The following is a 115,343-nucleotide window of genomic DNA, read 5'->3' on the forward strand; positions in this document are numbered from 1 at the left end:
GACGTGCGGTCCGACAGGTTCTTCACGTCGGAGATGCCGCTGATCTTGCCGTCCCGGATGAGGTCCTGGGTGCGGGTCAGCACCCGTTCGGGTCCCACCTGGTAGGGCAGCTCGGTGACCACGATGCCTTGGCGGTTCTTGGTCACCTTGGTGATCTCGGCGGTGGCCCGGATGCGGAACGTACCTCGCCCGGTGGCATAGGCCTCGGCCAAACCGTCGTCGACGACGATGCCCCCCGAGGGGAAGTCGGGCCCTGGGAGCACCGCCATGATCTCCTCGATCGTCGGCTGGGGTCGGCGCTTGGTCATCACCAGCTCGACCAGATCGGCAACCTCGCGCAGGTTGTGGCTGGCCATATTGGTCGCCATGCCGACCGCAATCCCGCTGGTGCCGTTGACCAACAGGTTGGGTAGGCGGCCGGGGAGCACCACCGGCTCGTCGCGCTGACCGTCAAAGGTGGGCCGAAACTCGACGGTGTCCTCGTCGAGCTCGGCCAGCATCTCCTGCGCAGCTGGCGTCAGCCGACACTCGGTGTAGCGGTAGGCGGCCGGCGGGTCGTCGAGGCTGCCGAAGTTGCCGTGCGGGTCGATCAGGGTGACGACCCGGGAGAAGTCTTGTCCCATGCGGGTGAGAGCGTCGTAGATCGCTCCGTCGCCGTGGGGGTGGTACTTGCCCATCGTTTCGCCGACCACGCCGGCGCACTTGCGGTGCGGCCGGTCGGGGCGCAGCCCCATGTCCTCCATCGCGTAGAGGATGCGGCGCTGAACCGGCTTGAGGCCGTCCCGCACGTCGGGGATGGCCCGAGAGGTGATCACCGACAGTGAGTAGGCCAGGAACGACTCCGACATCTCCTCGGCGACGGGTACGTCGAGAACGCGCGCTGCGAACGTCGGGGGCTCGGTGAACAGTTCGCCCTGATCGGACACGGGTGACCTCCGGGGGTGGTGGCAGGCAGAACGGGTGTTCGTCAGCTTAGGGGCCGTCTGGTTGGGCCACCGTGAGGCCGCTACCCCCCAGGGGGGGGGGGGCCCCCGGGGGGGGTGGGGGGGGGGGGGGGGGACCCCCGGGGCTCACCCTCCAGCGTGGCGATTATCCGATGGCGTCGGGCTAGCCGCCCAGCACCAACTCGGCGGCGGTGCGGAGCCCGTCGACGTCGGACGCGTGGATCATCAGCGTGGTCACCGGCGAATCCCGCCAGACCGTCAGCCGCTCCCGGATGCGCTCCGGCGGACCGACCAAGGCGATCTCGTCGGCGAACGAGGCGGGAACAGTGTCGATCGCTCCGGCCTGATCGCCGGCGAGAAACAACCGCTGGATCTCCAGGGCGGCATCGCCCAGGCCCATTCGGGCCGCCAGTTTGGTGTGGTAGTTCTGCCCCTCTGCACCCATGCCACCGATGTAGAAGGCGAGCATCATTTGGATGCCGGCCAGGCCATCGGCGATCTCGGCCTCGCTCGGCCCGGTGACGACGAACGGGCAGATCACCGATACCTGGAAGTCGACGGCGGCCCCGGCCAACTGATCGGCGTACACGTCCTGGCGCCACGGCGAGTAGTACAGCGGAAACCAACCGTCGGCGATCTCTGCGGTTTGTGTGACGTTCTTCGGACCCTCGGCGCCGATGAAGATCGGGATCCGTCGGCGCAGCGGGTGGGTGATCGGCTTGAGGGCCTTGCCCAACCCGACCGAGCCGGGTCCGGTGTAGGGATGCTGATAGTGCTCCCCCTGAAAGTCGACCTTCTCCTCCCGGGCGATCACGCGCCGGATGATCTCGACGTACTCCCTGGTGCGGGCGAGCGGCTTGTTCGACGGCTGGCCGTACCAGCCCTCGACGACCTGGGGGCCCGAGACGCCGAGGCCGAGGTTGAAACGACCGTTGGACAGGTGGTCGATCGTCAACGCGTGCATGGCGGTGGCGGTAGGGGTGCGGGCGGCCAGCTGGGCGACGGCGGTACCCAGCTGGATCTTCTCGGTGACCGCTGCCAGATAGGCGAGGGGGCTGAAGGCATCTGAGCCCCACGATTCGGAGGTCCACACGGACGCGAAGCCGAGTCGCTCCGCCTCCTGGGTCAGCTCCACCAGATTGGGTGGCGGCAGCTGGCCCCAGTAGCCCCACATCAATCCCAGGTCCAGGTCGCCCACGTCTCGTCCCCCTCATCGGCCCCTCCGCGTGAGGGGTGCAGAGTCACAGTCTCTCACTCACGTCGAGCGTCAAACACGACGGTGGGGGAGCGGGTGGTTGTGCCCGCCGGGGCCGCTCGGGTCTTCCAGCCTGGCTACCGCCCGTGGAACCTGGGGGTTCGCTTCTCCTTGAAGGCACGAGGGCCCTCCTTGGCGTCCTCGGACGCGAAGACATCCCAGCCGTAGGTGAACTCGTGATCGAGGGCATCGGACTCGACCATGCCGTTGGTCTCTCGCAAGGTCCGCAGGATGGCCTTGACGGCGAGGGGGCCGTTGGCGGCGATGCGCTCGGCGATCTCCAGCGCCTTGGCGAGTGCCTGGCCATCGGGGACGACGTGTCCGACCAGGCCCAACTGCAGCGCCCTTTGTGCATCGATGTGATCGCCGGTCAACAGCAGTTCGGCTGCGACCGTATAGGGGATCTGGCGGGGGATCCGAACGACCGACCCGCCCATCGCATAAAGGGACCAGCGCACTTCGGAGATGCCGAACCGGGCTGATTCGCCGGCTACGCGAATCTCTGTGGCGCCGGTCAACTCGGTCCCGCCGGCGATCGCCTGACCCTCGGCGGCGGTGATCAGGGGCACGTTTGGACGCCAGGTGCGCAGCAATGCCTTCCACGGCAGATCCGGGTCGGCGGCCAAGCGACCCTGAACGTCGACGCCGCTGAGATCCTCGCCCTGGTGACCTCCGGCCATCTCTTTCAGGTCGGCGCCCGCACAGAAGTTGTCGCCGGCCCCGGTGATGATCGCCACCCGGATGTCGTCGTCGGTGTCCGCCTCCACCATGGCGTCGTAGAACCGCACCAGCACCTCGCCGTTGATGGCGTTCATCCGGTCGGGACGGTTGAGCGTCACGACCAAAACATGGCCGATCCGTTCGGTTAAGACTGCAGGCATCGATCTCCCCCGGGGTACGAATCCGCCCGTGAGACTAGTCGGGGCAAGACTGGTCGCTATGAGCCATCACCGTCGCTGTCGACGCGACTCCGTCGAGACCTCACGGCCGCGCTGGGACGCTGCATGACCCCTCGGATCGACGAGTCGACGAGTGGTGCCAACGAGCCACGGTTGCAACCGGGTCCGCCCGTGCTCGATGACGAGGGGGAGGGACGCCTGCTCGAGGTGCTCAACGACGCTCAGCGGCTCGGGTTTCTGGGGCGGGGGCCGGTGGAGCGCCACGTCTCCCATGGTCTGGGGTTCGCCGCAGCCTGGGCTGAGGTCGACCCGACGATGGCAATGGGAGCCGACCGCAGCCCGAGGCGGATCGCCGATGTGGGCTCTGGCGGGGGAGTGCCGGGCCTGGTGCTGGCGATGGCGAGCGAGGCCCACCTGGTGCTGGTGGACAACAAGACTCGTCGGACCGATTGGTTGAGCGAAGCGGCCTACCGCCTCGGGGTGGACGACCGGGTAAGCGTGGTGGCCCGGCCCGCCGAGGAGGCTGGTCAGGACCCCGAGTGGCGGGGAAGCTGCGACGTCGTGGTGGCGCGCAGCTTTGCTGGGCCGGCGCCCACCGCCGAGTGCGCCGCCGGGCTGGTGCGCCGCGGCGGGCTGGTGGTGGTCAGCGAGCCGCCCGAGGCCGGCGACCGCTGGGCCGGGCTGGTCTCGGCCCAGCTCGGTTACCAGGCCGTCCGCCTCGTCGATCGACCGGAGGGTCACTACGCCGTGTTGATCGCAGGCGGGGCACCGTTGGAAGCGCGCTTTCCGCGAACCTGGGCTGCCCAGAAGAAGCGGCCGATGTTCACCTGACCCTCAGCGGCGGCTCCCGGTGGCGTCGTAGCGATACGTGTCGAAGATGTTGCCGTTTGGGTCGAGGAGGAAGGCTGTGTCTCCGGAGTTGTTCCACACCGCCGAGTTGGACATGCACCAGTGCAGGTGGTCCGCCCGGTCGGTGCCACATCCGCTGGCCACGCGCACGGCGGCCCCCGCCGGCAGTTCGAAGCGGTCGGGGAACCCGTAGCGGTGCGACGCGGACTCGTCCTTGAGACCCCATCCGGTCAGGTCGATGGTCGAGTGGCCCGTGTTGGTAGCGCAGCAGGCGGCCGTATCGATCGCGATCGGTGGTGTCGGTCTCCAGGCGCACCTTGCCCCCGGACAGCAGTTCTGTCAGCCGCTCGGAGGCGACGTCGGCCAGGCACTCACCGTGCTCGGGGGCATCGATGCCGATCAGGCGCACCCGCTCGAGTGTGCCATCGACCTCAACGCTCAGCGTGTCACCATCGGTCACCCCGGCCACCGATGCAATGGGACCTTCGGGACGGTCGACCGGACCGGTCTCGCCGTGAGCAAGGCCACCACAATGCGAAGGCGGGTGGCGCGGGCGTGGTGATGCCGAGGAGCGGAGATGGCCTCAGCCGACGACGCAGGACGTGGCGGTCTTGGCGATCGTTTCCTTGAGCGCAGCGGCCTTGGACTGGTCGCCACCGTAGGAAGCGGCGAGTGCATCCCAGACCTGCTGGTTCAGCTCCGCATCGTTGTTGATCGCCTCAACGATGCAATCCACCTGTTCGGCGGTGATGTCCTGGGTCTCCAGCTGCTCTCTCAACACGTCGCCGGCTCCGGCACATCGAGGGCCGGCCTTGGCGACCGGTGCGATGAGCTCCTTCGGAATCGTCGTGCTTTCGCTGAGCTGGCCGTCCATCTCGGTGATTTGTTCCTCACCGGCCTCGGTGTAGATGTTCTCACCGATACAGATGGCCTGTTCCTCGCTCAGGGACGATTGGCTGCCGGTCGATTTGGCGAAGTTGGACGCGAAGTCCTCTTTCGATATCGATCCTCCGCAGCCGCTCAGGCACAGGCTCGTCGCAACGACGACGCTGATCATCAAGGTGGTCCAACGTCGCATTTGTGTCCCTGAAGGAGTGAGTGGATCTTCGGGCGGGGGCGAGCCAGACGCTAGTGGGTCGCCCTGCTCGACGCCGTGACGAAGCAGCAGCGCCGAAGCCGTGTCATCGCACAGCGGTAGCGACCGCTGCGCCGGTCTAGATGTTGCTGACGACCCATATGGTGGCCAGCACGACGCCGATGACGGCCGCCAAGGCGATCAGGAGGCCCAACAGGTTGGCGAAGGTCGATCGTTTGGATCGCTCCAGCCAGTCGGCGTGGGTGTCCGTCGTGCCCTCGACCCATCGGTCGACGTCGTCGCGATCGTCCTCGACCAACGCCTGGTCCTCGACGAAAAGGTCGGTCTCGACCGGCGAGGTGTCCTCAGCCTTCCGAGTCTTGGAGCGCTTGCGTTTGCGCTCACCTTTGCCCCGAGCCTTCGGCGTCGGCCCGTCGTCGTATTCCGGGTCGATCTCGCTGTCGCCGGCTTCATCGGCGCTGTGTTCATCCCGGTTGGGGGCGTCGAAGAACGCGTACAGCGCTGCCTCGTAGGCGTCGGAATCGGGCCCGTCGAGCGCATCCAGGTCGCTCGGTTTGGTAGAGGTGGGTGGCGCGGCCAGGTCCGAGGCCTCGAGTCGCATCTGCTCGGTACCATTGAGGTTGACCGCCTCGGTGGCGTTGGCCGCTGCACGAAAGCCACCGCGGTCGTCGTTGCGTTGGGTTGTGTCGTCGTAGTCCCACCAATCGTGACGTTCGACCCGTTCGCCGACCCGGTCCTCATCGGGTTCGTCGTCCGTGCGATCGTCGATGAAACGGTCATCGAGTTCGGCGAGCTCGCCAAAGACGTCATCCCTGGGGGTAGGTCTGGTCGTCGCTCCCTCGAGCAACCTCCCGGGTTCCTCAGGCAGCTCGGCGAGCTCGACGAAGTCGTCTGCCAGCGGCCGGGTGACGGCGACCGACTCGGTCGGGTCGGGTGAGCGATCGCGATGGTGTTCTGGCACGACATCGGTTCGACCTGACGGCACCGGGAGCTCGACGAAGTCATCAGCCGGCGGCCGGGTGGTGGCGACCGACTCGGTTGGGTCGGGGGTGCGATCGCGTTGGTGGTCTGGCGCGACATCGGTTCGATCTGACGTCAGCGGGAGGCCGGCGGATTCATCCGGTTCGGGTAGCCCGGCCAGCATCGTTTCCAAGCTGAAGAACTCGGAGTCGGTCCTGAACCGTGGTTGGGGGTCGAGGCGGTCGGCATCCGAGCTGGGCGGTTCGTCGGTGGTGAACAGCGAAAGGTTGTCCGGTGAATCCAACGCCGATTGATCGTCGAGGGGAATGCTCGCCCAATCGGTGTTGAGCTCGGAGGTGAGCCCCGGTGCCGAAGGGCTGGAATCGTCGAGCGGCAGCGGCGGAAACTCGTCTGGGAAGAGCACGAGGTTCGAATCCGTCTCGCTGCCGGGATCCTCGTCGTGGTCGGTGTGGGCCTGATCGAGTTCGCTCCAGCCACCGTCAGCCCCTTCGGAAACCCAATCGCCGTCGACCGGGTGGGGATCGGGGGTGTCGGTGTCGATCTGCTGGGTGGCTTCGGTCGGCGGGCCGGTGTCGTGGTCACCGATGTCGTGGTCAGTGACGGTGTGGTCTTCGGTGTCGGTCGGGGGGCCGTCGTCCTGTGCGTCCCCGATGTCGGTGTCGATGTCGAAGTCGACGCCGGTGTGGTCTTCGGCTCCGGGGGGGGGGGGGGGCGTCGTGGCGTGCGGTGTGGTCTTCGGTGTCGGTCGGGGCCGTCGCATGTCGGTGTCGATCTGGGTGGCTGCAGGGGGTCGGCTATCGGGCTGGGGTCGGCGTGATTCTCGGTCTCGGTGTCGACATGGTCTTCGGCTTCGGTCGGTGGGCCGGTGTCGGTGTCGATCTGTTGGGTGGCTTCGGTCGGCGGGCCGGCGTCGTGGTCGTCATCGTGTTCGCCACCGGTGTTGGCGGCCGTGACGGTGTGGTCTTCGGCTCCGATCGTGTGGCCGGGGTCGGTGTCGAGCTGGGTCGGGTGGTTGGCTGGGTGTCGCATGGTCTTCGGCTTCGGTCGGTGGGCCGGTGATCGCTTCAGCCGTGGAGGTCGGCGTGGTTTCGTCCTCAGGATCGACCTGCGGTTCGTGTTCTTCCTTGAAGAGATCGAAGCGCTGCCCCAAAGGCGCCGTCTCCGGTTCGTCGCTCCTCCAACCGATCGTCTCCTCGTGGTTGGGCGTAGCGGGGCTGTCAGACGGCGGCAGTCGATCGGCGAAGAGGCCTTCGTCCGTGTCAAACGGTGTCGTAGCTGCCACCGTTGGCCCGTCTAGCGGCTCGTTTGGTTCCGCTTGGGCCGGTTCGACCCACGAGTCGGGTGGGGTGATGTCGGGCGGCAGCGTGACATTCCGGCGGGGGCGCGGCTCGTCGGCTGGCGCGCTGTCCGGCTCGGGCTCGGTGAACAACGGTTCCCTGGCAGAGATGAAGACCGGCTCGTCCTCGGTCGTCGGTTTCTCGCGAACGGCGTCCAGCCGCCCCCGATCGGCCGCCTCGTTGAGCGCAGCACGACGACGATCGCGTCGACGTCTGAACAGGCCACGTTGTTTCGGGGGGGCCGTTGCGTCGTTCGGACCCTCGACCTTGGGCGGTTCAGCCCGGGACTGAGTGGTTTCGGGCTCGACGGTTGCGAACTCGAGGGACTCGAACTCGAACTTGAACGACTCGTTCTCGATCTCGGGCTTGATTTCCGAGGACTCGATCTCGTCGGACTGGATCTTGTCCGATTCGAGGTCAATGGTGCCGGGCTCGACGCCCTCGGTGCGTGCAGGTTCGAGATCGGCGGCCTCGAGTTGGACAGCCTCTACCTCGACGGGCTGGATCTCGACGGCCTCGATCTGGGCGGTCTCAGGCTCGACGGGCTGGATCTCGACGGCCTCAATCTGGGCGGTCTCAGGCTCGACGGGCTGGATCTCGACGGCCTCAATCTGGGCGGTCTCGGGCTGCGGCACGTCCTCGTCGATCCGCCACGGTTCGTTGCCCAGGGACGGGGGAGGCAGCGGTGTGTCCCCCGCTCGATCGGGCTCGCCCTGGGAGGCGATGTCGGAGAGGGAAAACTCGGCCGTGGCGGGCGCTGCTGGTTCCCCGGTCGGAGCGACGGGCGGCCGCCCGGCCTCAGCATCCGGTTCGGGTTGGCCGATGGTGGGGGGCGTCTGGGCGCCGTCGTCGGGGTCAAGGGGAGCGAGATCATCCTCAGCGAGCACGGCGTTGACGACGGTGGTGACCGCAGTCGGGTCAGCGTCGCTGGGGAGCACGCCGTGCTGGTCGGCCCGTTCGGAAGGACCGGAAGAGTCGTCGGTCGCTGAGGCGAAGGCGGCGATCGCTTCCGGGGTCAGCGCATCGATCTGTCCGGTAGGTGTCGACGCCTCGGTTGGCCTGGGCGAACCGCTGGGGTCTTCTCTGGCAAACGCCGACGGGTCCGGCGGATCGGGGCTGATCGGGCTGACCGGGCTGATCCTTCCGGCGGGTACCGGTAGATCCTCCAAGGGGCCGTCGACGTCCGCAGCCACGTCCACCTTGACGACCGGAAGCACGGCGGTGTCCTCGCTGGACGGACCATCGAACCGTTCGTGGGGAACCACCTCGGGGGGCGGCAGGACAGACCGGTCGGGCTTAAGGGGCACGTCGAAGGGCAGGTCGACGACATCGGTGCCCTGCGGTGGCGTCGGCTCGTCCTCCGAAAAAAACTCGTCCGCGGTGGCCTGATCCGAAGTGTCGGTCTCGAAGGAGCTCGAGTGCGGGCGCCGCTCAGTCACGATGTCAAACTGTACTCCCCGAATCAGCATCGATCCGGCGGCCATCGTGTCTTCCGACCAACTCTTGGCCGGAGCCCGAGACGGTGCCGGTAATCGGGCCCGACCAGTTGTTCCCGAAAGGCGATCCTGTGGATTTCGACGATACACCGGAAGAAGCAGCCGTCCGGTCGGAGGCTCGCCGCTTTCTGGACGCTCATGCCACGAGGCGAGCCGACCACGACAGCTCCCATCTGGGTAACCATCGTCCGGCCAGCATCGCCGCCGATCGCGAGCATCGGGCCCGGGCCGCCGCGTGGCAGCGCACCAAGCTGGACGGCGGTTGGGGAGCACCGTCGTGGCCCATCGAGCATGGGGGTCGGGGCCTGAGCCCGCATCTGGCCGCTCTCTTCGCCGAGGAGGAGGCCCACTACGACGTCTCGGCACGCTACTTCCAGGTTGGGCTCGCCATGGTCGGCCCGACGTTGATGGCCCACGGCTCACCCGAGCAGCTGGAGCGCTTCGTCAGCCCCCTGTTGCGGGGCGAAGAGATGTGGTGCCAGTTGTTCTCGGAGCCAGGAGCGGGGTCTGACCTCGCCGGGTTGGCGACTCGGGCCGTCGCCGACGGGGATGAGTACATCGTCTCCGGACAGAAGGTGTGGACCACCAGCGCGCACCTGGCCGAGTTCGGAATTCTGCTGGCCCGCACCGATCCGGACGTCCCCAAGCATCGTGGCATCTCCGCCTTCCTCGTCGACATGTCCTCGCCAGGCATCGAGGTGCGACCACTCCGCCAGATCGATGGAGCGGTGCATTTCAACGAGGTGTTTTTCGACGAGGTGCGGGTGCCGGCTGGGGCCCTCCTCGGAGGGTTCAATGCCGGGTGGGGGGTCGCGCTCACCATGTTGAACTTCGAACGGTCGGCGATCGGTGGGGGCGGCATGATCGAGTGGCCTCAAATCATGAATCTTGCGCGTGAACGTGGCGCCGGTCCGCTCGATCGCCAGGATCTGGCTCGGCTGTGGACCCGGCTCGAGCTGCTTCGCTTCCTCGGCTACCGGGTGCGCACGGCGATCACTCGGGGCGATCCGCTCGGGCCGGAGAGTTCGGTGATGAAGCTCGCCGTCTCTGCGTTTTACGAGGACGTCGGTAACGTGCTGATGGGTCTGCAGGGGCCCAACGGCACGTTGTGGTCCGACAGTGATCCCAACCGAGGCGTGTACACCGGCGTCTTTTTGTCGCAGTGGGCCCCACGGATTGGCGGCGGTACCGATCAGGTGCAGCGCAACATCATCGGCGACCGGGTGCTTGAGCTACCTGCCGAGCCCCGACCCGACAAGACCGAGCTGTTCAAGAACCTGCCCCGCAGCTGACGCTCGGACGCTGCCAAGGGGGGAGGGCGCCCGGGGGGCCCGGGCCCCCGGGGGGGGGGGGGGGGGGGGGGGAAGAGGTTGCGTAGTCGGGAGTGCAGAGCGCTGTCTGACGGCACTCCGGGCTCCCCAGTTGGGAAGAGGTTGCGTAGTCGGGAGCGTCTCAGCCTGCGGGGGTGGGGGCGGTGAGCAGCTTCGCTTGGTGATCGGCCAACGAACCGCCGGTGAGCTCGAGAAGCCGTGCCCGGGTGACGTAACGGTGGGCGGGATGCTCCCAGGTGAAGCCGATCCCCCCGTGGTTCTGCACGTTCACTTCGGCGTTGGTGAGAGCGGCACGTGTAGCCATCACGCGAGCGGCTTCCACCTCGAATGCGCCGTCGGGTCCGCCAGCGTCGACGGTGAGTGCGGCCCATCGGGTTTGGGTGATGGCGGCCTCGGCTCGGGCCGCCATGTCGGCACAGCGGTGCTTCACCGCCTGGAACGAGCCGATCGGCTGTCCAAACTGCTCGCGTTCCTTGGCGTATTCAACCGACATCGCACAGGTGGCCTCGGCCAGGCCGGCCATCTGTGCGGACACCAACGTGGTCGCCCAACGGGCGGTGGCTCCCGACGGGTCGCTCGCACCTGGGATGACTGCGTTGGCTCGAACCCGTCGCAGCGGGGTCGACGGATCGAGCGGGGCGACGTCGGCGAGAACCTCGACGTCTTCACTCGAAATGAGGACGGCCTCGTCGCCCGAGACCACCACGATCCAAGCAGCGCCTTCGGCGTGCTGGACCAACAGGTCGGCGGTCGTTCGGTCGCCGATGACGGCGGGTGAACCCTCGGCGGACACCACCGGTTCGCCCCATGCCGCCCGGAGGGTGCCAGCCGCCAGATCGGCTGCGGCATCGAGCTGCGCTGCGGCGGCCAGACGGGAGGCAACGATCTGGGCGACGAAGGGGCCGGGCGCCACCTGGCGACCGAGTTCCTCCGCCAACAGCACCTCCTCAGCCAGCCCGTAACCCACGCCTCCGTCGGCCTCGGCGAGCCCGAGGCTGAACCAGCCCAGTTCCCCGAAACCGGCCCAGCGGGCGTCGTCGATGAGCGGATCGCCCCCACCGGGTCGCTCGCCGGACAACAACGTCTCCTGCGCTCCGATCACATCGAAACGGTCGCGGTCGTTGAGCGGAAAGGCGGCCTCGAGCGCGTTGTGCACGGTCGAGGCGATCTCGGCTTGTTCATCGGTGGGAAGCAGGTCCACTGGGGGTCCTCTCGAACAGTTCGTCGGGGTGCGTAGGGCTGGGGGCGGAGGAGGCCGGAGCCTCAGCGGGGTGGTCTGGGCAGGCCGAGCACCCGCTCGCCAACGATGTTGCGCTGGATATCGGTGGTGCCACCGCCGATCGTGTAGGCGAAGCTCTGCAGATATGGGCCCGTCCAGTTGCCGTCGCCGTCGATCGGGGTGAGGCCCAGCGCGTCGGTTCCGATGATCTCCATACCCAGCTGGTACACCCGCTGGTGGAGCTCGCCGTGGAACGCTCGAATCAGCGAACCCTCCGGCCCCGGCATGCCGGATCGCCGGGTGCGGCTGATGCCAGCGACCGTCATCGATCGCAGGGCAGCAACCTCGGCCCGAGCGGTGGCCAGACGACGAGCGATCTCGTCATCGTCGATGCGGGCCCGGCCGCGTGCGTCGCAGCGGTTGCGGGCTTCAACGATCAGCTCCTCGACGGTGGCGGCCAGCTCGATCTGGTCGGCCATGAAGGCGGTGCCCCGCTCGAAGCTCAGCGTGCTCATCGCTACCCGCCAGCCATCGTTGAGTTCACCGACCACGTTGGTCAGCGGGATGCGGACCTCGTCGTAAAACACCTCGGCGAAGTCGGTGTGGTGCGCCATCGTGTCGATCGGGCGTACCTCGATGCCGGGCGTGGACATGTCGCAGATCACCCACGAGATGCCCTTGTGCTTGGGGGCGGTCGGGTCGGTGCGCACCAGCAGTTCCTGGTAGTCGGCCACGTCGGCGTAGCTCGTCCAGATCTTCTGGCCGGTCACGACCAGCTCGTCGCCATCGACGACGCCTTTGGTCGAGAGGCTGGCCAGGTCGGAACCGGAGTTTGGCTCGGAGAAACCCTGGCACCACACCACCTCGCCGCGCAGGATCGGGGGCAGGTGCTCGGCCTTCTGCTCGTCGGAGCCCGACGCCATGATCGTCGGGCCGCCGTGGTTGTTGCCGACGAAGGTGCAGCTGTTGTTGAGCGTGAACGGGGGATCGGCCCGGGCGAACTCCGAGTACCAGATCATCTGCTCGATGTCGGAGAGACCCCGGCCACCGTAGGAGCTTGGCCAGTTGATGCCGGCCCATCCTCCCTCGTAGAGCGTGCGCTGCCAGGCGAGATCGAAGTCGCGCATCGGCTGCCCCATCGGTGGGCGCGCTTCGGTCGGGAGGTGCTCGCGCAACCAGGTGCGAGCCTGGTCCTGGAACTCTCGCTCCTCGGTCGTGAACTCCAGATCCATGGGGCCTCCCGGGCGGCGCCGGCGGAATTGGGCAACCGGCCGGCCGTGCTCGGGCGCAGGTTACCAAGAGCTGATCAATCGTCAGATTGCGGAGCGTCGACCGGCCGGGCGCGAGCTGCGGAGCGAGGCGAAGCGCGGCGCGCTGCCGTCCACGAGCGGTAGCTCGCTGGCTTGGGCGATGCCGGCCCGGTTGAGCAGAGGAGCGAGCAACTGGGCGGTGGCCACGGCGTCGTCGGCGGCCCGATGCGCCGTGCCGGGTTGAGGCGAACCCAGGGCCCGCGCCACCTCGGACAGACGAAGGGGGGCCATGCCCAAGCGGGATGCCAACTCCAGCGTGCACAGCGGTCGCAGGAGCGGGGCGGGGATGGGCCGCCCGGCCCGCCGGTACTCGCGAGACAGAAAGCGGGTGTCGAAGGGTGCGTTGTGCGCCACCAGCGTCCGGCCGCGCAGCGCGTTGCTGACCTCGTCGGCGACTGCGGAGAACGGCGGAGCGGTGGCCAGGTCGGCCTCGCTGATGTGGTGGATGTGCTCGGCCCCGTGTCGGCCGTCCTCGGGTCGGGTGCGCCAGGTGAAGGTGTCGGTCAGGGCGCCGAGTCCATCGGCATGGACAACCGCCAACTCGATCACCCGATCGAGGGTGTGGTCGAGCCCGGTGGTCTCGGTGTCGACGACGGCGAAGAGGATGGGGCGCCGCCGGCGGCCGGCCGGGCGTCGCAGCCAGATGATCGCGAGGGCGGCTGCTGCGAGGGCGGCTGCTGCGATGGCCGCTGCCGTCCCCGCCGCTCTGCTTTGCTTTGGCTCTGCCGCTTCGCCTGGTGCGGGCTCGGTGGCTGGAGTGTCGGGGCGGTTTGAGATTGTTCGTCGGCGGGACCAGCCAGCGACTACGGCGTTGCCCAGCATGGCGGCCAGCATCGTTGCTGCGGCGACCAGAGCGGTGCTGCGTGTCGCTCCCAGACGGTGATGGTGTCGGATCGGGTAGCTGGTTTTGGTCCCCACCCCACAGACCCTACGGATCGGTAGTGACGTCGAAGGTGAGATCGGCGCACAGTCGATCGGTGGCGCGGTGATCGAGGCTGAAGCGGATCGGACCGACCAGTGCGCCTCGGTTGGCGCTCAGGTGAAAATGCCGGAGAAGGGTCCGCCCCCACGACCAGCGGGTCGCCGCGATCGCCCCTCCCCCCCGGTCGCGTTGTGAGCAATGTTTCCCCCTTGGCGGCACCGTAACGAAGCACTCGTGCCGATGAAGGAGATTCGTTGTTACACGGTGGCGATCCAACCGAACGCGCTGAAGGCGACGACGAGCGCCACCACACCGATGAAGTCCATCGACGCAGTGACCGTCGGCGTTCCGTAGGTGTCCGGATCGACCTCGAGGCGCCACGCCGCGATCGTGCCGTAGTAGGCGAGCGCTGCCACCACGGCCAAGACGACGACGCCGGCGGTCAGCGTGCCGACGATCATGGGAACCAGGCCCGGACTGGCCTGGCCGGTGAGGCGCCCGAGCAGTTGGGCCCCGACGGCGTTGTAGAGAAAGACGGGGATGCCGATGGCGCAGATGGTGAGGATGTCGCGGCGGACCTCGGGTCCGGGTACCACGTCGGGATCGGCAAGGCCCAAGTGCAACTTGGTCGCCAACCGGGAGCTGAGGATGCCACCCAATGCTCCGGCGCTGGACACGAACGCCGGCGCCAGGATGAACAGGGTAGGCACCAGAGCGAACGCATCGAGCTGCTTGGTGACGACCACGCCGGCCATCGTCGACAGCGCCGCAGCCACGACGAGGATGGGGGCCGACTCCCGACACACCTGAGAGAGCACCGGCAGGCGGGAGCGCAGCGCGACGACGAACCACACCACCGACGCCACCGCCAGCACCCAGCCAATCGTTGTGGTGAGCACCCTCGGCCAGGCCAGGGCCAGGCTGGCCAGGTACAGCATGGGCACAGTGATGACATCGCCCAGCGTGGACACCGAGGGCGCAACCAGATTGTCGAGGTCCCAGTTGCGACGAACCCCCAGGACCGCCAGGCCAACGGTGGCGATCAGCACCAGCACGCTGGCGACGACGCCACCGACGATCGACACCATCGCCAGTTGTCCCAGGTTGATGTTGCCCTCCAACCCGAAGGCGCGCCCCACCACCGAGGCGATCACCGCCAATGCGAACGACAGCACCGACGACAGCGCCAGCGACGCGCTGACGTTCTGGCCCATCACCGTGCCGCCCCGCAGCGACACCGAGAAGGTGCCGGTGTGGATCGCCGTTGAGAGCCGGTTGCCCATGCCGCCCATGACGTTGCCGCGGAGGCCGATGGCGGCGGGCACCAGGGTGAGGAGGGTGGGGTAGCGCTGAAAGGTCCCCAACGCCGATGCCAGGATCAGACCAGCGACGAAGCTGGAGGTGGAGTTGAACCCCAGCGCCGTCAGGCTTTGGCGCGCCGCATCGCTGGTCGGCCCGATGAGGTCGACCAGGCGACGGCCGGCTGCCAGGGAGCGCCGGCGCAGCTGTCGGTGGGAGGACACGGGTCCGCCATCGTTGATCCTTTGCGTCGATGGTTCGCCTTGGAGACGGACGACCACCCAGTGTAGGCAGCTGGGAAAATCGGCCCAGCTGCCCGCCGGCTACACCAGGTCGAGCCGTTCGGCCACCTCGCCCCACAGGGTTCGGTACCGGCGGGAGGCGAGCGCGCCGGGGGAGGTGATGACGGTGGGGAGACGCTCGGCGCCCATCCGCTCGACGGCGGTGGAGTGCGGGATCGAGGTCGACACGAAGACCGGATCGGTCGCCCGGTACTCGGCGTGGAGGTGGCGCTGGGCCACTTTGCGCTCGTCGAGCAACGAGAAGAAGGCAGCCATCGGCACGTTGGTGGAGCGCTCGCCGACGAAGTGCTGCAGCTGGCCGAGGGTTCGTAACGCCAGCGGGGTGGGCTCCACCGGCACGAGCAGCAGGTCGGCCAGCTCGATCAGGTTCTCCATGACGACGGTGAGCCCCGGTGGGGTGTCGACGACGACCAGGTCGTAGGCGTCGGCCAGCCGGTCGACGGTTTTGGAGAGCACCCGGGCGGGGTGGCGCCTCTCCGACATGGCTATGTCGAGGCTGCGCAGCGTTTCGTCCGCCGGCAGCACGACTAGGCCGGGTACCCGGGTGTGGCGGGCCAGTCGAGTGACGTCCCGCCGGCCGCGAACCACGGTGCGCGCTGCGTTCATCTGCTCCGGGTCGACCCCGACCGACCAGGTGGCCCCCCCCTGCGGGTCGAGATCCCACAGCAGCGTGCGCAGGCCGGTGCCGGCCGCAAGGGCGGCCAGGTTGACCGCGGTCGAGGTCTTGCCTACCCCGCCCTTCATCGACGCCAACGCCAATATTTTCATCACGGTGACATTAGAGCCCGCCGTCAGCGCTCGCGACCCGAATCGCCTCAACACGTCAGGCGCCGAGCACCGACAGCCCAACCTGTCGTCGCTTGGCGAACGTCGAGGTTCAACGACAGCGCAGCCCGATGACGATCGAGATCCTCGCGCCGACGTTCATGTGACGACATTACCTGGTGAAAGTGGTCGCACCAATGGTGGGGGGAGGAGGGTGCCCGGTGCCGAAATCCTTGGGAAGGCCGGTGTGAATCGGCTGCTCAGCGGGCGAGCCGGTTGACCAGGAGGCCGCGAGTGTTGCGGAGTCGCCAAGCGAGCGTGTCTCGAGTGGCTGCCAGCAGCGCCGGGGCGGCGTCGGGGTCGTCGGCGCGGTCGACATGGCAGCCGGGATCCTCGATGAGGTGAAAGGCCAACGGGGGCAGGCGGGAGGCTCCGGAGAAGGTAACGGTGAGCCACTCGTCGTCTCGCCGGGCGACGAGCGAGCATTCCTGGAGGCCCAACCCCAACGCAATTTCGGGTATCCGGTGCTGCGGATCGCGGAAGTCCCATTCCCAGTAGGCGGCACGGCGCTGCGGCGTCTCCGGGTCGCCGAGAAGGTGTCCGAGCAGCGAGTGCCCGTCCAACTGCTCGCCGAGCTCTGTGGTGAGCGGGCCTTCCTTGGCTCCATCGGCCAGCGCCACGGCGTCGAGCACCGTGGGCAGCAGATCGACGTGGCCGGTGTAGGACTCGACGACCGTTCCGGCGGTCGGTGGCCCGCCTGCGCTCGCCTTCTGCGCCGCCGGCCAGCGCATGACCAGCGGCACGTGGAAGCTCTCCGGATACCAGCCCAGCTTGTGGCGCAGCCAGTGGTCTCCCAGCTGTTCCCCATGATCGGAGGTGAGGATCACCAGCGTGTCGTCGGCCTGGCCGTCGGCCTCGATGGCCCGCAGCAGCCGCCCGAACTGGTCGTCGACCTCCGCAACCATCGAGGCGTAGGTGGCGCGCCAACGGGAGTTGCCCCAGTCATCGGGCTCGGTCAGCTGCGGGATTGCGAGAAAAGCCGCCAACAGCGGGTGGAGCGCCGACTCGGCGGCGCGGTCGGCAAGGCGGTTGGGCGCTTCGACATCGGCCGGATCGACGTGGCCGAACCACTCCTCGGGCAGCACGAACGGTGGGTGGGGCTGCAGGTAGGTGACGTGGGCGAACCAGGGATGGCGGCGGCCCCGCACGTAGTCGATCGTCGCTGCGGTGAGGTGGGCGGCGGGCGAGAACTCGGCCGGGTAGGGGGCGGGATGATCGGCGAGCGCGGACGACGGCTCGGCCAGGCCTTCCACCCCGTAGGCCGACCACACGTCGGGGAACGGGTGCCCGCGCTCGGTCAACCACTCCAGCCAGGCGGTGGCGGCGGTGTCGACGTTGACGCCGACGTCGTCGCCGGTGGGAGCGCCCGCCCGGAAGCCCGGCATCGGCTGCTCCCAGCTGGTACGTCGGGGGTCGTTGGCGGTCAGCAGGCGGGGGTCGAGGGTGGTGTCGGTGTAGCCGAACAGCACCGGGTCGTAGCCGGCGTCGGTCATCAGGCGGGGGAGGGTCGCCAGCTCTGCGGTGAGCGGGGTGCCGTTGTTCACCACCCGGTGCCCCATCAGGTAGCGGCCGGTGAGCATCGAGGTGCGGCTGGGGCCGCAGGGTGCGGTCGCCGTGTGGTGCTTGGCAAAGGTCACTCCGCCGGCGGCCAGGGCATCGACGTTGGGGGTGATGGGCAGCGGGCACCCGAGCGCTCCCAGGTGGTCGGCGCGCCACTGGTCGAAGGTGACCAACAAGACGTTGGGTCGCTTCGGCCCGAGGAAGCGGCGATCGGACTGCGGGGGCGTCGGCACCGACTCACCCTAGGACCCTGGCTGTGCTCGCGACCCTGCGCCATCGCCACTCTGGACTCCGACTTCTCGCGGTGTCGGAGTCAACGACGACGTGTGGCCCAGGGTCCTGCGGGAGCGCAGCCCGCATCGGGGTGAAATCTGGTGCCGGGGGCAAAGTACCCTCGGGCGTCGAGCGAGGCCACGATCACCGTAGCGCCCACCCCCGGCCTATCCCGAGAGGTTCAGATGAAGCCCGACGGCTACGCGTTCAAGATGCAAAGGTCTCTTGACCTGTCGCTGAAGTCATACGGCCAGCAAATCGATCCTGACGGTCAGCAGCGCACTCTTGACCGCAGGGTCGAGTTAGCCATGTTGGGTCTGTTCGTTCTTGGATTTTGGCTGGTGGCGTCGAGGGTTCCTGCAAGTGGGGATGACTGGGCGTGGGGAACTGAACTCGGTACGGCACGATTGAGGACGGCGTTTGTTGACTATAACGGTAGGTATGTCGGGAATATCATTGTCTTAATCATGACCAGGTTGGGCTGGGTTACCCCGATTCTGGAAGCATTGGGGTTTGCGTTCATCATCGGCTTGATCTTAGATATCACGCACAGTAGGACGATGTTGGGGTACGTCACGCTGATCTCGTTGGTCTTCCTCATGCCGGCACGACTCTGGAGTGAGTCGGCAGTCTGGGTTTCAGGGTACGCCAACTACGCCGTCGCAACGTTGGTGATGCTTCTATTTCTGCGATTCGCGTTGCGAGAGTTGGTGCAATGCGCCAACGAGCAGCAGAACCCGGCCTTGTTGGGTGTGATTTTTGGTCTCTCTGTCGCCGCTCAACTCATCGTCGAGCATGTCACGATCTACCTGCTGGTGGCGTCACTGGCAGCGCTACTTGTAGCCCGCAGCAATCAGCAGGGTGTGAATAGGCGCCTGGCCTCCAGTGCCCTGGGGCTGACGGTCGGGGCCGTGATCATGTTCTCGAATTCATCGTACCGGCTTGCGGCAACTGGTGACTCCTACAAAAAGGTGGCGTCGCAGGACGGGTCATTCATCTCCTCGTCTGCAGCGGCGCTGCGGAATCAGATCGCTACCAATGGTTTGGTTTCGAACACTGCGGTCATCTTCACAATCACAACGCTGATTGCGATCACGGCTGTGATCAGGCTGTCACGAGACGCTCGTTCCGCGAGCGCCAAGCTCTTGCTGGTCGTGCCAGTTGTAGTTGGTACTGCTGGGGCCCTGATTGCGGCAACGAGGATGACCAGTCAGCCCTTGGAGAGTGGCTCCAACAAGACGGTACTCGCGATGGTGGTCATTCTTGGCTTCATGTTGTGGTCGAGTTCGCTTCTGGCTGAGCCGGGTGACCGTATGATGATCGTCATATCCGTCATATCGCTAGTTGTACTGTTCGCGCCCCTCTTGCTTGTGAGTCCGATCGGGGCTCGGAACTTTCTGCCGACGTATGTCTTGTTGTTGGTCGTCGTGAGTACGCTGCTGTCCAACCTCCGTGCGGTCTGCGATGCTCGTCTGTTGGTTGCATGGAAGGTGCTGGCAATTTCGGCGGGTGTCGTTGCATGGTTGAATTTGTTCACTATATATAGTGAAATAAATCGTGTCGCAGATGAGCGTCTAGCATCAGTTCGCTCTCAGATCGAGGATGGGAAACTGGACGTGACCATGGAACGACTGCCAAACGGTATGTGGATTCAGTATCCCGATCCGTTGGCTGAGCCTTGGGTCACCCGGTTTAAACGATATTACGATCTACCTCCCGAGGTTTCTATTTCTCTCACGGGCTAGGTTCGGTGGTTTAGAGCACGGTCCGGGTCCACCCGGCCGACCACCCGCCGAAGCAGAGCCGGTTGGCGAGCGTTGTACGCCGTCACCGCTGCCAGGGCGGCGAGGGTGATGGCGATCCCGGTCACCTGAACCGTCACGACCGACTGACCGAGAAAGAGGGCGGCCAGAGCGGTGGAGATCACCGGCATGGCCAGCGTCAGCAGGCTGGTGGCAGTCAGCGTTGTGTGGCGATGTGCCCAGTTCATGATGACGTGCCCGCTGCCGGGCACCGCCACGATCAGCGCCACCCAGCCCAGGCCCGACCACGAGATCGCCCGGTCGGCGTCCAGCCCGACGATCGCGATCACCGGCGTCAGCATCACGCCGCCGATCAGGTTGATCCACACCAGGTAGGCGTTGTTGTCGATATGGCGTCGGGCCGACTTGGAGCCGATGAAGTAGCCCGCCCAGCAGATGAGCGCACCGATTGCCCACAGGTTGCCGGTCAGGCTGGCGGCGCGGTCGGTGCCGGCTCCGAGCACCACCATCACCACCCCGACGATCGCCACAGTGCCCAACGCGAGGTGGGTGCGGGTGACACGTTCACCGAAGAACAGTGCGGCGGCGGCGAGCACCCCGATCGGCTGGAGCGCCGAGATGGTGACGGCGATCGCCACGCTGGTGTACTGCAGCGCCAGGTAGAAGGTGATCAGGTCGGCACCAAAGAAGAACCCGCCCATCAGCACGGTTCGAAACTGCTCGCGACGCAGGCGGACGCCCCTGGCCAACATGACGGCGGCGTAGACGGCGAAGGCCAGCCACAGCCGGAGGAACGCCAGGCTGAGCCCGTCGATGGGCACGGCCGCCACCAAGACGTTGCCGCCGCCCCACAGCGACACCGCCAGCACGGCTGCGCTGAGCCCGGTGGGGGTTGGCTCCGCATCGTGACCGGCGCCCTCGTCGGCCGAGCTGCCGGCGGCCGTCCGGCACGCGTCGCCGTCGGGCAAAACCGGGTCGGCCACCGCTACATCCGCTGGGGTGCGTCGATGCCCAGCAGGCCGAGGCCGCGCTCCATGACCCGCTCGGTGCCGATCGCCAATGACAATCGGTTGCGCCGCTGCGCATCGCTCGGCGCCTTGAGAATGGGCGCTGCCTCGTAGAATCGGGTGAAGGCCTGGGCCAACTCGAAGAGGTAGGTGCACAGACGGTGCGGTTGGGCCGACCGGGCGGTGTCGTCGACGACGCGGCCGAAGGCGACCAACGCCAGCGCCAACGCCCGCTCGGCATGGTCGGCCACTTCGATCACCTCGGGCATGGCTGTGCCGTCTTCGCCGGGCACCGGCACGCCCTCGGTCCGGGCCTTGCGCAGAATCGAGCGCACCCGCGCCACCACGTACTGCAGGTACGGGGCCGTGTTGCCCTCAAAGGCAAGCATGCGGTCGAAGCTGAAGACATAGTCCCTGGTTCGGTCGGAGCTGAGGTCGGCGTACTTGATCGCCCCGATGCCGACCGCTCGAGCCACCTCGGCGCGTTCGGCGTCGTCCAAGTCGGGGTTCTTGTCCTCGATGATCGCTGCTGCCCGGTCGACCGCCTCGTCCAGCAGGTCGGACAGCTTCAGCGATGCTCCGGATCGGGACTTCATCAGCTTGTTGTCCTCGCCCAATACCGAGCCGAACCCCACGTGGTCCGCCTCGGTGGCGTCGGTCAGCCATCCGGCCGCCCTGGCGACCGCAAACACCATCGCCAGGTGCTCGGTCTGGGTCGTTCCGACGACGTAGAGGAGACGATCGGCCTCGAGTTGTTCGATCCGGTAGCGGATGGCGGCCAGGTCGGTGGTGGCGTAGCCGTAACCCCCCTCGCCCTTCTGCACGATCAGCGGCAGGGGCTCGCCCTCACGGTTGGTGAACCCATCGGGAAAAACGCAGCGGGCGCCGTCGGAGGTCACCAGCAGTCCGGCCGCATCGAGATCGGTGATCACGTCGGCGAGAAGGTCGTTGTAGATCGACTCGCCGGCGAGGTCGTCGACCGTGAGGCGCACGCCGAGGCGGTCGTAGACCGACTGGAAGTACTCGGCGGACAGGTCGACCAGGATCTGCCACAGCCGCAGGGTCTCGGAGTCGCCCGCCTGGAGCGCCACCACCCGCGCCCTGGCCCGGTCGGCGAACGCCTCGGAGCCGTCGAAGGACACCCGGGCCTGGCGGTAGAACTCGTTGAGATCCCCGAGGGCGAGTTCGGCGATCGCACCTTCCTCGCCCAGGTCGATCAGGTGCTCGATCAACATGCCGAAGGGGGTGCCCCAGTCGCCGACGTGGTTCTGGCGGATCACCGTGTCGCCCCGGGCCTCGAGGATGCGCACCAGTGCATCGCCGATCACGGTCGAGCGAAGGTGGCCGACGTGCATCTCCTTGGCGACGTTGGGGGCCGAGTAATCGATGACGACCCGCTGGGGCGACTCGGCGGGTGTCACACCCTGGTTTCCAGTGTCCTGGGCGCCATTGCCCACCACCTCGGCCGCCGAGCGGCCGAGGAACGTGTCGTAGAGGGTGAGGTTGAGGAAGCCCGGCCCGGCGATCTCGGCCGTGGCCACACCATCGAGATCGACCGCGTCGAGCACCCGCTGGGCCAACTCTCGGGGGTTGGTGCCGAGACGCTTGGCCAGCCCCATGATGCCGTTGGCCTGAAAGTCGGCCCGATCGGAGGGACGGACCACCGGGTCTGCTCCGGCCGCCTCGGGCGCCGCCGCCGTCATGGCGTCGGTCAGGCGTTGGGTGAGCACCTTGACGGGGTCGATCATGGGCGTGATGGTCCGTCGCAACAGACCTCGCGGTCAAGGTGAATCCCTCGTCGCAGGCCGAGGTCACGATGTTTGCAACGGCGTCCCCCGTTAGGTTCCCGGCCCGTGTCGATCGTTCTCGCGCTGCTGTCCGCCGCTTCCTACGGCGTCGCCGACTTTCTGGGCGGCACCGCCAGCCGGCGTCTGCATGCCCTGGTCGTCACGCTGATCGCGATGGTCAGCGGGTCCGTCGTCATCGTTGTCGTCTGCCTTGCGGTTGGCGGGGTGCTCACCGGGCGTGATGTGGCCTGGTCGGCGGCGGCCGGTGTGGCCGGAGCCCTGGCGCTGGCGACGTTCTATTCCGCGCTGGCCAAGGGGCCGATGGGGGTGGTCGCGCCCCTCTCGGCGGTCACATCAGCCGTCGTGCCGGTGCTGGTTGGGCTGGCGTTGGGCGAGCGGCCCAGCACCGTCTCGACGGTGGGTGTCGTCCTTGCCCTGCCGGCCATCGCCCTGGTGGCCCGCGAACGACGCTTGCCCGGCGAACCCAAGCGGGTGGCTCCCTCCACGGTCATGCGTGCGCTGGCGGCCGGCATCGGGTTTGGCGGCTACCTGGTGCTGCTCAGCCGCACCAGCGCTGCGTCGGAGCTGTGGCCGGTCCTCGTTGGCCGAGGCGCGTCGATCGCAGTGCTCGTTGCCTTGGCGGCCACATTCGGCGTGCTGCGCCGATCCGGCCCGAGCACCGAGGAGGTCGACGGGGGCGAACACGGAGTGGCCAAGAGCGTGAGGCTGGCTGCGACCGGAGGGATCTTCGACGCCGGTGGCAACGTCTTCTACCTGCTGGCGGTTCGGGCGGATCTTTTGGCGGTGGTCGCAGCCCTCCAGGCGCTCTATCCGGCTGCCACCGTCGCTCTTGCGGGTGCGGTCGATGGCGAACGGCCCCAACGCGTCCAGGCGATCGGGATGGTGATGGCGGTGCTCGCTGTTGCACTGGTCAGCGTCGGCTGAGCGGGCAGAGCCTGGTCGGACCGGCCGTGAGGTTCTGCGGGTTGGTTTTGTACCCGCCGATCCTCCGCACAGCCCTCTTTCGTCCGTCCAGGGGACCACCGCTCGGCGGGTCGTCGGGGCTAACGTCCCAAGTGCTCCTCCCCGAAATCCGTGACCGATCGTGGCGCAGATTCCGGTTGAGGGGCTGACCGCCCCGACACTCCAGCCGTTTCGCAACCGCTGAGCGCTACCAGACGAGGTTTTTATGAAGTCGACCGTGAAACGACTGGTGAGCCGATCTGCCAGGTTTCTGACCAACGAAATCGCCGACGAGCTTGAGAGACGAGCGGCGCAACGACCACTCGCGACTGCCTTTCCCCGGACGAAGATCGACATCCCTGACGCTGTGGCACAACTCGGATCCGCCCAGTCCCGGGTTCAGCTCCATCAGCTGATGTCATGGAATCACCGCTGGGTGGCGATGCTGGCAGAGAGAAATCGACGAACCGCCGTCTCGAGCTATGACTTCATCGAAGAAGTGATGCCGAACGCTCGGTTCAGTATCAACCAGTTTGATGTCATTCGTGACAAACAAGATGAAATCATGCAACTCGACGGTCATATTTTAGACCTCGGGGTCTATCGAGGCGTCAGCACCAAGGCGCTCGCTCGTATCTTTCCATCCAAGATTATCCATGGATTCGATTCGTTTGAAGGTCTGCCTGAAGACTGGGGACACCAGGGTAAAGGCGCGTTCGGTGAGGTCAAAGGGATGCTCCCGGATATGCCTGTTAACGTAAAACTCTACAAAGGGTGGTTTGACGATACCTTGCCGGATTGGTATTCGGCTCACAACGGTACGCCGATCTCCTTGCTGCGGGTGGACTGCGACCTGTATTCATCTACTCGTACAATCCTCAACGTGTTGCGTCCATTGATTCGCTCGGGCACGTGGATCGTTTTTGATGAGTACATCGGGTATCGAACCTGGGAGGAGCACGAGTACAAGGCGTTCATGGAGTTTGTGGACGAGACCGGCTTTGAGTTCGAATACGTGGCCTATGGGTTGACCTACACGATTCTGAGGTTGCTGTAGAACGCCTGGCCGTCCGTCCTGCGGCTCGTTGGAGTGATCGGGCAGGCGGAGGATGCGCTCTCGGGCTCGACGTGTCCAGACGAAGTCGCTGGGCGTCAATCCCGCCGCTGCTGCTAGTAACGCCGCGGACCAATGGTCGTGCGCTGTCGTCGTGCCGGTTTGCTGGCGGGTTTCATGCAGTCTAAACTCGATAACATGTCTTCACTCGCCATTATAATACCAGTCTATAATGTGGCTGGCTACGTGCGGCAGTGTATTCAGTCAGTGCTGGATCAAATTGAGGCCGGCGATCAGATCGTGGTGGTTGAAGACCACTCTACAGACAACTCCCTTCATATCGTCGAGGAAATGGCTCGGCGCCACTCGGAGATCCTTCTGGTCAGGCCCGAAGCAAACGCCGGGCTGGGTCGGGCGCGAAATCTCGGAATCCAGAAATCCACCGCCGACTACCTCCTCTTCCTTGACAGTGATGACTATTTCTTCCCGGGCTCGCTTGACGCCATCCGTGCCCGCTGTGATGCAACCAATCCTGATCTGGTGATGTTTGACTACGCCCGCGTGTATTGGAATGGGCGTAAGGCGCGCAACATGCTCGGGGGGCTGCTCGAGGGGCATCCCGAACCTGTCGTACTGTCGGAGGTCCCAGACCTCCTCAAGATTATCAACATCGCTACGAACAAGGCTTATCGTCGGGTCTTTCTGGAAGAAAACGATCTGTGGTTCCCCAGCGGATACTACGAGGACGTTCCGTTTACCTATCCAGCGTTTTGCCTCGCCGAATCCATCTCCCTGCTGGACCGTGTGTGCTACGCCTACCGTCAGCGCCGGACCGGAAGCATCCTGCTGTCCACGGATTCGCGGCATTTTGAGCTCCTGAAGCAGTTCGAGACTGCTCTGGATCGTTTTCAAACGGAGGTCAAGCTTCGCCCCTGGCTTCCGGTTGTGTGGGAGCGCGCTGCCAATCACATCGTCGCGGTCCTGGCGAAGGGTGAGCAGCGCCTACCTCGCGAGCTTCGCAAGCAGTTCTTCATGGATGCCTCAGACTTGTTGAACCGGCATTCGCCCAGCGTGGTTCCGTACCCGCCTGGAAATCACGGGCTGAAGTACAAGTTGATCGTCAGCGGGAATTTTCGTGGATTCGAGGCTCTGAAGAGGGTCAATCAGCAACGGATACGCGGTCGCCGGTACAAGAAGCAGCTGGAGGGCAAGGTCGGCCCATCTGTCGAGAGGTTGCGCCGGTTCCGGCCCGTCGATCCGAACGTGGCGGTGTTTTCAACGATGTGGGGACAGTTGCCCCGCGGTAATCCTCTAGCCATCGCCGAGGCGTTGGCCACCTATGCGCCGGCGATACAGCCGATCTGGGTCATCGCTCCTCAACATGCGTCGGCGGCTCGGCAACTGGGCGGTTTCGAGTTCGTCGAAGGTGGAACCAAAGCGAGTCAGCGGCTCTTCCAAAGTGCAAAGTTCTTCGTGAACGACGTGAACTTTCCGGCAACGTGGGAAAAACGAGACGATCAGACGTATCTACAGACTCAGCATGGCACTCCGCTGAAGTTTATTGGCCTCGACGTTCAGCATCATCCGATAGCAGCTGATGGAATGAACTTCTCAGCGTTCTTGCGTCGGATCGATCTTTGGGATTACAACCTTTCCTCCAGTCAATACTCAACAGAGATTCTCAAACGCGCATTTCCGGCGTCCCATGAGTTGCTGGAGTACGGATATCCGAGGAACGATGTGCTGGTCAACCCTCCCGAGGGGATCAGGGAGGAGACGAGGGCGCAGCTGGGTATTCCGGAGGGTCATCTGGCGGTGCTGTACACGCCGACCCATCGGGACGGTGTCGACCAACTGGACCTCGGATTCGATCCGGTTGCTTTTCTCAAAGGCGTGCCGGATGACGTCACCCTCATTATTCGTTCTCACCACCGATACGGTCCAAGCTCGGGTGTTCGTATGCTGCAGTCCGAGGGGCGAATCGTCGACGGCTCGGACCTGCCGGAGATAGCCCCGCTGTACCTGGCGAGCGATGTTTTGATCTGTGATTACTCATCCACGATGTTCGACTTTGCCAACCTGGGTCGGCCGATTGTGATCTACGGCGAGGACTGGGCGGAGTATCGAAGGTTGCGTGGGACGTACTTCGACATCATGGAAGAACCGCCCGGGGTGGTCACCCGGTCGATGGAGGAACTTTGCCGGGCGTTCGTCTCCGAGACGTATCGATCACCGAGTGCGATGAAGCAGTTGGACATCTTTCAAGCCCGGTTCTGCGAGTTCGATGATGGCCGAGCCAGCGAGCGGGTCGTCAGGAAGGTCTTCTTGGGGGAGGAGCCGGAAGCGCCCGAGCCACTCCACGACCCACCCGTCCCGTTGGCGACGTGGAACGTGGATCGGCCCGGATAGGCGCAGCTTCCTCTGGGATACTGACGCGATGCGATCAGCCCTTGGCGCGTCGGTGGCCGATCTTGGCCAGAAGCTCTTCGACCGGGGCATCATCAATTCGTTGCCAGAGCTTTCCAGCGAGATTCGCTACCGGGGCGTGAGCTGGAGCCTGGAGCCCACGGCGCCCGGCGACCTTCACATCAACCTGTTGGGTGAGCGGCGGGCGATCGGGGCGATTCGCTCAGCGGTTGACGCAGGAGCGGTTGCAGTCTGCTGGAGCAATCCCTCTCCGGACCTGGCCGCAGACCTGGCTGCTCGGGGGGTGGCGGTGCTGGAGACGAACGACGAGCGCCGTGCGATGTCGTTCGCCTCGGCCAACCTCTTCGGGTTTCCGTCCCACGGCCTTCCGGTCGTCGGCGTCACAGGTACCAACGCCAAGACCACCGTCGTGCTCATGGCCGCTGCGTGCCTGCAGCGCGCAGGGGTGCGAAACGCGTTCTCGTGCAGCGAACTGGCCGGCGTCGGCGACCGAACCTGGCGTCCCACGCTGACCACGCCCGACGCACCCCAACTGCAGCGGTGGCTCGGCGAATCGCGCGGTGCGGACTGCGAGGTAGCGGTCGTGGAGGTTTCTTCGCAGGCCATTGCGGATGCTCGGGTGGCGGATGTGGAGGTGGACATCGGGGTGTGTACGACCATCGGGGTGGACCACCTGGATGTACACGGCGATGAGGCCACCTACCGAGCCACCAAACGTTCCATGTTCGAGCAACTCGGCCCAGCCGGCTACGCCGTGTTTCACGGCGACGAACCCGCCGTCGTACAGGTGGCGGCCGGCACCGGGGCGATCGACGTGTCGGTCGGTCGGTCTGCGGGATCGGCCGTCAGAATCACCGACGATGGGCTGTTCTTTGGGGCCGACTTTGCCCGGCTCAGCAGCGGCGTCGAGGGTGTGGTCGAGGTTTCCAACCCTCACGTCACCGGCCATGTGCTGACGAGCGCTGCGCTGGCCGGAACCGCTGCGGTGCTGTCAGGGGCATCGTTCGAGGCGGTGGAGGCAGGCCTGAACGACTTTGCCGGCTTACCCCGGCGTCTTCAGGTGGTGACCCGACGTCCGTTCACGCTGGTGGACGACATGTGTAACCCGCACAGCCTTGCCAACACCGTAGAAGCCGCGTTGACCCCGCTTCGCCGGGAAGCCCGCCGGTTCGTGGCAGCGATAGCGGTGCGAGGCAACCGAGGTGCCGAACTCAACGCCCAACAGGGTGAACTGCTCGGCGGAATCCTGGTGGGCCTGGATGTGGACGAGGTGCACGTCACCCGAAGCGAGGACTTCATGGGTGATGCCGACCGGGTCACCGAGGCGGAGCAACGAGCGCTGATCGAAGCGTTGGATTCGTGGGGTTTGGAAGTACGGGTCCACGCTGGGTTGCGACCGATGATCGAGGAGATCGCTCATGCCGCCGCCCGTCACGACCTGGTGTTTCTGGTGGGCCACCCTGGTCTTGCTCCGGGCGTCGATGTGCTCAAAGAGCTACTCCGGGCCGACGGCCGAAGGGGGCGTCGCTCCCTGGTCCACTTTGCTCCGCCAAACGACGAGCTGCTCGCCCGGTCCGCCGGCCGTTCGTCGTCGCCGACGGCGCCGGCAGATACGGTCGAGGTTTGCCGATGAAGATCCTCATCACCAACCGGAAGATGACCAGCCCCTGGGGCTCGGAACTCTACGTGCGCGACCTGGCCACTGAGTTACTGCGTCGGGGGCATCGCCCCATGGTGTACACCTCCGAACTCGGCGCTGTTGCCGATGAGATGATCAACGCCACCATTGCGGTCAGCGATAATCTTGGAGAGTTCGGCGTGCGCCCTGACGTCATCCACGGCCAGCACCACCTGGTTGCGATGAACGCTCTCTGTCACTACGGCGATGTACCGATGGTCGGGGTCAGCCACGGCTGGAGGCCGTGGCCCGAACAACCGGTGCTGCATCCCAACGTGACGCGTTACGTTGCCGTCGACGAGGCGGTGCGCGACCGCCTCGCACTGCAACACGGGGTGGCGGACGATCGCATCGTGATCGTGCCCAACTTCGTCGATCTCGATCGCTTTGCGCGCGTTGCCGAGCCCGAGCCGACCCCTCGTCGGTTGCTGCTGTTCTCCAACTACGTCTTCGAAGGGGCGCCCTATCTGGAGGCGGCTCGGGAGGCCGCAGCCAAGTTGGGTGCTCACCTCGACGTGGTCGGCGAGAAGATGGGCACGGCGACTCGGCACCCCGAAGAGCTTGTGGGGGGTTACGACCTGGTGCTGGCTCAAGGGCGCTCGGCGCTTGAGGCGATGGCCGCCGGCGCGTCGGTCATGATCGGTTCGTCCCGCGCCTTCGGCCCGCTGGTTCGCACCGACAACATGGAGCGGCTGCGGCGGCTGAACTTCGGTATCCGCACGCAGACCCTGCCGGTCTCCGCCGACACGATCATCGACCAGCTGACGGCCTACGACGCAGCGGACGCGGCGAAGGTGACCGACTGGGTACGAGCCAACGCCGGAGTTGGCGACGCCGTCGATGCGTTGGTCGGCGTGTATCAGGCTGCGCTGGACGACTTCCATCTGCGACCGCCCGACCCGGTCGAAGCCTCCCGGGCAACCGGCGCGTTTCTTGACGGGGTCACCAAGGACTTCAATGCGCTTCAGACCGAGGTCTGGGAACTTCGGCCGCGGGTCTCGACCGGCGCCCGGGCGATCGACCGCCTTGCGGTGGTCGAAGGCGAACGGAACGACTTGCGTCGCGATCTGGCCCAGGCGCAGAAGCGGATGAGCGTGGCGGAACGCGATCTCGGCAGAACCCGGCAACGGGCGCTGCGACAGCAGCGGCGATTGGATCAGCTCATGTCATCACGTGCTGTGCGAGCCCAGAATCGAGTGCGTTCGGCGCCGCTGCTTCGGCGCCCCTACCGGGCGTTGCTCAAGCTGGTCGGTCGGGGTTGATTCGCGAGGCGACACGATGGACGGTTCAGCCCGGCGGTGTTCGGCCCAACAGCTCGAAGAACCGACGAGCGTCCGCCAACCAGTCCTCAGGCAGTTCCAGGCCGTCTGCCAGGCCCTCTCGCCAGTTCGACTCCATCCAGTCGACGAGCGTTTTATCCGTGAAGAGCCGCTCTCGATGATCGGCGAAGTCTGTTGTATCGAGGGTGCTTCGGTCCACGACCCGTTGCAGCAGAGCGGCGTAGCTGGCACCAAACCAGCGGGCCCGCTGCACGGGGCCCATCTGCCAAAAGGTGGCCTCACGTCGTCCCAACAATTCGGCCAATCGCTGCGCGGCGGTTGGGGTGCGATGCAGCGCAGCCCGGTGATTCCGGTAGAACAGCGGACGGTCGCCGAATGCCTCGAGCATCATCGCCAGCTGTGGGTACATGGTGAGCCCCATGTAGGGCTCGGGGTCGACCGCCAGAAACGGTTGGCGCCTCATGATGACCTGGCTGATCCACCCAAGCGCCGAGTTCACCCCGGTATGTGTGCCAACGTCCATCAGACAGTCGAAGCAATGGGCCTGACCGGAGTCCAACTCGATCGGAGTGCTGCCGTCACGGTCAGGTATCGGACGACCATCCAGCCCCATCCTGGACTTCTCGAACAACAACACGTCCGCCGGTGCGGCGCGTACGTCCTCCAGTACCTGGGCAAAACTGCCCGGTAGCCAACGGTCGTCGTTACCGAAGATCCAGACGAACTCACCTCGGCAGCCTCGGGCCGCCTCGAGCAGGTTGGCCTCCAGACCGAGGTTCTCCGGATTGATTCGTAGCCCCACGAAGGGGTGTGTCCGGGCAAACTCGGCTGCCACAGCGGTCGCCCGCCGGTCGGGTGAATGATCGTCGGTGACCACAATCTCTACGGTGCCCGGTTCCACAAACTCGAGCTCGGAGACCATGGATGCCAGGCATTCCTCCAGCAGGTAGGGGCGGTTGAATCCGGGCACCGCAATGCTCAGAAGAGGTTGAGGCACACCGGTCACCGGAACCGAAGCGACCCTTTCCACATCGGTGAAGCGACCCTCCAGCTCTTGGCGGAGGGTTGTGCCCGTGTGCACGGCCAAGTCCATCGCCTTGTTGGCCTCCCGAGTCGCCGCCTTTGCTTGGTGATGGGCTTGTGAGACACCGCGCCCCGCCGCTTCCGCACGGGCGTGAGCACGGTCAAGATCGTCACGTAGGCGTTGTATCTCGGTACCGTGCTCAGCCAGCAACCGTCGTTGTTGCTGCACGGTCTCTTGGTTGTGTCGGACTCTCCCGGTGAGGAACCTCAGCTTGTAGGCCAGCAAGGCAGCCGCACCGAGCGCAGCGATAGCACCAGCCACGTGCCGCATCGACGGAGCTCCAGGGCCTCCCCAAGCTGCCCAAGCACCGACACCGCCGAGTCCGACCAGGGCAAGGACGCCGCGGTCGATGCTTTTGGGGAGGAGGTTCGGCACAACTCGTTCCAAAGTGACACGCCCGGCGTGGGCGACCGGAGTTGAGTGCCGGGAAGTGGTGTAACAGGGGGCCGGGGGTGGTGAGGGTCCACCGGTGTTGGTGGTCATCGCGCCAGTCTCAAGTTGAAGCACAACCAACGACTTGAGGAGACACGATGACCACCACCCCAACCACTATCGACGCGGCCGGATGGCTGCGCAACCATCTGGAGTCCGACGACGCCGGCGGTGACCTGCTGGCAGCGCTGGTGAAGGACTTCGCCGAGGCGCTGATGTCCGCCGAAGCCTCGGCTCAGTGTCAGGCCGGATACAACGAACGCACCGACCAACGGGTCAACTCGCGCAACGGCTATCGGACACGCCGGTGGGACACCCGGGCCGGGACCGTCGACCTGGCAGTCCCGAAACTCCGGGAGGGCACCTACTACCCAGACTGGCTGTTGACCCACCGCAAACGTGCTGAGCAGGCGTTGGCGTCGGTGGTCGCGGAGGCCTATGTGAAAGGGGTGTCCACCCGCCGGATCGATGACGTTGTCCAGGCCATGGGCATCGAGGGGATGTCGCCTTCGCAGGTGTCACGGCTGTCCGCTGATCTCGATGTGAAGGTGACCGAGTTCCGCGAACGGCCCCTCGACGCCGGCCCATACCGCTACGTGTGGATCGACGCCCTCACCCAGAAAGTCCGCGAGGGCGGCCGGGTCGTGAACGTCTCAGCGGTGATCGCGACCGCGGTGAACGCCGAGGGTCGCCGAGAGGTCATCGGGTTCGACATTGTCACGACCGAGTCGACAGCGTCGTGGACCGCGTTCCTGCGGGGCCTGGTCGCCCGTGGGCTCTCTGGTGTCGAGCTCGTGATCTCCGACGCCCACGGCGGCATCAAGGCCGCCATCGGGCAGGTGTTGACCGGTGCGGGCTGGCAACGCTGCCGCACCCACTTCATGGCGAACCTGGCCACACGGGTCACCAAAGCAGCGTGGCCGATGGTCGCAGCGTTGGTGCGGTCGATCTTCGAGCAGCCCGACCGGGACTCGACCTGGGACCAGCTCGCCGACGTTGTCGACAAACTCACCGCTGCGGGGTTCGACGATGTCGCCGAACGGGTCCTCGACGCCGCCGATGAGATCCTGGCGTTCACCGCTTTCCCGGTCCAGCACTGGACCAAGATCCGCTCGAACAACCCCCAGGAGCGGCTCAACAAGGAGGTCCGTCGGCGCACCAACGTGGTGGGGATCTTCCCGAACCGCTCTGCTGCGATCCGTCTGATCGGGGCGATGCTCGCCGAGCAGACCGACGAGTGGACGGTCGGGAAGCGTTACATGAGCGCCGAAACGCTCAAGGCGGCCCGTCACCAGCCCGACCCGGTCGGTGAGGGCCCACCCAAGGAGGTCGCACCCAGGGCCGCCTGACCCCAAACGGGTCTCATCCACCTTCGTTGATCGGGACTGTCACCATCTATTGACACGACCGGCAACCCAACTGTCCTATTCACCCAAACCGGCGTGACGTCGGCCTGGACCGACGCGTCCGTTGTTCATACAATCGACCCGAAAGGTGCTTGACGCAACCCCGCCCGTCCGACTACAAATAGAACCCGAGCCGAGCACAACAAATCGGCTCAGAGGCTGAAGCGATGACCACCCGCTCCGGGGGTCTCCTACACCACCCCGCGGCACTTAACCGCGACCGGTGAAGGCCCATTTGTAGCCGGGTCCATTCCTGCAGAGGCCCGAAACACTAGCCAAGGCGAAAGGGCGGGTTGGCTCTCAGTGGATCCGCCAACTGCTGAAGTAGGCTAAGGAAATATGGGCGATCAACCAGAGCGACCGACTTCCTTGAGGTCTGAACCCGCAACGGGTCGTCCACTTCAGACAGATTCTCGACCAACTCGGTCATTTTTCGATTCTCTGGACGGTCGTCTCGAAAGGTTACGGGCCCGCGCCTCCTCGTACCGAAAACACGCCCCGCGTGTGCGAAAGATCCTTGAATGGGCGGTCCTGATTATTGCCGTTTGCCGTCTGATTGGCGTTCGCTGGACCCCGGTGGTGACCAATGACTCCCTCGGCTACCTGAAGCGGGCATCCTCGCCGCTTTCGACAGGTTTCGTAGCGGAGGGGTACCGGCAACTCGCGTACCCGGTCTGGCTCTGGTGTATCGATCAGATTTCCAACCTCTTTGGAATCGACCGGCTTTTCGCCATTGTGCTCTGCCAGCGGCTTCTCCTGTTGGTTGCTCTCGTCTTGGCTTGGCGAGTACTACGGCTTTGGGCAGCCCCAGCTTTGTGGTTCGTCACCTCAACCAACATTGTGTTCTGGACCAACTTCGTCCTCAACGAATCGATTCTTCTGTCGTTGGGTATTCTGGTGGCGGTGGCCGTCATCGCGGGCGCAACCTCTCAGGTGCCGCTGCGGTCTGTGCCGGTCTCGAGACATCCCGAACGGTGGCTTGTGGCGGCGATAGTAGTCGTGATGTTCGCTACAGCGCTTAAGTTGCAATATGTGCTGCTCGGCTTGCCGGTGGTCGCGCTGTTCTTCGTACTGGCTCAGCACCGACAGGTCAATGTGCGTCGCGTGCTTGCTGTCGGCGTGGGTGTGGGCGTGCTTCTGTCGATCATGGTGGTTGGTCAAGTAGTAGAAAACTCACGCGAGTACGACGAGGCAACGCCGCTTGCGGAGCAACAGTATGCCCACTGGTGGGGTGCCTACTATTCGGTATTTACGCTCACTCCTTTCGATCGTGTTCCGGAGAGCGCCTTGGAATTTCGCAAAGATTTCAACTATTATCCCCAGCTGCGCAGAATCGAACCGGACCCTCACAAGCGTAAGAAGATCGTCGAAGAGAGAATTGACCGCCTGTTCCGTGCCGCTGGAACCACCCGGAGGGCACAGCAAGGGCTTTCATTCTTTGGGGGCCTAGCCGGAGGACGTCATGCCGACCTTGCGAACCTGCGCAACCGAGTTGGTGCCGGTCAGGATCCTGTCGCCCAGAACTGGCTGGGAAGTGCAAGCGGCGCCGCAGCGGTACTGGAACAGGTGAACGATTCCCATGAAACCGTTGATTGGTCGCCACCCTCGGTCGTGACCGCTACTCAGTGGCCGCTGCGGGATTCAAAGTGGGTGTACTCCCTGCTCGCAGTCGGAGCGCTGGCGGGTTGCATGTACGGCCTGACGCTGCGCGGTCGCGAGCGATGGATCGGTCCTGCCTCGGTGCTCGCAACCGTGGGCGTGGCCGCACTCCTGTCGACTGGATACATCGATATTCAGCGATACCTGCTTCCGTATGTCCTGTCCAACCTCTTCACAGCATCGTGGATTTTCGGTCGGTCGATGGGCACCGATGGTGACCAGCTGAGGCCCTCCGGCGCGACCCCTCACGGCTGACTGGTCCGGCGGCTCGGTGCCACTCGACGCGCCTCTCCAGGCATCTTGGGAAATGTAGGGGGCCAGGGGGCATCGGGGATGCCGTTGGCTTCGTCGCGGTCGGCCCACTCCAGCAGACCGTCGATGGAAGCGGCAGCGTCATCGATACCCCCGTGGGCGTCGCCTGTGGAGGCGAGGTGGCGAACTCCGTTGGCGACCGTGACGTCGCCGGGTTCGACGTGCTCGAGGTCGGCCCAGCGGAACGGCGCAGACACGGTGGCCGTAGGTGTTGGTCGCGGCGACCAGGCGCCGCACAACGTGCGGTCTCGACAGTTCTGGTTGAAGTCGACGAATACCCGCTCGCCGCGTTCCTCCTTCCACCAGGCCGCTGTCACCAGCTTGGGCGCGCGCCGCTCCAGTTCCCGAGCCAGCGCGACGGCAGCGGCCCGCACCTGCACGAAGTCCCACGACGGCGTGATGCGAACGAGCACGTGGATGCCCCGTTTGCCCGATGTCTTGGGCCAGCCGGTCAGGCCCACCTCTGTCAGTACCTCACGGGTGAGTCCCGCGGCCTGACGGGCCTCGTCAAACCCGGTGCCCGGCGATGGGTCCAGGTCGATCCGTAGCTCGTCGGGATGTTCGGGCTCCCAGCTGCGGGTTGGCCAGGGATGGAACTCGATCGTCCCCATCTGGGCGCCCCACACGAGGTGTGCCACGTCGGTCGGGCACAGCGCATCGGAACTCGTGCCGTTGGGCCCCACGATGTGGGCGCGATGTATCCAGTCCGGCCGTTGGCTGGGGATGCGCTTCTGGAAGAACCCGTCGGCGTCAATGCCCTTGGGAAAGCGGTGCAGGTGCACCGGTCGACTTCTGTATCCCCGCAGGCCAACCTCGCCTAAGTCGGCCCAGTAACGGGCCAGGTCGCCCTTGGTGATGCCGGCTTGGGGCCACAGGATCCGGTCGGGACTGGATACACGAACCGCACGGTCACCCGCCTGCACCTCGATCGCCGCTGCGGCCATTGAGCAAGTCTGCCATGGCTGCCTTGCCCTGGGTTCGACGGTGCCCACCCAAGGACCGGTCATAGACGTTCAACGCCTACGATCGAGTGCCGGAGGTGAGCCGATGGGATTGCATCGTCGAGTGATCGGACGCGTGGCGGCGCTCCGCCCGGTGCTGGCGGTCGCCGGCCTGACCGCTGTGGTTCTGTTGGTGGGATGCTCGGAGACGGGGACGGTCGGAGGTCCGGGGCAGCAGGCAGGGTCGGCAACCTCCACCCAGAGCGCCATGACCGCTGGCGGTTACGAGCCGATGAGCGACGACGGCCCGGTGATCGAGCGCTTTCCAGATGCCACGTGGTTCGACGGTGACCTTCCGGCGACGGCTGAGCGGGCCGACCCGGACGCCGCCCCGGTGAAGGTGGGCTTCATCGGCATCAGCGATGGGCCGATCGCCGCGCTGCCCGAGCTGCTGGAAGCCACCGAGACGGCGGTCGAGTTCATCAACACCGAACTCGGAGGGGTGGACGGGCACCCGATCGAGCTGTTTGCGTGTTCGGTGTCCTTGTCGCCAGAGAGCTCCCAGCGCTGCGCCCGGCAGGTACTCAACGACGAGGTGGTAGCGGTGCTGGGGGGAATCAACGTGATGAGCGGTCCAGGCATCGCTCTGCTCGAGGAGGCGGGCGTTCCCTACGTGGGTGGCATCCCGGTGAGTTATGACGAGATGCGTAGCCCGATGAGCTTTCAGTTCTCCGGCGGCACGGCGGGTGCGTTCGCCGCCTTCGGCGCCGACGCAGCGCAGCGCGTCAAGGCCAAAAAGGTCGCGATGGTCTATGCCGATTACGGCGCGATCGCCGATGGAGCACACACCTACGGCGCCGAGCTGATGCAGCGGCTGGGCGTCGAGCAGGTGGTCGAGGTCACCTTTCCCCTCACGTCGACCGATTTGGTGGCGCCGATCCAAAAGGCGCTCGACGCCGAACCGGATGCGCTGATCCTGGGCGCAGCCGACACCTCGTGCGCTCCCGCGCTCGATGCGGTGGCCGACCTCGAAGTCGACGTGCCGGTGTACCTGGTGGGCGCGTGCGCCGATCAGAAGTGGCTTGATCAGGTGGGCGTCGATCGGGCGCTCGGCACGATCTTCAACATCGAGGGTCGGCTCAACCAGCGGGTCGTCGATTCGGCAGACACCGAGATCTACCACGCGGTGGTCGAGGAATATGGGCCCGACGATCTCAACTCCGCCGGCGCTGCGACGGTGAGCTTCCGGTCGGCGATGAACCTCTGGGCGGCGCTGGAGCAGGTGGGGGCCGATGCCACACCCGACGTGGTCGTCGAATGGTTTCGCGCCACCGACGGTCAGGAGAACTTCGACGGCCACCCCTACACCTGCGACGGAGAGCAGATGCCCGGGTTGCCGGCGCTGTGCTCGCCGCAGCAGGTGCTCGTCGAGCTGATCGGCCCGAAGGAGTTCGCGGAGGTCTCCGACGGCTGGATCGATGTGGCGGAACTGCTCAGCGAGCGGTGAGCTCTCACATCGGCTACATGCTGCTTGGCCTCGGCGCTGGGTCGGCGATCGCCGCCCTCGGCCTCGGCTTGGTGATGATCTATCGGGCCTCGGGGGTGATCAACCTGGCTCAGGGTGCCCTCGGCATGTTCATTGCACTGTCGTTCTTCAACTTCCGCGAGACCGGCGACGTCACGCTGCCGGTGCTGGGCGTGCCCTCGTCGTTCCACCTGGTTTCCCGACCCACCCTGGCGACGGCGATGGCGGTCTACCTTCCCTACGGGATGGTCATGGGGGCGCTCGTGTACCTGCTGGTGTTCCGGCCCCTCCGCCGTTCGCCCCCACTCGCCCCAGTGGTCGCCTCGGTCGGCGTGTTCCTCTACCTGTGGGCGGTGGCCGAGCTGAGGTTTCCAGGGGAGGTACTGATCCGCACCATCGTGGACGACACCGGTCGGAACGTGTTCGGTCGCCTGGTGACGTCGGATCAGTTCTACCTGGCCGTGATCGTCGCTGCGACAGCTGGGGTGCTGTGGGTGGTCGGTGCCCACAGCCGATTCGGGTTGGCCACCACCGCCGCCGCCGAAAACGAGCGGGGTGCCATCTTGGCCGGCTTGCGGCCCGATCTGCTGGCCCTCGGCAACTGGTCGCTGGCGGTGTGCCTGGCCGGAACGTTCACCATCCTGGCCGCCCAGATCACTCGGCTTGACCCGCTGGTTACCAGCCTGGCCGTGGTGCCGGCGTTGGCGGCCGCCCTCCTCGGTGGCTTTCGCAGCTACCCCGTCGTCGTCGCTGGAGGCTTGGCGTTGGGAATGGGGGCCTCCGAGCTGACCAACCTGCAGGCCGATTACACCTGGGTGCCCCAGGTGGGCTGGCAAACGGGGCTTCCGCTGCTGGTCATCCTCGGCGTGATGTTGCTGCGCGGCCGGCCCCTGCCCGAACGGGGGTCGGTGGTGGCGCCTCGTTTCCCACCGGCGCACTTCCCTCGGCACATGGCGGCATCGACGGCGCTCCTCGTGCCCCTGGTCTCGGGTGCCATGTTCGTCCTCGGCCCCGACCTGCGCAGCGGACTGATCACGTCGGCGGTTGCAGCGATCATCAGCCTGTCGGTCGTGGTACTCACCGGCTGGGTCGGCCAGATCTCGCTGGCCCCGTTGGCCTTTGCCGGGGTCGCCGGGTTCGCGCTGGTGCGGTTTGCCGAGGGGCCCGTCGGCCCGTTCGCCCCGGTGCTCGCCGTGTTGGTGGCGACCGCCGTTGGGGTGGTCGTCGGCCTTCCAGCAGTGCGGGTGCGGGGTATGGCGCTGGCGATCGCCACCCTGGCCGCAGCCGTCGCCATCGAGGAGTTGTTGTTCAAGTGGAGCTGGTTGACCGGTGGGGCAGCGGGCGTGCGTGCGCCCAAGCTGTCGCTGCTCGGCGTCGATCTGTCGATCTCGGCGGTGGGAGCCGAGTTTCCTCGACCGATCTTCGGCGTGGTGTGCGTGTTGGTGTGTGGCGCGGCCGTCGTGGCGGTGTCGGCGCTGTTGCGTTCCCGCGCCGGCGTGGTGTTTCTGGCAGTGCGAGGCAACGAGCAGGCCGCCGCTGCGGCCGGGGTGGACGTCGCTCGGGTGAAGCTGGCTGCGTTCGCCGTCTCGGCGGCGCTCGCCGGGGTGGGTGGCGTCCTGTTGGCCTATCAACGCCAGTCGTTGTCGGTGCAGAGCTACCAGGTGTTCCTGTCGCTCTCGATCGTCGCGCTCGCCTATCTGGCGGGCATCACCTCGATCGCCGGTGCGCTGCTGGCCGGAGCGCTGGCACCCGAAGGGCTGGTCTCCGCCCTCAGCGGATCATCTTCGGCGTCGACCGCGCAGTTCGCCATCAACGGCCTGGCACTCATCGTGGTGGCCATCGTCGCCCCGGAGGGCATCGCCGGCGTCGTACGCCACCGCTGGTCACAACTTGCGAGCCATTCGTCATGACGGGTGTCGGAGTTGGGTAAACGGTCGTAGCCTCAGTTCCATGGCTGCTGTTGTCGAACGTGTCGAACGGTTGAATCGGGCATCGCTTCGGCGGGTGATCGAACCCGATGTCGACCTACCCGGGGCGGTCGGCGACGGGCAACTGGTCGCCGACGAACTGCTCAGCGTGGCCGGGCTCGACCTCGGCCTCACCGCAGAGCAGCGTCGCATCCTCAGCCGAGAGGAGGTCGCCTCGATGTTCAGCGCTGGAACACGGTTCGAGGCAGTGCTCGAGATCGGGTTTGCCCGTCAGGTTGCCTATGCCCCCGACCTCACCGACCCCCGCATCACCTACCTGCTGCACGAGGTCGGGGAGGAGACGCGTCACCAGCGCCTGTTCATCCGGCTGATCTCCCAGATCGGCCCCAAGGCGATCCATCCGCTGGAGGGGAAGGCCTGGATGGACCGTCTCGACCGCTTCGGCACCGGCTGGATCACCAACCACCTGGCGATGCTCTACGTCATGGTGCTCGCTGGTGAGGAGATCCCGGACCGTATGCAAAAGCTGGCCTCGGAGCATCCCGACACCGATCCGTTCCTCGCTTCGGTCAACCGCTACCACCGCCAGGAGGAGGCCCGGCACCTCAGCTTCGCCCGGGCGATGCTGCCCGAGGTGTGGGCCGGGGCGTCGGCGGTGGAACGCACCGTCGTCCGGCGGATCGCGCCTCTGGTCATTCAGGATCTGTTCCGTTTCATGGTGCATCCCGGCGTCTATGCCCAGGTCGGGTTGGACCCCTGGCCGACCTGGAAGCGGGTCAATAAAAGCCCCACCCGGGTGCAGCTCCGACGGGTCTCGACGCGTCCGGTGCTCGAGGCCCTGCTCAACGCAGGTGTGCTCGAGCGGGGCTCCGTTCCCGCGGCGTGGCAGAAGCTGTGCGGCGTCGATGCCCACGGTGCACCGCAGCCGGTTCTGACCGGCGCCAGCGCACTGGTCGCCGATCAGTAGCGGCTCGGCGGGCGTCGCTGGGAGCCGTGTTCGGTGGGTCCTGCACCCCGAAGCCGAGGTGGCCTCCCGTCCTATACTCGGCAGGCCTTCCCGGCGGGGCCTTTGGCCGTCCACTTCGACTGGTCGGCGTCACCCGGTCCGCTGCGGGGAGGGTCCACGTACGACGGCCGGAGGAGCGCAGTGGCGCTACGTATACGTCAACGCTCGAAGCGTCTCGCAAGGATCACGGTCCATTTCGCCTCCCGTCAGTTCCCGCTGCGCCCCCACCGGGTCTTGTACGAGTCCTTCCACGGCGCCGGAGTTCTGTGCAATCCCGAGGCGATCTTTCAGAGGCTTCTGAGCGACCCTGACTACAACCACCTCCATCATGTGTGGGTCGTGGCGGACGAGAGTATTTGGGCCCGAGTCCCGCGGGAGATCAGGAACCATCCCCGAGTCAGCCATACGATCCACGATTCCACGTCCTACCGGCACGAGCTGGCCGTGTGTACCTACCTCATCAACAACGTCACCTTCAAGCAGGACTTTGCCAAGCGGTCGGGTCAGGTCTACGTGAACACGTGGCACGGCACCCCCCTGAAATTGATGGGCTACGACCGGGCCGGAAACTTCGATCACACCCTCAACGTGGTCCGGAACTTTCTCAGTGCGGACTATCTCGTGTCATCAAATTCGCGGACCCTGGACATGTACTTGACCGGCCACCGGCTGGCCGGCATGACCAATGCCATCATCACCGACGTGGGTACGCCCCGTGTCGATCGTCAGCACGGGGCAAGCGTCACGACGGATTGGGCCGTCAGGCGCCTGATTGAGCAGGGCATCAGCCTGCACGGCAAGCGAGTCGTCCTGTATGCACCCACCTGGCGCGGGTCGAGGGTCCACAGCCCGCGGGTAGACCGGGAAGCGCTGGTCGGCGCGCTCCACGCCCTGACGTCGCGTTTGGGCGACGATGTCGTCATCCTTCTCAAGGTGCATCAAGCGGTCTTCGACGAAATGTCAAAAGAGCCCGATCTCGAGGCTGTGTTGGTGCCAAACGATGTCCCGACCAATGAGATCCTTGGGCTGACAGATGTGCTCATCACCGACTATTCGAGCATCTGCATCGACTTTCTCGAGACGGGCCGCCCCGTGGTCTTTTACCAGCCAGACCGGGAGGGCTATGCGCACGAGAACGGCCTCTATGACGAGGCGGCCTCGCTCCCCGGCCAGGTCGTCACCTCAACCGATGGCCTGTCGGCGGCGGTCGACCAGGAGCTCAGCTCGACGGACCGTCATCCGAACTATGCCCACTGGCGTTCGTGGTCCTGTCCCCACGAGCGCGGCAACTCCGCGGCCCGGGTCATCGACATCGTCTTCGGAGGATCTCGGGACGGCACTCGTTCGGTCGCATCGCAGTCGGGGAAACCGAAGATGCTCTTGGCTCTCGGTGCCCTACGAAACAACGGCGTTGGCAACTCGGCACTGAACCTGCTGGCCACGATCGACCACGACCGTTTTGACGTCTCGGTGGCCTTTCCCGCCGAGTCCGCCGTCGAGTCGCCGGAGATGGTGGCACGAATCGACAGCCGGGCAAATCGGCTGCCGCGCTCCGGGCGCATGAACGAGCTGGCGTTTGCGCTACCGGTGAGGAAGAAGTTTGAAGGAGGGGGCGGCGGCGCGCTGATGCAACGTTGGATGGACCGGCTCTTCTCCGATGAATGGCGTCGGTGTTTTGGCGACGCGGAGTTTGATTACGTCATGGACCTCAACGGCTACTCGGCGTTCTCGGCCCGACTGATGTCCCAAGCGCCGGTCGGCACGAAAGCGATTTGGCTGCACAGCGACATGGCCGCCGATGCCCAGCGTCAGGTGAACGGCCGGTTTCCAAACCGAGCGAACGTCTTGGCGGTGATCGAGCGGTATTCGCACTTCGACCGTCTGGTGTCGGTCAGTTCGGCGTTGCGAGATGTCAACCGCCGCAAGTTGGGCGGTCCGGTGGAACCGTCAAAGTTTGTCAGCGCAAGGAACACCATCGATCGATCGAGGCTGGTCCTGTCTGACGAACCGTCACCCGCCACGATCGAGCGTGACCCTATGAGCGCTCGGCAGCTGGAAGTGCGCGGTCTGCGGGACTGCATGATGGAACTGGCTCAAACCCAGGGCCTGGACGCGCTGAAGGCGACGATGGCGGATGTGGAGACCGCCTACCGGGTCGTGGCTTCCGGGGGCGACACGCCGGTTCGGTTCGTGACGGTGGGTCGTCTCTCGCCGGAAAAGGCGCATTGGCGTCTCATGAACGCGTTTGCGCTCCTCAACCAGGAGTTCCCGGACACCCAGCTCGTCATCGTGGGCGATGGTCCGCTCGCCGACGAACTCAAGGATCTGGCATCGAGCTTGGGCGTGTCCGATTCGGTCGTGTTCACCGGCCAAGTTCAGAATCCGACGTACCTGTTGAAGGTGTGCGATTGCTTTGTGCTCTCCAGCGACTACGAGGGTCAGCCGATGGTGATTCTTGAAGCGCTGGCCCTGGGCCTACCGGTCATCTCGACCCACTTCGATTCGATCCGAGACGCTCTTCCCGACGGGTTTGGTGTGGTGGTGGAGAGCGACCCCACCGAGCTCGCGGCAGCGATGCGATCGTTTGTCGAGCAGGGGCAGACGCCTCCGCGAACCTTCGATGTGCAGGCATACAACGACGAGGCGCTCGCCGAATTGTACGCGGCACTCGGTGTGACCGAGCGAAGGGCGTCGGTCGACCGCTCGCCGGTGGGATGAGGCCGGCCGGTCAGGCCGTGATCATCAGCGGTTCGTCAGCGCCTGGGCGCTTCTGAGCAGGTCGGGGGCGTCGAGCAGTTGCGCATAGTGCCCCAACTGGGGGGTGGGCCCGCTCCAGCGCCAGTCGTCGACCGTGCCGACGTCCGCGTCGGTCTGCAGGGTGGCGATCGTGCGAAACAGGTAGGCGTCCGAGCGCTGTTGAGCCAGGGTGGCGGCCAGCCTGGCGGCGCTGCGCACGCTGATCTCCCACTTGCCGGGGGCATCGGGGATGTGTTCCAAGTGCTTGTAATGGGCCAGCACTGCGGCGGCCGACTTGGCTCCCCACCCGGGCAGGCCGGGGAAGCCGTCGGCGGTGTCGCCGACCAGGCCGAGCCAGTCGGGAATCGATGCGGGGTCCACCCCGAACTTCTCCCGCACCCCGTCGGCGTCCCGGAACACCTGGTTGCGCCGGTCGTATTGCACCACCTTGGGCCACGCACAGCACTGGCCCAGGTCCTTGTCGGGGGTGAGGATCACCACCCGCTCCACCCGATCGTCGGCGGACGCCACTTTCGCGGCGGCGGCCAGCGCGTCGTCGGCCTCCTGTTCCACCATCGCCCACACGGTGAAGCCCGCTGCCCGAAGCGCGTCCTCGAACAGACCGAATTGACCGAACAGGTCCGGGTCGATGCCCTCGCCGGTCTTGTAGCCCTCGTACAGGTCGTTGCGAAACGATTCGATGACGTGGTCGGTGGCCACGCCCAGGTGGGTCGCCCCGTCGTTGAGCAGCGCAAAGGTGGACCGCAACGCCCCCCGCACTGCGCCCACCTCGGTCCCTTCGGCGTTCGTGTGGCCGCTGTTGCGCCCGTAGAACTGCCGGAACAGCTCGTAGGTCCCGTCGACGAGGTGTACCTGCATCGCACCAGCTTGGCTCATCGGTGCGGCCCGGCTCGCGAAGTTCCCCGGGCGCGACGGAACCACAGCCACCCGGCGACGCCCAGGATGCTCAGCAGGGCGCCGATGCCCAACAGGGTGGCGGCCGCTGCGCTGGCCAGGAAGGTTCCGGCGGCTCCGCCGAGGTCGCCGGGGGTGGGGAGCAGGTTGTTGGTGATGCCGACGCCGGTGGTGTCGCCCCCGTCGGTGGCCACCTGTACGTCGTAGCCACCGGCCTCCACAGTTCGAAACTGGCCGATCGCGACCGTGCGGCGGTCCCCATCGATCATGATCTCCAACGGATCGGTCGCTCTCACGGGTACCGTCGAGCCATCCGGCGACGTCACACGCACCGTGGGCACACCCAGGTCGTCCGCCGGCACGTCGCTGGGAACGTCCGGGTCGACGATCGCCACCAGCGTCTTGGCCCGGTCGCCCTCGAGGGCCACCGCGTCGGTGGATCCGACGGAGATCTCGGCGCTGGTGACCTTCGTGCGGTTGACCCCCCGCTCGTTGGCCGAGGTGAGGGAATCGTCGAACAGGCCCACCGTCAGCACGAGCAGAACTGCGCCGACAGCCATCATCAGCGCACCGGCCGCGCCCAACCAGACGGCGGTTCGCTCGGGCGGGCGTCGAGTGGGTGCGGCCACCGTCTCGAACGTGTCGTGGTCGGCGGTCATCGGGCCATCACGGTACCCGAGGGACTCCGCTCGACATTCGGTTGCCCTCTGGTGGCACTATCGGATGGTCGTCCTGCCGAGGATGGGTCACGGATCGGGTTTCGCCCGGCACCATGCGCCGAGAATGTCCAAAAGCTGGGAATGCCCCTGCCTTGGCGGGGGTTTCACCCCACACAGGAGAAAACCTAAGCCTAAGATTGTCAACTTTGGCGCCCGCTGGCGCCACCCACCACACCCAGGAGCCACGCCAAATGCCACTCGATCCCAACACTTGGACCTTGAAGACCCAGGAGGCCATCGGTGCCGCCCAGCAGGCGGCGAGCGAGCGCGCCAACCCGGAGGTCACCCCCGATCACGTCCTCGGCGCATTGCTGCGCCAGAGCGAGGGCGTGGTGTTGCCGCTCGTTCGACGGTTGGAGCTCGACCCGGTGGCGGTCCGCAACGCCGCTGATGAGGCGGTGGCCGCGCTGCCCCAGTCGCACGGCGGCGAGACCCGATTCGGCCGTGAGTTCACAGCGCTGCTCGACGAGGCCGACACGCTCCGCGAGGGACTCACCGACGAGTACCTGTCGACCGAGCACCTGTTTCTCGCCTTGGTCAACGCCGACCAGAAGCGCAGCCCGGGCAGCCGTCGCCTGGGCGAGGTCGACCGCGACCAGGTGCTGTCGGCCCTTCAGGAGATCCGTGGCAGTCAGCGGGTGACCAGTCAGAATCCCGAGGACACCTACCAGAGCCTGGAGAAGTACGGCCGCGACCTGACCGAGGCGGCACGCACCGGCAAGCTCGACCCGGTGATCGGGCGCGACGAGGAGATCCGGCGGGTCATCCAGGTGCTGAGCCGCCGCACCAAGAACAACCCGGTGCTGATCGGCGAGCCTGGGGTGGGCAAGACAGCCGTCGTCGAGGGCCTGGCCCAGCGCATCGTCGAGGGCGACGTCCCGACCTCGCTGAAAAACAAGCGGGTGATCGCGCTCGACCTGGCGGCGATGGTCGCCGGCGCCAAGTACCGGGGCGAGTTCGAGGAGCGGCTCCAGGCCGTGCTGCGAGAGATCACCGAGTCTGAGGGCGAGATCATCACCTTCATCGACGAGATGCACACCGTGGTCGGCGCCGGGGCGAGCGGCGAGGGCTCCATGGACGCGGGCAACATGTTGAAGCCCATGCTGGCCAGGGGTGAGCTGCGCATGGTGGGCGCCACCACGCTGGACGAGTTTCGCAAGCACATCGAGAAGGACGCTGCCCTCGAACGGCGCTTCCAGCAGGTGCTGGTCGGCGAGCCCACGGTCGAGAACACCGTCGCCATCCTGCGGGGCCTGAAGGACCGCTACGAGGTGCACCATGGCGTGCGCATCAAGGATTCGGCGCTCGTGTCAGCAGCGGTCATGTCCGACCGCTACATCACCGGCCGCTTCCTGCCCGACAAGGCGATCGACCTGGTCGACGAGGCTGCGTCGACCCTGCGCATCGAGATCGATTCGCTGCCCACCGAGATCGACGTGATCGATCGTCGCATCCGCGGTCTCGAGATCGAGCGTGTTGCATTGGCCAAGGAGACCGATGCGGCGTCCGGCGAACGCCTGGAAGCCCTCGACGAGGAGCTGGCCAACCTCAAGGAGGAGCACGACGGCCTGATGGCCCACTGGACCGCCGAGAAGGAGAAGATCGACCAGATCCAGGCGATGAAGGAGCGGGTTGAGGACCTGCGCAACGAGGCCGACCGGTCCGAGCGAGAGGGGTCGCTCAGCCGGGCCTCCGAGGTGCGCTACGGCCATCTGCCCGTGCTCGAACGCGAGATCGAGGTGGCCACCGCCGAGCTGGGCCAGCTTCAGTCCGAGAAGCACATGCTGAAGCAGGAGGTCGACGAACAGGACGTCGCCGTCGTCGTCAACCGGGTCACCGGCATCCCGGTCAGCCGCCTGATGGAGGGCGAGATGGCCAAGCTGGTGCGCCTCGAGGAGGTGCTCGAGCGGCGGGTCGTCGGTCAGCACGAGGCGGTCACCGCCGTCGCCAACGCCATTCGGCGCAGCCGCGCCGGCATCGCGGATCCCGATCGCCCCATCGGCTCGTTCCTGTTCCTCGGCCCCACCGGCGTCGGCAAGACCGAGCTGGCCCGGTCGCTGGCCGATTACCTCTTCGACGACGAGCGGGCGATGGTTCGCATCGATATGTCGGAGTACATGGAGAAGCACTCGGTCAGCCGCCTGATCGGTGCGCCCCCCGGGTACGTCGGCTACGACGAGGGCGGCCAGCTCACCGAGGTGGTCCGCCGCCGGCCGTACTCCGTCGTGCTGCTCGACGAGGTCGAGAAGGCGCACGCCGACGTGTTCAACGTGCTGTTGCAGCTGCTCGACGATGGGCGTCTCACCGACGGCCAGGGCCGCACGGTCGACTTCACCAACGTCGTGTTGATCATGACCTCCAACCTGCCGGGCGATCCTCGCGACTTCTTCCGGCCGGAGTTCATCAACCGGTTGGACGACATCGTGCGGTTCCGGGAGCTCACCCGGGACGACATCGACCAGATCGTCGACATCCAGCTCGACCGGCTGCGTCGCCGGCTGGACGACCGCCGCATCGAGTTGAGCCTCACCGAGGCCGCTCGTACCCGGCTGGCCAACGAGGGCTTCGACCCCGACTACGGCGCTCGCCCGCTGAAGCGGGTGATCCAGCGGGAGCTGGGCGACCGCCTGGCGATGGCGATCCTCGAAGGCAGGGTCATCGAGCACTCCTCGGTCACGGTCGACGTCGACGAGGACGGCTACACGCTGGCCGCAGTCACCCCCGACCCGGCCTGAGTCCAGCCACCACCCATCCGCCCTTCACCCAACCATCCGCAACTCGGGAGTCGGGAGCGCGCTCAGACCGCGTTCTGGGCTCCCGAGTTCGTGGCCCATCCGCAACTCGGGAGTCGGGAGCGCGCTCAGACCGCGTTCTGGGCTCCCGAGTTCGTGGTTGCGGGTTAGATGCGGACCAGTTCCGTGGAGCCAGCGGCAAGCTCGATGGTGGCGTCGACCGACGCCGGGGCATCGTCGGTTTCCACGTTGGCGACAATGACGAACTCCGTCGTCCAGCGCTCCGGGGTGATGGTGACCCGCCCGTAGCCATGATCCTCGGCGTTGACGTACACGGCGTCGGCGGCGACCTGTTCCACCAACGAGACCACAGCGGGCCCCAGCTCGCCGATCGTCGACAGCGACGAGATCGAGGTGGTCACCAGCTCGTGGGCCACCGGTACTCGCTTACCGCCGCGCTCGGCGAACAGGTCGCTCGCCCCGGCGGCGTGGATGTCGCCCGACAGCACGACCACGTTCTCCAGGTCGGCGTCGATGATGGAGTCGTACAGGCGCTCCCGGGCGGCGACGTAGCCGTCCCACTGGTCCAGGTTGAGCACCAAGTCGCGGATCACCAGCGGAAACATCACCGTCTGTTGGGCGAGCACGGTCCAGGTGGTGTCGTTGTCGGCCAGCCCCTTGGCCAGCCATGCTTCCTGTTCGGCGCCCAGCATGGTGCCCGCCTCGTCCAGCCGTTCGGGGCACTCGTCGGCGGGCACCGCCAGCCGGTCGCCGCACACCTGATCGGAGCGATACTGGCGACCGTCGAGCACGAAGAACTTGGCCAGCGCGCCCACCTGAACCGAGCGGTAGATCTTGAGGGATCCATCTGCTTCCGGCGGGCCGGTTCGAAGCGGCATGTGCTCCCAATAGGCCTGGTAGGCCGCTGCGCGACGCTTCTCGTACCCATCGGGCGACTCGGGCTCCTGGGGCGTCACGCCGGCGTAGTTGTTGCCCACCTCGTGGTCGTCCCAGGTGAGCACCCAAGGCACCTGCCGGTGGACCTTCTGGAGCAGGGGGTTGCGCTTGTATGCCGCGTACTGCACCCGGTAATCAGCGAGCGTTTGGGTCACCCGCTGTGGCACTTTGGGCTCCATTCGCCCGCCACCGCGCTCGTAGATGTAGTCACCGAGGAAGACGACGAGGTCGAGCTCGTCGGCGGCCATGGCGCCGTAGGCGGCGTAGCTCCCCGAGTTGAACTCCTGACACGATGCGAAGGCCAGCTGCATCCGGTCGGGCGTGACGTCGTCGGCGGGCATCGTGCGGGTGCGAGCCGGCTCGCTGCGCACGTCGCCGACCGAGAAGCGGTACCAGTACCAGGTGTCGGGCGACAGGCCGGTGGCATCAGCGTGCACCGAGTGTGCGTAACCAGGTTCGGCCACCTCCGAACCCGAGGCGACGACCGACGTGAAGCCCTCATCGGCGGCGACCTCCCAGGCCACCGGCACCGGAGCGTCGGGCAAGCCACCGGTGGGGTCGAGCGGGTCGGCGACAAGGCGGGTCCACAGCATCACCGAGTTGGGCAAGGGGTCGCCGGAGGCGACCCCAATGGTAAACAGCGCACCAGGCAGACCGTCGGGGACTGGCGGCAGATCCTCGGCCTTCAGCGGCGCAGTTGTCGTTGCGGCGGCAGAAGTGGCATCGGAGGAGGTCTCGTCACTCGGGTCGTTGACGTTGCACGCGCCGAGCGCCAGCCCGACCGCGCCGACAGCGCCGGCGCCGAGCACGGTGCGACGGGTGACCGGGCCTGGCGAAGTCGCTCGGCTCGAGCCCGGTTTCTGCCGTCGACCTGCGCCCATTTCGTTCCCTTCGCGCCCGGCGGCGAGGTTACTTCAGGGCGGAGCCGAAGGAGGCGTAAGCGGGTACCGCCCGACGGGAGCGAACGATCACGAGGGGTGCGGGTCGCGGGGTCGGTCGACCGGCCGGTAGCCTTTTCGCCATGACCACACCGGCGGCGCACGGCCCTACAGACGCCAGAGCTGCCGCCGAGCGGGTGCCCAACCGGGTCCAGCGCTTCGCCGTCGTCGGGGTTATAGCCACCCTGGTCGACCTTGCCGTGCTCGTCCCGCTGATCCGGCGTTGGGGCTTCGATGCCTTCACCGCCGACCTGGTGTCGGTCAGCATCGCCACCGTTGTATCGCTGCTGCTTCATCGCCTCGTCACCCTGGCCAACAGCCCAACCCGGCGCTGGTTCGAGGAGTACGTCGGCTCGTATCTCACCACCCTGGTGGGGTCTCTGGCGGTGGACGTCGTCGTGTTCACAGCGTTCACCCGGGCGCTCGACGTGCAGTCGGTGCACGGGCTGGTCATCTCCAAGGTGGTCGCCCTGGCGGCGGCGGTGCTGATGCGGGCGACCGCTTACCGCTCCGTGCTGGCCGCTGTCGTGCTCTCCGACCAGTCGTCACCCTCCACGCCGCCGCCGCTGCCCGCCGACCGTCCCCGGCTGAGCGTGGTCATCCCTGCCTACGACGAGGCCGACCGGATCGGTCACACACTTGACGAGGTGCATCGCCAGCTTGCCGGCGTCGCCAAGCGTGGGGGAGTCGAGGTGATCGTCGTCGACGACGGTTCGACCGACGACACCACCGAGCGTGCGGCGGCAGCCGGAGCGGACCGGGTGGTGACCCTCCCGGAGAACCAGGGCAAGGGGGCGGCCGTCCGTGCCGGCATGCAGGTGGCAACCGGCTCGACCCGGGTGTTCCTCGACGCCGACCTCGCTTACTCCCCGGATCAGGTGCTGTCGATGCTGAAGCTCACCGAGGCCGGCTGGGACGTGGTCGTCGGCAGCCGCAAGCACACCGCCACCGCCACGCTGGTTCAGGCCGGACGCCTCCGCCAGCTGGGCAGCCTGGCGATCAACGTGTTGAGTTCCGTAGTGCTCCTCGGGCGCTACCGGGATACCCAGTGCGGGCTGAAGGCCTTCCGGTCCGAGGCCGCCGAGGCGATCTTCCCGCTGACCCGCATCGACCGCTTTGCCCTCGACATCGAGGTGCTGTACCTCGTCGAACGCCAGCGCCTGTCGCTGTGCGAGGTGCCGGTGCAGGTGGCCAACAGCGAGCAGTCGACCGTGCGCGTCGTTCGCGACACCGCCCGGCTGCTGCGGGACCTTTTCCGCATCCGGATCTTCGCCCGCAATGGCGACTACGACGTGCCCAGGTCGCCGACCGATCGCACTTCGACGGTAGGCTCGTCCGCCGTTTAGTTTGCGCGTCGGTGTGAGGGCGCGCCCGGAAGGAACCAGCCATGCCCGCGACCATTGTCGTCGGAACCCAGTGGGGTGACGAAGGAAAAGGAAAGTTCACCGACCTCTTCGCCAAGGAGATGTCGATGGTGGTGCGCTACCAGGGGGGCCACAACGCCGGCCACACCCTGGTGGTCGACGGCGAGTCGTTCGCCCTCCAGTTGGTGCCCTCGGGTGTGCTGTACGACCACATCATCCCGGTGATCGGCAATGGCGTGGTCGTCGACCCGATCGTGTTGCTCGCCGAGATCGACATGCTCACCGCCAAGGGCGTCGACTGCTCCCGCCTGAAGGTGTCGGGCAACGCCCACCTGATCCTCCCGTACCACCAGGAGATCGACCGGCTGACCGAGCGGTACCTGGGCAAGAACAAGCTGGGCACGACCAAGAGGGGCATCGGTCCCACGTACGCCGACAAGGCGATGCGGGTGGGCATCCGGGTGCAGGACCTGCTCGACCCGAAAATCTTCCGCGAGAAGCTCGAGGCGGTGCTCGACGAGAAAAATCAGGTGCTCACCCGGGTGTACAACCGGCTGCCCTTCGACGTCGATGAGCTGGCCGAGACCTACCTCGGTGAGGTACGTGACCGCATGATGCCCTACGTGGCCGACACGGTGGGCATGGTTCACGAGGCCCTGGAGGCCGGCGAGAATGTGCTCTTCGAGGGCGCCCAGGCCACGTTCCTCGACCTCGACCACGGGACGTACCCGTTTGTCACGTCGTCGTCGCCCACCGCCGGCGGTGCGTGCGCCGGTGCCGGGGTCGGCCCCCGCCACATCGACCGGGTGGTCGGTATCGCCAAGGCGTACATCACCCGGGTCGGGGCCGGTCCGTTCCCGACCGAGCTGTTTGACGAGGTGGGGGACCATCTGGTCGATGTCGGCCACGAGTACGGCACCAACACGGGCCGTCGCCGCCGTCCCGGCTGGTTCGATGCGGTGATGATGCGCCAGGCGGTGCGGGTGAACTCGCTGTCGGAGATCGCGCTCACCAAGTTGGACGTGCTCGACCAGTTGGATGAGGTGTCGGTGTGCGTCGCCTACGACGTGGAGGGCGAGCGGCACGAGACGTTGCCGTACCACCAGAGCGACCTGCACCACGCCAAGCCGATCTACGAGACGCTGCCCGGCTGGAAGACCGACCTCACCGCCATGACCGAGCCGGGTGATCTGCCGGTTGAGGCGCGCGACTACCTGGCCTTTCTCGAGGATCAGGTCGGCTGTCCGGTCAGCCTGGTGGGCGTCGGGCCCGGTCGTGAGCAGTTCGTTCACCGCCACGTGGGCTGAGCCCGAATGAGTTTGGGCCTCTCCGGTTGAATCGGTTTCCTCAGCTAGGGCTTGGGTCACTCCGTTAGAAAGGAACACCCTGTCCGTCCTGACGGTGTCGACCTCGCTCGGGAGGCCCAGGATCTGAGTAGGAGGGTCCACGGCCGGGTTTGTCCTGTGTTTTTATCAGGTGCCCAAACACCGAACCGGTGGAGGGTTGGGGTCCCGAAGTCATGATGGCCGGCTCTGTCGCGACGACAACACCCAAAGGCGGCCACCGCCCAAGAATCTCCGACCGGACCTGCTTCGACGTGATCCACGTCCGGCTGGTCACCGGCTGCTCCTGGGTCGTCGCCGAAGCTCTCTGCGGCTGGAAGGTCTCCGACACCACCGTCAGAGCCCGTTACAACCTCTGGGTCGACACTGGCGTCTTCAAAAAAGTTGCCGCCAACGCGGTGTTCGCGTACGACCGGATCATCGGCCTCGACATGACCGACATCGCGATCGACGGGTCACTCCACAAGGCCCCGTGCGGTGGGAAGGACCGGCAGCCCAAAGACAAGGACCGCCACAAATGGTCGCTTGCACAGACGCCGTGGGATCCCGAGCAGCTGGGCTTTCGGCGCCAACCGCCACACATCACCATCGACCTGGCACGCCTGGACAACACACTCGAGGGGGCGCCTTCCACCTCGACAAGGGTCAGCTCCTTCGGGCGACCTCGACACGTTGGACTCGCGAGACCGTCATCGACAAGACGCAACCCGGCGACCCAACCCAAAAGCCGTCGTCAAGGCCGGCACACCATGGTCGCTGGCCGGTCGAGCAGGAACTCGTGGCCTCCATTTGGGCAGCTCCACGGCACCGACGCGATCCCGGACGCAAGTGCCAGTTCTGCCTTGCAGTTTTGTTCATCATCGTCCCGAAACTGATCGACCACCGAGACCGCTGGTGCCAATGACCCCGAACACCAACATCAATCCGCGCACGCTCTTAGTGTTCGGCAACTGGTTCACGTCCGTGAGCCTCGTGCCCGTGGGGGATTGTCGTGGATGGACTCGGAGGACGTCGTCAGCGTCCGGTTCAGGGTTTTGGAGGCTTGGGCTTCTGGGGCGTGATCGTTTCGGCGGTGATGGTGCTGGGTGCGATGTTCGTTCCGGCAGCAGCCGGCGCCCAGGACGATCCGCCGGTGGTGGTGCCCGAGTTCTGTGCGCCGCTGTCCGATGTGCTCGACAACGCCGGTTCGATTCCGGTCGACGACGAGGACTACCAGCAGCAAAGCGCTGAGGGTGCAGAGCTGATCGCCGCGCTACGGCAGGTGGCTCCGGCGGAGTTGGCGCTGCTCCTCGATGAACTTGACGCGTTCTCGGCGTCGGCGTCAGCGCAGATCGACGCCGCCGGTGGGATCTCGGGCCTCACCCAGCAACAGCGCGAGGACCTCCTCGAGGGGTATGCACAGGTGTTGGACCCGATCACCGCGTTTTACGAACAGTCGTGCCCCGGAGCCAACATTGACGCGAGGCTGTATCCGGAGTGCGAGGTTGATGGCGATGTGCTTCCCCCGCAGTTGGTCGTGCTGAACGTCTCGCAGAATCCGGTGGACGTGGTGGCCGGAGAGATCGCCTTCACGGTGGCGAGCTTCGACATCGAGTTCAACGACGTGCCCGCCGATCTTCAACCCGATGACGTGCTGATCAACGGTGTCTCCGGGCTCGTTGAGGTTGGGTCATGTGACGACTTCCAGGGTGACGGTGAAGAGGATGATGAGTTCGCCAGCTTCTTTGTGGCCACCTTTACGGGGGGATGCCCTGCCGATGCGCCGCCCAAGCTGCCGCGCCTGGAGATCGGGTTGACACCAGAGGGTCAGGCGTCGCTCGACGAAGCGCTGGAGTCCGAGCCGGGTCCCTTCCCGGTGATCTTCGACGTCGACGATTTCACGGTCGTCGGCAAGTTCCCCGGCGGGCTCGACCTGCGCTTGGAGGCCGATGCCACGGTGCCCGAGGTGAGCCTCGACGGCGTGAGCATCCCGGTTGAGCTCATCGAGCCTGACTGCGGACCCGGGCAGCCCTCGGCACCAGATTCGGCTCTATCGGGCCCCGCCAGCGCTGTGGCGGCCCCTCTGGCGCCGAAGTTCACCGGCTGAACCAGAACCGTCGGGCGCAGTTGACCTGGCGCTGCCGAGCAAGCGCGGGTCGTGGCCGGTGGGGTCCATGGCAGGATTGGCCATGGTAGAAATCCCGCGCAGCGACCCCAGGGCTCGATACATCGCCCGCAACGAGAAGGTGGATCGAGCCGCCCTCGACGAGTTCATACGGGAGCGCCATCGCTGGATTTTGGTCACCACCCGATCCGACGGTCGACCCCAACTCTCGCCACTGACGGGTGGGCTGCTGCCCGACGGGCGGCTGATCACCTCCACCTACCCCGAGCGGGCCAAGGCGGCCAACGTCAGGCGGCGGAGCCAGACGTCGGTGCTCGTGTTGTCCGACGACTGGAACGGGCCGTGGGTGCAGGTTGATGGCAGCGCCGAGGTGCTCGACCTGCCGGAGGCGCTCGACGATTTTGTCGCCTACTACCGGTCGATCTCGGGTGAGCATCCCGATTGGGACGAGTACCGCGAGGCGATGACCGAGCAGGGCAAGTGCCTGATCCGCATCGAGGTCACCCGCTGGGGGCCGATCGCCAGCGGCGGGTTCCCCGAATCGATGTTTGCAGCGGAGGGCTGAACCCCACCCTCAGCCCTGGTGGCCCTGAGTTTGGCGGCCGAGCCATTCCAGTGCCACGCCGGCGTGCATCGCTGCGCCGAGCGGCAGGGCGTCCTCGTTGAGGCGCATCACGTCGGAGTGACACGCCGGTGCCTCGAGGAAGTTCTCGATGTCGGCCGGGCAGACGCCGAGAAACGCCATGGCTCCCGGCACCCGCTCGAGGATGTAGCTGTAGTCCTCCGCACCCATCACCGGTGACGGCAGCGGGAACATCCGGTCCGGCCCGAGCACCTGTTCGCACACGTCCCCGACCAGCTCGGTCATCTCGGCGTTGTTGACCGTGACCGGGTAGCCGCGGGTGTAGTCGATCTCGGCGGTGCATCCGTGGGCGGAGGCCACGCCGTGCACCACCTCGGCAAACAGTGTCTCCACCCGGTCGCGCGTGTGAGCGGAAACGCACCGCACCGTGCCCTCCATCAGCACCTGCTCGGGGATGACGTTGTGGGTGGAACCGCCGGTGAGATGGGCCACGGTCACGATCGCCGGGTCGAACGCTTCGATGCGGCGGGTCACCATCGTCGACAGTGCCCCGACCACCTCGGCGGCCGCCGGCATCGGATCGATGCCGAAGTGGGGCATGGACGCGTGGGTGCCGCGACCCTTGATCGTGACGGTGAACTCGTCGGCCGATGCCATCAGGGGGCCCGGCCGCATCGCCATGAAGCCGGTGGGGGCGTTCGGGGTGACGTGGATTGCGAACGCTGCGCCGACCGGCGAGGTGAGGCCCTCGTTGAGGACGCCCTCGTTCAGCATCACTTTGGCACCGGCGAAGCCCTCCTCGCCCGGTTGGAATGCCAGCCGCACCGTGCCGGGCAGCTCGTCGCGCCGGGCCGCCAGCAACCGGGCGGCGCCGAGCAGCATGGCCACGTGCCCATCGTGGCCGCAGGTGTGCGCTCGCCCTTCGATCGACGAGGTGAACGGCTCATCGGAGTTCTCGGTCATCGGCAGTGCGTCGGTGTCGGCCCGTAACAGAAACGTCGGTCCGTCCGGGTCGCCGACGATGTCGGCGGTCAGCCAGGTGGTGGCCTCGCCCCTCCGAATCGCCAGGCCCAGTGGTTCCAACGCCGTGGCGATCAGGTCTTGGGTGCGCGGGTTGTCCAGGCCCAGCTCCGGGTGCCGGTGCAGGTCCCGTCGCCAGCCGACCAGGTCGTGAGCGAGCCCGGTGGCCTCGACCACCAGCTCGCTCAGTAAGGCGTTCGATCCGGCGTCGTTCAGCGTGGTGTCCCCCATGGTCGGGACTCTACGGGACCGTCCAGCGGGGCGGGGCCGGAAGCCGCAGCGGATGTGAGCCACAGCGATCACACCCGTGCCTCAACTGGGTGTGATCGCTGCGGCCCGTCCCACAGCGATCACACCCAGTTCGACCTTGGGTGCGATCGCTGCGGCGGCCTGGTGCACAATGGGACGGTGAGAGTCTGTGTGGTCGGATCGGGCGGGCGCGAGGCGGCGCTGGCGGACGTATTGGGACGGGACGCAACCGAGGTGCTCGTCAGCCCGGGTAACCCGTTGATCGAGGGCTCGGTCGACATCCCGCCGGAGGACCTGGACGCCGACCTGTTCGTTATCGGGCCCGAGGCCCCGCTGGTTGACGGTTTGGCCGATCGGCTGCGGGCCGAGGGGCAGCTCGTGTTCGGGCCCGGCGTCGACGGTGCCCAGCTGGAGGGCTCCAAGGCCTACATGAAGGGTCTGCTGGCCGAGGCGGGGGTGCCGACCGCGCGATACGGGACGTTTACCGAGGCGGCGCCCGCGCGAGCGTTCCTCGACACGATGGCGCCGCCGTTCGTTATCAAGACCGACGGGCTGGCAGCCGGCAAGGGCGTGCTCGTCACCGACGACCTGGCTGAGGCCCGCAACACGGTGGACGACTACCTGTCCGGTCGGGCCTTCGGAGATGCCGGGCAGACGTTGGTGATCGAGGAGGGGCTGGTCGGGCCCGAGGTGTCGGTGTTCGCGGTGTGCGACGGCCGGCGCGGTGTGCTGCTCAGCCCTGCTCAAGACTTCAAACGCATCGGCGACGGTGACACCGGCCCCAACACCGGTGGGATGGGTGCGTTCAGCCCGTACCTGCCCGAGGGCGATCTGGCCGCTGGCGAGCTCGAACGCATCGTTGCCGACGACTTCATCGCTCCCACCCTGGCGGCGCTGCGGGGCCGGGGTATCGACTTCCGCGGCGTGCTGTACGCCGGGTTGATGCTCACCTCCGACGGGCCGAAGCTGCTCGAGTACAACGTGCGCTTCGGCGACCCGGAAACCCAGGTGGTGCTGCCCCGGATGACCTCAAGCCTGGTCGAGCTGCTGGCGCAGGCGGCCGCCGGATCGATCGAGGCGCAGCCCACGTTCTCCGACGAGGCGATGGTCAACGTGGTGTGTGCATCGGAGGGCTATCCGGCGTCGCCGCGTACCGGGGATCGCATCGATGGGCTCGCCGCCGCCCGGGCCCTGCCCGGGGTCAACGTGTATGGCGCCGGTGTGGCCAGCGACGATGACGGTGCCTTGATCACCTCGGGGGGCCGGGTGCTGTCGGTGTGCGGAAGGGGAGTCGACGTGGTCGAGGCGAGGGAGCGGGCGTACGCCGGTGTGGCCGAACTGCGCTGGAGGGGCATGACCGTTCGCACCGACATCGCCTCGACGGCGGCTCGGACATGAGCGACGCCGGGGTAAACGACGACCCGGCCGGGGTGCCCCGCGTGGGCATCATCGGCGGCGGACAGCTGGCCCGCATGATCGCCCAGGCGGCGGTTTCGCTGGGCGTCGAAGTATCGACCTTGGCGGATGCCTCCGACGAGGGCGTCCATGGCGTGTTCGCGTCGGTCACGACCGGTAGCCCCGACGACCCGGATGCCATCGCCGCCTTCGCCGATGGCGTCGACGTCGTCACCTTCGATCACGAGAATGTCGATTGGGGCGCGCTCGAGGACGTGGTCGCCGCCGGCGTGGCGGTTCGACCCGGCCCCGACACGCTGCGCTTCGCCGACAAGGCCCATCAGCGCGAGCGCCTGGCTCGCGCCGGTTGCCCGGTGCCGCCCTTCGAGATCATCGACCCGGCCGGCACCGGCATCAACGGGCCTGCGACGGCAGGCCAGTCCGCTACCGAGGTGGCGCGGAGGTTCGCCGACATCCACGGACCGCTCGTCATCGCCAAGGCCAGCCGCGGCGGGTACGACGGGCGGGCGGTGTTCGCTTTGGACGGCGCCGATGCGCTCGTCGACTTCGTCGTCGAATGGACCGGGGCGCCGCTGGTGCTCGAGCCGGCCCTCAACCTGGCCGCCGAGGTGGCGGTGGTGACCGCCCGTCGCCCGGGCGGCCAGCACGCCACCTACCCGGTGCTGGAGACGATCCAGCGCGACGGCATGTGCAACGAGGTGGTTGTGCCGGCCCGGCTGGACGAGTCGATCCTGGAACGGGCCCGCCAGGTGGGCGAGGAGGTGGCCCTGGTGGCCGAAGCGGTCGGCATCATCGCGGTGGAGCTGTTCATCACCACCGATGGCGACGTGTTGGTGAACGAGATCGCTCCCCGCGTGCACAACTCGGGCCACGTCACCGCCGATGCCTGCGTGACCGGACAGTTCGAACAGCACCTGCGCGCCGTGCTCGACCTGCCCCTGGGCGACGTCTCGTTGCGCACTCCCGCCGCTGCCATGGTCAATGTCGTCGGAGCTCGGGGGTCCTCTGATGAGGGTGCGCCCGAGCCGAGATCCCGCCTGGCGACGGGCATGGCGGTCGACCCGGCTGCCAAGGTGCACCTGTACGCCAAGACGCCCAGGTCGGAGCGCAAAATCGGCCACGTCACCGTCTGCGACGACGATGCCGATCGAGCCCTCGCTCGAGCCACTGCTGTGGCCCGGGCGCTCGACGGGCGAGACCCGGCGCCACAATGACCTTCTCCGAGCCGCACCGACCCGAGCTGACCCGCCCCGAAACGAGCCGAACGACATGACCCAACCCGACGCCCCCGCCGATCCAACCGGAGGCGCCCCGACGGTGGGCATCATCATGGGTTCGTCCTCCGACGCCGCCACGATGGCCCCGGCGGCCGAGGCGCTCGCCCGCTTCGGCGTCAGCCACGAGGTTCGGGTGATCTCGGCGCACCGCTCGCCCCACCGCATGGTCGAGTACGCCACCGGGGCTGCCGGGCGAGGCCTGTCGGTGATTATCGCCGGCGCCGGTGGGGCGGCCCACCTGCCGGGCATGGTGGCGTCGATGACCACGCTGCCGGTGATTGGCGTGCCGGTGCCCTCGAAGCATCTTTCCGGCGAAGATTCGCTGTTGTCGATCGTGTCGATGCCCAGCGGCGTGCCGGTGGCGACGATGGCGATCGGCGGGGCGGAGAACGCCGGCTTGATGGCGGTGCGAATGCTGGCGTTGGCCGATCCCGTCCTGGCCGACGCGCTGGCGGCCCACGCCGAAGCGCTCGAGGCCAAGGCGATCGCCCAGGATGCCTCGCTGCAAACTCACCCGACCGACGAAGGAACGCCCTGATGGCCACTGCCCCCCAGATCAGTACCCCGGAGAGCGACACCGTCCGGTCGCCGGTCGCCAACGTGCTCGCCGGGCGCTATGCCTCGCCGGAGATGGCCGAGCTGTGGTCGGCCGAGGGCAAGATCGTGCTGGAGCGCGAGCTGTGGATTGCGGTGCTCACCGCACAGGCCCAGCTGGGCATGGACGTTCCCGACGGCGTGATCGCCGACTACGAGTCGGTGATCGACCGGGTGGACCTGGCCTCGATCGACGCCCGGGAGCGCATCACCCGCCACGACGTCAAGGCCCGCATCGAGGAGTTCAGCGCGCTGGCCGGCCACGAGTACATCCACGCCGGCATGACCAGCCGGGACCTGACCGAGAACGTCGAGCAGCTGCAGCTGCGCCGGTCGATGGAGCTGCTCGCCGACCGTGCGGTGGCCTCCCTGGCCCGGCTGGGGCAGCTGGCAGCCGACCACGCCACCACGGTGATGGCCGGCCGGTCCCACAACGTGGCCGCACAGGCGACCACCCTGGGCAAGCGGTTCGCGTCGGCGGCCGAGGAGCTGCTCGAGGCCCACGACCGGCTTCGGGCGCTGATCGAGCGCTACCCGCTGCGCGGCCTGAAGGGCCCGGTCGGCACCCAGGCCGACCTGGTCGACCTGCTCGGTTCGGCCGATCAGGTGGCCAACCTGGAGCGCCGCGTGGCCACCCACCTCGGCTTCGCCAACGTGTTGACCAGCGTGGGCCAGGTGTATCCCCGCTCGCTCGACTACGAGGTGGTCACTGCGCTCGCCCAGCTGGCGTCCGGCCCGTCATCGTTGGCGACGACCATCCGCCTGATGGCGGGCAACGAGCTGGTGACCGAGGGGTTCCGCGAGGGCCAGGTTGGCTCATCGGCCATGCCCCACAAGATGAACGCCCGCTCCGCCGAGCGGGTCTGTGGGCTGCGGGTGATCCTCGACGGTCACGTCGCCATGATCGGTGGCCTCGCCGGTCACCAGTGGAACGAGGGCGACGTGTTCGACTCGGTCGTCCGCCGCGTGGCCCTGCCCGACGCTGCGTTCGCCACCGACGGTCTGTTCAACACTTTCATCGACGTGCTCGACGGCTTCGGTGCCTACCCGGCGGTGATTCAGCGTGAGCTCGACCGCTACCTGCCGTTCCTGTCCACCACCAAGGTGCTGATGGCGGCGGTGCGCAGCGGTGTCGGCCGGGAGACCGCCCACGAAGCGATCAAGGGCCACGCGGTGGCGGTGGCCCGGGAGATGCGCGAGGCGGGTGCCGAGGGCAACGACCTGCTCGACCGCCTGGCCGGCGAGCCCGCTCTTGGGCTGGACCGGGGCCAGATCGACGCTGCGCTGGGCGAGCCGCTCGAATTTGTCGGCACCGCTCCCCAGCAGGTTGCGACGGTGGTCGAACGCATCGAGCGAACCCTGAAGGCCCACCCCGAGGCGGCGGCCTATACCCCGGCGCTGGTCCTCTGATGAGGGACCCGGCGGTCGAAAGGATCCCGGCATGGAGCTGATCTACTCGGGCAAGGTGCGCGACATCTATGACGCCGGGGACGACCGGCTGGTGATGGTCACCTCCGACCGCATCTCGGCCTTCGACGTGGTGATGGACGAGGTCATCCCCGACAAGGGCCGGGTGCTCACCGCCACGTCTGCGTACTGGTTCGCTCACCTCGCCTCGGTCGGCGACGGCTCGATCGGGTCGCACCTGATCAGCTGCGACCTGGCCGACGTGCCCGACGGCGCCGAGCATCCCGACTGGGCCGGCCGGGTGATGCTCACCCGACGGGCGGAAATGTTGCCGGTCGAGGCGATCGTGCGGGGCTACGTGTCGGGCTCGGCCTGGCGTGAGTACTCGGCCTCGGGAACGATCCACGGCATGGCCGGACCTGCGGGTCTGGTCGAGTCCGCCCAACTGCCCCAGCCGATGTACACCCCGTCGACCAAGGCGGCGGTGGGGGACCATGACGAGAACATCTCGGTCGACGCAGCCGCCGACATTCTCGGCGGTAAACTGGCCCAGCGGGTCGAGGCCGCAGCGTTGGCGCTGTTCGCCGCCGGTTCGGCCGCCGCGGCCGAGCGGGGCCTGATCCTGGCGGACACAAAGTTCGAGTTCGGGCTGATCGACGGCCAACTGGTGCTGTGCGACGAGGTGCTCACCCCCGACTCGTCCCGGCTGTGGCCCGCCTCTGGGTACACCCCCGGACAACCCCAGCCGGCGTTCGACAAGGAGCCGCTGCGGGCCTGGCTGTCCGAGCAGCCGTGGGACAAGACCCCGCCACCGCCCACCCTGCCGCCCGAGGTGGTGGCCGAGACCGCAGATCGCTACCGGGAGGCCTATGCCCGCCTCACCGGCAAGTCCCTCGCCGACTGGCCCGGCGCAACTACCTGACCCTCGCCGCTGCGAGGCACGGCTGGGACTGGTCGGCATCCGCCTACCCTGAGCGCATGTCGTTGAGCCTGTCGAAGCATCCGTCGTTCTCCGGCCGCCCAGGTCCGGTGTTGGTCGTTGTGGCCGACGGCGTGGGGGTGGCACCTCCCGGGGCGAGCAACGCGGTGACCGAGGCCGCCACCCCGACGCTCGATGCGCTCACGTCGGGCGAGTTGTACACCGAGCTCGCTGCGCACGGCCCGGCGGTCGGCCTCCCGACCGACGACGACATGGGCAACTCCGAGGTTGGCCACAACGCGCTCGGTGCAGGCCGGATCTTCGAGCAGGGCGCCAAGCTCGTCAACAAGGCGTTGGCGAACAACTCGATCTTCGACACCGACGTGTGGAAGGGCGCGGTTGAGCACGGTCGCGACGGAACGCTCCACCTGATCGGACTGCACTCCGACGGCGGCGTCCACTCCACCAACGAGCACCTCTACCAGCTGCTGCGACGGGCGGCCGACGATGGCGTCACCAGCTGCGCCGTGCACATCCTTCACGACGGCCGCGACGTGCCCGCTCGGTCCGCGCTCGGCTTCATCGCGACCACCGAGCAGGTACTTGCCGAGATCAACGACTCCGGCGATGACCGCGACTTTCGAATCGCGTCGGGTGGCGGACGGATGCGCATCACGATGGATCGCTACGGCGCCGACTGGCCGATGGTCGAGCGGGGCTACCGCACTCACGTGTTCGGCGAGGGGCGGCGCGTGGCGTCGGCGACCGAAGCGGTGGAAACGATGTACGGCGAGACCGATAAGGGTGACCAGTACCTCGGCGAGTTCGTGGTCGAACGCAACCTTGGCGACGGCGCCGAGCCGGCGGGAACGATCGTGGACGGCGACGCAGTGATCTGCTTCAACTTCCGCGGCGACCGTTCGATTGAGATCTCCCAGACGTTCGAGGACGACCACTTCGACCACTTCGATCGCACGGGGCCGAGCGGCGAGCACCGGCCCAGCGTGTTCTACGCCGGCATGCTCCAGTACGACGGCGACCTGCAGGTCCCGACGAGGTATCTGGTCGACCCACCGGCGATCGACCGGACGATGGGGGAGTTCCTCTGCGCCGAGGGCGTCACCAGCTTTGCGATCTCCGAGACGCAGAAGTTCGGCCACGTGACGTACTTCTGGAACGGCAACAAGTCGGGGTACGTCGACGAGTCGCTGGAGACCTACATCGAGATCCCGTCCGACAACGTCGAGTTCGACACGACGCCGGCGATGAAGGTTCGGGAGATCACCGACGAGACGATCGACCTGTTGCGCTCGGGCGAGTACCGGTTTGGACGTCTCAACTTCCCATCGGGCGACATGGTCGGCCACACCGGCCACCTGCCTGCCACCGTCGAGGCCATGGAGATCATCGACGAGTCGATGGCCAAGCTGGTTGAGGTGATCGATGAGCTCGACGGCGTGTTGATCTACACCGCCGACCACGGCAACGCGGACATCATGTTCACCGAGTCGGACGGCGTGCGATCGCCCAAGACCAGCCACACGCTGTCGCCCGTACCATTCGCCATCCACGACCCGAACTACGACGGCGACTACCACATGGCCAATGCCGTCCCCGGGCCGGCCCACGGCCTCGCCAACGTCGCAGCGACGGTGTTCAACCTGCTCGGCTATGAAGCTCCCGACGACTACCTGCCCTCACTGATCGACTTCTGATCGTCCCCGTCGATCGGGCCAGCCCAGGCCTCGCCGCCATACCAGAGGTAGGCAACCGCAAACATCAGCCGCTGCAGGACACCGTCCGCCGAGACGAACACGGTCATGCCCAACGGAGCGACCACGGACGTGGCGACGGCGACCAGATCCCGCACCCGCCATGGTTGGCCGCTGGTTCGTCGCCGAACAGCAGCAGCCAGCACTCCGAACGCGAAGGCAAAGCCCATGACGGTGGCGGCGACCGAGTGGAGCTCGTCCTCGGTCGGGTCGAAGGTCGCGCCGGGCAGCCACGACCGCAATGAGAAGGCGGCGACTGCGATCATGGAGACCCCAAACGTGACGTGGAGCCCGGTGGCGAGGCGCCCCCAAGCGCAGCGGCGACGGCTGGCAATCCAGAGCACCGCCAGCCCAAACAGGACGAAGCCGGCTCGGGCAAGCCAGGCCCCGTCAACTCCTTGGGCGCCCGACTCGCTGGTGGTGTGCTCCACCCACGAGTAGGACGCGGGCAGCACCAATGGCGCCAGCGCAAGAGCAGCGGCGGAGCAGATCAGCCCGACGACACCGACCAGTCGGCCCACCGCCGGGTTCGTTGAGTCCTCTCCTCCCACGACGAGAACGCTACCGCCGGTCGAACGGTGTCGGGCGGTGTGGGATCATGGGGCCATGACCTTCGACGTCGTCGTTGACATCTCGTTGCGCCCCGGAATCTCCGATCCCGAGGGTGCGACCATCGAACGATCCTGCGGAGCCCTCGGCTTCGACGGCATCAGCGGGGTGGCGGTGGGCAAGACCGTCCGCTTCCGCCTCGACGCCACCGACGAGGCCGCCGCCAGGGCCGAGGTGGAGGAACTGTGCGACAAGTTCCTCACCAACCCGGTGATCGAGGATGCCGAGGTGCGCCTCAGCGAGGCAGCCACGGCCGGGGCGGCCTGATGGCTCCCGTGGTGGCGGTCATCCGCTTCCCCGGAACCAACTGCGAGTTCGATGCGGCCGAGGTGTTGGCCGACGCCGGTGCCGAGCCACGGCTGGTGTTCCACGCCGAGGATCATCTCGACGGGGTCGATGCTGTGGTGCTGCCCGGTGGGTTCGCCCACGGCGACTACCTGCGGCCCGGCGCCATCGCTCGCTTCTCGCCCATCATGCCCGCAGTGATCGCGCTGGCCGAGGCCGGTCGGCCCGTCGTCGGCATCTGCAACGGGTTCCAGGTGTTGTGCGAGGCCGGCCTGCTGCCCGGTGCGCTCCAGAAGAACGCCCAACTGAAGTTCGTGTGCGGACCCAGCACACTGGAGGTGGCTTCTGTGGACACTGCGCTCACGCAGGGGCTTGAGGTGGGGCGCCGCCTGTCGATCCCGGTCAACCACTTCGAGGGCAACTACACCGCCGAACCCGACACGCTCGCCATGCTTCGAGCCGAGGACCGGATCGTGTTCCGCTACGTCGACAACCCCAACGGGTCGGCCGACGACATCGCCGGCGTGTGCAACGAGGGCCGCAACGTGGTCGGCCTGATGCCCCACCCCGAGCGTGCCGCCCACGAGTTGCTGGGCTCGACCGACGGACGGGTGCTGATGGAGGCGCTGGTCGAGTCGGCCTCCCAACCGGTTCCGGCCTGAGTTTCCTCGCCCGGCGAGACGCCCCGTGATCACTGGCGGTGTGGACCTGGCCGCCGATCCGAAGCGGACGGCGCTGTGCGCCATCGACTGGTCGAGCGGCTCGGTTGAGCTGTCCGACGGCCCGGTGGACGACGACGCCATCGTCGCGCTGGCCCACCGGGCGCCGCTGAGCGGCTGGGACGTGCCCCTCGGCTGGCCAGATGCGTTCGTGGCGGCGATCAGTGAGCATCACCAGGGACCGGAGGCCGGCAGGGGAGTGGCCACCGCCGACCCCGAGGCCCGTCGACTGATGCGCTACCGGCTGACCGACCGGCGTTTCGCCGACGGCTCCGACCCCGTGCGGTGGCCGCTGTCGGTGTCCACCGACCTGATCGGCGTTCCGGCTCTGCGTGCCGCAGCGCTGCAGCGCAGGCTGGTCGACGAGGAACTGGTCGTCGACCGCTCCGGCGTCGACGGCGCAGTCGCCGAGACGTACCCGGCAGGGGCCCTGGCCGCCTGGGGCTGGCCGTCCCGGGGCTACAAGGGCGCGCCGGGACAGGAGCTGAGGGTGGACCTGGTCGCCAGGCTGGTCGCAGCACTGCCGACGCTGTCGTTCAGCACCGAGGTGCGTGAGGCGATGGCGGGCTCCGACGATCGTCTGGATGCGCTGATCTGTGCGCTGGTGGCCCGGGCCGTGGCCACGGGACGGGGAACGCCGCCTCCGGCGGCCGACCTACCGGCCGCCCGTCGAGAGGGCTGGATCCACGTCGCCGGCGTCTCGGCCGATCGGCTCAGCCGGTGAAGGCCGGCGCCAGCGGGGCGGCCGCAGAGGATGGGGCCTCGTCAGCGGACGACGGCACCGTGGTGGTCGTCGTCGGCTCCTCGGCGTCGGGGAAGTCGTTGGGCAGGATCGTCAGCGAGATGAAGCCGTTGTTGAACGCCTCGACGTCGGTCGTGGGGTTTGCCAGGGTGGACGTGCAGTCCTGGAGACCGACGTTGGCATCTGGGCTGAGATCGTTGGTCACCTCGACGACGCCCCGGGTCGCGCCCTCGACGCATGTCGGGGCGTTGATGCTGGAGACCTGAACTGGCTCGGTGCCGTTGCGCAGCGCGGCCTCGTGGGCGTCCAGCCAGTCGATGGCGGCGCCGACCGACGCCGGGAAGTCCGGCGGGTCCCCGAGACCCTGCGAGACGGCGAGGGCGGGAATGCCCGCACGTGCGCCGGTCTGGGCGGCGCCGACCGTGCCGGAGATCGGGGCCAGGAAGCCGATGTTCTGGCCGTCGTTGCTGCCGGTCATCACCAGGTCGGGCGGGCCCTCTGTGCCGGGGTTGTCGAGGGCGTACTGAACCGAGTCGGCCGGGGTGCCCGCAACCGCAGTGCCGGCGAACCCGCTCTTGGTCGTGCCAGGTGAGCCCGGCGCCCCGCCGGCGGTGGTCGAGTCGCCCTTGCCGCTCTGGTTGGTCGCCGGGGCGGACACCACCAGCGTGGTGTCGGGCCGGGCGCGCAGCGCCTCGACCAACGCGTCGATGCCGTCGGCGCCGATGCCGTCGTCGTTGCTGACCAGGATGACCAGCGGGTCGACGTCCTGCGCGCCCGCTCGTGCGTGTCCGAGCGTGGTGATGCCGAGCAGCGTCAGTACGGCGGCGGCAGCTGCGATGGCGACCCGTCGGGCTAACGGCCGACTGGTCTGGGACTGCGTGGTCGAGTTCATATGGTTCCCCTGGTGCGCCCGGTGCCGGTGACGGGTCCGTGTCATCGGTCACCCATATGGGCTACGGCGCAGCGTAGCGCCGCCTGTGCCGGTACGGGCGAGATCCTCTCCGGCCGATTGGGGGCGGCTTCCTACCGCTGCTGTTGTTGGACCACCAAGCTGCGCTTCAGTCGCTACGACGTGGCCCCAAGTCGGGTGGGCGGCGATGCATCGGCCGAGGTTCGCCAAGGGCGGCCAAGAACCAGGTGGTCGGCTATTCGGTGGCCATCGCCCAACGGGATGAGCCGATCTGGTTCGGCGGGGGCGCTCGCCAAGGACCTTTGCCTCCCGTCACTGAGGGCCGGCCGCAACGATGACAAGGTCCGCTGGGTTGCAACCGTCCCTGCTCCGCCGATCCTGGCGGGGGCGAAGTCCTCCGGCACCGCTGCCCACTCGCCCGTTGGGCTGTCGAGGGGAACCAAGGCGAATGCGGTGTGCATAAATCGACCGTCCTATGTACGCCGCCGCTGTCTCACAAACGAAGGTTTGTGAGACTGTCAAAGGCGCGGCAGCCTCGGCCCAACTGCGGCGCGACGGACCGGTGCATCCGGGCTGTTCTTGACCGAGACTATGCAGTGCTCGACTGGGGCCGAACTGTTGCGTTGGTCGCTCGAGAGAGCCTGGATTCCTGGGGCACGTTCTTTCCGGAGTTGGCGCTCCGCTTTCGGACGGACGACGTCCCCCAGCGGCTTGCCACGCCGGTTGGAGATGTAGACAGCGACACCGGCTTCTCCCGGGTTGCTTACCGCGACGTCCGACGGTGGCGTAGGTTCAGACCATGGACGTCGATTCCGTCACCTTGCCGTCGCTGGTCAGCGACCATCGCGCCGACATCGAGAACCTCGTGCGCCGACACCGGGGCCGCTCCATCTCCTTGTTCGGATCCGTCGCTCGAGGTGAGTCCAACTCTGAGAGCGATATCGACTTTCTGGTCGACTTCGAGCCGACGAGTTCGTTGCTCGACCTGATTCATCTCGAAGAAGCGCTGAGCGATCTGCTCGGCGTCGAAGTCGACGTGGTGTCCGCAGGTGCACTGTTGCATCGCGACGACGAGATTCGGCGCGACGCTCTGCCGTTGTGAGTCGGTCCGACAACCAACGCATCGCCGACATGCTGATGGCAGCCGACGAGATCTCGATCGTTGTCGAGCGGGGCCGATCCGCTTTCGATACAGACGTCGTCCTGCGTCGAGCGATGGAGCGCAGCCTGGAGATTGTAGGCGAAGCAGCGAAAGCACTTTCTGATGAGTTCGTGCGCTCAAATCCTGCGCTTCCGACTTCGGATCTCGCCAAAGTCCGCGATCGGATCAGCCACCACTATCACCGCATCGACCCTGCACAACTCTGGACGATCGCTACCGTCGATATCCCTGCGCTGGCCGGTCAGCTCCGCGATGTGTCATGACAGGGCTTGTCGCTGGTCGGGTCAAGCGGCTGCGTTGAGCTTGCGAAGCTTAACCATAGAGTTCATCGTTTAGCTTCGTGGCCGCTGGCTCGTCGTACAGGTCGAGGTCTACCAGGATCGGGGTGTTGGTAGCTGAGGCGGTGCCCGGCTGGACCGCGATGGTTGCTCCCCTGATTGCAGAGATACCTGGGGGCACCCACGGTGTGGTTCTGACCTGACCGTCAGGGGAGAGCACGGCGGTTGTGGTGCGTCGGAGAAGACCGCTCCGACGCCGTCGGGCCGCGTTGAGATCACCCCGGGACCTGGAAATCGGCGGGTTAGAGGTCTTCAGCGGAGAGGAGCGGCAATGCTAGTGGTCATGCCTGTTTGTTCGTCGGTGTTTGGAGTGGGGTGAGGTAGAGCCCGGCGGCGCAGTCGAGTGCGTCTTCGGGTGTGCCTGCGGTTTGGCCGGTGGGTAGGAAGCTGTTTTGGTAGTCGTCGTGGCTGGCCCGGTAGAACGCGAACCCCCACATCGACGCGGAGCCTGCGTATCGGAGACGGCACAACGCGATGGTGTCACCGTCTGGGTCGACGGCGTCGATGTAGGCGAACTGGCCTCGGAAACGGGTTTTGATCTGGTGGTCTGGCCATATGTCGGCCGCGTAGGCGCGGAGGCGTTGGGTGAGGCTGGTTTTGGTTGATTCGGGTGGGGTGGCCATGGGTGTCCAGTCTGGTCGTCTCAGGCGGCGAGGGTCCTCTGGCGGGCTTCGATCCGTTCGCAGAGGGCAAGGAGGTCGGTGCGGGTGAAGGTCCAGTTGAACGGCCGAGGGTCCTGGTTGTATCGGGTCTCGAACCCGCGGAGTCGTTCGGCGAGTTCGTCGAGGTCAGCAAAGTTGACCGGTCGGATTGCTTTGCGGGCGATGATCGAGAACACGACCTCGATCTGGTTCAGCCACGAAGCGTGGACGGGCAGGTGGACCAGGGTGGCGGTTGGCCAGGCGTTGGTCATCGGGTCGATCGACGGTTGTCCGCGGTGTGATGACCCGTTGTCGACCACCCAGAACACCCGTCGGGCTGACGCGTACGGTTCGGTGGTCATCACTTTGGTGACGAGTTCCTCAAACGGGACGATCCCGGTCTTCTCAGCGATTGTGCCGATCAGTCGGCCGTGGTGGACGTCGTAGGCGCCCATGTAGGCGAGTGTGCCGTGGCGTTTGTATTCGAACTCGACCCGCCTCGTCCGGCCGGGTGCGCAGTCGAGGTCGGGGTGGCGTCGTTCCAACGCTTGGAGTTGGGACTTCTCGTCAGCTGAGATCACATAGTCGTCCGGGCCCAACGGTTCGCCTTCCCACAGGCGTTCGTAGAGGTCCAACACCCGCCCGGCCTTCGTAGCGAAGTCAGGATCGCGAGGGAAGATCCACGACCGGAACTGCCACGGCTTGATCGGGTCGGCCGACCAGCCAGCGGCGCACCGTTGAGGACGACAAGCTCTCGCAGAAGCCCTCGTCGACAGCCTTTACAGCGAGGTCGGCCGACGACCAGCGCGATAACGGTTCCCCATGAGCCGACGGCGGTTCGCACGCCAACGCCTTCACCCCGGCCACCACCTCGGCGTCATGGACCCGGGGCCGTCCAGAACGTTTCCGGTCCCCGAGACCCACCAGGCCTTCCTCGCAGAACCGTTTCCGCCAACGCGACACCACGTCCACATGAACACCCAACGCGGCAGCGATATCGATGTTCCGGTCGCCGTCGGCAGCCATCAACACGATCCGGGCCCGAACCACCTCACCATGCGACGCGGAATACGAACCCGAACGGCGCACCAGCACGGCCCTCACCTCCTCGGTCAACACCACCACAAACGGGGAACCACGCGACACACCGACCTCCCGGCAGCCACCGCCCGCCTACCAAGATCACCCCCCAACTTACACCGATGCAATTATCGGCATGCCCACTAGTTTTAGGCTCTGGGAGTTCTGAGGGAACGGCGGCCCCGCTTCTGGGTCGCTGCGGTCTAGTTCGTCGACTTTGTCAGCTATCGAGGACTCTGCCCGGGAGAGGTAGACGTTAGACCCGGCACATGCCACGACCCACGGGTCGTTCTGTGCCGCTGGCTGCAACGGTTGCGTGAGCGGGCGGGCATCGGCAGCTGGCGATTCGATCACCCACTCGGAATCTCAGCCGTCTGGCAGCAGATTGGTATCAAGGTTAGCTCCGTGTCCGATCAGGTCGTATCTGGTCTGGTCGCCGGTGATGCATGCGCTGTATCGGTCGAAGCTGGGATCTAGGTCGAACTGGGAGGAGGCCAGCTCGCCCGCCACTACGTCTCAGAAACGAACGTTTGTGAGACAGGCCGAGTCCCGGCCGCTCGGTCCAACCACGGCGCCACGGAATCGGCGCATTCGGGCTGCTGGCCGGGACTATGCAGCGTGCGACTGGGGCCGAACTGCTGCGCTGAATGGATGGCGATGGTCGTGATTCCTATGATCGATATCGAGCGCCTTCGACCTGCGTGTCCGGGTCGGCGCGATCCTGGGAGGAAACGGCGAAGCTCGCTCGGAACCTAGGTTCATCAGCTAGCAGGGTGCTGAAGAATGAGGTCCGGGACGGGATCGGGGCCTGAAGGGCGTCGGGCAGGTTCGCCGGCCGGCTGCTCGGGGCTGTGGTGGTGGTCTTGCTGGGTCCGGGTTGGGGTGTTGACCGGCGCTGTTTGGTGCCGGTCAGGACCTGGCGGCTGCTGGTGGCGGTCTTGCGGTGTCGGCCATCAGGCTGGGGCCATTTCGTTGTCGAGTGCGGTGATCCGGATCAGGTTGTAAACGGCGGTGGTCATCTTGAACCAGGCCCGGTTCTTGTCTTGGCCGACGTATCTGAGCTTCCGACCTGCGCCAACCGTTTTGACCCATCCGAAGGGTTCCTCAACCCGTTTTCGGATCCGCTGGCTGACCTCGTAGCCGGAGTGGCGGGTGGTCCGCCCATCGATCGCGGACCGGCGGTTCGTCGTGTTTTGTGCGACGTGTGGGGTGAACCCGGCCGCCCGAACATCGGCGACGAATGCTTTGGTGTCGTAGTTCTTGTCCCCAGCGACGGTTCTTCGTCGCTTCGATTTTGGGAGCCGGTCCAGCATGTCTTTGGCGCAGTCACGTTCGGCGTAGCCGGTTGCCTTCGTCAGATCCGCGTCGACGATCAGCCCGTAGCGGTGCTCGATCAGGAGATGCCCGGCGTAGCAAAGGTTCGCGGCGGTGTTGTTCGGGTTGCGATACAACATCGCCTCCGGGTCGGTCGTCGATTCGTGGGTGTCATTGGAGCGTTTCTGGCCATGCCAGGCCACCTCGCTTTTGCGTCCCTTCGGCCCGCCGTCATCGCTGTCGGTGTCAGGGTTTTTGGGTTTGAACGACTTGTGGGACGCCCACGCTTCCAGCAGGGTGCCGTCGACGGAGAAATGGTCAGACGACATGTAGGGACGGAGTTTGGCTTGGCGGACAACGGCTGCGAAGAACTCGTCTGCGATGTTCTGGTCCAACAGGCGTTGGCGGTTCTTGGAGAACGTCGACGCGTCAAACGAGGGTGCGTCGATCGGCAGGTCGAGGAACCATTTGAACAACATGTCGTAGTTGAGACGTTCGCAGAACGCCCGCTCTGATCGCATCGAGGACATCGCCATCAACACTGTCGATTTCAATAGGGCCTCTGGCGGGACAGACGGCCGTCCCTGGGTCGAGTACATCGCCTCGAACAGCCCATCCATCTCAGCCAGGACAGTGTCGACCACCACCCGGATCTTCCGGATCGGATGCCCGACCGGGATCAGATCCTCGGTGCTCAACGACGACAACATCGACAACTGCCGATCAGGGGTTCTACGCATGCAACCCATTTTCGCTGAACCCAAACCAGATCGCGAGCCCTACACCGAGTTTTTCAGCACCCTGCTAGGGGTTCCCGATGTCGTCCCGGCCCGTTTCACCGCTCTTGGGGCGCTGGCCGAGACGCACGCCACGCTCGATCGTGAGCATCCCGGCACCTAGCCGATACAGGCGGCAGAAGAGGCGGTGCCGGAAGGGCCATGATTGGTCGGGAGTTTCCACCACTCTTACCGGTCGTGGCAGGTTCGATGCGTCAAAGGTCACCGGGCACACGCGCCAATGCAGAGGCGTTGGACCGAATGGGTTCGTCCCACGCCCCGATCCAGGTCTGGAAGCGAACCACCGCCGGGGAGGCAGCCTGCAGGCGCTCGACTCGGATCAGGGAGGCAACGCGAGAGGGAATGGTGGGATTCTGAATGCTTCTCGGGAGTGCGGAACGCATGGACCCGGGCCACGACAACCAGTCAACCAGCAAGTCATCGATTAGAGCAGCCGCAATCCCAGTACGGTTATCGGGGATCATTCGAACTGTAAAGGCATCGGCGGCGGCTGGGGTGAGCGCTCCGCCGTCGTCCTCGAACCGAGGCCGGATTACTTCGTCGATCCAGTATTTGAGCCATTGTCGAGAGTTCGGGAAAGTGACATTTTTGAGCGAATAGTTTGCATTACACCATTGGACGAACAATCGAAGCAACACTTCCCGGTTCGTGAAAGTGCGGCGTGGAACCATTGGAGACAGGACGAACTGGGCGTTGGGTAGTTCGCTGTGGTGTTCCAGCCATGCGAGTGCGGCAGTCTCGACACGCTTCGGTTCGGCCAGGTCGTCACGGCCCAAAAGAGGACCGAGGACAAACTGGGCGTCGGGTCGTTCGCTGTGGCGTTCCAGCCATGCGAGTGCGGCAGTCTCGACACGCTTCGGTTCGGCCAGGTCGTCACGGCCCAAAAGAGGACCGAGGACAAACTGGGCGTCGGGTCGTTCGCTGTGGTGTTCCAGCCATGCGAGTGCGGCAGTCTCGACACGCTTCGGTTCGGCCAGGTCGTCACGGCCCAAAAGATGACGAAGGCGGAGGAGGGTGCTTCGGCGTCGGTCGGGCTGTGGCCTCCCAGCCACGCGAGCGCGGCAGTCTCGACACGCTTCGGTTCGGCCAGGTCGTCACGGCCCAAAAGATGACGAAGACGAAGGAGGCTGCTTCGGCGTCGGTCGCGCTGTGGTGTTCCAGCCATGCGAGCGCGGCAGTCTCGACACGCTTCGGTTCGGCCAGGTCGTCACGGCCCAAAAGAGGACCGAGGACAAACGAGGCGTCGGGTCGTTCGCTGTGGTGTTCCAGCCATGCGAGCGCGGCAGTCTCGACACGCTTCGGTTCGGCCAGGTCGTCACGGCCCAAAAGATGACGAAGGACGAAGGAGGCTGCTTCGGCGTCGGTCGCGCTGTGGCGTTCCAGCCATGCGAGCGCGGCAGTCTCGACACGCTTCGGTTCGGCCAGGTCGTCACGGCCCAAAAGAGGACCGAGGACAAACGAGGCTGCTTCGGCGTCGGTCGCGCTGTGGTGTTCCAGCCATGCGAGTGCGGCAGTCTCGACACGCTTCGGTTCGGCCAGGTCGTCACGGCCCAAAAGAGGACCGAGGACAAACTGGGCGTCGGGTAGTTCGCCGTGGTGTTCCAGCCATGCGAGTGCGGCAGTCTCGACACGCTTCGGTTCGGCCAGGTCGTCACGGCCCAAAAGAGGACCGAGGACAAACTGGGCGTCGAGTCGTTCGCCGTGGTGTTCCAGCCATGCGAGTGCGGCAGTCTCGACACGCTTCGGTTCGGCCAGGTCGTCACGGCCCAAAAGAGGACGAAGGACGAAGGAGGCTGCTTCGGGTCGTTCGCCGTGGTGTTCCAGCCATGCGAGTGCGGCAGACTCGACACGCTTCGGTTCGGCCAGGTCGTCACGGCCCAAAAGAGGACGAAGGACAAACTGGGCGTCGAGTCGTTCGCCGTGGTGTTCCAGCCATGCGAGTGCGGCAGTCTCGACACGCTTCGGTTCGGCCAGGTCGTCACGGCCCAAAAGAGGACGAAGGACAAACGAGGCGTCGGGTAGTTCGCCGTGGTGTTCCAGCCATGCGAGTGCGGCAGTCTCGACACGCTTCGATTCGGCCAGGTCGTCACGGCCCAAAAGAGGACCGAGGACAAACTGGGCGTCGGGTAGTTCGCTGTGGTGTTCCAGCCATGCGAGTGCGGCAGTCTCGACACGCTTCGGTTCGGCCAGGTCGTCACGGCCCAAAAGAGGACCGAGGACAAACTGGGCGTTGGGTAGTTCGCTGTGGTGTTCCAGCCATGCGAGTGCGGCAGTCTCGACACGCTTCGGTTCGGCCAGGTCGTCACGGCCCAAAAGAGGACCGAGGACAAATGAGGCGTCGCGTCGCTCGCCGTGGTGATCCAACCATGCGAGTGCAACTGACGGGAGGGGGTTGGAGTGCCCCTCAGGAACGTTGCGCAATCCCACGTAGAGAAGATGGCGGGCATCCACCGAGCTTCGATTCTCCTCCAGCCAGGGTTGGACCACGGTCGGCCAGTGGGTCAACACTCCGCTCAACCAAGGGGGTCCGTTCAGAAGCGAGCCCAACGCGTACGACGCTTCGTCCGGATCGGTGCATGCGAGCAACGACGCCTGGACTTCGTCAAGCTTCTGGTCGAACCAGTTGCGACAGTACGCGCCAAGATCTTCGCCGATCGAATCGTTCCTGAGATGAAGATCGCTGACTATCCGGCCGAGGTTGGAGGCGAGGCGGCCGAGGGCTCGAGGTCGGTTGAGGCCGCCATCGAGCACCACGTACCCGTTGGTCACCGACTCGTTTTGCAGATCCGTGGCTAGGACCTCCGTCAGGAGGTAGTCGATGACGACGTCGTGAACTGGTCCTAGCTCGGAACCCACGGCGGTCAACCAGCCGAGTTGGTCGAGCACCCTCAGGATTCTGCGCCCTCGGCTTCTTGGCTGAGCCATGGCGACCGCAGCACCTTCCGCCGCCAGCATGACATCGTCGGCTCTGGCCGGAAGTGTCCCGGCGATGGTGGCTGCCACTACCAGAGCCTCCGACACCTCCGCTAGGTCGACCGCGGACTTGGGTCGGGCGACGGTGAAGCCGTCTTCGCTGAACCGTCGGCGCAGCCAGCCCACAAGGTCGCCCGCCGCCATCGCTGACACCCACGGTTCAGTCGCTCTTCGATCGATAGCAAGTCGCTCCAATTCGCGTGCCACCAGCAGGGCGATCATGGGGTGACGGCCACACAGACGCTCCACCTCGGCCAAACCCACCTCCGAAACTGCTCGAGGTGCGGTGTGCGTGACAATGCTATGGCTGACCTTGTGTTGAAACCCAGGGGTGTCGCAAGCTGCAACAAGGTCGAACGGACCCAGTGGCGGATCGGTGGCTAGCCAGCCGTTTCGAGCTGAACCGATGATCGCAATCTGGACGCCAGCTTCGATTGCAGCGGGTAGGAGACGATTATGTATCGAGGACAAATCGAGGCCATGAAGCTCGTTGACGTAGTCGAGAACCACGAGCACCGGTTCCTCAGACGAGAAGACCACATCCACAAGCCCATCAGTCGTGGCCGCCGGCTCGCCGGTCAAAGCGTGAATCACTCGCCACCTGTCTTGCTGAGCCCGATTGGCCACTTCCAGACAGGTGCGGGTCTTGCCAACCCCGCCTGGCCCACGAATGAGCACCGCTCTCCCCGGCTCGGAGGAGAGGGTCTGCCAGATACGGTCAGGGTGAGCCTCGTGCAAGACTGGAGGCGCCACGTAGGGAAAGCTGGCATCGACTAACCCGCCACGACGCCTGCCAGCTAGGGCCTTGAAGCGGTCATGACCCACGAACGGCCCCAAGATCTTCTGGGACGACGATGGGAGGGGCCCCTCGATCTGCGCTGTGAGCGTGGGGTGCCAACCGGCAGGGAGCGCCCCGACCTTCACCCCAAAAACGTCCACGAGGGGACCGACGTGCTCACACACCGCCGCCCACACGGTTCGCTCAAGTACCGTGCTGTCAGTCTCGTAGCGAGCCTTGACCACCCCCACCACCTGGTCGCTGCCCAGCAGACGCACCGGGGCACCGCTCATTCCCGGGACCACCGCCTCAGTGGTAAGGCGGGCCACCACGATTTCGTCCTCGCTCGAAGGGCCTTGCCAGACCCCCGTCATCTGCACATCGGGCCGGTCGTGGTCGAAATCATCGATATGGGAGGCACCCTGGATCTCCACCATTGCGCCATTGGGGACCAAACTCGATGCCACCAGCCCCCCAACCGAAGCGTCCAAGGGCTCCCGGACCTGCACCACCCCCAAATCGACAACCTGGTCGATCTGACCGACCGTGCCGCCAAGATCGGCGTCGGAACCGAACTGGCAAACCACCACCGCATCGCCAACGTCGGGTGCGCCGACATCTCTCAGTACGTGCCACGCCGTGACCAGCACCCCAGGGGTCACCTGGAACGCAGTCCCCATCGCCTCTCCCTCGCGGGACATGATCCGGGCCAAGAACGGGGCAACATGCTCCGCCGACCCGCCGCCCATCAGCTCGTCCCTCCAGGCTCAGAGATGTCGTTCTTGTACGTGAGGGTTACCTCAATCGTGGATCCTGCTGAACCCTTCGCAAACACGAGCCCGCCCTCTATAGAAAAGCTCACACCAAAGGCGACCGTCAGCTCATCAGGAGCCAAACCAGAGCGAGCCTGGCCAGCAACCAGCCCAGCGACCCGCTCAGCCACCGCTGCGATCACATCCTCCACTCTCTCAAACGCAGCAACAGATCGCTCCGCCACACCGCCCGTCGCGCTCACCTGTCGGCTGCCCGACGGCCCAACAACCTCAACCTGAACCTGAACCTCAACATCACCAATCACAAACGGCACAAGCCTTGTCTGCACAGTCGTCGACCCCTCAAGCACGCTCACGCACGACCCACACACGGCGACAACACGTCGCACCGCGCCACGTAGCTCAACGATCCCACAAACAGCAACGTGCAAGCGACCCGAAGCGACCCCGGATCTCATGGAGAATCGGGTCGCTTCTGGAGGGCGTCCGGACTTCGCGGCTGGGGCGGGCCATAGCGTTGACCGGGAGAGGATTTGCCGATGGTTGCAGGGATCACCCCACGGTTGAACACGGCCGTGATCGTCCGGCACCGCGTACTCGTCTGAAGGTAGCCGGCGCCTTCGAGGAGGAGCGCCCGGACTAAGGGTCCGCCATAGGATTAGACGCGCGGTGTAGTTTGGGTGTGTGGATATCACCGATGAGGCGCTGACGGACTATTTCGAAGCGGTGCTGCCGCATCTCGATGAGCGGCAACGACGTTTGAACGTGGGTGCTGTGGCGGTGATGTTGGGCCGCGGCGGTCGGACGAAGGTGTCCGAGCTGACAGGCATGTCGCGGTCGACGGTGACCCGGGGCGCCAACGAGATCGAGGCCGGTGTGGAGGTGACCGACCGGGTCCGTGCTGAGGGTGCCGGCGACAAACCCGCGATCGAGAAGCAGCCCGGCTTGTGGGACGCGATCGACAAACTGGTTTCGCCAACAACGCGTGGCCATCCGATGTCGACGTTGCGGTGGACATTGAAGTCGACCTACGAGCTTTCACGTGAGGTCACCGACCAGGGCTTCGAAGCGTCAGCCGAGCTGGTCCGACGATTGTTGGCCCAGAACGGCTACTCGTTGCAGGCCCCCGCCAAGGAGGCCGAAGGCAGAACACATCCTGATCGTGACGGCCAGTTCCATTACGTCGCTGAGTTGTCGGAGGCGTTCATTACCGCTGGTGACCCGGTGATCTCCGTTGACACCAAGAAGAAGGAGACGCTGGGGAACAAGTCCAACGGCGGTGTCGAATACCAGCCCCAAGGTGAGCCGGTCCGCACCGATGTTCACGACTTCCCCGATCCTGTGTTGGGCAAAGCGATCCCGTATGGGGTCTACGACGTGGCTAACAACGAAGGCTGGGTGTCGGTTGGGGACACCGCCGACACTTCCGAGTTCGCTGTTGCGGCGATCGCGAAGTGGTGGGACGCCCTTGGCAAACACCGGTTCCCGACAGCGAAACGGCTGTTGATCACCGCCGATTGTGGCGGGTCGAACGGCTACCGGGTCAGGGCCTGGAAATGGCATCTCGCCCGCCTGGCAGAAGAGACCGGCCTGGAGATCACCGTGGCGCACTACCCGCCCGGCACGTCGAAATGGAACCGGATCGAGCACCGTATGTTCAGCTTTATCACGATCAACTGGCGGGGCCGTCCCCTCACCAACATCCGGACCGTTGTCGAGCTGATCTCAGCGACGACCACCCAGAAAGGGCTGACGATCCAAGCCGCCTACGACGCCCACGTCTACCCCAAAGGCGTCAAGATCACGAAGGACCAGTTCGAAGCGATACCGCTTTCACTCCACGATTGGCACGGCGACTGGAATTACACCATCAGCCATACACCCCAACCGTCTAATTAATCCCGCGGCGGGCCCTAACGTTGACTTGCCAGCCTGCGAGGGCCCTGAGACGATCACTCCAGTATTGCATCGAAGGGCAGCTCCGGAATGGCTGAATGCAAGCCGGGGAGCCGTGACAGCACTGAGTTCAGGGTTCGAATCCCCTGGTCGCCCCACTACAACCCAGGGGAAGACTGGGGTGGAGCAATCCGGAGGGTCGGCTGGAAGACCGCCGGTGCGACTTCATCGGTCGCTCTGGATACTTTGGGTTTCCTGTCGTGCCGACGCGCGCTCGACGGGGGAGTCGCTGGGCGACAGGCGGCTGCAGGGTTCAGATGAGCGCGGCCGGCGTTGCCCATCGGGCGCCGAGAACCGCCTCAGGCCTTGATGCCTGTCAACCTGGGGGGACCTCCAGAGGTGCCCCGGGCCCAGTGGTGCGGCGTGCCCACGAACCCGGCCCAGGTCACACACTTCGTCCAGCCCGAACCGTTCGGCACGCGCCGCATACCCGGCCAAGTGTGGCGCCGCTGGCCAAGTTCGCAGCGTCTCATAACGCTCATCGGTCCGAACCTCCGCCCTTTTTTAGGTGTCTCAAATACAGTCGTTTGTGAACACCAGCGCTGCCGACCGTTGAAACGGGCAAGACCGGGCTGGGTGGCGTCTCAGAACTCGTGTGCAGAATCAACGTCTCATCGGCCCATCTGAGCGCCGTTATTGAGATGGTCCCCTGATGGGCGGGTCACCTTCTCGATATGCGCAGGTCTCGATGGCCGATCGAGACGCTTCCATGCAGATCGATGCGCTGACCGCTACCGGCTGCGCCGTGGTGACGGATAATGCCTACCGAATGATCCGCTCCATGAGGCCTCGCCCGGGCACACGGGCCTGATACCGATGAGCATCACCGCACCAAGAACACCCAGGCCGACCCCTAAAACTCCCCTGTTCCCTTAGTGCCTGTCCGGTATGTCACCAGAGGCGTGCCCAGGTGATTGCTTGAGGGCTGTTCGGTGTTGGGTGGAGTCGGGCGAGCATCATGGCGATTGAGGCGACCTTGATCCAGGTTTCGGCGGCGATGGTGGTGTGTTCGAGATCCCGTTTTCCAAGCCGCCGGTAGGCGGACAGCCAAGCGAGCGATCGTTCGACGATCCACCGGTGCTTGACCGGGATGAACGTGTTGCGGGACGGGTTCTTGACGATCACGATCTTCAACCTGAGCCGTTCGGCTCGCTTGGCGAGGCCTTGGTAGCCGGAATCGGCGCGGACGATGCCGAGCATCGAGTTCGTCAGGCGGGCTTTTCGGAGGAGCTGGTGGCCGCCGGCGATGTCGGAGACGTACGCGGAGGTGACGAGCACGGCGATGAGGAGACCGAGACTGTCAACGATGATATGGCGTTTTCGGCCTCTGATCTTCTTTCCGGCGTCGTAGCCGACCTCCTCTGCACGTCCGGCGTTGGGGACGCTTTGTGCGTCGATGACCGCTGCCCCTGGGCCAGGATCGTGGCCTGATTGGGTGCGGGCGGCGTTGTGGAGGCGTTGGTGAACGGTGTCCCAGGTGCCGTCCTCGCGCCAGGCCACGAAGCAGTCGTTGACAGTGGAGCGAGGTGGGAACTCCGATGGCAGGTAGCGCCATTGGCAGCCGGTTCGGGCTTGGTAGAGGATCGCGTTGACGATGAGCCGTCGAGAGTGAACGTGAGGTCGGCCCATGGTCGACGTTGTTCGAACAGGTCGGCGACGGCCTCCCATTGTTCGTCGGTGAGATCAGAGGGGTAGGTGCGTTCGTCCGCCATCCCGATAGTTCACTCTACGCGCGATTCATTCGCGCGGATGGTGACCATGAGTGGCCGTCACTCACATACCGGACAGGCACTTACGGCACAATGCTGGCCGACCCCGACGGGTACCTCTACGACACCGACGGCACAGCCGTCACCATCAAAGGCCGCCAGGTCACCGCCGCTGAACTGGACGCAGCAGCCGACGACTGCGAAACGGGACTCTGAACTAAACCGCCACGGCGAACCATCGACGTGGCGCCCCATGGTGAGGTCCCTGAACTCGATGCGGACCCACGTGGCGCTGCAGCGTTCGGGAGCCTCATGCGAGCGGATCGGTAGGATGGGTCGTGTGAGCGACCCCTCCCCCCAGGCAGCCGACCTCGACGCCGAGAGCGGTAGCCCCGAGCCGCCGCTCCATCAGGCGCTCGGACTCACCGACGACGAGTTCGCCCAGATCGGCGAACTGCTCGGCCGGCAACCCAACCACCTCGAGCTGGCGATGTACTCGGTGATGTGGTCCGAGCACTGCTCCTACAAGAGCTCCCGGGTGCACTTGGGCCGGTTCCCGACCGAGGCCCCGTGGGTGCTGGTCGGCCCGGGTGAGAACGCCGGCGTGGTCGACGTGGGCGACGGCATCGCCGTGGCACTGCGCATCGAGAGCCACAACCACCCGTCCGCCATCGAGCCCTACCAGGGCGCGGCCACGGGCATCGGCGGCATCGTGCGCGACATCTTCACGATGGGCGCCCGCCCGATCGCACTGATGGATCCGTTGCGCTTCGGTCCGCTCGACGACGCCCGCAGCCGCTGGATCGCCGAGGGCGTCGTGTCGGGCGTGTCCGGCTACGGCAACTCGGTCGGCATCCCCACCGTTGGCGGCGAGGTGGTGTTCGACGAGACATACACCGAGAACCCGCTGGTCAACGTGTTCTGCCTGGGCATTCTGCCCACCGAGCGGCTGGTGCTGGCCAAGGCCTCCGGCGAGGGCAACCTGGCGGTGTTGCTGGGCAACTCCACCGGCCGCGACGGCATCGGCGGGGTGAGCGTGCTCGCCTCGGCCGAGTTCGCCGAGGGCGACGAGGCCAAGCGCCCCAGCGTGCAGGTGGGCGACCCCTTCGAGGAGAAGCGCCTGATCGAGGCGACGCTGGCGCTGCTCGACGCCGGTTTGGTCGTCGGCATTCAGGACCTGGGCGGCGCCGGCCTGACCTGTGCCACTTCCGAAACCGCTGCCAACGCCAACATGGGCATGGACGTCGACGTATCGGCCGTGCACCAGCGGGAGCCGCACATGAGCGCGGTCGAGGTGCTCACCTCCGAGAGCCAGGAGCGCATGCTGGCGATCGTCGAGCCGGAAAACCTCGATGCGGTGTTGGCGATCACCGACGCCTGGGAGGTGCGGGCATCGGCGATCGGCACCGTGACCGACACTGGCCTGTTGCGGGTGTTCGATGAGGAGGGCGGCGAGGTGTTGGCCGAGGTGCCGGCGACCACGCTGCACGAGGACGCGCCGCTGTTGCGGCGGCCGTTGGCGCCGCCGGAGGACCTGGACGAGCGCTGGGCCGACGAGCCCGATGTTGCTGCGACCGGCGACCAGACCAACGTGTTGCTCGGCATGGTGATGGACACTTCGTGGGTGTCGAGCCAGTACGACCACCAGCTGTTTCTCAACACGGTGGTCGGCCCCGGGGGCGACGCCACCGTGCTACGCCTGCGCGATCCGCGCACCGGCGCCGACACCGGCCGTGGCCTCGGCCTGAGCGCCGACGGCAACCACCGCTGGACCGCCAGCGACCCCGAGCGGGGCGCCGCCATGGTGGTCGCCGAGTCGGTGATGAACCTGGCTGCGGTCGGCGCCCGACCGCTGGCGCTGGTGAATTGCCTCAACTTCGGCAACCCGGAACATCCCGAGGTGATGTGGCAGCTGAGCAGCACCGTCGACGGCATGGCCGGGGCCTGCACGGCGATGGACCTGCCCGTGGTGGGCGGCAACGTCAGCCTCTACAACACCTCCGGCGGACGGAATATCGACCCGACCCCTGTGGTGACCACGCTGGGCCTGATCGACGACCTCAGCGCCGTGCCGCCGGGCCTGACGCTGGCCGAGGGAACGACGGTGATGGTGCTCGGTACGCCCACCGAGGGCCTGGCCGGCTCGCGCTGGGCCTGGGATCAGGGGCTTCGGGGCGGTCGCGTGCCCGAGCCCGACCTGGCGGCGGTGAAGACGGTGGCCGAGCTGACCCGCTCGTTGGTGGCCGATGGCACCGCGCTGGCCGTCCACGACGTCTCCGAGGGTGGCCTGGCCCTGGCGCTGGCCGAGATGGCGGTGGCCGGCGACGTCGGCCTTGAGACCGACGGCCACGATGGCGGAGATCGGACCGGTTCGACAATCCCCGACACGACGGGTGGATGGTTTGGCGAGTCGGCCGGCCGCATGGTCGTCGCTGTGTCCGAGGACGAGCTGGCGGGGGTGTTGGACCGTGCGCACGCCGTCGGCGTTGATGCGGTGACCCTTGGCCATGCCGGGGGTCCGTCCTTCGGTTGGGACAGGTGGTTACCGTGGATTTGCAGACACTTCGTGACGAGTGGCGCAGCCGATTGCCAGCGGCACTCGGCTCCGGCAATCTGTCGGAGTGAACCGCCCGTCGAGCTCCGTCCCCAGCACGTCAAAGGACCGCCCATGACCGTGCCCAACGTCACCGCACCGCTTCCGATCGGCGCAGCGGGTCGTTCCCTGTCGGGCGGGGTCGGCGACCATCTCGCGGACCGGCCGCCGGTCTCGAAGCGGAAGCGCTCGGTTCGCGACCTCACACCTTTTGTCTTCCTTGCGATGATCCTGATCCCGTCGCTGATCGTGCTGTGTCTGGCCATCGCTGACCCGGGTGCCAAGTCGCCAGGATCGGGCGCCGGCCCGGCTGTCGCCGTCGCCCCCGGCCCCTGAACCACCGCGCCGGCCAGACGACCGTCGACCTGGTGCTCCACATGGTGTCGACCGCGTTCCCGTGACACACTGAGCGCGGTGTTTCCTCCGGATGATCTGGCCCTCATCGACGGACCCGAATCGTGGGACGCCAGCGCGTCCGACGCCAACGGGGCCGACCTCGACGACGATCGGCCCAAGGAGGCCTGCGGGGTCTTCGCCATTCGTGGTCCCGGGCGCGACGTTTCGCATCTCACCTACCTGGGGCTCTACGCGCTGCAACACCGCGGCCAGGAATCGGCCGGCATGGCGGTCAGCGATCGCGAGCACATCACCGTGGTCAAGGACATGGGTCTGGTGTCCCACGTATTCGACGATCGCACGCTGGCGGCGCTTGACGGGGATCTGGCGATCGGCCACACCCGTTACTCGACCACCGGGTCCAGCGAGTGGCACAACGCCCAGCCGGTGTACCGGTCCACCGGTTTGGTCCACTTTGCGCTTGGCCACAACGGCAACCTGACCAACTCGGGCGCTCTCGCCGCCGAGACGGCGGTGCTGCCGGGCACGATCACCTCCGACACCGACCTGATGGCCGAACTGCTCGCCGATGAACTTGGCTTGGGCAGGGAGCGCGGGGTGGCCGAGGACGAGCTGCTGATCGAGGCCGTGGCGCATGTGGTGCCCCGCCTCGAGGGAGCGTTCTCGCTGGTGTTGTGCGACACCGACCGGGTGATCGGCGTGCGCGATCCCAACGGGTTCCGCCCGCTGGTGCTCGGCGCGTTGGACGATGACTGGGTGTTGGCATCGGAGACGGCTGCGCTCGACGTCGTCGGCGCCAAGTTCGTTCGGGAGATCGAGCCCGGCGAGGTGATCGTCATCGACGACGCCGGGCCGCGCAGCCGCTTCCCCTTCGACGACGATCGCATCAACCCGACACTGTGCCTGTTTGAGTTCGTGTACTTCGCCCGGCCCGACACCTTCTTGGGTGGACGGGGCGTTCACCGGGCCCGCGTGCGAATGGGCGAGGTGCTGTCCACCCAGCAGCCGGTGGAGGCCGACATGGTGATGGGCGTGCCCGAGTCGGGCATGCCGGCGGCGGAGGGATATGCCCGGGCGAGCGGCATTCCCTATGGGCAGGGCCTGGTGAAGAACCGCTATATCGGTCGAACCTTCATAGCGCCGTCCCAAGAGGTGCGATCGCTCGGGGTGCGCATGAAGCTCAACCCGCTCCGGGAAAATATCAAGGGCCAGCGCCTGATCGTCGTCGATGACTCGATCGTCCGGGGCACGACCACCAAGGCGATGGTGGCCATGCTCTACGCCGCCGGCGCCGCCGAGGTACACCTGCGGGTGTCGTCGCCGCCCTATCGCTGGCCGTGCTTCTACGGCATGGACACCGGCGCTCGCGACACCCTGCTCGCCGCCAAGATGACCGTGCCGGAGATCGAGGAGTACCTCGGGGTCGACAGCCTGGTGTACCTCGAGCTCGACAAGTTGCTGGCGGCGGTCGGGCCGTCCGCGGGCAGTGACGGAGACCCGGCCGACGAGTTCTGTGCCGCATGTCTGACCGGGGAGTATCCGGTGGAGATCCCGGTCAACCTGGGCAAGGACGTGCTGGAGGCCCCAAAGGCCCCGCAGCCGTCGCAGGCCTCTCTGCTCGGGACTGATGGAGACGCCGCAACCCCCGGCCGTCCAGAAGCAGGAGACCGCACCCCGGCATCGATTGGTGCCGGTCGGTGAGCGCTTCGAACGATCGCCCGACAGCGAATCCTTCCGACGGCGCCACCTACGCCGCGGCGGGCGTCTCCCTCGACGCTGGGGACGAGGCGGTGCGTCGCATCCTGCCCATGTTGCGCCGGACGCACACCCCCGGGGTGATCGCCGACATCGGCGGCTTCGGTGGCCTTTTCGAAATGCCCGCCGGCTATCGACGGCCCGTGCTCGTCTCATCGACCGACGGGGTGGGCACCAAGCTCGAGGTGGCGCGGCTGGCCGACCGCTGGGACACCGTGGGCCTCGACCTTGTGGCGATGGTGGTCGACGACCTGGTGTGCTCGGGCGCCAAGCCGCTGTTCTTCCTCGACTATTTGGCGGTCGGTCGTCTCGACCCCGACCGGGTTGAGCTGTTGATGTCCGGCCTGGTGAAGGGCTGCGAGATCGCCGGTTGTGCGCTCATCGGTGGCGAGATGGCCGAACACCCCGGAACGATGGACCCCGATGCGCTCGACGTCGCCGGTTTTGCCGTCGGCGTCGTCGAACGTGACGAGATGATCACCGGCGATGCCGTCGTCCCCGGCGACTCGCTGGTCGGCCTGCGGTCGCCCGGCCTGCGCAGCAACGGATTCTCCTTGGCCCGGTCGGTGCTGATCGATGCCGACGACCCGCGGGCCTCGCTGGCCGCTCCGGCCTACCCCGGCGCACCCGAAGGGCCCTCCGTCGCAGACGAGCTGCTGTGCCCCTCGGTGATCTACTCGCCGGCGGTGCAAGCGATGCTGGCTGAGGCCCCGGTGCATGCGGTGGCCCACATCACCGGCGGTGGGCTGGTGGGCAACCTGCCGCGGGCGTTGCCCGAGCACCTCGCAGCCCACCTGGACGACACCGCCTGGGAGCGCCCCCCGATCGTCGCCGAGATCGCCCGACGCGGCGCCGTGTCCGAGGACGAACTGCGGCGGGTGTTCAACCTGGGAATCGGCATGGTGATCGCCACGCCCAAGCCCGATGAGGTGATCGCCGCCGCCCGCAGCGTTGGGGTGGAAGCCAGCGTCATCGGCGAGGTCGCGCCCGCCGAAGGTGACGTCCGCGTGCGCTTCGACTCCGACCGCTGAGCGAACCGATCGCACCCGGTCCCCGGGCGATCTCCGCCGATCATTGGTGAATCGCGCCGATCTGGGTCTACCATGGCGAGTCGCCCACGTGGCCTCCTGGCGCTCCTCCTGCGCCGACCCGTTTTCTCTCCCCACCGTTCCCCATCCGCAAAGGAACCTCCGGTGCGCACCTACGCCCCCAACGAAGCCGACATCGAGCGAGCCTGGCATGTCGTCGATGCCGACGGCCTGGTCCTCGGCCGCATGGCCACCGAGGTCGCCACCATCTTGCGCGGCAAGCACAAGCCGACCTTCGCCCCCAACGCCGATGTCGGTGATCACGTGATCATCATCAATGCCGACAAGGTGGTGCTCACCTCCAACAAGGCCGAGCGCAAGCCGATGTACAGCCACTCCGGCTACCCCGGCGGCCTCAAGGAGACCACCTACGCCGCGATGATGGACAAGGATCCGGCCGACGCAGTGCGGGGCAGCGTTCGAGGGATGATCCCCAAGAACAGCCTGGGCCGACGCATGCTGAGCAAGCTGCAGGTCTACACATCCACCGAATTTCAGGATCAGGGTGGGCATCCCCACGCCGCCCAGAAGCCTCAACCGTTGGCCATCGAACACGCCCGGGCGCGCTGAGCACCCTCCACAGGAGCACCATCATGGGACACCCCCTCGTTCAAGCAACCGGCCGACGCAAGCGCGCCGTCGCCCGCGTCCGGGTCCGTCATGGATCCGGCCAGATCACGGTGAACAATCGCCCGGTTGAGGCGTACTTCCCCAACGAAACCCACCGCATGGTGCTGGCCGAGCCGCTGGTTCTCACCGAGATGGGTGAGAACTACGACATCGACGCCACCATCCACGGTGGCGGCCCGACCGGTCAGGCCGGCGCGATGCGCCTCGGCATCGCCCGGGGCCTGGTGGCGCTCGACGCCGACCTGCGCGAGTCGCTCAAGCGTGCCGGCTTCCTCACCCGCGACGATCGCGAGAAGGAATCCAAGAAGTACGGCCTCAAGAAGGCTCGCAAGGCGCCGCAGTACTCCAAGCGCTGATGGACGTGGGCGCCCCCGAACGCGGTGGGGCACTTCGGTCATGAGCCTGCGCTTTGGAACCGACGGCGTAAGGGGCGTGGCCAACACCGAGTTGACCCCCACCTTTGCGCTGGCACTGGGCGCAGCCGTCGTCGACGCGTTTGACACCACTCAGGTGGTGATCGGCGTCGACACCCGGCGGTCGGGTTCCATGCTGGCCGCGGCGGTCTCCGCCGGGGTCGCCTCCGCCGGGGCGGACGCCATCGAGCTTGAGGTGATCCCGACGCCGGCCGTCGCCCGTGAGGCTCGAGTGCGCAACTGCCCCGGCGTGATGGTGTCGGCGTCGCACAATGCGTTCCAGGACAATGGCCTGAAGGTGTTTGGTCCCGGCGGGCAGAAGCTGTCCGATGCCGAGCAGAGCCGGATCGAGTCGACGATCATGGCCATCCTCACCACCGGCCGCGGCGTTCGCGTGGTCGGCCCCAACGAGATGGCGCAGGAGATCCCGCCGCCGACCGGCGCCGAGGTGGGCCGCATCGAGTGGGAACCTCAGGTGGCCGAGGACTACGTGGCCGAGCTGGTGCAAGCCGGTGGCGGCGACGGGGCACTTGACGGCATGGTGGCGGTGCTCGACGCCGCCCACGGCGCCGGATCGGCCATCGGGCCCCGGGCCCTGCGGCGCCTGGGTGTCGAGCTGAGGGTGATCGGCGACCTGCCCAACGGCACCAACATCAACGACGGCGTCGGATCCACCGCATTGGGCCCGCTGCGCGAGGCGGTGATGAACCTCGACGGTGCGGTCGGGTTCGCCCTCGACGGCGACGCCGACCGCTGCCTGGCCGTCGACGAGCACGGCAACGAGATCGACGGCGACCAGATCATTGCCGTCTGCGCGCTTGAGATGGCTCGGGCCGGCAAGTTGGACAATTCGGCGGTTGCGGTCACCGTCATGTCCAACCTGGGCTTCCGCAAGGCGATGGAGGCGGCCGGCATCGGCGTGGTGGTCACGCCGGTTGGTGACCGCTACGTGGTCGATGCCATGGCACGCGAGGGTCTGGTGCTTGGCGGCGAACAGTCCGGGCACGTGATCTTTGCCGACGTCGCCACCACCGGCGATGGCCTGCTCACCGCCATCCGCCTGCTGCGGGTGATGGCCGACCGGCGCAAGCCGCTGGGCGAGCTGACCGCCGAAGCGATGGTGCGTTTGCCCCAGAAGCTGCGCAACGTCTCGCTCGACGTTCGGCCTCCGGACCTGCTGGAGCGCATCGGCGATGCGGTCGACCGCGCCGAGGCCCGTCTGGGCGACGACGGTCGGGTGTTGATCCGTCCCTCGGGCACCGAGCCGGTCGTTCGGGTGATGGTCGAAGCACCGACCGCCGAGCTTGCCGCCGAGGTGGCCGACGAGCTGGCCACCGAGGTCGCACGCGCCGCGTTGGCGTAGGACTCAGGCCGGGGCGGCTCCCCAGCGCCGCAACCTTCTACACTGTCAGGGCACTGCCACCGATCGCCATGATGGTTCCGCCAGTCCCTGCGGACGCCAACACCATCATGATCACCCCACTCGCCGAACCTATCTCGGCTCAAGGAGTTGCCCTCGATGTGTGGAATCATCGCCCTGTTGCGTCGACCGGCTGCGGTGCAGCCCATCGACCTCACCCCGCTGGTCGGCCAGCTGACCAACGCCGCCGACCGTCTCGCCGGTGACGGCGAGACCCCAAATTGGAAAATGCTGGGCGAGGCCATCGAAGCCGCCGGCTTCGTCGACGAATCGCTGCGCGGGCTCAACGGCGCCGCAGCGCTGCTCGCCGAGCCACAACAGTCGGCCGAGCTGAAGCTGGCGTGCGAGCGGCTCGACGCGCTGGCCGACCGGATCGAGGCGGCCGAGGCAGAGGGGCTCGTGCCCGCCGACCGGGTCGAGGCGATCAACGCCGAGCTGATCGCGTTGCGCGATCCGTCCTGGGCGATCGCCCACGACCGTTTGCGCGCCGCCGAAGGCATCGTCGAGCTGATGGGCCTGGACCCGACAGATGGGGCGCTCGCCGCCGGGCTATCGGTGTATCAGGCGTTGTCGGCGCTCGACCGCCTCGAGGTGCGCGGCCGCGACTCGGCCGGTATCCAGCTGCTCGTCACCGGCCACGGCCTCGATCTCGAGTCACCCCAGGTGCAGGCGCTGCTCGACGAGCGTCGCTACCCGTTCTTTGGCTCCGGTGCCGTCCGCACGCCGGAAGGGGCCCTGTCGTTCGTCTACAAGGCGGCCGCCGAGATCGGCGAGCTGGGCGACAACACCGCCGCGATCCGCTCGGCGGTGCTGGGCGACGAACTGTTGCACCTGGCGCTGGAATCGCCCCACGCCTGGACGATGGTGCTCGGCCACACCCGTTGGGCGTCGGTCGGCATCATCTCCGAGGCCAACGCCCACCCCCAGTCGAGTGAGGAACTCGCAGCGGTCAGCGCGCTGCAGCGGGGCTCGACCGGCGGGGACACCCGGCCCTTCACCACGGCGGTGCTCAACGGCGACGTCGATAACCACGCCGACCTGGCGGCGGCTGAGACGCTGCAGCTGCCGGCCGAGGTAACGACCGATGCCAAGGTCATCCCGGTGCTGTGGAGCCGCCGTCTGGCCGAAGGCCAGGACAGCGAGGTGGCGTTCCGCAATGCGGTGGCGCCGATGGAGGGATCGGTGGCGATCGCCGCCAACAGCGCCGCTCGTCCAGGCGAGCTGATGCTCGCCCTTCGGGGCTCGGGCCAGGCCTTGTACGTCGGCCTGGCCGACGATGCCTTCGTCATCGCCTCGGAGCCCTACGGGGTGATCGAGGAGACCGCCAGCTACGTGCGCATGGACGGCGAGACCCCGAGCGACCCGGCCAACGCCAACGCCACCCGCGGACAGATCGTGCGCCTGGATGCGTCCGCCGCCGGCAGCCTGGCTGGCATCACCCGCTGGGGTTACGACGGCACCGAGCTGCCGGTGGCTGAGGGTGACGTTGTCTCCGGCGAGGTCACCACGCGCGACATCGACCGTGGCGACTTCCCCCACTTCCTGCTCAAGGAGCTGGGGGATGCCCCATCGTCCTTCGCCAAGACCCTTCGGGGCAAGCTGCTCGAACGTCCCGATGGTGGCTACGACGTGCGCCTCCCCGACGCCACATTGCCCGAGGGTGTGCGTGCAGCGCTGACCGACGGCACGATCGACCGGGTCTTGGTCATCGGGCAGGGCACCGCCGCCGTGGCCGGCCAGAGCCTGGCGTTTCAGCTGTCCAACCTGCTCGCAGACAACGACATCGACGTCGATGCCCTGCCCGCCACCGAGCTGTCGGGCTTCCAGTTGCGCTCGGACATGTCGACCACCCTGATCGTGGCGATCAGCCAGTCGGGGACGACCACCGACACCAACCGCACCGTCGACCTCGCTCGGGGCCGGGGGGCCAAGGTGGTGGCGATCGTCAACCGGCGAAACAGCGACCTGACCGACAAGGCCGACGGCGTGCTCTATACCGCCGATGGTCGCGACGTCGAAATGTCGGTCGCCTCGACGAAGGCGTTCTATTCACAGATCGCCGCCGGCATGTTGTTGGCCTACGGCATCGCCGCCGAGATCCCGGGAGCCCGCACCGCCGACGATCCCGAGGAGCAGGAGGTGCTGGCCGCGCTGGCCGTGCTGCCCGCCGTGTTGAAGGCCACCCTCGAGGTGCGGCCCCAGGCCGCCGAGGCCGCCCAGCGGTATGCGGTGTCGCGGCGCTACTGGGCACTGGTCGGCAACGGGCCCAACATCATCTCGGCTCGCGAGGTGCGGATCAAGCTCTCCGAGCTGTGTTACAAGTCGATCGCGTGTGACGCCACCGAGGACAAGAAGCACATCGACCTGTCGTCCGAGCCGTTGATCCTCGTCTGCGCCGCCGGGCTGGTCGGCTCCACCGCCGACGATGTCGGCAAGGAAATCGCCATCTTCCGGGCTCATAAGGCCGCCCCGATCGTGATCGCCACCGAAGGGGCCAGCGAGTTCACGGCTGCGGCCCACGTGATCTCCGTTCCCGAGACGCATCCACGCCTGGCGTTCATCCTCTCCGCCATGGCCGGGCACTTGTTTGGCTACGAAGCGGCCCTGGCGATCGACGCCCAGGCCCGAATCCTGCGTGAGGCCCGGGTGGTCGTCGAGGGGGCCCTGGCCGCTGGCGAGGATGCTGGCCAGCTCCTCGCAGGCCTGCGCGACGAGCTGGCGGCGCCGGCGAACAGCTGGTTTGCGGCGCTTCGGGCCGGCGAGCTGAACGGCCACATGGAGGCGTCGACCGCCCATCGGGTGGCCACCGCATTCCGCTTCACATTGGGTATTGCGCCCCTCGACGCCTACCAGGTGGAGCTGGGCAAGATCGGCACCCCGGGAGTGCTGATCGACGACCTGACGTCTGCGCTCAACGATGCGATCGACGAGCTGACCCGTCCGATCGATGCGATCAAGCACCAGGCCAAGACGGTCACCGTGGGCATCAGCCGCAGCGACGAGTCGGTGCTCGAGATCCCCTTGGTCAAGGAGCTGTTCGCCGCCGGTGCCAACCGGGACCGTATCAGCTACCGGACGCTGCGTACGCTGGCCGATCTGTCGCCGGCGGTCGCCGAGGTGCGCGGCTTCGTGCGCTACGACGTTACCGACGCCGACAGTGACACGCCGACAGCCACCGTGCTCGACAAGGGCGGGGTGGCCGCAGCGCTGACCTCCCGACTCGAGCGTGACCCCCGCCTTCGGGGAACCAAGCACCTGGTGGTCCGCGAGCAGGAGCTGCTGGTCACCCGAGGTCGCAAAGACGGCCGTTCGGTGTTGATCGCCCCCCAGGTGAAGAATGGGGTGACCACCGGCCTCGTGTTGTTGCACGTCGAGCTGGCCGGCCACCTGGACGCGAAGACAGCCCGCAACGTGCTCCAGGGCTATCGCAGGCGGTATCAGGGGTTGAGCGACGCGGTCACCGAGACCGAGGAGCACTTCCGCGACGACCTGCTGGCCGAACAGCCCGTCATCGACTTGTTGGCACTGCCGGTCTTGGAGCTGGCTGAGCGCTGGCGCAGTGCACCGGCGGGCGGCTAGCGCAGGCCGTGCCGCAGCGATGAGCCCGATCCACTGGGTGGCGTCCAACGGCCCGATGCCCGAGCGCATTCCGGCCGTTGACGCCGACCCCGGCGGGGATGGCCATGACAACGCCGATGAGGGCGCTGCGTCGTCGCAGCCCCGGCTCGACGGTGTCCATGGCGCGGTCTCGGTGCACTTCGGCGGGGGTGTCCCCGCCAATGCGGTGGCGGTCGGCATCGACGCTGTCGACGTGCAACGGTTGGCTGTGGTGCTCGAACGCACCCCGGCCATGCGGGAGCGCTGTTTCACCACCACCGAGTTGGTCGACGCCGCCACAGGCGGCGACGAAATCGGCCACCTGGGCATCTGTTTCGCCGCCAAGGAGGCGGTGGCCAAGGCGTTGGGGTGTGGGCTGGGTCCGGTGGGGTTTCACGACATCGAGCTCCACCGCAGCGAGTCGGGTGCCCCGGCGCTGAGCCTCAACGGTGCGGCCGTGCCGCTGGCCGAGGCCGCCGGCATCGCCTCGTGGTTGGTCTCGGCCACCCACACCGACACGGTGGCCCAGACCGTCGTCATCGCGCTCGATGCAACGAGCGGGGCGAGGCCGGCCGCCCGATAGCGCGACTCCCCACAAGGCCCCAACGGCCTCGGTCGCAGGCGAACTGGGGAGTGCAGGGCGCGGTCTGGCGGTTGTCTGGGCTCCCGGGTTCGGGGCCGGGACTTGGCGTGGGGCGAACTGGGGAGTGCAGGGCGCGGTCTGGTGGTTGTCTGGGCTCCCGAGTTGGTCGAGGTGGCAAGCTCTGGAGATGGAACCGGTGCTCACGCCCGAGGAGATGACGGCGGTCGACGCCGCCGCTGCCGATCGAATGGACGAGCTGGTGCAACGTGCCGGCGCCGCCGTGGCGCGTCAGGCGTTGCGAATGCTCGGCGGCGCCTACGGGCGTCGTGTCCATGTCATGGCCGGGCCCGGCAATAACGGTGCGGACGGTCGGGTGGCTGCCGAGTTGCTGCGCCGCCGAGGTGTCCGTGTCAGCGTGGGCACACACGATCAGCCCGTGCCGACGGCGGTCGCCCACGACCTACTGATCGACGCCGCGTTCGGCACCGGCTTGAGCCGCCCCTACGAACCTCCGCCGGCGCCCGGGGGTGTCCCCGTGCTGGCGGTCGACATCCCCTCTGGCCTCGATGGTTTGACCGGGGAGCTGCGGGGTCGACCTTGGCGGGCTGACGCCACGATCACCTTTGCTGCGCTGAAAAGCGGGCTGATCCTCGGCGAAGGACCTGAGTACTGCGGCGCGGTCGAGGTGGCCGACATCGGGTTGAGCGTCGACGCCGAGGTGGGCTCGGGCTCACGGCTGACCAGGGGACTGGTCACCGACGACGACGTGGCATGTCACTGGCCTGGTCGATCGACCAGTGCGCACAAGTGGCAGAGCGCGGTTTGGGTGATCGGTGGTTCACCGGGCATGACCGGCGCCGCTGCCCTCGTCGCCCAGGCAGCCAGCCGCGCCGGCGCCGGATATGTGCTGGTCAGCGCACCGCCGGCGCCGTCGTCGCAGCGTTCCGTTGGCGAGGACTCTCGCATCCGGACCGACGGGACCGGTGTCCCCGGCCCACACGGCCACCTGCCCGCAGCTCCGCTACCGGTGGAGGCGGTTACCCGACAACTGAACGGGGACGGCGGCGTCGGATCGAGTTGGGCCGAGACGGTGGCCGCAGAACAGCGGGTTGGGGCGCTGGTCATCGGCAACGGGCTGGGGCGCGATGAGGGCGTGCTTGACGGGGTGATCGAGTTGCTGGCGCTCAGCGACGCACCAGCTGTGCTGGACGCCGATGCGCTCGGCGGCGGCGGGGAACGGCTGCTGGACGCTTGCGCCAGGCGCCAGGCCACGACCGTGCTCACCCCGCACGATGGCGAATACGCCGCGCTGATGGGGGACCCGCCAGGAAGCGACCGTCTGGAGGCGGCACTTCGGCTGGCCCGACGGGGCAACTGCATCGCGCTGTTGAAGGGTCCGACCACCGTCGTCGCCGGGCCTGACGGGCGGGTGGCGATCAGCACCAGCGGGGACCAGCGCCTGGCCACCGCCGGCACCGGCGACGTGTTGGCCGGCATCGTGGGGGCCGCCCTGGCCCGTGACGGTGCCGATCCGCTGATGAGCGTTGCGTTGGCGGCCCACGTTCACGGCCGGGCAGCCATGCGGGGCCCGGAGCTCGGGTTTCGGGCCAGCGACCTGCCCGACCTGGTCGCCGCCACGCTGGACGAGCTCGTCACCGACGGGTACCACCCGTGAGGGGCTCCTCAACCCGCGAGGAGCGCAGGAACTCGGGAGCCCGGAGTGCCGTCTGGTGGGCGTTTCCGCTCCCGACTTGGAGTGTGGCCTGGAACTCGGGAGCCCAGCGTGCCGTCTGGTGGGCGTTTCCACTCCCGACTTGGGGTGTGGCCTGGAACTCGGGAGCCCAGCGTGCCGTCTGGTGGGCGTTCCCCCTCCCGACTTGGGGTAGGGGGCCCTGACGTGACGCGTCCGAGCTTCGTCGAGGTTGACCTCGATGCCATCGCCTACAACGCCGCCGTGCTTGCGGAGGTGGCCAGGCCCGCCCGGTTGTGCGCGGTCGTCAAGGCCGACGGCTACGGGCACGGCGCAGTTCCGGCGGCTCGGGCGGCGCTGGCCGGAGGGGCCGACATGCTGGGCGTGGCGATGGTGGAGGAGGGGGCCGAGCTGCGTTCTGCAGGGCTGGATGCGCCGATCCTGGTGCTCGGCCCGCAGGCGGACGACTCGATGAGCGATGCGGTGACCCACCGGCTGGAGCTGATGGTGTCCTCGGTCGCCGAGCTCCGTGCGATCTCCGCCGCCCATCGCCAGCTCGGGGGTGGCAACCCGTCGACCAGGGTTCACCTGCTGGTCGACTCGGGCATGCGACGCGCCGGCGTCGAACCTCGTCAGCTGGCCTCGTTGCGCGCCGAGGCGGCCCGACTCCCAGGGATCGAACCGGTGGCGGTGGCCACCCACTTCGCTCGGGCGGACGAGCCGACCGAGCCCACCACCGACCTTCAGCTCGCCCGATTCGAGGAGGCGCTAACCAGCCTGGACCTCACCGGCAACGAGATCCCGATGATCCACGCCGCCAACTCGGCGGCGACGATCACCAGGCCCGACGCCCGCTTCGACCTGGTGCGTTGTGGCATCTCGCTGTACGGGCTGGCGCCGTCGCCTCAGCTGGAGAGCAACGAGGTGGTGCGACGGTTGCGGCCGGCGCTGCGGGTACTCAGCGCGGTGAGCCTGGTGAAAGCGGTGCCGGCGGGGGAGGGCGTCAGCTACGGCCACCACCGGGTGACCGATCGGCCCACGATGCTCGGGGTTGTACCCATTGGTTATGGCGACGGCGTCCCCCGTGGGATCGGCCTGGACCCACGGGCGGGACGCGCCGCGACGAGCGGGCAGCCGGGAGTCAGCGCACTGGTCGGGGGCGTTCGGCGGCCCATCCTCGGTGCGGTCACGATGGACCAACTCGTGCTCGACTGCACCGACGGACCATCGGTCGGGGTGGGCGACGAGGTGGTGTTGCTCGGCGCTCAGCCGGTCGCCTCCCAGAGCCAGACCGGCGTCGCGATCAGCCCCACCGAATGGGCGGGCTGGATGGGCACGATCAATTACGAGATCGTGACCCGTCTTGGGGCGCGTCTGCCGCGCCGCTACCTCGGGGTCGCCTCGGATGGGGAACTATCCTGAGGCGGTGACCCAGCGCGACCAGGCATTCTCAGGGCCACCGGCGGAGTCGTCGCGTCGGTTGCGCACCCTGTCGGCCGAGGGCACCAAGGCGGTGGCGGCGTCGCTGGCCGGTTGGCTGGAGCCGGGCGACGTCGTCGTGCTCAGCGGTGATCTCGGTGCCGGCAAGACCACCTTCACCCAGGGCCTGGCCCTCGAGCTGGCGGTGACCGACCCGGTGACCAGCCCGACTTTTGCGATCCTCCAGCAGTACGACGGAACCCAACACACCCAAGGGAGCCAACGAACGTTGGTGATCAACCATCTCGACGTCTACCGGTTGGGGACGCTCGACGAGGCCGAAGCCCTCGGGCTCGACGAGTTGCTCGACGGCGAGGCGGTCACCCTGGTCGAGTGGGGGGAGGCGATCGAAACCTTGCTGGGGCCGTCTCGGCTGGTGGTTACCTTGCAGCTCGCGCCGGTTGACGACGACGGGGAACCGGACGCCGCCGGTAGCGACGCTCTCGATCAACGCGTGGTCACCCTCGAGTTGCTCGGCACCGAGCGGCGGCGCCACCAGAGCCTTGACCGGGCGCTGGCGCAGGCGCTCGACGACAGGGGCGTTGCCCTGGAGGGCGAGGAGCCGTGCTGATCCTGGGCATCGAAACCGCAACCGACCGGGTGGGGGCTGCGCTGGTCGACCATGGCGGTGTGCTCGCCGAGACCCACCTGCGGGGTGGTCGCCGCCATGCGGAGACGCTCGGCCCGGCCATCGAGTTTCTCATGGGCCAGTCCGGTCATACCCCGGAGGACCTGGCGGCGGTGGCGGTGGACGTGGGCCCCGGGCTCTTTACCGGTCTTCGGGTGGGCCTCGCCCACGGCAAGGCGATGGCGCACGCTCTGGGGATCCCGATGGTCGGCGTGCCCAGCCTCGATCTCGTCGCCTTCCCGCTGCGCTACACCGGCCGACGGGTGGTGTCGGTGATCGATGCCCGACGCGGTGAGGTGTACTGGGCGATCTACCGCGCGGTGCCGGGCGGAGTGCAGCGCATCGACGACTACCAGATCAGCTCACCGGACGACCTGGCGTCAGAGCTGACCGCTGATCCGGAACCAACCCTCGGGGTGGGCGACGGGGCCCATCGCTACGCCGACGTGCTCGGCGAGATCGGCGGTTTCGAGCTGGCCGACCCGGCGCTGTCCCACCCGTCGGCCTCGTCGCTGGTGCAGCTGGCCCACCCTCGGGCGATGCGGGAGGAGTTCGTCAACCAGAGCGAAGTGGAGCCGATCTACCTGCGCCGACCCGACGCCGAGATCAACTGGGTCACACGCAACGGCTGAGGCTCGCTTCGTCGGCCCAAGAAACAGCGGCAGGACGTCAGGATCGGCCCGACGACCTAGCCGGCGGCGTGGCGGTGACGCTTGGAGAGGGCCCGAACAGCGGTGACGTCGTTGGGCGGAGTTTCGGGTCCGAAGGCCACCGCGTACAGGCTCTTGTGCGCGCCGCAGTCGAGGGCGAACAGCACGGCCTCGTCGTCGGGGTTGCTGTCCCCCTCGAAGCGCACCACATGGTCGATGCCGATGTTGGTCGCATCGCATGCCGAATGGCACCCGGAGCAGTGAAGCTTGCCGTCGTCGTGGGCGGATACGTCCTCGGTGTACCCGTCCTGTACCAGACGGGTCATCGCTTCAGAGAGAGTTTCCATCGCCATGTGTTGAAGCTATCCCCCCCTCGTCGGGAGAGACAGGGGGTCATGGCGGAATCTCGTCACGGGAGTTGGTCGATCAGTCGGCGAAGGCCTCGATGATCGCCTGGTTGAAGCCGGGCAGATCATCGGGGTTTCGGCTGGTCACCAGTACGCCGGGACCGCAGTTGCACACCTTGACGGGCTGGTCGACCCATGCTGCCCCGGCATTCTCGATGTCGGTGCGAAGGCTGGGCCAGCTGGTGAGTTCGCGGCCGACGACGACGCCCGCCTCGATCAGAGTCCACGGGCCATGACAGATCGCCGCCACCGGCTTTCCGGCTTCGAGGAACGCCTTGGTCAAGGCAACGGCAGGAGCGTCGGTACGGAGCTGATCCGGGTTGGCGACGCCCCCGGGCAGCACCAGCCCGGCGTACTCGTCGACCCTGGCGTCAGCCGATGCCACGGACGCATCGAAAACGTCGCCCCGGTCGAGGTGCTTGAAGGCCTGAACGTCGCCGGTGTCGGGAGCGATGAGCACCGGGGTGCCGCCGGCGGCCTCGACCGCCTGCCATGGATCGGTCAGCTCCACCTGTTCGACGCCTTCGTTGGCGACGAGAAATGCGACCTTCTTGCCGGTCAGTCCTGCCATGGCACGTTCCCTTCGTCGACGAGCGGGCTCAGCGGGCGTACCCCGAGAGAGCCGTGATCAACCATGGCGCGCGACCGATGACGATTCAAGGGCAATCATCCGGACGTCCTGGTGGCAGCGGTCGAGCCCGCGCTCTGAAGCAACCGGGCCAGCGCGGCCTCGCCCCGGCTCCTGACCGCCGAGCCCCGCGACGCCGACCAGGCCGATCGGAGTTCGTCGGCGCCGGCCTCGAGCACCCGGGGGTGTACATAGGAGGATCGAGCGACCGTTCGGGTATTGCCCAAGGCAGCGGCGGCGGCGTCCACGGCTTCGACCTCGTCGGCGCCGGTGACCCGGGCCTCCAACGCGACCGCCGATCCTCCCCAGGTGCGAAAGTCCTTGGTGGAGAATCCGGGGCCGGTGTGTAGGCGCACGAACTCATTGACCTCGGCTGCGCTGACGTGGCGGGGTTCATCACCCCGCACGGGGTCGTCGGGGTCGACGAACCACAGCAGCCGGTCGTCCTCGCTGCCCGCAGCGAAGCGCTCGAGCAACCGAGCCAGGTCGTCGTCGAGTTTGATTCTGCGCCGCTGACCGCTTTTGGAGTAATAGTCCAGCCGGGCGACTGCCGTGGGCTCGCCCGCGTGCTCGTCCTCGCCGGCCTCCTCCCCATCGTTGTCGTCCTCAGCGCCGTTGCGGAGGTGGTCGACCATCAACGTGGTGGCCCCGTGGTGACCGTCGTCGGCCGAGTCCTCGTTGCCCACCCTCAGCAGGTGCCGATCGATCAGGGCGGCGGCGGTGGCGACCGCCAAACGTCGGCTGCCCAGCGGTTGGGCGAGTTCGGCGGCTACGGCGGTGCGCAGGCCCGGGATCGCCCGGGGGAAGTGGCCCAGGCGCTCGAACTTGCGACGATCCATCAGCGACGCATAATCGGGGTGATAGCGGTATTGCTTGCGTCCGGCGTCGTCGATGCCGGTGACCTGGAGGTATCCGGTCTCGTCCGGGCAGACCCAGACGTCCTGCCATGCAGGCGGAATCACCAGTGATTCCAGCCGGGAGCGATGCCCGCCTGTGAGCGTCGTTCCGTCGGCGGTGCGATAGCTGAAGCCCCGCCCACACACGCGGCGGGTCCAGCCCGCTTGGTCGTCGGTGACGTGGACGAGCCCGGCCTGTGGTGCCAGCACGGCCGGATCATCTTCGAGCAGTTCCTTCGGGAGGCGGACGGCCATGGCTTCAGCGCTCGGTGCCGAACGAGCGCTTTGCGTCCCGGGGCCGCTCGAGCTCGGCGTTGATCTCCGCACCGACGATGATGACGATCGAGCAGATGTACATCCACAACAGCGTGACGACGATGGCTCCCAGGGAACCGTAGGTCTCGTTGTAGGAACCGAAGCGGCTGACGTACACGCTGAAGCCAAGCGAGGCGATCACTGTCGCCGCCACGGCAAAACCAGCGCCCGAAGAGATCCATCGGCGCGGCGGTTTGGAGCGTTCGGGGCCCACCCGATAGAAGACCGAGAGCGCCACGGTGATGATGGCGGCGGCTCCCAACCAGCCGCCGATCCGCACAGCCACCGAGGCCGGGCCGCTGAAGGCGGTCGCTGAGAAAGAGAGCACAATGGTGATGAGCCCCAAGACAGCGAGCAGCGCCAAAGTGAGCGCGACCGCATGACCGCGTTTGCGCCAGAAGGGCCGATCGTCGGAGACGTCGTGGGCGATGTTGAGGGCCTCGGCCAGATGGAAGATGCCGCTCGAGGCGGTCCACAGCGCCACGAGCACACCGGCGGCCAGGCCCACGCTGAGTGCCCCTGAGGAGGCGGAGGCGACCGAGTTGAGTTGTTGTTCGATCAGTTTGGTCACGGCGTCGGGCACCCCCGGCCCGAGCCGGGCGATGAGGTCGCTGACCTGATCTGGGTCCGAGACCAGACCGTAGAGCGAGACCCCGGCGATGATGAGCGGGATCAGCGCCACGAAGCCGAAGAATGCGACGCCGGCGGCGGTGAGGGTTACGTGATCCCCGACGAATCGCTCGTAGACGCCGATGGTGAGTTGCCTGAGTCGGCGCCACCGGCTGTCCGACCCGTGTGCCCCGGCTGGCGCCGGTTGTCGGTTCACTACGCGGCTCGCTCGATTAAGCCCCGCAGGTAGGCCGCCTGCCCGACGTGCTGAAGGCTGTCGTCGGCCACGCTGACCAGCCGCACGCCCAGGGTGACGGGCGGGTCCCAAGCGTCGTCGATCACGTCGTCCAGCCGGGCGGCGTTGAGCGAACCCAGGTAGGCGCGCGTCCGCTGCCAAACCGCATCGTGATAGTCGACGATGGCGTCTGGGCCTACCGCACGAACCGCAACCATTTCGGTTGGGGAATGCCCGTAGCCCGTGTTGTTCGGGTCGGAGTCGAGACCGAAGCGCTCGCCCCAGTTGCTGCGTTGCCACAGTTGGGCCTCGCCGAGCAGTTCGCTCAGGTGGTGGTCCTGCACTCGGCTGAGGTGCCAGAGCAGCCAGCCGATCGTGTTGCCACCACCGGCCGGTTGGGTGGTGAGCGATCGTTCGTCGAGGCCGTCGCAGGCGGCTACGACCAGCGGGGGGATTCGCTCGTACAACTCGATGAGCAGTCCGTTTGTGTTCACGATCTGGTGCCTTCCGTGAGGTCGACTTCGGTTCGGCAGGGGTTGTACCCCGTTCGGCATCCGCCCAACCCCGGAGGTTGCCAGCGCGCCGGCCCTTGATGGCACGCATCAAGGGGCTGGATCATGGCGGTCTTGAGAAGAAGACGGGCCGACCGAGTCGGCGACGTGCGCGCCGCGGCGGCCCATGGGCTTGGCGTGACCACGTGTGCTGTCCCGCAGCGTCTGGGGCTCCATTTCGGCGTTGAGCTCTGCGCCGACGATGACAACGATCGCGACGAGGTACAGCCACATCAGGGTCACCACGATCGCTCCTAACGACCCGTAGGTTTCGTTGTACGAGGCAAAGTTGGCGACGTACAAACTGAAACCGATCGACACGATCACCGCTGAGACCACAGCGAGACCAGCGCCCCAGGAGGCCCATCGCCACTTCGGCTCGTCACGGTCGGGCCCGTAGCGATACAACGCGGTCAGCCCGAAGGTGATCAGGGCTGCGACGGCCAGCCATCCGACGATCTGAGCCCCGATGGAAGCGACCCCGGTGATCGCCGACGAGCCGGCCAGGGTCAGCACGGCGCCGACGGCAGCAGTCAGTACCAGTGCTCCGAGGGTCATCGCCAGAGCAAGCGCCCGCTTCTTCACAAAGGTTCGGCCGTCGGTCTCGTCATAGGCGATGTTCAAGGCTTCGATCAGGTGGGCGAACCCGCTTGATGCCGTCCACAGCGCCACGGCGATGCCCACCACAGGGGCCACACCGGCGGCGGTCAACGTGACGTGATCCTCAAGAAACTCGTCTTTGACGCGGAGGGCGATGTCCTTCCAACCGGAAGGGGGGAGTTCGGCCGGTGACGTCGCGTCGCGACCTCGTTCGGTTGTCATGCATGACCTCGTTGTTGTGGTGGCTGGGGTGATGGCTGCGGCAACAGGAAGGTCGTTGACGCGGATGGAGAGGAGGCAGATCGGGGCACACCGGGCAGCGAGTCCGGAGCGCAGCGATCTAGTGGTTCCGCAGTGCGTCGATCAGCTCGTCCATAGCCATGCTTGAGCGGCCGTCGATGTGCAGCTCTTGGGCTCGTTCGTACAGGTCGTCGCTGGTCCAGTTGTCGTAGCTCGGCGACTCGCCACCCCGCTTGGCGGCGGTGGTGCGGTCGATGTTGGTGATGCGAGCGGCCTTTTCCTTGCTGGCGCCTTGGTCGCGCAGCGCCTCGTACTGCTCGTCGTCCTTGATGCTGGGCCCGTGGTCCTTGGCCATGTCTCAACTCCTCATGCGGGGGTGGGCAGAGCTTTACCCGAACCGTCGACGGCCTAACCGCAGGTTCACGCCGCCATTCATGCCATTTCCCGGACCCGTCGGAGGCCCGCAGGTGTGGCGGATGCCACGGCTGGTTTAGCTCCACCGTGATCGGGTACTGACAACATCCCCGACACAAAGGAGCCAGACATGGCAGACCACGATGATTCCGCAGCAGAAAAGGGCGCCAAGGGCGTGTTTGAAGACGTCAAGGGTAAGGCCAAAGAGGCCGTTGGCTCGGTCCTCGGCAACGAGGACCTGAAGCACGAGGGTGAGGCCCAGCAGGACAAGGCCGAGGCCCAGCGCGAGGCGGCCGAGAAGCAGGCCGAGGCCCGCAAGGCCGACGCCAAGACCGAGGCTGCCGAGGCCCGCCAGAAGGCCAACCAGGACTGAGGTCCTACACTCGGATCGCCTGTCGGTTCGAGATGTGCCAACGCCGGTCGATCCTTCGGGACCGGCCGGCGTTGTCGCGTCGGCGCAGCGTTCGGGTGAATCGGCTCTTCGACGGGGGAAGCGATGCCGGTTTCCGGCGTTGGACCTCGGGGTAGTGGTCGACGATGGGGCCCATGACCGAGGAGGCACACCGTGACGGCTGAGGCCGCAGCGCAGGTCGACCCCACCGAGGGCGGGCGCTGGATCGTTATCGACGGCCGTCGATGGAGGGCGACGGACCCGTCCATCCCCGAACCGCTTCGCCAAGAACTGGTCAACAACTTGATGGCCGCCCGGCGGGGGGTCGGGTCCGCTCGGCGCGCCGGTGACGACGCTGCAGAGCGACTCGCGAGGGCGCAGGTTGACGACGCCAAATTCGCCCTGGGGGAACGGGGTGAACCCTGGTGGGAACCACCGAGCGAGGGCGGGCGTCGTCGGCGTGCCCGGGCCACCGTTCGTGCGCTGAGCGGAGGACGAGCGCCCGATCGCACGATCTGTCCATCCGACGTGGCACGGGCGATCGGAGGTCCCTCATGGCGGTCGATCCTCGGGATGGTCCGCGACGAGGTGCGCACCCTGGCCTACGACAACGTCGTCGAGGTGAGCCAACGCGGTAAACCGCTCGATCCCGATCGGGCATGGAAAGGGCCGATCAGGATTCGTCGAACCGGGTGACTGCGGACGACCACAGGGCGGCGTCCGACGTGTGTTGAATACGCGGCGTTTCAACGACGCCACCCCGGGTATCGAACGTCGGTGCTGCTGGACAAGCCGGGCCCGACGGACATGTCGACGAAGAACACGGCGGTGAACGACATCGCCCACGTCGTCGTGGTCATTCCGGCCCATGATGAGGCCGCTCGATTGGGGCGCCTGCTGGCATCGATGTCGCTCGCCCGGCGTCGCGTGAGCGAGAAGGTGTCGACGAGTTGCGTGGTGGTGGCCGACGCCTGCACCGACCGCACCGCCGAGGTGGCCCGATGCTTTCTCACCGGCGGGCAGGATGTGCTCGAGGAGGTGGAGGTCAGGTCGGTCGGGCGTGCCCGCCAGCGCGGCGTTGCGTCGGCGATCGAGGGGCACGAGGACCTTCGACGCGTCTGGATTGCCAACACCGACGCCGACACCGTCGTGCCGGACAACTGGTTGACCGCCCAACTGCGCCTCGCCAACAGCGGCTACGACGCGGTCGCCGGCACGGTGACCCTGCTCGAGGACGATGACTGGTGCCCGACGGTGGCGGCGCGTTTTGAACGCGCCTACCGCTGGCCGCCGGGTACACCTCATCCCCATATCCATGGCTGCAATCTGGGGGTGAGGGCCTCGACGTATCTGGAGGTGGGCGGCTGGAGCGAGCGTTGCTCGGCCGAGGACGGGGACCTGTGGCGGAGGCTGAAGACACACGCTCGGGTGCTGTCGTCGGCCGAGAGCCGGGTCGCCACCAGCGCTCGCATGCACGGCCGGGCCCCGGACGGATTTGCCGGCCATCTGGTGAGCCTCGACCAGAGCGCCTTCCCGGAGCCGCCAGCCGGCGCACCCATGCGGCTGCCAGGACGTTGATCACGCGGGGTGTCATGAGCTCACCCCAGCGAGGTCGGCATCGTGACCAGAGTGGAGCTTCCCGACCTCGGCCGCTGGGCGCCACAGCGCACCGATGCGCAACGGTGGGAGCCACCTCGGAAGCTCACGGTGGTCGTGGCCCCTCACCCCGACGACGAGACGCTGCTCAGCGGCGGCCTGATCGCCCATCAGGCCAGGGCGGGGGTGCCGGTCATCGTGCTGGCGGTGACCGATGGGGAGGCGGCCTATCCAGGCGACCCGGACGGGCTCGCCCGTCAACGGCGTCGGGAACAGCGCCAGGCGCTGAGAGCCCTGGCGGGCGAGGAGCTGCCCGTCCTCCGCCTGGGACTCCCGGACGGTCGGGTCGAGGACCATCACTCATCTCTCGTCGCCGCCATCGCCGAACACGTGACCGTCGATTCGCTGGTCGTGGCGCCGTGGCGCTTGGACCATCACTGCGACCACGAGGCGGTGGGGCGAGCAGCGCACGAGGCGGCGGGCCGCTGTGGTGCGGCGCTGGCCGAGGGCCTGTTCTGGGCCTGGCACCATCGCCAGCCGCAGGAGATGGTGAGCCGGTTGCGCGAGCTTCCCCTGTCGCGCCGGGAGGTGGAGCGACGGCGCTGCGCGCTGAGCCACCACCACAGCCAGGTCGCCGGCGATGGCGCATCAACCCCGGTGCTGCACTCGGGTGTGCTGGGCCCCTTCGACTGGCCGTCGGAATACTTCATCCTCAGCAACGAAGGAGACGACCCGCTATGACCGTCCGCGCCGACCTCGAAGCGCTGTGCGCGCAACCGATTGCCGATCTGGGGGCGGGCCGCACAGCGGAACGTTGGCTGACCATGTTCGACTGGGCGCTCGGTGGGTCGGTCAGCGTGGCCCGTTTGGCCGAAGCACACGCCGATGCCGTCGCCATCCTGAGGGAGGGAGGCCGGGATCCGGTCAAGGGCGCCATCTACGGGGTATGGGCGTCGGTCGATCCTCGCTACGAGCTGCGCTTGGACGGCTCGGGCACGCTGAGCGGCACGAAATCCTTGTGCTCGGGCCTGGGGATCGTTGACCGTGCGCTGGTCGCTGTGGTGGGGGAACGGGGTGAGCAACTCTTGGTCGACGTTGAGGCGTCGGGTCCGACCGTGATATCGGACGTTACCGGGTGGGCGACCCCGGCAATGTTCGACACGGCGACGGGAACGGTTGGTTACACCCAGCACCCTGTCGAGATCGTGGTCGGGGACGACGCCTGGTATCTCGAGCGGCCCGGGTTTTGGAACGGGGCGATCGGGCCGGCCGCATGCTGGGCGGGCGCCGCTGCGGGGCTTGGTGCGTATGCCGATGCCAAAGCCGTGACCGACCAGCATCAGCTGGTGGCCCGCGGGGTGTTGAGGGCGGAGGCGGCGCTGTGCCAAACGTTGTTGCGCGACGCCGGCCGAGACATCGACGATCACCCGACCGACCAAGTGGCGGCGCGCCGTCGGGCGTACGTGGTGCGCCATCTGGTCGAACGGTCGGCCACTCGTTCGGTGGACGCATTCAGCCGGGCGTTCGGACCGCGCCCGTTCGTTTCCGACGGACACCTGGCTCAACGGGTGAGCGACCTGATGCTCTACGTGCGCCAGCAGCACGGCGACCGGGAATTGGCCGAACTCGGAGGGCTCTGAAGTGGCGACCGACCACGGGCTCTCACACGACCGCCGCTATTTCGACTCGATGTACGGGGCCGACGCCGACCCGTGGGGCTTTGACTCTCGGTTCTATGAGCGTCGCAAGTACGCCCTGACGCTGGCGGCACTCCCTCGGGAGCGTTATGTCCGCGCTGTCGAGCCGGGATGCTCCAACGGGGCTTTCACCGAGCTGTTGGCGCCGCGCTGCGACGAGCTCATCGCCTTTGATTTCGTCGAAGATGCCGTCGAGCGCGCCCGGCGACGGTTGACCGCTTCACCCCACGTCACGCTGGCATGTGCCGAATTCCCCATGTGGTGGCCGGAGGGAACGGGAGACCTGGTCGTGTGGTCCGAGGTGGCCTACTACCTGACCGAGCGAGGTTGTGATGCGGCCGAAGTGGGGTTGGCGGACTGGCTCAGACCGGGAGGCCACCTGGTGGCGGTCCACTACACCGGTCGCACCGACTACCCGCTCAGCGGCGACGAGGCGCATCGTTGGATCGACGGCATCCCGTTCCTCCAAACCTTGTTCGCGGCGGTGGACGAACAGTTCGTGATGCGGGTGTGGGGCCGGGAGTGACCGACGTCGACACGAGCGCAGCAACCACGAGGGACCACCGCACCCGGGATCGCTCTCACCGAGTTCGCGGGGGTGGATGAGGTGGACGATCCCGGTTTTGTCCAGCCGATGCTGGCCACCCCTGCCGAGCGCCCCATCGAGGGCGAGCACTGGGTGTACGAGCGCAAGCTGGACGGTATCCGCCTGATCGCGGTGCGCAACCGCGAAACGGTCAGGCTGTTCACCCGCAATGGCCACGACCGCAGCGCCGCCTACCCCGAGGTGGTCGAGGCGCTGGTGGGTCAGCGCCATGACCGCTTTGTGGCCGACGCCGAGGTGGTGGCCTTCGACGGCGATGCCACCAGCTTCGCCCGACTACAGCGACGCTCGGGCCTGAGCGATCCCGCCCGCATCCGCCACAGCGGGGTTGGCGTGTTCTTGTACCTGTTCGACCTGATGCACCTGGAGGGTCACAGCTGTATCGATCTGGCGCTACGCGACCGCACGAAGCTGCTGAGCGAAGCGTTCGACTTCGACGATCCGCTGCGCCTCAGCGAACACCTCAAAGGTGACGACAGCGGCACGGGTCGGCGACTGTTGGCCGACGCATGCGACCGCGGCTGGGAGGGCCTGATCGCCAAGCGGGCCGACTCCCGCTATCGGCCGGGTCGACGGTCGCCCGACTGGCTGAAGCTGAAGTGCGTCGCTCGTCAGGAGTTGGTCATCGGCGGGTTCACCGCACCGAAGGGCACCCGGATGGGGTTGGGAGCGCTGCTGGTCGGCCACATGACCGACGAGGGCCTTGCGTACGCCGGGCGTGTCGGTACGGGCTTTGACGATGCGACGCTGCACCGCCTCTGGAGCCTGCTCAAGGCCCGCAAGCGCTCGACTTCACCCTTCGTCGATGCGCCCGAGAGGAGCGACGTCACTTGGACCGATCCGGATCTGGTGTGCGAGGTGGGGTTCACCGAATGGACCTCGGCGGGCAGGTTGCGCCACCCCCGGTTCCTTGGCCTGCGCGACGATAAGGCGCCAGGCGAAGTGATGCGCGAGTTGCCGGCTTCGGCTCGATAGATTCAGCTGCCGGAGGGGGCTCGATGACTACATATCCCGAGGTATCGGCTGCGGAGTATCGCATCCAGGCCGACGAGAAGTTGGAAGCGGCGGTGCGCCGGATCGCCCACGAGCAGGTCGAGCAGGCGATCGCCCAGCTGCGAGGGATCGATACCCACAACGCCCAAGGGTCGATCCATCAATGTCGAAAGCACATCAAGAAGCTGCGTGGCCTCCTCCGCATGGTGCGGCCGTCGATGGGGCGTGCCTATCGGCCGGCCAACAACACGTTTCGCGATGCGGCCCGGCTTCTGTCGCCCTATCGCGATGCTCATGCGCTGCTCGCCACCTTCGATGACGCCATCGCCGCCGACCCCGAGGGCGTTCCCGCCGGCGGGCTCGGAGCGGCGTGGCGCGAGCTGGTGCGCCGCGCAGACGACTCCACCCGTTCGGTGACCGGCGGTTCGGCCGAGGTGCAGCGCGCCTTGGAGCTCCTCGAGCACGGTGCCGAGGGGATCGATGGGTGGAAGTTGAAGGGCTCCGGCTGGAACGCAGCGGCTGGCGGGGTGATCAAGACCTATCGACGCGGGTTGGTGGCCCTGAGTGCGATCGAGGAAGGAGGGGCGCCCGAACGCTTCCACGAGCTGAGAAAGCGGGCCAAGTACACCTGGTACCACCTCCGGTTGCTCGATGAAACGGCCCCGTCCGTGCTCGCTCCGACAGCCGGGCTGTTTCATGCCCTGACCGATGGGTTGGGCGATGCTCACGACCTGGCGGTGCTGCGGGACATGATGCTCGACGAACCGGACGCCTTCGGGGGGGACCAGATGGTGGCGGCCGCCTTCGCGCTCCTCGATGGCTACCGCTTGACGCTTGAACGGCGAAGCACCGCCCTGGCCGAATTGCTGTATGCGGAAAGTTCCGAGGCGTTCGCCGAGCGTCTCGGGGTCTACTGGAGCCTTCGCAAACGGCCGCCGCACGGCGCCGCAGGTGAGCTGGCCAAGCTGTTCCCGCCCGACGATGCCTGGGAGAAGTGCACCGTCGCCAGGCTTCGCATCGCCGCCCGGAGCGTCGGATTGCCCGGTCGCTCGACGATGCACCGTGACCGGCTGGTGGCGGCGCTGCGTGCCGAAGGCGTCGACCCGGGCGTTTCGTCGGATTGAACCCCGGTCCGGTCGCGATCGGCGCGGAGGTGCCCCGCTGGTGATCGCCGACGTGGGAACCTGGCCGCGTGAGCGAACCCCTGGTCGATGTGTCACCGGATGCCCTTCGGATCCGCCCGATGCGACGCCGGCACCTCTCCTCGGTGCTGCGCATCGAGGAGGCGACCAACGGTCACCCCTGGAGCCGGGAGTTGTTCGCCAACGAGCTCCTCCACCCGAGTTCGCGTCACTATCTGGTGGCGATGGTCGGCCCTCAGGTTGTCGGTTTTGGCGGGCTGATGCAGGTGGCCGACGAAGGCCACATCACGACCATGGCCGTCGATGAGCGGTTCCGACGCCGCTCGATTGGTGCCCGGATCCTGCTCGGCCTGCTCGGCTTCGCCGCCGAGTCGCAGATCCTCGACGTCACCCTCGAGGTGCGAGCCTCCAACGAACCGGCCCAGACGCTGTATCGCCGGTTCGGATTCGCACCCGAGGGGGTGCGCCCGCGCTACTACCGCTCGCCGACCGAGGATGCACTGATCCTGTGGGTGAGGGGCATCGATCGACCCGCCTACGAGCACAGGCTCGAGCGCGTTCGCGCGACACTGGACCCGTGAGCGAGCAGCGACCAGTGAGCCCCGTGAGCGAGCAGGAAACACCAACGGGAGCGACGCGGGGTCTGATCCTCGGCATCGAAACCTCCTGTGACGAGACCGCAGCGGCGGTGGTGGCCTTTGGTGAGGACGTGTTGTCCTCGGTCGTGTCCTCCCAGGTGGACCTGCACGCGCGCTTCGGCGGTGTCGTGCCCGAGATCGCCAGCCGGGCCCACCTCGAACTGCTCATCCCGGTCGTCGCCCAGGCGATGGTGGAGGCCGGCGTCTCCGGCGCAGATCTTGACGCGGTGGCGGTCACCCACGGGCCGGGGCTGATCGGCGCGTTGCTCGTCGGATTATCGGGGGCCAAGGGGCTGGCGCTGGCCTGGGACCTGCCGCTGATCGGGGTCAACCACCTCGAGGCCCACCTGTATGCGGCCCAGCTCGAACACGGCAGAATCGCGTTTCCTCAGATGGTGCTGTTGGTGTCCGGCGGACACACCCAACTGGTGGCGGTGGCGGCCCCGGGCGAGTACGAGCTGGTCGGCGGCACGGTGGACGACGCGGCGGGAGAGGCCTTCGACAAGGTGGCCCGCTTCCTTGGTCTGGGGTATCCGGGCGGTCCGGCGATCGAGGAGATCGCCCGCTCGGGCGACCCCCAGGCGATCGACTTTCCGAGGGCGATGGTCCACTCCGGGTTCGACTTCTCGTTCTCCGGGTTGAAGACAGCGGTCATCAACCACGTGAGGCGCTACCCGGAGGCGGCCACCGAGGATGTGGCCGCCTCGTTTCAGGCCGCTGCGGTCGACGTGCTCGCACTGAAGCTGGAGCGGGCGGCCGCCGAGTACGACGTGGCCAGCGTGGCCTTGGCCGGTGGCGTGGCGGCCAACACCCCGCTGCGCCAACGGGTCGCCCTCGACGCCGAGTTGGCCGGGCTCGGGTGTTCGTTGCCCGGTCGCACGTACTGCACCGACAACGCAGCGATGGTCGCTGCTGCCGGCTGGCATCGCTTCCGCAGCGACGGGCCCTCCGGGCTGGACCTACCCGCCGTGCCGGGCCTGCGGCTTCCCGTCTGAGCCCACCACGTCCGCCGGACAACGCCCACGTCGCCGCGGGGACTAGCACTCGCCTCGATCGAGTGCTAGAACTGGCACTCGTCAATCAAGAGTGCCAGCTCCGGAGATGCCGGGGCCGACAAACGGAGGCATTGCATGAAGCTCAAGCCCCTCGAGGACCGGATCGTCGTCAAAGCTGACGACGCCGAAGAGACCACGGCCAGCGGCCTGGTCATTCCCGACACCGCCAAGGAGAAGCCCCAGCAGGGCACGGTCATGGCCGTCGGCCCAGGTCGTATCGGCGACGATAACGACCGCGTCCCCATGGACATTTCGACCGGCGACACCGTCGTCTACTCGAAGTACGGCGGCACCGAGATCACCGTGGACGGTGACGATCTGTTGATCCTGTCCGCACGTGACGTACTCGCCGTCATCGACGCCTGAACCAACGAACACAAGATCTGAGGAGAACAACACATGGCAAAGATTCTGAAGTTTGACGACGAGGCCCGTCGCTCGCTGGAAGCCGGCGTGAACGCGCTGGCCGACGCGGTGAAGGTGACCATCGGCCCCAAGGGCCGCAACGTCGTGCTCGACAAGAAGTTCGGTGCGCCGACCATCACCAACGACGGTGTGTCGATCGCTCGCGAGATCGAGCTCGAGGACCCGTACGAGAACATGGGCGCCCAGCTCGTCAAGGAGGTGGCCACCAAGACCAACGACGTCGCAGGTGACGGCACCACCACCGCCACCGTGCTGGCCCAGGCGCTGGTGCGCGAAGGCATGCGCAACGTGGCCGCCGGCGCCAGCCCGATGGGGCTCAAGCGCGGCATCGAGGCCGGTGTCGAGGCAGCGGTCGCCGGCATTGCCGAGCAGGCCAAGGAGATCGACTCCAAGGGCGAGATCGCCCAGGTTGCCGCCATCTCGGCAGCCGACGCCCAGATCGGTGAGGTCCTCGCCGACGCCATCGACAAGGTGGGCAAGGACGGCGTGGTCACCGTCGAGGAGTCCAACACCTTCGGCATGGAGCTCGACTTCACCGAGGGCATGCAGTTCGACAAGGGCTACCTGTCGCCGTACTTCGTCACCGACCCCGAGCGTCAAGAGGCCGTGCTTGAGGATCCCTACATCCTCTTCGTCAACGGCAAGATCTCCTCGGTGCAGGACATGGTCCCCGTGCTCGAGCGAGTGATGCAGGGCGGTAAGCCGCTCCTGATCGTCGCCGAGGACGTCGAGGGCGAGGCCCTGGCCACCCTGGTCGTCAACAAGATCCGTGGCACGTTCGCCTCGGTGGCCGTCAAGGCTCCCGGCTTCGGTGAGCGCCGCAAGGCGATGCTCCAGGACATGGCCACCCTCACCGGCGGTCAGGTCATCGCCGAAGAGGTCGGCCTCAAGCTGGAGAACACCACCCTCGAGCTGCTGGGCAGCGCCCGCAAGGTGGTCATCACCAAGGATGACACCACCATCGTCGACGGCGCCGGTTCCTCCGAGGACGTCGAAGGCCGCATCACCCAGATCAAGCGTGAGGTCGAAGAGACCGACTCCGACTGGGATCGCGAGAAGCTCCAGGAGCGTCTGGCCAAGCTGGTCGGCGGCGTGGCCGTCGTCAAGGTTGGCGCCGCCACCGAGGTGGAGCTGAAGGAAAAGAAGCACCGCATCGAAGATGCGCTGTCGGCCACCCGCGCCGCCATCGAAGAGGGCATCGTCGCCGGTGGCGGCACCGCCCTGCTGCGTGCCCGCGCCAAGGTCGCCGAGGCGGCCGAGTCGATGGACAGCGATGAGCGCACCGGCGCACTCGCCGTGCACCGTGCACTCGAGGCCCCGACCCGGCTGATCGCCGACAACGCGGGGCTCGAGGGCGCCGTGATGGTTCAGCGTGTGCAGGCCGAGAAGGGCCCGATCGGTCTCAACGCAGCCACCGGTGAGATGGAGGACCTGGTCAAGGCCGGCGTCATCGATCCCGCCAAGGTGACCCGCGCCGCGTTGCAGAACGCAGCGTCGATCGCCGGGCTGCTGCTCACGACCGAGGTCCTCGTTGCCGACAAGCCCGAAGAGGGTGGTGCCGGCGGCGGTGCCCCCGACATGGGCGGCATGGGCGGCATGGGCGGCATGATGTGATCGGTTGACCTTGCCCGTTCTCCGCTTCTGCGGACAACGATCGAGGTCGATGAAATCGGGGAGCGTCCGACATCGGGCGCTCCCCGATTTCGCGTTTTGGGGGAGGTCACGGCATCGGTGGGCCTGGGTAGGCTCGCCGGCGTGAGCCCGGGGCGTACCGCACGACAACAACTGCCCCGGCCGCAACTGTGGACGCCGGGGGCGGCGGCACCGTGGGCGGATCTCGCCCCGGACCGTCGCTCGCTGAGCGCTCGGGCTGTGCGCCGCCGGCTGGGCGACGGCGTGCTTGAACAGGCGCCCGCCGTACCCCCCGCCCACGAGGGCGCGGCGGCCGTGCTGGCGGTTTTGGAGCCCGATGCTCAGGGCGGACTCGAGGTGGTGATCACCCGTCGCGGTGAGCGGATGCGCACCCACCGGGGCGAGCTGAGCCTGCCCGGTGGGGCCCAGGATCCGGGAGAGACGCTGGTTCGAACCGCGCTGCGGGAGGCATCCGAGGAGGTCGGGCTCGCACACGAAGACGTCGACATCGTCGGTCGTCTCTTTCCGCTGAGAACCGCGTCGTCGGGCCGCTGGATCGTGCCCTACGTCGCCCTGGCCAAGAACCGCCCGCCGGTGTGGGCGGCGTCCCCGGTCGAGGTTGAGGAGGTGTTGCACGTGCCCTTGGCCCACCTGGTCACCCCGGGTGTGTTTTGGGAGGAGCGCTGGGACTTCGGGGGCACCTCGTGGCCGATCTCGTTCTTCGACCTCGGACCCGACGTCATCTGGGGTGCGACCGCCGCGATGCTGCGGGACCTCCTCGCCCGGTTGCTCGGCGTGCCGGTCGAACCCCGGCAGGACTCACCGCTGTGGCTGCCGCCGTCCGAAACGCAGCGCCAACCATCAACGCGGCCTCGAACCGACCCGTCCCCGCAGTCGGGCAGGCTGTGAGGTAGTTTCGCTGGTCAGCCGGGTCGGCGGGCTCCGTCCGGCCTACGGCCCACCTGGAGGATGCGACCATGCCGACCCTGACCTTTGAAGGTGAGACCCACGGTGAGATCGTGGTCAAGGTGCGCCGCTGGTTGGCGTCGCTCGAGGGGGACCCCACCGGTCAGCTCTCTCCGGCCGAGGCGATCACCCAGGGTGCGGAGGTGACCAAGGAGGCCCTTCGGGTCATCGCCTCTTCCGCCCCGGGGCCAATCGCCCAGTCCGACCTGATCAAGACGCTCACCACGATGGGGTACAAGGCGACCGACGCATCGGCCGATGCGCTGATGAGCAGCCTGGACGGCATCGAGGAGGCGACGGGCGGCAGCGTGGTGCGCCAGGTCACCGAGGCCGGTCGCAAGGCCGCCTGGGAGATGAACTCCACGATCGCCAAGCAGCTCCTTCGGTCGCTTCGCCCGTAGGCGGCACCGCGCGGCGCCGGTCGGCTGCGGACGACCAGTGCGGTATTTGGCGCAGCGAGTAGGGTCGGAGCCTTTCGGCGGCCGGAGTTGGTGCCGCCATCCCACCCAAACCGGGGAGCGTCCAGGTGAACGAATTGCAGATTGGGATGGGCAAGTCGGCCCGGCGCGGCTACCGGCTGGCCGACCTGTCGATCCAGCCCAGCCGACGCACGAGAACACCGGCGGAGGTCGACACGTCGTGGCAGATCGATGCCTTGCGCTTTGACTCTCCGATCGTCGCCGATCCCTCCGATGGTGTGGTCAGCCCACAAAGCGCCATCGAGATGTCCCGGGCCGGCGCGCTGGGAGTGCTGCACTCCGAGGGCGTGTGGTGCCGTCACGATGACCCGACCGCCGCACTGGCCGATATTGCCGCCGTCGATCCGCTCGAGGACGGGGCCGCCGACCGGGTGCTCACCCGGATTCGTGAGCTCGGTCGTCAGCCGGTGCGACCCGAGCTGATCAAGGAGCGGGTGGCCGAGATGCGCGCCGGCGGGGCCACCGTGGCCTTGGCGGTCACCCCGGGCCGGGTCGAGGGGTCTCTCGACGATCTGCTCGCCGCCGAGCCCGACCTGTTGGTGATCGAAGGCACCGTCGTTTCGGCGGAGCACCTGGCCGACGGCGAGCCGTTGAACCTCAAGCGGGTGCTGCGGCGCCTGGAGGTACCGGCGATCGTCGGCGGGTGCACCTCGTACTCGGCGGCGCTGCACCTGATGCGCACCGGCGCCGCCGGTGTGCTCGTCGGGGTCGGATCCGGCCGTGTCGGGCCCACCCGCGACGTGCTCGGCATCGGGGCGGCCTCGGCCACTGCGATCGCGGATGCCCGCGCCGCTCGCATCCGCCACCTGGACGAGACCGGGGTGTACTGCCACGTCATCGCCCATGGCGGGGTTCGCAATTCGGGAGACCTGGCGGCGGCGGTGTGTTGCGGCGCCGACGCCGTCGTGCTCGGCGACCTGCTTGCTGCAGCCGAGGAGGCGCCGGCCGGCGGTTGGACCTGGGCCCACCGCAGCGACCATCCCACGCTGCCCCGCAGCCGACCCGAACACGTGGCGACCACCGGCACGCTGGCCGAGGTGCTGCACGGCCCCGCGGTCAGCGCCGATGGGACGACCAACCTGGTCGGTGCCCTCGCCCGATCGATGGCTTTCGCCGGGCATGCCACCTGCAAGGACTTCCAGAAGGCCGACCTGCTCGTCGAAGCGGGGCTCGACCGATGAGCATCCCCGAAGCGGTGATCGGCAACGACGAGGTGCTGGTGTTGGACTTCGGCGCCCAGTACGCCCAACTGATCGCACGGCGGGTGCGCGAGACCCGGGTGTACTCCGAGATCGTCGCCCACGACATCTCCGCAGCCGAGCTGGCCGAACGGGCGCCGGCGGCGATCATCCTCTCCGGCGGGCCGAAGTCGGTGCACGTCGACGGCGCGCCCGGGGTCGATCCCGGCATTTTCGACCTGGGCATCCCGATGCTGGGCATCTGTTACGGCGCCCAGCTGATGGCCCGTGACCTTGGCGGCGAGGTCAACAGCTCGGGTCGGAGCGAATACGGCCGAACCGAGCTGACCGTGCACGATCCCGGCGACGAGGGCGGAGCGGCCTCCGAGCTGTTCGCCGACCTGCCGGCCACGCAGACGGTGTGGATGAGCCACTTCGATGCCATCGTGTCGCCGCCCGAGGGATTCGTGGCCACCGCCTCGAGCCCCGGCGCTCCGGTGGCCGCCATGGAAAACGCCGCCCGGTCGATGTGGGCGGTGCAGTATCACCCCGAGGTGGCCCACACCCCGCACGGCCAGCGCATCATCGAACGGTTCGTTCATTCGCTCGCCGGCTGCGGGCATCGCTGGACGATGGCCAACTTCATCGACGAGGCCGCCGCTGCGGTCACGGCCCAGGTGGGCGACGGCCGTGCGATCTGCGGTCTGTCCGGCGGCGTCGACTCGGCGGTGGCCGCCGCGCTGGTTCATCGCGCCATCGGCGATCAGCTCACCTGCGTGTTCGTGGA

99 protein-coding genes and 1 pseudogene (2 of these 100 cut by a window edge) are annotated in these 115,343 nt (G+C 67.0%); 63 read left to right on the top strand and 37 right to left on the bottom strand.

All coding sequences use genetic code 11. From position 1 onward, the window contains the following. The 3 genes from IPN02_10695 to IPN02_10705 all read right to left on the bottom strand — a co-directional run. Window positions 1-926: the beginning of a DNA topoisomerase IV subunit A gene (locus IPN02_10695; protein ID MBK9297275.1), read on the bottom strand. The gene continues 1,525 nt to the left of window position 1, outside the view; the window shows 926 of its 2,451 coding nt (coding positions 1-926); its start codon is at window positions 924-926; its stop codon lies beyond the left edge, outside the window. A gap of 181 nt (window positions 927-1,107) precedes the next feature. Then, window positions 1,108-2,133: an LLM class F420-dependent oxidoreductase gene (locus tag IPN02_10700; protein MBK9297276.1), complete on the bottom strand. Its 1,026-nt coding sequence runs from the start codon at window positions 2,131-2,133 to the stop codon at window positions 1,108-1,110. 143 nt (window positions 2,134-2,276) lie between these two features. Beyond that, window positions 2,277-3,080 carry a crotonase/enoyl-CoA hydratase family protein gene (locus IPN02_10705; GenBank protein MBK9297277.1) on the bottom strand — a complete coding sequence of 268 codons (804 nt, stop codon included), beginning with the start codon at window positions 3,078-3,080 and terminating at the stop codon, window positions 2,277-2,279. Window positions 3,081-3,203: 123 nt separating this feature from the next. Here IPN02_10705 and IPN02_10710 point away from each other — a divergent pair, with 123 nt between their 5' ends. Further along, on the top strand, window positions 3,204-3,929 hold the full coding sequence (locus IPN02_10710; GenBank protein ID MBK9297278.1) for a class I SAM-dependent methyltransferase: 726 nt from the start codon (window positions 3,204-3,206) through the stop codon (window positions 3,927-3,929). A 3-nt stretch (window positions 3,930-3,932) separates the two neighbouring features. Here the strand turns inward: IPN02_10710 and IPN02_10715 are convergent, their stop codons facing one another. Next, window positions 3,933-4,238, bottom strand: coding sequence for a lamin tail domain-containing protein (locus IPN02_10715; GenBank protein ID MBK9297279.1), 306 nt, complete (start codon window positions 4,236-4,238; stop codon window positions 3,933-3,935). Between IPN02_10715 and IPN02_10720 the strand changes: the two genes are divergently transcribed. Continuing rightward, the gene (locus tag IPN02_10720) at window positions 4,186-4,509 is read left to right on the top strand and encodes a hypothetical protein (GenBank protein MBK9297280.1); all 324 of its coding nucleotides are present in this window, start codon (window positions 4,186-4,188) and stop codon (window positions 4,507-4,509) included. The two genes, IPN02_10715 and IPN02_10720, sit on opposite strands and share 53 nt — an antisense overlap. Window positions 4,510-4,530: 21 nt before the next feature. Here the strand turns inward: IPN02_10720 and IPN02_10725 are convergent, their stop codons facing one another. The 3 genes from IPN02_10725 to IPN02_10735 all read right to left on the bottom strand — a co-directional run bounded on the left by IPN02_10725 (window position 4,531) and on the right by IPN02_10735 (window position 8,800). Continuing rightward, complete coding sequence (locus IPN02_10725; protein ID MBK9297281.1) at window positions 4,531-5,004, bottom strand: hypothetical protein; 474 nt, start codon at window positions 5,002-5,004, stop codon at window positions 4,531-4,533. 157 nt (window positions 5,005-5,161) lie between these two features. Then, on the bottom strand, window positions 5,162-6,784 hold the full coding sequence (locus IPN02_10730) for a hypothetical protein (GenBank protein MBK9297282.1): 1,623 nt from the start codon (window positions 6,782-6,784) through the stop codon (window positions 5,162-5,164). Between the two features lie 159 nt (window positions 6,785-6,943). Continuing rightward, entirely contained in the window at window positions 6,944-8,800 is a 1,857-nt protein-coding gene (locus tag IPN02_10735) for a hypothetical protein (GenBank protein ID MBK9297283.1), read from the bottom strand. Between the two features lie 128 nt (window positions 8,801-8,928). Between IPN02_10735 and IPN02_10740 the strand changes: the two genes are divergently transcribed. Next, a complete protein-coding gene (locus tag IPN02_10740; protein ID MBK9297284.1) occupies window positions 8,929-10,149 on the top strand; it encodes an acyl-CoA dehydrogenase family protein in 1,221 nt (406 codons plus the stop codon). A gap of 160 nt (window positions 10,150-10,309) precedes the next feature. Here IPN02_10740 and IPN02_10745 read toward each other — a convergent pair whose 3' ends face one another. From IPN02_10745 to IPN02_10770, 6 genes are all read right to left on the bottom strand, one after another. After that, on the bottom strand, window positions 10,310-11,389 hold the full coding sequence (locus tag IPN02_10745) for an acyl-CoA/acyl-ACP dehydrogenase (protein ID MBK9297285.1): 1,080 nt from the start codon (window positions 11,387-11,389) through the stop codon (window positions 10,310-10,312). 62 nt (window positions 11,390-11,451) lie between these two features. Continuing rightward, window positions 11,452-12,639, bottom strand: a complete 1,188-nt coding sequence (locus tag IPN02_10750) for an acyl-CoA dehydrogenase family protein (protein MBK9297286.1) — start codon at window positions 12,637-12,639, stop codon at window positions 11,452-11,454. Window positions 12,640-12,720: 81 nt separating this feature from the next. Then, the gene (locus IPN02_10755; GenBank protein ID MBK9297287.1) at window positions 12,721-13,539 is read right to left on the bottom strand and encodes a 3'-5' exonuclease; all 819 of its coding nucleotides are present in this window, start codon (window positions 13,537-13,539) and stop codon (window positions 12,721-12,723) included. 357 nt (window positions 13,540-13,896) lie between these two features. Further along, a complete protein-coding gene (locus IPN02_10760; GenBank protein ID MBK9297288.1) occupies window positions 13,897-15,162 on the bottom strand; it encodes a magnesium transporter in 1,266 nt (421 codons plus the stop codon). A gap of 99 nt (window positions 15,163-15,261) precedes the next feature. Further along, window positions 15,262-16,008: a ParA family protein gene (locus IPN02_10765; protein ID MBK9297289.1), complete on the bottom strand. Its 747-nt coding sequence runs from the start codon at window positions 16,006-16,008 to the stop codon at window positions 15,262-15,264. Between the two features lie 257 nt (window positions 16,009-16,265). Beyond that, window positions 16,266-17,858, bottom strand: a complete 1,593-nt coding sequence (locus IPN02_10770) for a sulfatase-like hydrolase/transferase (GenBank protein ID MBK9297290.1) — start codon at window positions 17,856-17,858, stop codon at window positions 16,266-16,268. Between the two features lie 225 nt (window positions 17,859-18,083). Here IPN02_10770 and IPN02_10775 point away from each other — a divergent pair, with 225 nt between their 5' ends. After that, window positions 18,084-19,643, top strand: a complete 1,560-nt coding sequence (locus tag IPN02_10775; GenBank protein MBK9297291.1) for a hypothetical protein — start codon at window positions 18,084-18,086, stop codon at window positions 19,641-19,643. Here IPN02_10775 and IPN02_10780 read toward each other — a convergent pair. Next, the gene (locus IPN02_10780) at window positions 19,640-20,644 is read right to left on the bottom strand and encodes a DMT family transporter (protein MBK9297292.1); all 1,005 of its coding nucleotides are present in this window, start codon (window positions 20,642-20,644) and stop codon (window positions 19,640-19,642) included. The genes IPN02_10775 and IPN02_10780 overlap by 4 nt on opposite strands. A gap of 2 nt (window positions 20,645-20,646) precedes the next feature. Beyond that, window positions 20,647-22,416 carry an arginine--tRNA ligase gene (gene argS / locus IPN02_10785; GenBank protein MBK9297293.1) on the bottom strand — a complete coding sequence of 590 codons (1,770 nt, stop codon included), beginning with the start codon at window positions 22,414-22,416 and terminating at the stop codon, window positions 20,647-20,649. Window positions 22,417-22,521: 105 nt separating this feature from the next. On the opposite strand from argS, the gene IPN02_10790 reads away from it, so the two are divergent. From IPN02_10790 to IPN02_10810, 5 genes are all read left to right on the top strand, one after another. Further along, window positions 22,522-23,400, top strand: a complete 879-nt coding sequence (locus IPN02_10790) for an EamA family transporter (GenBank protein ID MBK9297294.1) — start codon at window positions 22,522-22,524, stop codon at window positions 23,398-23,400. Window positions 23,401-23,656: 256 nt separating this feature from the next. Further along, window positions 23,657-24,475, top strand: a complete 819-nt coding sequence (locus IPN02_10795; GenBank protein ID MBK9297295.1) for a class I SAM-dependent methyltransferase — start codon at window positions 23,657-23,659, stop codon at window positions 24,473-24,475. Window positions 24,476-24,670: 195 nt separating this feature from the next. Next, a complete protein-coding gene (locus tag IPN02_10800; protein MBK9297296.1) occupies window positions 24,671-26,881 on the top strand; it encodes a bifunctional glycosyltransferase family 2 protein/CDP-glycerol:glycerophosphate glycerophosphotransferase in 2,211 nt (736 codons plus the stop codon). A 28-nt stretch (window positions 26,882-26,909) separates the two neighbouring features. Continuing rightward, window positions 26,910-28,532 carry a hypothetical protein gene (locus IPN02_10805; protein ID MBK9297297.1) on the top strand — a complete coding sequence of 541 codons (1,623 nt, stop codon included), beginning with the start codon at window positions 26,910-26,912 and terminating at the stop codon, window positions 28,530-28,532. Continuing rightward, entirely contained in the window at window positions 28,529-29,839 is a 1,311-nt protein-coding gene (locus IPN02_10810; GenBank protein ID MBK9297298.1) for a glycosyltransferase family 4 protein, read from the top strand. The genes IPN02_10805 and IPN02_10810 overlap by 4 nt, the downstream gene beginning before the upstream one ends. Before the next feature lie 25 nt (window positions 29,840-29,864). Here IPN02_10810 and IPN02_10815 read toward each other — a convergent pair whose 3' ends face one another. After that, the gene (locus tag IPN02_10815; protein ID MBK9297299.1) at window positions 29,865-31,202 is read right to left on the bottom strand and encodes a glycosyltransferase; all 1,338 of its coding nucleotides are present in this window, start codon (window positions 31,200-31,202) and stop codon (window positions 29,865-29,867) included. A 269-nt stretch (window positions 31,203-31,471) separates the two neighbouring features. Between IPN02_10815 and IPN02_10820 the strand changes: the two genes are divergently transcribed. Next, the gene (locus IPN02_10820) at window positions 31,472-32,722 is read left to right on the top strand and encodes an IS256 family transposase (protein ID MBK9297300.1); all 1,251 of its coding nucleotides are present in this window, start codon (window positions 31,472-31,474) and stop codon (window positions 32,720-32,722) included. 561 nt (window positions 32,723-33,283) lie between these two features. After that, window positions 33,284-34,693 carry a hypothetical protein gene (locus tag IPN02_10825; protein ID MBK9297301.1) on the top strand — a complete coding sequence of 470 codons (1,410 nt, stop codon included), beginning with the start codon at window positions 33,284-33,286 and terminating at the stop codon, window positions 34,691-34,693. Here IPN02_10825 and ligD (IPN02_10830) read toward each other — a convergent pair. After that, the gene (ligD, locus tag IPN02_10830) at window positions 34,684-35,694 is read right to left on the bottom strand and encodes a non-homologous end-joining DNA ligase (protein ID MBK9297302.1); all 1,011 of its coding nucleotides are present in this window, start codon (window positions 35,692-35,694) and stop codon (window positions 34,684-34,686) included. The genes IPN02_10825 and ligD (IPN02_10830) overlap by 10 nt on opposite strands. Window positions 35,695-35,797: 103 nt before the next feature. Here ligD (IPN02_10830) and IPN02_10835 point away from each other — a divergent pair, with 103 nt between their 5' ends. The 4 genes from IPN02_10835 (at window position 35,798) to IPN02_10850 (ending at window position 42,868) form a co-directional block, all read left to right on the top strand. Beyond that, complete coding sequence (locus tag IPN02_10835) at window positions 35,798-37,198, top strand: ABC transporter substrate-binding protein (GenBank protein MBK9297303.1); 1,401 nt, start codon at window positions 35,798-35,800, stop codon at window positions 37,196-37,198. After that, window positions 37,195-39,126, top strand: coding sequence for an ABC transporter permease (locus tag IPN02_10840; GenBank protein MBK9297304.1), 1,932 nt, complete (start codon window positions 37,195-37,197; stop codon window positions 39,124-39,126). The genes IPN02_10835 and IPN02_10840 overlap by 4 nt, the downstream gene beginning before the upstream one ends. Before the next feature lie 40 nt (window positions 39,127-39,166). Then, entirely contained in the window at window positions 39,167-40,111 is a 945-nt protein-coding gene (locus IPN02_10845; protein MBK9297305.1) for a diiron oxygenase, read from the top strand. 180 nt (window positions 40,112-40,291) lie between these two features. Beyond that, complete coding sequence (locus tag IPN02_10850; GenBank protein MBK9297306.1) at window positions 40,292-42,868, top strand: CDP-glycerol glycerophosphotransferase family protein; 2,577 nt, start codon at window positions 40,292-40,294, stop codon at window positions 42,866-42,868. Between the two features lie 24 nt (window positions 42,869-42,892). Here IPN02_10850 and IPN02_10855 read toward each other — a convergent pair whose 3' ends face one another. Beyond that, window positions 42,893-43,765, bottom strand: a complete 873-nt coding sequence (locus tag IPN02_10855) for a flap endonuclease (protein ID MBK9297307.1) — start codon at window positions 43,763-43,765, stop codon at window positions 42,893-42,895. Window positions 43,766-43,779: 14 nt separating this feature from the next. Beyond that, window positions 43,780-44,460 carry a hypothetical protein gene (locus IPN02_10860; GenBank protein MBK9297308.1) on the bottom strand — a complete coding sequence of 227 codons (681 nt, stop codon included), beginning with the start codon at window positions 44,458-44,460 and terminating at the stop codon, window positions 43,780-43,782. Window positions 44,461-44,711: 251 nt separating this feature from the next. On the opposite strand from IPN02_10860, the gene IPN02_10865 reads away from it, so the two are divergent. Then, window positions 44,712-47,255 carry an AAA family ATPase gene (locus IPN02_10865; protein ID MBK9297309.1) on the top strand — a complete coding sequence of 848 codons (2,544 nt, stop codon included), beginning with the start codon at window positions 44,712-44,714 and terminating at the stop codon, window positions 47,253-47,255. Between the two features lie 164 nt (window positions 47,256-47,419). On the opposite strand, the gene IPN02_10870 is transcribed toward IPN02_10865, so the two are convergent. Continuing rightward, window positions 47,420-49,090, bottom strand: a complete 1,671-nt coding sequence (locus tag IPN02_10870) for an alkaline phosphatase D family protein (GenBank protein ID MBK9297310.1) — start codon at window positions 49,088-49,090, stop codon at window positions 47,420-47,422. A gap of 140 nt (window positions 49,091-49,230) precedes the next feature. Between IPN02_10870 and IPN02_10875 the strand changes: the two genes are divergently transcribed. From IPN02_10875 to IPN02_10895, 5 genes are all read left to right on the top strand, one after another. Further along, complete coding sequence (locus tag IPN02_10875; protein MBK9297311.1) at window positions 49,231-50,493, top strand: glycosyltransferase; 1,263 nt, start codon at window positions 49,231-49,233, stop codon at window positions 50,491-50,493. 41 nt (window positions 50,494-50,534) lie between these two features. Continuing rightward, entirely contained in the window at window positions 50,535-51,818 is a 1,284-nt protein-coding gene (locus IPN02_10880; protein MBK9297312.1) for an adenylosuccinate synthase, read from the top strand. A gap of 215 nt (window positions 51,819-52,033) precedes the next feature. Beyond that, window positions 52,034-52,729 (top strand): transposase, encoded by a 696-nt coding sequence (locus tag IPN02_10885; protein MBK9297313.1) that lies wholly within the window; start codon window positions 52,034-52,036, stop codon window positions 52,727-52,729. Window positions 52,730-52,845: 116 nt separating this feature from the next. After that, complete coding sequence (locus IPN02_10890; protein ID MBK9297314.1) at window positions 52,846-53,940, top strand: hypothetical protein; 1,095 nt, start codon at window positions 52,846-52,848, stop codon at window positions 53,938-53,940. An 82-nt stretch (window positions 53,941-54,022) separates the two neighbouring features. Continuing rightward, complete coding sequence (locus IPN02_10895; protein ID MBK9297315.1) at window positions 54,023-54,523, top strand: PPOX class F420-dependent oxidoreductase; 501 nt, start codon at window positions 54,023-54,025, stop codon at window positions 54,521-54,523. 9 nt (window positions 54,524-54,532) lie between these two features. Here the strand turns inward: IPN02_10895 and IPN02_10900 are convergent, their stop codons facing one another. Then, the gene (locus tag IPN02_10900) at window positions 54,533-55,792 is read right to left on the bottom strand and encodes an amidohydrolase (GenBank protein ID MBK9297316.1); all 1,260 of its coding nucleotides are present in this window, start codon (window positions 55,790-55,792) and stop codon (window positions 54,533-54,535) included. 162 nt (window positions 55,793-55,954) lie between these two features. Between IPN02_10900 and purD the strand changes: the two genes are divergently transcribed. From purD to IPN02_10930, 6 genes are read left to right on the top strand one after another with little or no spacing between them, the layout of a single operon-like run. Then, entirely contained in the window at window positions 55,955-57,208 is a 1,254-nt protein-coding gene (gene purD / locus IPN02_10905) for a phosphoribosylamine--glycine ligase (protein ID MBK9297317.1), read from the top strand. Continuing rightward, entirely contained in the window at window positions 57,205-58,440 is a 1,236-nt protein-coding gene (locus IPN02_10910) for a 5-(carboxyamino)imidazole ribonucleotide synthase (protein MBK9297318.1), read from the top strand. The genes purD and IPN02_10910 overlap by 4 nt, the downstream gene beginning before the upstream one ends. 55 nt (window positions 58,441-58,495) lie before the next feature. Next, window positions 58,496-59,041: a 5-(carboxyamino)imidazole ribonucleotide mutase gene (gene purE / locus IPN02_10915; protein ID MBK9297319.1), complete on the top strand. Its 546-nt coding sequence runs from the start codon at window positions 58,496-58,498 to the stop codon at window positions 59,039-59,041. Continuing rightward, complete coding sequence (locus IPN02_10920) at window positions 59,041-60,507, top strand: adenylosuccinate lyase (protein MBK9297320.1); 1,467 nt, start codon at window positions 59,041-59,043, stop codon at window positions 60,505-60,507. Before purE ends, IPN02_10920 begins: the two co-directional genes overlap by 1 nt. 31 nt (window positions 60,508-60,538) lie before the next feature. Continuing rightward, on the top strand, window positions 60,539-61,426 hold the full coding sequence (locus tag IPN02_10925) for a phosphoribosylaminoimidazolesuccinocarboxamide synthase (GenBank protein MBK9297321.1): 888 nt from the start codon (window positions 60,539-60,541) through the stop codon (window positions 61,424-61,426). 56 nt (window positions 61,427-61,482) lie between these two features. After that, a complete protein-coding gene (locus tag IPN02_10930) occupies window positions 61,483-63,138 on the top strand; it encodes a 2,3-bisphosphoglycerate-independent phosphoglycerate mutase (protein MBK9297322.1) in 1,656 nt (551 codons plus the stop codon). Here IPN02_10930 and IPN02_10935 read toward each other — a convergent pair. Further along, complete coding sequence (locus IPN02_10935) at window positions 63,111-63,746, bottom strand: DUF998 domain-containing protein (GenBank protein MBK9297323.1); 636 nt, start codon at window positions 63,744-63,746, stop codon at window positions 63,111-63,113. The two genes, IPN02_10930 and IPN02_10935, sit on opposite strands and share 28 nt — an antisense overlap. Before the next feature lie 55 nt (window positions 63,747-63,801). Between IPN02_10935 and purS the strand changes: the two genes are divergently transcribed. From purS to IPN02_10950, 3 genes are read left to right on the top strand one after another with little or no spacing between them, the layout of a single operon-like run. Further along, window positions 63,802-64,071 carry a phosphoribosylformylglycinamidine synthase subunit PurS gene (purS, locus tag IPN02_10940; protein MBK9297324.1) on the top strand — a complete coding sequence of 90 codons (270 nt, stop codon included), beginning with the start codon at window positions 63,802-63,804 and terminating at the stop codon, window positions 64,069-64,071. Beyond that, window positions 64,071-64,751, top strand: coding sequence for a phosphoribosylformylglycinamidine synthase subunit PurQ (purQ, locus tag IPN02_10945; protein MBK9297325.1), 681 nt, complete (start codon window positions 64,071-64,073; stop codon window positions 64,749-64,751). The genes purS and purQ overlap by 1 nt, the downstream gene beginning before the upstream one ends. Before the next feature lie 25 nt (window positions 64,752-64,776). Next, entirely contained in the window at window positions 64,777-65,532 is a 756-nt protein-coding gene (locus tag IPN02_10950) for a DUF429 domain-containing protein (protein ID MBK9297326.1), read from the top strand. Here the strand turns inward: IPN02_10950 and IPN02_10955 are convergent. Further along, entirely contained in the window at window positions 65,522-66,442 is a 921-nt protein-coding gene (locus tag IPN02_10955; protein MBK9297327.1) for a 5'/3'-nucleotidase SurE, read from the bottom strand. The two genes, IPN02_10950 and IPN02_10955, sit on opposite strands and share 11 nt — an antisense overlap. Window positions 66,443-67,259: 817 nt before the next feature. Between IPN02_10955 and IPN02_10960 the strand changes: the two genes are divergently transcribed. Further along, the gene (locus IPN02_10960; GenBank protein MBK9297328.1) at window positions 67,260-67,562 is read left to right on the top strand and encodes a nucleotidyltransferase family protein; all 303 of its coding nucleotides are present in this window, start codon (window positions 67,260-67,262) and stop codon (window positions 67,560-67,562) included. Window positions 67,563-67,591: 29 nt separating this feature from the next. Beyond that, the gene (locus IPN02_10965) at window positions 67,592-67,885 is read left to right on the top strand and encodes a DUF86 domain-containing protein (protein MBK9297329.1); all 294 of its coding nucleotides are present in this window, start codon (window positions 67,592-67,594) and stop codon (window positions 67,883-67,885) included. Window positions 67,886-68,241: 356 nt separating this feature from the next. Here the strand turns inward: IPN02_10965 and IPN02_10970 are convergent, their stop codons facing one another. From IPN02_10970 to IPN02_10980, 3 genes and pseudogenes are all read right to left on the bottom strand, one after another. Then, window positions 68,242-68,583 carry a hypothetical protein gene (locus tag IPN02_10970; GenBank protein ID MBK9297330.1) on the bottom strand — a complete coding sequence of 114 codons (342 nt, stop codon included), beginning with the start codon at window positions 68,581-68,583 and terminating at the stop codon, window positions 68,242-68,244. 20 nt (window positions 68,584-68,603) lie between these two features. After that, window positions 68,604-69,747, bottom strand: a pseudogene (locus IPN02_10975) (IS630 family transposase). Between the two features lie 887 nt (window positions 69,748-70,634). After that, on the bottom strand, window positions 70,635-71,735 hold the full coding sequence (locus IPN02_10980) for an IS5 family transposase (protein MBK9297331.1): 1,101 nt from the start codon (window positions 71,733-71,735) through the stop codon (window positions 70,635-70,637). On the opposite strand from IPN02_10980, the gene IPN02_10985 reads away from it, so the two are divergent. Continuing rightward, window positions 71,686-71,895 (top strand): hypothetical protein, encoded by a 210-nt coding sequence (locus IPN02_10985; protein ID MBK9297332.1) that lies wholly within the window; start codon window positions 71,686-71,688, stop codon window positions 71,893-71,895. The two genes, IPN02_10980 and IPN02_10985, sit on opposite strands and share 50 nt — an antisense overlap. 91 nt (window positions 71,896-71,986) lie before the next feature. Here IPN02_10985 and IPN02_10990 read toward each other — a convergent pair whose 3' ends face one another. The 3 genes from IPN02_10990 to IPN02_11000 all read right to left on the bottom strand — a co-directional run bounded on the left by IPN02_10990 (window position 71,987) and on the right by IPN02_11000 (window position 76,672). Beyond that, window positions 71,987-72,784, bottom strand: coding sequence for a hypothetical protein (locus IPN02_10990; protein MBK9297333.1), 798 nt, complete (start codon window positions 72,782-72,784; stop codon window positions 71,987-71,989). Further along, window positions 72,774-74,909: a hypothetical protein gene (locus IPN02_10995; GenBank protein ID MBK9297334.1), complete on the bottom strand. Its 2,136-nt coding sequence runs from the start codon at window positions 74,907-74,909 to the stop codon at window positions 72,774-72,776. The genes IPN02_10990 and IPN02_10995 overlap by 11 nt, the downstream gene beginning before the upstream one ends. 1,382 nt (window positions 74,910-76,291) lie before the next feature. Then, window positions 76,292-76,672 carry a hypothetical protein gene (locus IPN02_11000; protein MBK9297335.1) on the bottom strand — a complete coding sequence of 127 codons (381 nt, stop codon included), beginning with the start codon at window positions 76,670-76,672 and terminating at the stop codon, window positions 76,292-76,294. Window positions 76,673-77,006: 334 nt separating this feature from the next. On the opposite strand from IPN02_11000, the gene IPN02_11005 reads away from it, so the two are divergent. Continuing rightward, the gene (locus IPN02_11005) at window positions 77,007-78,215 is read left to right on the top strand and encodes an ISAzo13 family transposase (GenBank protein MBK9297336.1); all 1,209 of its coding nucleotides are present in this window, start codon (window positions 77,007-77,009) and stop codon (window positions 78,213-78,215) included. Window positions 78,216-79,163: 948 nt separating this feature from the next. Here IPN02_11005 and IPN02_11010 read toward each other — a convergent pair. Further along, complete coding sequence (locus IPN02_11010; GenBank protein ID MBK9297337.1) at window positions 79,164-79,901, bottom strand: IS5 family transposase; 738 nt, start codon at window positions 79,899-79,901, stop codon at window positions 79,164-79,166. 110 nt (window positions 79,902-80,011) lie between these two features. On the opposite strand from IPN02_11010, the gene IPN02_11015 reads away from it, so the two are divergent. From IPN02_11015 to tsaB, 13 genes are all read left to right on the top strand, one after another. Beyond that, window positions 80,012-80,197 (top strand): hypothetical protein, encoded by a 186-nt coding sequence (locus IPN02_11015; protein MBK9297338.1) that lies wholly within the window; start codon window positions 80,012-80,014, stop codon window positions 80,195-80,197. 124 nt (window positions 80,198-80,321) lie between these two features. Further along, complete coding sequence (purL, locus tag IPN02_11020) at window positions 80,322-82,910, top strand: phosphoribosylformylglycinamidine synthase subunit PurL (GenBank protein ID MBK9297339.1); 2,589 nt, start codon at window positions 80,322-80,324, stop codon at window positions 82,908-82,910. A gap of 105 nt (window positions 82,911-83,015) precedes the next feature. After that, on the top strand, window positions 83,016-84,632 hold the full coding sequence (gene purF, locus IPN02_11025) for an amidophosphoribosyltransferase (GenBank protein ID MBK9297340.1): 1,617 nt from the start codon (window positions 83,016-83,018) through the stop codon (window positions 84,630-84,632). Next, window positions 84,629-85,717, top strand: a complete 1,089-nt coding sequence (locus IPN02_11030; GenBank protein ID MBK9297341.1) for a phosphoribosylformylglycinamidine cyclo-ligase — start codon at window positions 84,629-84,631, stop codon at window positions 85,715-85,717. The genes purF and IPN02_11030 overlap by 4 nt, the downstream gene beginning before the upstream one ends. Before the next feature lie 162 nt (window positions 85,718-85,879). Continuing rightward, on the top strand, window positions 85,880-86,344 hold the full coding sequence (rplM, locus tag IPN02_11035) for a 50S ribosomal protein L13 (protein ID MBK9297342.1): 465 nt from the start codon (window positions 85,880-85,882) through the stop codon (window positions 86,342-86,344). 23 nt (window positions 86,345-86,367) lie between these two features. Beyond that, window positions 86,368-86,760, top strand: coding sequence for a 30S ribosomal protein S9 (gene rpsI / locus IPN02_11040; protein MBK9297343.1), 393 nt, complete (start codon window positions 86,368-86,370; stop codon window positions 86,758-86,760). Window positions 86,761-86,800: 40 nt separating this feature from the next. Continuing rightward, a complete protein-coding gene (locus IPN02_11045; GenBank protein ID MBK9297344.1) occupies window positions 86,801-88,180 on the top strand; it encodes a phosphoglucosamine mutase in 1,380 nt (459 codons plus the stop codon). Between the two features lie 156 nt (window positions 88,181-88,336). Continuing rightward, a complete protein-coding gene (locus IPN02_11050; GenBank protein MBK9297345.1) occupies window positions 88,337-91,816 on the top strand; it encodes an SIS domain-containing protein in 3,480 nt (1,159 codons plus the stop codon). 55 nt (window positions 91,817-91,871) lie between these two features. Beyond that, on the top strand, window positions 91,872-92,417 hold the full coding sequence (gene acpS, locus IPN02_11055; GenBank protein ID MBK9297346.1) for a holo-ACP synthase: 546 nt from the start codon (window positions 91,872-91,874) through the stop codon (window positions 92,415-92,417). A gap of 187 nt (window positions 92,418-92,604) precedes the next feature. Next, on the top strand, window positions 92,605-94,092 hold the full coding sequence (locus IPN02_11060; protein ID MBK9297347.1) for a bifunctional ADP-dependent NAD(P)H-hydrate dehydratase/NAD(P)H-hydrate epimerase: 1,488 nt from the start codon (window positions 92,605-92,607) through the stop codon (window positions 94,090-94,092). Between the two features lie 222 nt (window positions 94,093-94,314). Beyond that, window positions 94,315-95,529 (top strand): alanine racemase, encoded by a 1,215-nt coding sequence (alr, locus tag IPN02_11065; GenBank protein MBK9297348.1) that lies wholly within the window; start codon window positions 94,315-94,317, stop codon window positions 95,527-95,529. 4 nt (window positions 95,530-95,533) lie between these two features. Then, window positions 95,534-96,157: a tRNA (adenosine(37)-N6)-threonylcarbamoyltransferase complex ATPase subunit type 1 TsaE gene (gene tsaE, locus IPN02_11070; protein ID MBK9297349.1), complete on the top strand. Its 624-nt coding sequence runs from the start codon at window positions 95,534-95,536 to the stop codon at window positions 96,155-96,157. After that, complete coding sequence (tsaB, locus tag IPN02_11075; protein MBK9297350.1) at window positions 96,151-96,846, top strand: tRNA (adenosine(37)-N6)-threonylcarbamoyltransferase complex dimerization subunit type 1 TsaB; 696 nt, start codon at window positions 96,151-96,153, stop codon at window positions 96,844-96,846. The genes tsaE and tsaB overlap by 7 nt, the downstream gene beginning before the upstream one ends. 56 nt (window positions 96,847-96,902) lie before the next feature. Here the strand turns inward: tsaB and IPN02_11080 are convergent, their stop codons facing one another. The 7 genes from IPN02_11080 to IPN02_11110 all read right to left on the bottom strand — a co-directional run bounded on the left by IPN02_11080 (window position 96,903) and on the right by IPN02_11110 (window position 101,700). Continuing rightward, on the bottom strand, window positions 96,903-97,217 hold the full coding sequence (locus IPN02_11080; GenBank protein MBK9297351.1) for a hypothetical protein: 315 nt from the start codon (window positions 97,215-97,217) through the stop codon (window positions 96,903-96,905). A 73-nt stretch (window positions 97,218-97,290) separates the two neighbouring features. Continuing rightward, window positions 97,291-97,842 carry a type 1 glutamine amidotransferase gene (locus IPN02_11085; protein ID MBK9297352.1) on the bottom strand — a complete coding sequence of 184 codons (552 nt, stop codon included), beginning with the start codon at window positions 97,840-97,842 and terminating at the stop codon, window positions 97,291-97,293. 95 nt (window positions 97,843-97,937) lie between these two features. Beyond that, window positions 97,938-99,050, bottom strand: coding sequence for a DNA topoisomerase IB (locus IPN02_11090; GenBank protein ID MBK9297353.1), 1,113 nt, complete (start codon window positions 99,048-99,050; stop codon window positions 97,938-97,940). Window positions 99,051-99,054: 4 nt separating this feature from the next. Next, window positions 99,055-99,936 (bottom strand): YihY/virulence factor BrkB family protein, encoded by an 882-nt coding sequence (locus IPN02_11095; protein MBK9297354.1) that lies wholly within the window; start codon window positions 99,934-99,936, stop codon window positions 99,055-99,057. Continuing rightward, window positions 99,936-100,448 (bottom strand): DUF664 domain-containing protein, encoded by a 513-nt coding sequence (locus IPN02_11100; GenBank protein ID MBK9297355.1) that lies wholly within the window; start codon window positions 100,446-100,448, stop codon window positions 99,936-99,938. The genes IPN02_11095 and IPN02_11100 overlap by 1 nt, the downstream gene beginning before the upstream one ends. 108 nt (window positions 100,449-100,556) lie before the next feature. Further along, a complete protein-coding gene (locus IPN02_11105; GenBank protein MBK9297356.1) occupies window positions 100,557-101,327 on the bottom strand; it encodes a YihY/virulence factor BrkB family protein in 771 nt (256 codons plus the stop codon). A gap of 118 nt (window positions 101,328-101,445) precedes the next feature. Beyond that, window positions 101,446-101,700 (bottom strand): Rho termination factor, encoded by a 255-nt coding sequence (locus IPN02_11110; protein MBK9297357.1) that lies wholly within the window; start codon window positions 101,698-101,700, stop codon window positions 101,446-101,448. 189 nt (window positions 101,701-101,889) lie between these two features. On the opposite strand from IPN02_11110, the gene IPN02_11115 reads away from it, so the two are divergent. From IPN02_11115 to guaA, 16 genes are all read left to right on the top strand, one after another. Then, entirely contained in the window at window positions 101,890-102,132 is a 243-nt protein-coding gene (locus tag IPN02_11115; protein MBK9297358.1) for a CsbD family protein, read from the top strand. Window positions 102,133-102,324: 192 nt separating this feature from the next. Further along, window positions 102,325-102,846 (top strand): DUF3253 domain-containing protein, encoded by a 522-nt coding sequence (locus IPN02_11120; GenBank protein MBK9297359.1) that lies wholly within the window; start codon window positions 102,325-102,327, stop codon window positions 102,844-102,846. A gap of 111 nt (window positions 102,847-102,957) precedes the next feature. Then, the gene (locus IPN02_11125; GenBank protein MBK9297360.1) at window positions 102,958-103,728 is read left to right on the top strand and encodes a glycosyltransferase; all 771 of its coding nucleotides are present in this window, start codon (window positions 102,958-102,960) and stop codon (window positions 103,726-103,728) included. 42 nt (window positions 103,729-103,770) lie between these two features. Then, window positions 103,771-104,487, top strand: coding sequence for a PIG-L family deacetylase (locus IPN02_11130; GenBank protein MBK9297361.1), 717 nt, complete (start codon window positions 103,771-103,773; stop codon window positions 104,485-104,487). Continuing rightward, window positions 104,484-105,386, top strand: a complete 903-nt coding sequence (locus IPN02_11135; protein ID MBK9297362.1) for a hypothetical protein — start codon at window positions 104,484-104,486, stop codon at window positions 105,384-105,386. The genes IPN02_11130 and IPN02_11135 overlap by 4 nt, the downstream gene beginning before the upstream one ends. A 49-nt stretch (window positions 105,387-105,435) precedes the next feature. After that, a complete protein-coding gene (locus IPN02_11140) occupies window positions 105,436-105,969 on the top strand; it encodes a methyltransferase domain-containing protein (protein ID MBK9297363.1) in 534 nt (177 codons plus the stop codon). Between the two features lie 81 nt (window positions 105,970-106,050). Next, on the top strand, window positions 106,051-107,022 hold the full coding sequence (ligD, locus tag IPN02_11145) for a non-homologous end-joining DNA ligase (protein ID MBK9297364.1): 972 nt from the start codon (window positions 106,051-106,053) through the stop codon (window positions 107,020-107,022). A 23-nt stretch (window positions 107,023-107,045) separates the two neighbouring features. Beyond that, window positions 107,046-108,164, top strand: coding sequence for a CHAD domain-containing protein (locus IPN02_11150; protein MBK9297365.1), 1,119 nt, complete (start codon window positions 107,046-107,048; stop codon window positions 108,162-108,164). 68 nt (window positions 108,165-108,232) lie between these two features. Beyond that, window positions 108,233-108,763: a ribosomal protein S18-alanine N-acetyltransferase gene (rimI, locus tag IPN02_11155; GenBank protein ID MBK9297366.1), complete on the top strand. Its 531-nt coding sequence runs from the start codon at window positions 108,233-108,235 to the stop codon at window positions 108,761-108,763. A 23-nt stretch (window positions 108,764-108,786) separates the two neighbouring features. Continuing rightward, on the top strand, window positions 108,787-109,815 hold the full coding sequence (gene tsaD / locus IPN02_11160) for a tRNA (adenosine(37)-N6)-threonylcarbamoyltransferase complex transferase subunit TsaD (GenBank protein ID MBK9297367.1): 1,029 nt from the start codon (window positions 108,787-108,789) through the stop codon (window positions 109,813-109,815). Window positions 109,816-109,950: 135 nt separating this feature from the next. Next, the gene (groES, locus tag IPN02_11165) at window positions 109,951-110,241 is read left to right on the top strand and encodes a co-chaperone GroES (protein MBK9297368.1); all 291 of its coding nucleotides are present in this window, start codon (window positions 109,951-109,953) and stop codon (window positions 110,239-110,241) included. Between the two features lie 33 nt (window positions 110,242-110,274). Next, entirely contained in the window at window positions 110,275-111,915 is a 1,641-nt protein-coding gene (gene groL, locus IPN02_11170; GenBank protein MBK9297369.1) for a chaperonin GroEL, read from the top strand. Window positions 111,916-112,056: 141 nt separating this feature from the next. After that, on the top strand, window positions 112,057-112,842 hold the full coding sequence (locus tag IPN02_11175) for a CoA pyrophosphatase (GenBank protein ID MBK9297370.1): 786 nt from the start codon (window positions 112,057-112,059) through the stop codon (window positions 112,840-112,842). 68 nt (window positions 112,843-112,910) lie between these two features. Next, on the top strand, window positions 112,911-113,300 hold the full coding sequence (locus IPN02_11180) for a hypothetical protein (GenBank protein ID MBK9297371.1): 390 nt from the start codon (window positions 112,911-112,913) through the stop codon (window positions 113,298-113,300). Between the two features lie 125 nt (window positions 113,301-113,425). Continuing rightward, the gene (locus IPN02_11185; GenBank protein ID MBK9297372.1) at window positions 113,426-114,559 is read left to right on the top strand and encodes a GuaB3 family IMP dehydrogenase-related protein; all 1,134 of its coding nucleotides are present in this window, start codon (window positions 113,426-113,428) and stop codon (window positions 114,557-114,559) included. Beyond that, a protein-coding gene (gene guaA / locus IPN02_11190; protein ID MBK9297373.1) for a glutamine-hydrolyzing GMP synthase crosses the window boundary here: on the top strand, window positions 114,556-115,343 show its start. It continues 790 nt past the right edge of the window; only the first 788 of its 1,578 coding nucleotides appear in the window; the start codon lies at window positions 114,556-114,558; its stop codon lies beyond the right edge, outside the window. The genes IPN02_11185 and guaA overlap by 4 nt, the downstream gene beginning before the upstream one ends.

Origin of the sequence: Candidatus Microthrix subdominans, from assembly GCA_016719385.1 — a bacterium.
Taxonomy (GTDB): domain Bacteria; phylum Actinomycetota; class Acidimicrobiia; order Acidimicrobiales; family Microtrichaceae; genus Microthrix; species Microthrix subdominans.

Coding starts and splice junctions, on each gene's coding strand:
- IPN02_10705 (MBK9297277.1), bottom strand. CDS start 3,080: ATGCCTGCAGTCTTAACCGAACGGATCGGCCATGTTTTGGTCGTGACG.
- IPN02_10710 (MBK9297278.1), top strand. CDS start 3,204: ATGACCCCTCGGATCGACGAGTCGACGAGTGGTGCCAACGAGCCACGG.
- IPN02_10720 (MBK9297280.1), top strand. CDS start 4,186: ATGGTCGAGTGGCCCGTGTTGGTAGCGCAGCAGGCGGCCGTATCGATC.
- IPN02_10725 (MBK9297281.1), bottom strand. CDS start 5,004: ATGATCAGCGTCGTCGTTGCGACGAGCCTGTGCCTGAGCGGCTGCGGA.
- IPN02_10730 (MBK9297282.1), bottom strand. CDS start 6,784: ATGCGACGGCCCCGACCGACACCGAAGACCACACCGCACGCCACGACG.
- IPN02_10750 (MBK9297286.1), bottom strand. CDS start 12,639: ATGGATCTGGAGTTCACGACCGAGGAGCGAGAGTTCCAGGACCAGGCT.
- IPN02_10755 (MBK9297287.1), bottom strand. CDS start 13,539: ATGCTGGGCAACGCCGTAGTCGCTGGCTGGTCCCGCCGACGAACAATC.
- IPN02_10765 (MBK9297289.1), bottom strand. CDS start 16,008: ATGAAAATATTGGCGTTGGCGTCGATGAAGGGCGGGGTAGGCAAGACC.
- IPN02_10775 (MBK9297291.1), top strand. CDS start 18,084: ATGAAGCCCGACGGCTACGCGTTCAAGATGCAAAGGTCTCTTGACCTG.
- argS (MBK9297293.1), bottom strand. CDS start 22,416: ATGATCGACCCCGTCAAGGTGCTCACCCAACGCCTGACCGACGCCATG.
- IPN02_10800 (MBK9297296.1), top strand. CDS start 24,671: ATGTCTTCACTCGCCATTATAATACCAGTCTATAATGTGGCTGGCTAC.
- IPN02_10805 (MBK9297297.1), top strand. CDS start 26,910: ATGCGATCAGCCCTTGGCGCGTCGGTGGCCGATCTTGGCCAGAAGCTC.
- IPN02_10810 (MBK9297298.1), top strand. CDS start 28,529: ATGAAGATCCTCATCACCAACCGGAAGATGACCAGCCCCTGGGGCTCG.
- IPN02_10820 (MBK9297300.1), top strand. CDS start 31,472: ATGACCACCACCCCAACCACTATCGACGCGGCCGGATGGCTGCGCAAC.
- ligD (MBK9297302.1), bottom strand. CDS start 35,694: ATGGCCGCAGCGGCGATCGAGGTGCAGGCGGGTGACCGTGCGGTTCGT.
- IPN02_10835 (MBK9297303.1), top strand. CDS start 35,798: ATGGGATTGCATCGTCGAGTGATCGGACGCGTGGCGGCGCTCCGCCCG.
- IPN02_10845 (MBK9297305.1), top strand. CDS start 39,167: ATGGCTGCTGTTGTCGAACGTGTCGAACGGTTGAATCGGGCATCGCTT.
- IPN02_10855 (MBK9297307.1), bottom strand. CDS start 43,765: ATGCAGGTACACCTCGTCGACGGGACCTACGAGCTGTTCCGGCAGTTC.
- IPN02_10860 (MBK9297308.1), bottom strand. CDS start 44,460: ATGACCGCCGACCACGACACGTTCGAGACGGTGGCCGCACCCACTCGA.
- IPN02_10865 (MBK9297309.1), top strand. CDS start 44,712: ATGCCACTCGATCCCAACACTTGGACCTTGAAGACCCAGGAGGCCATC.
- IPN02_10870 (MBK9297310.1), bottom strand. CDS start 49,090: ATGGGCGCAGGTCGACGGCAGAAACCGGGCTCGAGCCGAGCGACTTCG.
- IPN02_10875 (MBK9297311.1), top strand. CDS start 49,231: ATGACCACACCGGCGGCGCACGGCCCTACAGACGCCAGAGCTGCCGCC.
- IPN02_10880 (MBK9297312.1), top strand. CDS start 50,535: ATGCCCGCGACCATTGTCGTCGGAACCCAGTGGGGTGACGAAGGAAAA.
- IPN02_10885 (MBK9297313.1), top strand. CDS start 52,034: ATGGCCGGCTCTGTCGCGACGACAACACCCAAAGGCGGCCACCGCCCA.
- IPN02_10895 (MBK9297315.1), top strand. CDS start 54,023: ATGGTAGAAATCCCGCGCAGCGACCCCAGGGCTCGATACATCGCCCGC.
- IPN02_10900 (MBK9297316.1), bottom strand. CDS start 55,792: ATGGGGGACACCACGCTGAACGACGCCGGATCGAACGCCTTACTGAGC.
- IPN02_10910 (MBK9297318.1), top strand. CDS start 57,205: ATGAGCGACGCCGGGGTAAACGACGACCCGGCCGGGGTGCCCCGCGTG.
- purE (MBK9297319.1), top strand. CDS start 58,496: ATGACCCAACCCGACGCCCCCGCCGATCCAACCGGAGGCGCCCCGACG.
- IPN02_10920 (MBK9297320.1), top strand. CDS start 59,041: ATGGCCACTGCCCCCCAGATCAGTACCCCGGAGAGCGACACCGTCCGG.
- IPN02_10925 (MBK9297321.1), top strand. CDS start 60,539: ATGGAGCTGATCTACTCGGGCAAGGTGCGCGACATCTATGACGCCGGG.
- IPN02_10930 (MBK9297322.1), top strand. CDS start 61,483: ATGTCGTTGAGCCTGTCGAAGCATCCGTCGTTCTCCGGCCGCCCAGGT.
- purS (MBK9297324.1), top strand. CDS start 63,802: ATGACCTTCGACGTCGTCGTTGACATCTCGTTGCGCCCCGGAATCTCC.
- purQ (MBK9297325.1), top strand. CDS start 64,071: ATGGCTCCCGTGGTGGCGGTCATCCGCTTCCCCGGAACCAACTGCGAG.
- IPN02_10955 (MBK9297327.1), bottom strand. CDS start 66,442: ATGAACTCGACCACGCAGTCCCAGACCAGTCGGCCGTTAGCCCGACGG.
- IPN02_10960 (MBK9297328.1), top strand. CDS start 67,260: ATGGACGTCGATTCCGTCACCTTGCCGTCGCTGGTCAGCGACCATCGC.
- IPN02_10965 (MBK9297329.1), top strand. CDS start 67,592: ATGCTGATGGCAGCCGACGAGATCTCGATCGTTGTCGAGCGGGGCCGA.
- IPN02_10970 (MBK9297330.1), bottom strand. CDS start 68,583: ATGGCCACCCCACCCGAATCAACCAAAACCAGCCTCACCCAACGCCTC.
- IPN02_10980 (MBK9297331.1), bottom strand. CDS start 71,735: ATGCGTAGAACCCCTGATCGGCAGTTGTCGATGTTGTCGTCGTTGAGC.
- IPN02_10995 (MBK9297334.1), bottom strand. CDS start 74,909: ATGGCGGCGGGCGACCTTGTGGGCTGGCTGCGCCGACGGTTCAGCGAA.
- IPN02_11010 (MBK9297337.1), bottom strand. CDS start 79,901: ATGGGCCGACCTCACGTTCACTCTCGACGGCTCATCGTCAACGCGATC.
- rpsI (MBK9297343.1), top strand. CDS start 86,368: ATGGGACACCCCCTCGTTCAAGCAACCGGCCGACGCAAGCGCGCCGTC.
- IPN02_11045 (MBK9297344.1), top strand. CDS start 86,801: ATGAGCCTGCGCTTTGGAACCGACGGCGTAAGGGGCGTGGCCAACACC.
- IPN02_11050 (MBK9297345.1), top strand. CDS start 88,337: ATGTGTGGAATCATCGCCCTGTTGCGTCGACCGGCTGCGGTGCAGCCC.
- acpS (MBK9297346.1), top strand. CDS start 91,872: ATGCCCGAGCGCATTCCGGCCGTTGACGCCGACCCCGGCGGGGATGGC.
- IPN02_11060 (MBK9297347.1), top strand. CDS start 92,605: ATGGAACCGGTGCTCACGCCCGAGGAGATGACGGCGGTCGACGCCGCC.
- IPN02_11080 (MBK9297351.1), bottom strand. CDS start 97,217: ATGGCGATGGAAACTCTCTCTGAAGCGATGACCCGTCTGGTACAGGAC.
- IPN02_11085 (MBK9297352.1), bottom strand. CDS start 97,842: ATGGCAGGACTGACCGGCAAGAAGGTCGCATTTCTCGTCGCCAACGAA.
- IPN02_11090 (MBK9297353.1), bottom strand. CDS start 99,050: ATGGCCGTCCGCCTCCCGAAGGAACTGCTCGAAGATGATCCGGCCGTG.
- IPN02_11105 (MBK9297356.1), bottom strand. CDS start 101,327: ATGACAACCGAACGAGGTCGCGACGCGACGTCACCGGCCGAACTCCCC.
- IPN02_11110 (MBK9297357.1), bottom strand. CDS start 101,700: ATGGCCAAGGACCACGGGCCCAGCATCAAGGACGACGAGCAGTACGAG.
- IPN02_11115 (MBK9297358.1), top strand. CDS start 101,890: ATGGCAGACCACGATGATTCCGCAGCAGAAAAGGGCGCCAAGGGCGTG.
- IPN02_11125 (MBK9297360.1), top strand. CDS start 102,958: ATGTCGACGAAGAACACGGCGGTGAACGACATCGCCCACGTCGTCGTG.
- IPN02_11135 (MBK9297362.1), top strand. CDS start 104,484: ATGACCGTCCGCGCCGACCTCGAAGCGCTGTGCGCGCAACCGATTGCC.
- IPN02_11140 (MBK9297363.1), top strand. CDS start 105,436: ATGTACGGGGCCGACGCCGACCCGTGGGGCTTTGACTCTCGGTTCTAT.
- IPN02_11150 (MBK9297365.1), top strand. CDS start 107,046: ATGACTACATATCCCGAGGTATCGGCTGCGGAGTATCGCATCCAGGCC.
- groES (MBK9297368.1), top strand. CDS start 109,951: ATGAAGCTCAAGCCCCTCGAGGACCGGATCGTCGTCAAAGCTGACGAC.
- groL (MBK9297369.1), top strand. CDS start 110,275: ATGGCAAAGATTCTGAAGTTTGACGACGAGGCCCGTCGCTCGCTGGAA.
- IPN02_11180 (MBK9297371.1), top strand. CDS start 112,911: ATGCCGACCCTGACCTTTGAAGGTGAGACCCACGGTGAGATCGTGGTC.